This is a genomic window from Vibrio sp. JC009, assembly GCF_029016485.1.
In the GTDB taxonomy this organism is placed as follows: domain Bacteria; phylum Pseudomonadota; class Gammaproteobacteria; order Enterobacterales; family Vibrionaceae; genus Vibrio.
Genome location: NZ_CP092107.1, coordinates 806,106 through 921,448 on the forward strand (window position 1 = coordinate 806,106; position 115,343 = coordinate 921,448).

General features: G+C 46.0%; 95 protein-coding genes and 1 pseudogene (2 of these 96 cut by a window edge). 52 read left to right on the top strand and 44 right to left on the bottom strand.

Annotated elements, in window-relative coordinates; all coding sequences use genetic code 11:
• A protein-coding gene (locus L3Q72_RS18480) for a methyl-accepting chemotaxis protein (RefSeq protein WP_275133632.1) crosses the window boundary here: on the bottom strand, positions 1–1,762 show its 5' portion. The gene continues 125 nt to the left of window position 1, outside the view; 1,762 of the gene's 1,887 nt are visible here — the first part of the coding sequence; its start codon is at positions 1,760–1,762; its stop codon lies off the left edge, out of view.
• 403 nt (positions 1,763–2,165) lie between these two features.
• Here L3Q72_RS18480 and L3Q72_RS18485 point away from each other — a divergent pair, with 403 nt between their 5' ends.
• From L3Q72_RS18485 to L3Q72_RS18525, 9 genes are all read left to right on the top strand, one after another.
• Positions 2,166–2,507: a hypothetical protein gene (locus L3Q72_RS18485; RefSeq protein ID WP_275133633.1), complete on the top strand. Its 342-nt coding sequence runs from the start codon at positions 2,166–2,168 to the stop codon at positions 2,505–2,507.
• Positions 2,508–2,535: 28 nt separating this feature from the next.
• Positions 2,536–3,372 (top strand): hypothetical protein, encoded by an 837-nt coding sequence (locus L3Q72_RS18490; protein ID WP_275133634.1) that lies wholly within the window; start codon positions 2,536–2,538, stop codon positions 3,370–3,372.
• A gap of 32 nt (positions 3,373–3,404) precedes the next feature.
• Positions 3,405–4,292, top strand: coding sequence for an HlyD family efflux transporter periplasmic adaptor subunit (locus tag L3Q72_RS18495; RefSeq protein WP_275133635.1), 888 nt, complete (start codon positions 3,405–3,407; stop codon positions 4,290–4,292).
• Positions 4,289–4,462 (top strand): efflux RND transporter permease subunit, encoded by a 174-nt coding sequence (locus tag L3Q72_RS18500; protein ID WP_275133636.1) that lies wholly within the window; start codon positions 4,289–4,291, stop codon positions 4,460–4,462. The genes L3Q72_RS18495 and L3Q72_RS18500 overlap by 4 nt, the downstream gene beginning before the upstream one ends.
• The gene (locus tag L3Q72_RS18505; RefSeq protein ID WP_275133637.1) at positions 4,450–6,444 is read left to right on the top strand and encodes an efflux RND transporter permease subunit; all 1,995 of its coding nucleotides are present in this window, start codon (positions 4,450–4,452) and stop codon (positions 6,442–6,444) included. Before L3Q72_RS18500 ends, L3Q72_RS18505 begins: the two co-directional genes overlap by 13 nt.
• Before the next feature lie 41 nt (positions 6,445–6,485).
• Entirely contained in the window at positions 6,486–7,601 is a 1,116-nt protein-coding gene (locus L3Q72_RS18510; protein ID WP_275133638.1) for a serine hydrolase domain-containing protein, read from the top strand.
• Between the two features lie 155 nt (positions 7,602–7,756).
• On the top strand, positions 7,757–8,218 hold the full coding sequence (locus L3Q72_RS18515) for a hypothetical protein (RefSeq protein WP_275133639.1): 462 nt from the start codon (positions 7,757–7,759) through the stop codon (positions 8,216–8,218).
• On the top strand, positions 8,202–8,759 hold the full coding sequence (locus L3Q72_RS18520) for a hypothetical protein (RefSeq protein ID WP_275133640.1): 558 nt from the start codon (positions 8,202–8,204) through the stop codon (positions 8,757–8,759). The genes L3Q72_RS18515 and L3Q72_RS18520 overlap by 17 nt, the downstream gene beginning before the upstream one ends.
• Positions 8,760–8,871: 112 nt before the next feature.
• On the top strand, positions 8,872–9,633 hold the full coding sequence (locus tag L3Q72_RS18525; RefSeq protein ID WP_275133641.1) for a DeoR/GlpR family transcriptional regulator: 762 nt from the start codon (positions 8,872–8,874) through the stop codon (positions 9,631–9,633).
• 2 nt (positions 9,634–9,635) lie between these two features.
• On the opposite strand, the gene L3Q72_RS18530 is transcribed toward L3Q72_RS18525, so the two are convergent.
• Together L3Q72_RS18530 and L3Q72_RS18535 are read right to left on the bottom strand one after the other, a co-directional pair.
• Positions 9,636–11,441, bottom strand: coding sequence for an ABC transporter transmembrane domain-containing protein (locus L3Q72_RS18530; RefSeq protein WP_275133642.1), 1,806 nt, complete (start codon positions 11,439–11,441; stop codon positions 9,636–9,638).
• An 82-nt stretch (positions 11,442–11,523) separates the two neighbouring features.
• Complete coding sequence (locus L3Q72_RS18535) at positions 11,524–12,444, bottom strand: DMT family transporter (RefSeq protein WP_275133643.1); 921 nt, start codon at positions 12,442–12,444, stop codon at positions 11,524–11,526.
• Positions 12,445–12,666: 222 nt separating this feature from the next.
• On the opposite strand from L3Q72_RS18535, the gene L3Q72_RS18540 reads away from it, so the two are divergent.
• Positions 12,667–12,828, top strand: coding sequence for a hypothetical protein (locus L3Q72_RS18540; protein WP_275133644.1), 162 nt, complete (start codon positions 12,667–12,669; stop codon positions 12,826–12,828).
• A gap of 14 nt (positions 12,829–12,842) precedes the next feature.
• Here L3Q72_RS18540 and L3Q72_RS18545 read toward each other — a convergent pair whose 3' ends face one another.
• Positions 12,843–13,478, bottom strand: coding sequence for a L,D-transpeptidase family protein (locus L3Q72_RS18545; RefSeq protein ID WP_275133645.1), 636 nt, complete (start codon positions 13,476–13,478; stop codon positions 12,843–12,845).
• A 1,380-nt stretch (positions 13,479–14,858) separates the two neighbouring features.
• Between L3Q72_RS18545 and L3Q72_RS23430 the strand changes: the two are divergent.
• Both L3Q72_RS23430 and L3Q72_RS18555 read left to right on the top strand, forming a co-directional pair.
• Positions 14,859–15,746, top strand: a pseudogene (locus tag L3Q72_RS23430) (ATP-binding protein); the annotation flags it as partial.
• A 20-nt stretch (positions 15,747–15,766) separates the two neighbouring features.
• Positions 15,767–17,710, top strand: coding sequence for an ATP-binding protein (locus tag L3Q72_RS18555; protein WP_275133647.1), 1,944 nt, complete (start codon positions 15,767–15,769; stop codon positions 17,708–17,710).
• A 291-nt stretch (positions 17,711–18,001) separates the two neighbouring features.
• On the opposite strand, the gene L3Q72_RS18560 is transcribed toward L3Q72_RS18555, so the two are convergent.
• From L3Q72_RS18560 to ptsP, 4 genes are all read right to left on the bottom strand, one after another.
• Positions 18,002–19,549, bottom strand: a complete 1,548-nt coding sequence (locus L3Q72_RS18560) for a response regulator (RefSeq protein ID WP_275133648.1) — start codon at positions 19,547–19,549, stop codon at positions 18,002–18,004.
• Positions 19,550–19,833: 284 nt separating this feature from the next.
• Complete coding sequence (locus tag L3Q72_RS18565) at positions 19,834–20,139, bottom strand: Dabb family protein (RefSeq protein WP_275133649.1); 306 nt, start codon at positions 20,137–20,139, stop codon at positions 19,834–19,836.
• A 10-nt stretch (positions 20,140–20,149) separates the two neighbouring features.
• Complete coding sequence (locus tag L3Q72_RS18570) at positions 20,150–20,623, bottom strand: heme-degrading domain-containing protein (RefSeq protein ID WP_275133650.1); 474 nt, start codon at positions 20,621–20,623, stop codon at positions 20,150–20,152.
• 82 nt (positions 20,624–20,705) lie between these two features.
• Positions 20,706–23,210, bottom strand: coding sequence for a phosphoenolpyruvate--protein phosphotransferase (gene ptsP, locus L3Q72_RS18575; protein WP_275133651.1), 2,505 nt, complete (start codon positions 23,208–23,210; stop codon positions 20,706–20,708).
• Between the two features lie 509 nt (positions 23,211–23,719).
• On the opposite strand from ptsP, the gene L3Q72_RS18580 reads away from it, so the two are divergent.
• The 7 genes from L3Q72_RS18580 (at position 23,720) to L3Q72_RS18610 (ending at position 30,573) form a co-directional block, all read left to right on the top strand.
• Complete coding sequence (locus L3Q72_RS18580) at positions 23,720–24,790, top strand: PTS fructose transporter subunit EIIC (RefSeq protein WP_275133652.1); 1,071 nt, start codon at positions 23,720–23,722, stop codon at positions 24,788–24,790.
• A 100-nt stretch (positions 24,791–24,890) separates the two neighbouring features.
• A complete protein-coding gene (locus L3Q72_RS18585) occupies positions 24,891–25,208 on the top strand; it encodes a PTS fructose-like transporter subunit IIB (RefSeq protein WP_275133653.1) in 318 nt (105 codons plus the stop codon).
• Between the two features lie 174 nt (positions 25,209–25,382).
• Entirely contained in the window at positions 25,383–27,683 is a 2,301-nt protein-coding gene (locus L3Q72_RS18590; protein ID WP_275133654.1) for a formate C-acetyltransferase, read from the top strand.
• Complete coding sequence (locus tag L3Q72_RS18595) at positions 27,673–28,560, top strand: [formate-C-acetyltransferase]-activating enzyme (RefSeq protein WP_275133655.1); 888 nt, start codon at positions 27,673–27,675, stop codon at positions 28,558–28,560. The genes L3Q72_RS18590 and L3Q72_RS18595 overlap by 11 nt, the downstream gene beginning before the upstream one ends.
• Before the next feature lie 2 nt (positions 28,561–28,562).
• Positions 28,563–29,423 carry an NAD(P)-dependent oxidoreductase gene (locus tag L3Q72_RS18600; protein WP_275133656.1) on the top strand — a complete coding sequence of 287 codons (861 nt, stop codon included), beginning with the start codon at positions 28,563–28,565 and terminating at the stop codon, positions 29,421–29,423.
• 26 nt (positions 29,424–29,449) lie between these two features.
• The gene (locus tag L3Q72_RS18605; protein WP_275133657.1) at positions 29,450–30,130 is read left to right on the top strand and encodes a fructose-6-phosphate aldolase; all 681 of its coding nucleotides are present in this window, start codon (positions 29,450–29,452) and stop codon (positions 30,128–30,130) included.
• Positions 30,131–30,237: 107 nt separating this feature from the next.
• On the top strand, positions 30,238–30,573 hold the full coding sequence (locus L3Q72_RS18610) for a fructose PTS transporter subunit IIB (RefSeq protein WP_275133658.1): 336 nt from the start codon (positions 30,238–30,240) through the stop codon (positions 30,571–30,573).
• Positions 30,574–30,616: 43 nt separating this feature from the next.
• Here L3Q72_RS18610 and L3Q72_RS18615 read toward each other — a convergent pair whose 3' ends face one another.
• The 3 genes from L3Q72_RS18615 to L3Q72_RS18625 form a co-directional block, all read right to left on the bottom strand.
• Positions 30,617–31,375: a hypothetical protein gene (locus tag L3Q72_RS18615; protein WP_275133659.1), complete on the bottom strand. Its 759-nt coding sequence runs from the start codon at positions 31,373–31,375 to the stop codon at positions 30,617–30,619.
• On the bottom strand, positions 31,368–32,486 hold the full coding sequence (locus tag L3Q72_RS18620) for an AAA family ATPase (RefSeq protein ID WP_275133660.1): 1,119 nt from the start codon (positions 32,484–32,486) through the stop codon (positions 31,368–31,370). The genes L3Q72_RS18615 and L3Q72_RS18620 overlap by 8 nt, the downstream gene beginning before the upstream one ends.
• Before the next feature lie 159 nt (positions 32,487–32,645).
• Entirely contained in the window at positions 32,646–33,509 is an 864-nt protein-coding gene (locus L3Q72_RS18625; RefSeq protein ID WP_275133661.1) for an AraC family transcriptional regulator, read from the bottom strand.
• A 200-nt stretch (positions 33,510–33,709) separates the two neighbouring features.
• Between L3Q72_RS18625 and L3Q72_RS18630 the strand changes: the two genes are divergently transcribed.
• The gene (locus L3Q72_RS18630; protein WP_275133662.1) at positions 33,710–35,473 is read left to right on the top strand and encodes an alpha-amylase family protein; all 1,764 of its coding nucleotides are present in this window, start codon (positions 33,710–33,712) and stop codon (positions 35,471–35,473) included.
• Between the two features lie 266 nt (positions 35,474–35,739).
• On the opposite strand, the gene L3Q72_RS18635 is transcribed toward L3Q72_RS18630, so the two are convergent.
• Both L3Q72_RS18635 and L3Q72_RS18640 read right to left on the bottom strand, forming a co-directional pair.
• Positions 35,740–36,486: a sulfite exporter TauE/SafE family protein gene (locus tag L3Q72_RS18635; RefSeq protein ID WP_275133663.1), complete on the bottom strand. Its 747-nt coding sequence runs from the start codon at positions 36,484–36,486 to the stop codon at positions 35,740–35,742.
• Between the two features lie 210 nt (positions 36,487–36,696).
• Positions 36,697–38,334 (bottom strand): alpha-glucosidase, encoded by a 1,638-nt coding sequence (locus L3Q72_RS18640; protein WP_275133751.1) that lies wholly within the window; start codon positions 38,332–38,334, stop codon positions 36,697–36,699.
• A 135-nt stretch (positions 38,335–38,469) separates the two neighbouring features.
• On the opposite strand from L3Q72_RS18640, the gene L3Q72_RS18645 reads away from it, so the two are divergent.
• Positions 38,470–39,384, top strand: coding sequence for a LysR family transcriptional regulator (locus L3Q72_RS18645; RefSeq protein ID WP_275133664.1), 915 nt, complete (start codon positions 38,470–38,472; stop codon positions 39,382–39,384).
• Positions 39,385–39,390: 6 nt separating this feature from the next.
• On the opposite strand, the gene L3Q72_RS18650 is transcribed toward L3Q72_RS18645, so the two are convergent.
• Entirely contained in the window at positions 39,391–40,236 is an 846-nt protein-coding gene (locus L3Q72_RS18650) for an alpha/beta fold hydrolase (protein ID WP_275133665.1), read from the bottom strand.
• Between the two features lie 147 nt (positions 40,237–40,383).
• On the opposite strand from L3Q72_RS18650, the gene L3Q72_RS18655 reads away from it, so the two are divergent.
• The 5 genes from L3Q72_RS18655 to L3Q72_RS18675 all read left to right on the top strand — a co-directional run bounded on the left by L3Q72_RS18655 (position 40,384) and on the right by L3Q72_RS18675 (position 46,356).
• The gene (locus L3Q72_RS18655) at positions 40,384–41,340 is read left to right on the top strand and encodes an AEC family transporter (RefSeq protein WP_275133666.1); all 957 of its coding nucleotides are present in this window, start codon (positions 40,384–40,386) and stop codon (positions 41,338–41,340) included.
• 253 nt (positions 41,341–41,593) lie between these two features.
• Entirely contained in the window at positions 41,594–43,126 is a 1,533-nt protein-coding gene (locus tag L3Q72_RS18660; RefSeq protein WP_275133667.1) for an ABC transporter ATP-binding protein, read from the top strand.
• Positions 43,119–44,231 (top strand): ABC transporter permease, encoded by a 1,113-nt coding sequence (locus tag L3Q72_RS18665; RefSeq protein WP_275133668.1) that lies wholly within the window; start codon positions 43,119–43,121, stop codon positions 44,229–44,231. Before L3Q72_RS18660 ends, L3Q72_RS18665 begins: the two co-directional genes overlap by 8 nt.
• The gene (locus L3Q72_RS18670) at positions 44,231–45,160 is read left to right on the top strand and encodes an ABC transporter permease (RefSeq protein ID WP_275133669.1); all 930 of its coding nucleotides are present in this window, start codon (positions 44,231–44,233) and stop codon (positions 45,158–45,160) included. Before L3Q72_RS18665 ends, L3Q72_RS18670 begins: the two co-directional genes overlap by 1 nt.
• 119 nt (positions 45,161–45,279) lie before the next feature.
• Positions 45,280–46,356 carry a BMP family ABC transporter substrate-binding protein gene (locus L3Q72_RS18675; RefSeq protein WP_275133670.1) on the top strand — a complete coding sequence of 359 codons (1,077 nt, stop codon included), beginning with the start codon at positions 45,280–45,282 and terminating at the stop codon, positions 46,354–46,356.
• A 125-nt stretch (positions 46,357–46,481) separates the two neighbouring features.
• Here the strand turns inward: L3Q72_RS18675 and glgB are convergent, their stop codons facing one another.
• The 3 genes from glgB to L3Q72_RS18690 form a co-directional block, all read right to left on the bottom strand.
• Positions 46,482–48,671, bottom strand: coding sequence for a 1,4-alpha-glucan branching protein GlgB (gene glgB, locus L3Q72_RS18680; RefSeq protein WP_275133671.1), 2,190 nt, complete (start codon positions 48,669–48,671; stop codon positions 46,482–46,484).
• A gap of 223 nt (positions 48,672–48,894) precedes the next feature.
• Complete coding sequence (gene malQ / locus L3Q72_RS18685; protein ID WP_275133672.1) at positions 48,895–51,075, bottom strand: 4-alpha-glucanotransferase; 2,181 nt, start codon at positions 51,073–51,075, stop codon at positions 48,895–48,897.
• A gap of 218 nt (positions 51,076–51,293) precedes the next feature.
• Complete coding sequence (locus tag L3Q72_RS18690) at positions 51,294–53,747, bottom strand: glycogen/starch/alpha-glucan phosphorylase (protein ID WP_275133673.1); 2,454 nt, start codon at positions 53,745–53,747, stop codon at positions 51,294–51,296.
• A 562-nt stretch (positions 53,748–54,309) separates the two neighbouring features.
• Here L3Q72_RS18690 and malT point away from each other — a divergent pair.
• The 9 genes from malT (at position 54,310) to sstT (ending at position 65,540) form a co-directional block, all read left to right on the top strand.
• The gene (gene malT / locus L3Q72_RS18695) at positions 54,310–57,018 is read left to right on the top strand and encodes an HTH-type transcriptional regulator MalT (RefSeq protein ID WP_275133674.1); all 2,709 of its coding nucleotides are present in this window, start codon (positions 54,310–54,312) and stop codon (positions 57,016–57,018) included.
• 22 nt (positions 57,019–57,040) lie between these two features.
• On the top strand, positions 57,041–57,724 hold the full coding sequence (locus L3Q72_RS18700; RefSeq protein WP_275133675.1) for a hypothetical protein: 684 nt from the start codon (positions 57,041–57,043) through the stop codon (positions 57,722–57,724).
• Positions 57,725–58,275: 551 nt separating this feature from the next.
• Entirely contained in the window at positions 58,276–59,190 is a 915-nt protein-coding gene (locus L3Q72_RS18705) for a DUF368 domain-containing protein (RefSeq protein WP_275133676.1), read from the top strand.
• Between the two features lie 83 nt (positions 59,191–59,273).
• Positions 59,274–59,699: a hypothetical protein gene (locus L3Q72_RS18710; protein ID WP_275133677.1), complete on the top strand. Its 426-nt coding sequence runs from the start codon at positions 59,274–59,276 to the stop codon at positions 59,697–59,699.
• Positions 59,696–60,313, top strand: coding sequence for an SCO family protein (locus L3Q72_RS18715; RefSeq protein WP_275133678.1), 618 nt, complete (start codon positions 59,696–59,698; stop codon positions 60,311–60,313). Before L3Q72_RS18710 ends, L3Q72_RS18715 begins: the two co-directional genes overlap by 4 nt.
• Positions 60,314–60,760 carry a copper chaperone PCu(A)C gene (locus L3Q72_RS18720; protein WP_275133679.1) on the top strand — a complete coding sequence of 149 codons (447 nt, stop codon included), beginning with the start codon at positions 60,314–60,316 and terminating at the stop codon, positions 60,758–60,760. It begins immediately after the preceding gene.
• 89 nt (positions 60,761–60,849) lie between these two features.
• Positions 60,850–62,616, top strand: a complete 1,767-nt coding sequence (locus tag L3Q72_RS18725) for a diguanylate cyclase (RefSeq protein WP_275133680.1) — start codon at positions 60,850–60,852, stop codon at positions 62,614–62,616.
• A 252-nt stretch (positions 62,617–62,868) separates the two neighbouring features.
• The gene (rsgA, locus tag L3Q72_RS18730) at positions 62,869–63,912 is read left to right on the top strand and encodes a ribosome small subunit-dependent GTPase A (RefSeq protein ID WP_275133681.1); all 1,044 of its coding nucleotides are present in this window, start codon (positions 62,869–62,871) and stop codon (positions 63,910–63,912) included.
• A 407-nt stretch (positions 63,913–64,319) separates the two neighbouring features.
• Positions 64,320–65,540 (top strand): serine/threonine transporter SstT, encoded by a 1,221-nt coding sequence (sstT, locus tag L3Q72_RS18735; RefSeq protein WP_275133682.1) that lies wholly within the window; start codon positions 64,320–64,322, stop codon positions 65,538–65,540.
• A gap of 86 nt (positions 65,541–65,626) precedes the next feature.
• Here the strand turns inward: sstT and L3Q72_RS18740 are convergent, their stop codons facing one another.
• The 4 genes from L3Q72_RS18740 to L3Q72_RS18755 all read right to left on the bottom strand — a co-directional run bounded on the left by L3Q72_RS18740 (position 65,627) and on the right by L3Q72_RS18755 (position 71,798).
• A complete protein-coding gene (locus L3Q72_RS18740; protein WP_275133683.1) occupies positions 65,627–66,757 on the bottom strand; it encodes a tetratricopeptide repeat protein in 1,131 nt (376 codons plus the stop codon).
• A 241-nt stretch (positions 66,758–66,998) separates the two neighbouring features.
• Complete coding sequence (locus tag L3Q72_RS18745; protein WP_275133684.1) at positions 66,999–68,942, bottom strand: hypothetical protein; 1,944 nt, start codon at positions 68,940–68,942, stop codon at positions 66,999–67,001.
• A gap of 605 nt (positions 68,943–69,547) precedes the next feature.
• Entirely contained in the window at positions 69,548–70,402 is an 855-nt protein-coding gene (locus L3Q72_RS18750) for a MalM family protein (RefSeq protein ID WP_275133685.1), read from the bottom strand.
• A gap of 67 nt (positions 70,403–70,469) precedes the next feature.
• Positions 70,470–71,798 carry a carbohydrate porin gene (locus L3Q72_RS18755; protein ID WP_275133686.1) on the bottom strand — a complete coding sequence of 443 codons (1,329 nt, stop codon included), beginning with the start codon at positions 71,796–71,798 and terminating at the stop codon, positions 70,470–70,472.
• Positions 71,799–72,242: 444 nt separating this feature from the next.
• On the opposite strand from L3Q72_RS18755, the gene glgX reads away from it, so the two are divergent.
• From glgX to L3Q72_RS18775, 4 genes are all read left to right on the top strand, one after another.
• A complete protein-coding gene (gene glgX / locus L3Q72_RS18760; protein WP_275133687.1) occupies positions 72,243–74,204 on the top strand; it encodes a glycogen debranching protein GlgX in 1,962 nt (653 codons plus the stop codon).
• Positions 74,205–74,326: 122 nt separating this feature from the next.
• Positions 74,327–74,509, top strand: a complete 183-nt coding sequence (locus L3Q72_RS18765; RefSeq protein WP_275133688.1) for a hypothetical protein — start codon at positions 74,327–74,329, stop codon at positions 74,507–74,509.
• Between the two features lie 229 nt (positions 74,510–74,738).
• On the top strand, positions 74,739–75,551 hold the full coding sequence (locus L3Q72_RS18770; protein WP_275133689.1) for an SDR family NAD(P)-dependent oxidoreductase: 813 nt from the start codon (positions 74,739–74,741) through the stop codon (positions 75,549–75,551).
• Between the two features lie 10 nt (positions 75,552–75,561).
• Entirely contained in the window at positions 75,562–75,945 is a 384-nt protein-coding gene (locus tag L3Q72_RS18775; protein WP_275133690.1) for a hypothetical protein, read from the top strand.
• Between the two features lie 160 nt (positions 75,946–76,105).
• On the opposite strand, the gene L3Q72_RS18780 is transcribed toward L3Q72_RS18775, so the two are convergent.
• The 3 genes from L3Q72_RS18780 to L3Q72_RS18790 form a co-directional block, all read right to left on the bottom strand.
• Entirely contained in the window at positions 76,106–78,574 is a 2,469-nt protein-coding gene (locus tag L3Q72_RS18780; RefSeq protein WP_275133691.1) for an EAL domain-containing protein, read from the bottom strand.
• Between the two features lies 1 nt (position 78,575).
• Positions 78,576–79,631, bottom strand: coding sequence for a spermidine/putrescine ABC transporter substrate-binding protein (locus L3Q72_RS18785; protein WP_275133692.1), 1,056 nt, complete (start codon positions 79,629–79,631; stop codon positions 78,576–78,578).
• A gap of 237 nt (positions 79,632–79,868) precedes the next feature.
• A complete protein-coding gene (locus tag L3Q72_RS18790; RefSeq protein WP_275133693.1) occupies positions 79,869–81,413 on the bottom strand; it encodes a DUF3369 domain-containing protein in 1,545 nt (514 codons plus the stop codon).
• A 267-nt stretch (positions 81,414–81,680) separates the two neighbouring features.
• On the opposite strand from L3Q72_RS18790, the gene L3Q72_RS18795 reads away from it, so the two are divergent.
• Positions 81,681–82,418: a sulfite exporter TauE/SafE family protein gene (locus tag L3Q72_RS18795; protein ID WP_275133694.1), complete on the top strand. Its 738-nt coding sequence runs from the start codon at positions 81,681–81,683 to the stop codon at positions 82,416–82,418.
• Here L3Q72_RS18795 and L3Q72_RS18800 read toward each other — a convergent pair.
• Positions 82,415–83,431, bottom strand: a complete 1,017-nt coding sequence (locus tag L3Q72_RS18800) for a LysR family transcriptional regulator (RefSeq protein WP_275133695.1) — start codon at positions 83,429–83,431, stop codon at positions 82,415–82,417. The two genes, L3Q72_RS18795 and L3Q72_RS18800, sit on opposite strands and share 4 nt — an antisense overlap.
• Positions 83,432–83,871: 440 nt before the next feature.
• Between L3Q72_RS18800 and L3Q72_RS18805 the strand changes: the two genes are divergently transcribed.
• Positions 83,872–85,203, top strand: coding sequence for an MFS transporter (locus tag L3Q72_RS18805; protein WP_275133696.1), 1,332 nt, complete (start codon positions 83,872–83,874; stop codon positions 85,201–85,203).
• A 54-nt stretch (positions 85,204–85,257) separates the two neighbouring features.
• On the opposite strand, the gene L3Q72_RS18810 is transcribed toward L3Q72_RS18805, so the two are convergent.
• The gene (locus L3Q72_RS18810; RefSeq protein ID WP_275133697.1) at positions 85,258–85,449 is read right to left on the bottom strand and encodes a hypothetical protein; all 192 of its coding nucleotides are present in this window, start codon (positions 85,447–85,449) and stop codon (positions 85,258–85,260) included.
• Positions 85,450–85,787: 338 nt separating this feature from the next.
• Between L3Q72_RS18810 and L3Q72_RS18815 the strand changes: the two genes are divergently transcribed.
• Entirely contained in the window at positions 85,788–86,969 is a 1,182-nt protein-coding gene (locus tag L3Q72_RS18815) for a Bcr/CflA family multidrug efflux MFS transporter (RefSeq protein WP_275133698.1), read from the top strand.
• 54 nt (positions 86,970–87,023) lie between these two features.
• On the opposite strand, the gene L3Q72_RS18820 is transcribed toward L3Q72_RS18815, so the two are convergent.
• The 10 genes from L3Q72_RS18820 to L3Q72_RS18865 all read right to left on the bottom strand — a co-directional run bounded on the left by L3Q72_RS18820 (position 87,024) and on the right by L3Q72_RS18865 (position 96,392).
• On the bottom strand, positions 87,024–87,527 hold the full coding sequence (locus tag L3Q72_RS18820; RefSeq protein ID WP_275133699.1) for a YhcH/YjgK/YiaL family protein: 504 nt from the start codon (positions 87,525–87,527) through the stop codon (positions 87,024–87,026).
• Between the two features lie 70 nt (positions 87,528–87,597).
• On the bottom strand, positions 87,598–88,863 hold the full coding sequence (locus tag L3Q72_RS18825; protein WP_275133700.1) for a TRAP transporter large permease: 1,266 nt from the start codon (positions 88,861–88,863) through the stop codon (positions 87,598–87,600).
• On the bottom strand, positions 88,863–89,372 hold the full coding sequence (locus L3Q72_RS18830) for a TRAP transporter small permease (protein ID WP_275133701.1): 510 nt from the start codon (positions 89,370–89,372) through the stop codon (positions 88,863–88,865). The genes L3Q72_RS18825 and L3Q72_RS18830 overlap by 1 nt, the downstream gene beginning before the upstream one ends.
• Positions 89,373–89,427: 55 nt before the next feature.
• Positions 89,428–90,402, bottom strand: a complete 975-nt coding sequence (locus tag L3Q72_RS18835; protein WP_275133702.1) for a sialic acid TRAP transporter substrate-binding protein SiaP — start codon at positions 90,400–90,402, stop codon at positions 89,428–89,430.
• Positions 90,403–90,556: 154 nt separating this feature from the next.
• Positions 90,557–91,450 carry an ROK family protein gene (locus L3Q72_RS18840; RefSeq protein WP_275133703.1) on the bottom strand — a complete coding sequence of 298 codons (894 nt, stop codon included), beginning with the start codon at positions 91,448–91,450 and terminating at the stop codon, positions 90,557–90,559.
• Between the two features lie 8 nt (positions 91,451–91,458).
• The gene (locus tag L3Q72_RS18845; RefSeq protein WP_275133704.1) at positions 91,459–92,346 is read right to left on the bottom strand and encodes an N-acetylneuraminate lyase; all 888 of its coding nucleotides are present in this window, start codon (positions 92,344–92,346) and stop codon (positions 91,459–91,461) included.
• 202 nt (positions 92,347–92,548) lie between these two features.
• Positions 92,549–93,256 carry a transcriptional regulator NanR gene (locus tag L3Q72_RS18850; RefSeq protein WP_275133705.1) on the bottom strand — a complete coding sequence of 236 codons (708 nt, stop codon included), beginning with the start codon at positions 93,254–93,256 and terminating at the stop codon, positions 92,549–92,551.
• A gap of 88 nt (positions 93,257–93,344) precedes the next feature.
• The gene (locus tag L3Q72_RS18855) at positions 93,345–94,871 is read right to left on the bottom strand and encodes a tripartite tricarboxylate transporter permease (RefSeq protein WP_275133706.1); all 1,527 of its coding nucleotides are present in this window, start codon (positions 94,869–94,871) and stop codon (positions 93,345–93,347) included.
• A 12-nt stretch (positions 94,872–94,883) separates the two neighbouring features.
• The gene (locus L3Q72_RS18860; RefSeq protein ID WP_275133707.1) at positions 94,884–95,378 is read right to left on the bottom strand and encodes a tripartite tricarboxylate transporter TctB family protein; all 495 of its coding nucleotides are present in this window, start codon (positions 95,376–95,378) and stop codon (positions 94,884–94,886) included.
• Between the two features lie 48 nt (positions 95,379–95,426).
• Positions 95,427–96,392 (bottom strand): tripartite tricarboxylate transporter substrate binding protein, encoded by a 966-nt coding sequence (locus tag L3Q72_RS18865; protein ID WP_275133708.1) that lies wholly within the window; start codon positions 96,390–96,392, stop codon positions 95,427–95,429.
• A 390-nt stretch (positions 96,393–96,782) separates the two neighbouring features.
• Here L3Q72_RS18865 and L3Q72_RS18870 point away from each other — a divergent pair, with 390 nt between their 5' ends.
• Together L3Q72_RS18870 and manA are read left to right on the top strand one after the other, a co-directional pair.
• The gene (locus tag L3Q72_RS18870) at positions 96,783–98,444 is read left to right on the top strand and encodes a methyl-accepting chemotaxis protein (protein ID WP_275133709.1); all 1,662 of its coding nucleotides are present in this window, start codon (positions 96,783–96,785) and stop codon (positions 98,442–98,444) included.
• Positions 98,445–98,529: 85 nt separating this feature from the next.
• Complete coding sequence (gene manA / locus L3Q72_RS18875) at positions 98,530–99,729, top strand: mannose-6-phosphate isomerase, class I (RefSeq protein ID WP_275133710.1); 1,200 nt, start codon at positions 98,530–98,532, stop codon at positions 99,727–99,729.
• Between the two features lie 329 nt (positions 99,730–100,058).
• Here manA and nagA (L3Q72_RS18880) read toward each other — a convergent pair whose 3' ends face one another.
• From nagA (L3Q72_RS18880) to L3Q72_RS18890, 3 genes are read right to left on the bottom strand one after another with little or no spacing between them, the layout of a single operon-like run.
• The gene (gene nagA / locus L3Q72_RS18880; protein WP_275133711.1) at positions 100,059–101,207 is read right to left on the bottom strand and encodes an N-acetylglucosamine-6-phosphate deacetylase; all 1,149 of its coding nucleotides are present in this window, start codon (positions 101,205–101,207) and stop codon (positions 100,059–100,061) included.
• Positions 101,208–101,214: 7 nt separating this feature from the next.
• Positions 101,215–102,078, bottom strand: a complete 864-nt coding sequence (locus L3Q72_RS18885) for an N-acetylmannosamine kinase (protein WP_275133712.1) — start codon at positions 102,076–102,078, stop codon at positions 101,215–101,217.
• Between the two features lie 3 nt (positions 102,079–102,081).
• Entirely contained in the window at positions 102,082–102,777 is a 696-nt protein-coding gene (locus L3Q72_RS18890; RefSeq protein WP_275133752.1) for a putative N-acetylmannosamine-6-phosphate 2-epimerase, read from the bottom strand.
• A 250-nt stretch (positions 102,778–103,027) separates the two neighbouring features.
• Between L3Q72_RS18890 and L3Q72_RS18895 the strand changes: the two genes are divergently transcribed.
• The 8 genes from L3Q72_RS18895 (at position 103,028) to L3Q72_RS18930 (ending at position 111,617) form a co-directional block, all read left to right on the top strand.
• The gene (locus L3Q72_RS18895; RefSeq protein ID WP_275133713.1) at positions 103,028–103,993 is read left to right on the top strand and encodes a sialic acid TRAP transporter substrate-binding protein SiaP; all 966 of its coding nucleotides are present in this window, start codon (positions 103,028–103,030) and stop codon (positions 103,991–103,993) included.
• Between the two features lie 62 nt (positions 103,994–104,055).
• Complete coding sequence (locus L3Q72_RS18900) at positions 104,056–104,577, top strand: TRAP transporter small permease (protein WP_275133753.1); 522 nt, start codon at positions 104,056–104,058, stop codon at positions 104,575–104,577.
• A 6-nt stretch (positions 104,578–104,583) separates the two neighbouring features.
• Complete coding sequence (locus tag L3Q72_RS18905; protein ID WP_275133714.1) at positions 104,584–105,867, top strand: TRAP transporter large permease; 1,284 nt, start codon at positions 104,584–104,586, stop codon at positions 105,865–105,867.
• A 50-nt stretch (positions 105,868–105,917) separates the two neighbouring features.
• Positions 105,918–106,808, top strand: a complete 891-nt coding sequence (locus L3Q72_RS18910; protein ID WP_275133715.1) for a dihydrodipicolinate synthase family protein — start codon at positions 105,918–105,920, stop codon at positions 106,806–106,808.
• A gap of 149 nt (positions 106,809–106,957) precedes the next feature.
• Positions 106,958–107,791, top strand: a complete 834-nt coding sequence (locus L3Q72_RS18915) for a MurR/RpiR family transcriptional regulator (RefSeq protein WP_275133754.1) — start codon at positions 106,958–106,960, stop codon at positions 107,789–107,791.
• Positions 107,792–107,977: 186 nt separating this feature from the next.
• The gene (locus tag L3Q72_RS18920) at positions 107,978–109,126 is read left to right on the top strand and encodes an N-acetylneuraminate epimerase (protein ID WP_275133755.1); all 1,149 of its coding nucleotides are present in this window, start codon (positions 107,978–107,980) and stop codon (positions 109,124–109,126) included.
• Positions 109,127–109,357: 231 nt separating this feature from the next.
• Positions 109,358–110,536 (top strand): MFS transporter, encoded by a 1,179-nt coding sequence (locus L3Q72_RS18925; protein ID WP_275133716.1) that lies wholly within the window; start codon positions 109,358–109,360, stop codon positions 110,534–110,536.
• 433 nt (positions 110,537–110,969) lie between these two features.
• Positions 110,970–111,617 carry a transporter substrate-binding domain-containing protein gene (locus L3Q72_RS18930; RefSeq protein ID WP_275133717.1) on the top strand — a complete coding sequence of 216 codons (648 nt, stop codon included), beginning with the start codon at positions 110,970–110,972 and terminating at the stop codon, positions 111,615–111,617.
• Positions 111,618–111,723: 106 nt separating this feature from the next.
• Here L3Q72_RS18930 and L3Q72_RS18935 read toward each other — a convergent pair whose 3' ends face one another.
• The 5 genes from L3Q72_RS18935 to agaW form a co-directional block, all read right to left on the bottom strand.
• Positions 111,724–112,578 carry a tagatose bisphosphate family class II aldolase gene (locus L3Q72_RS18935; protein ID WP_275133718.1) on the bottom strand — a complete coding sequence of 285 codons (855 nt, stop codon included), beginning with the start codon at positions 112,576–112,578 and terminating at the stop codon, positions 111,724–111,726.
• Positions 112,569–113,759: an N-acetylglucosamine-6-phosphate deacetylase gene (gene nagA, locus L3Q72_RS18940; protein WP_275133719.1), complete on the bottom strand. Its 1,191-nt coding sequence runs from the start codon at positions 113,757–113,759 to the stop codon at positions 112,569–112,571. Before nagA (L3Q72_RS18940) ends, L3Q72_RS18935 begins: the two co-directional genes overlap by 10 nt.
• Complete coding sequence (gene agaF, locus L3Q72_RS18945) at positions 113,749–114,186, bottom strand: PTS galactosamine/N-acetylgalactosamine transporter subunit IIA (protein ID WP_275133720.1); 438 nt, start codon at positions 114,184–114,186, stop codon at positions 113,749–113,751. The genes nagA (L3Q72_RS18940) and agaF overlap by 11 nt, the downstream gene beginning before the upstream one ends.
• Before the next feature lie 61 nt (positions 114,187–114,247).
• Positions 114,248–115,132, bottom strand: coding sequence for a PTS N-acetylgalactosamine transporter subunit IID (gene agaE, locus L3Q72_RS18950; RefSeq protein ID WP_275133756.1), 885 nt, complete (start codon positions 115,130–115,132; stop codon positions 114,248–114,250).
• A protein-coding gene (gene agaW, locus L3Q72_RS18955) for a PTS N-acetylgalactosamine transporter subunit IIC (RefSeq protein ID WP_275133721.1) crosses the window boundary here: on the bottom strand, positions 115,122–115,343 show its 3' portion. The gene runs 555 nt beyond the window's last position; only the last 222 of its 777 coding nucleotides appear in the window; its start codon lies beyond the right edge, outside the window; it ends in the stop codon at positions 115,122–115,124. The genes agaE and agaW overlap by 11 nt, the downstream gene beginning before the upstream one ends.

The following is a 115,343-nucleotide window of genomic DNA, read 5'->3' on the forward strand; positions in this document are numbered from 1 at the left end:
TATTGTTATTCAGCTCGCGGGTAACAATATTTTGCTCCTCAGCGGCGCTGGCTATCTGAGCGTTCATTTTAAAGGTGTCCTGAATCGACTCATTCACCTCGCCTATGGACATACCAACCTTATCTGAAACCTCAACAGCGCGGCTGATGATGTCGGCACTTCCTTCAATTGCGCTGGTCAAGTCATCACTCCGGTCCTGAATCGTCTTGATCATGGTGTTGATCTCTTCAGACGATTCCTGAGTTTTCTGTGCCAGATTTCTTACTTCATCGGCAACCACTGCAAAGCCACGGCCATGCTCTCCTGCCCTTGCTGCTTCAATCGCGGCATTCAGTGCCAGCAGGTTAGTCTGCTCTGAGATACCGACAATAACATCCAGAATGGTACTGATTTTGCCACTGTCATCCTTCAGCGCATCGATCTTAGACTTAATGCTTTCATTTTCTGTTTCAACCGAGCGGATTGAATCGATAGCCTGTTCTACCAGTGTAAATGACTGCTGAGACACTTCAGTAGCACTCTGAGTAACCGCCTGAGTCTCTGCCGCGCTCTGAGCAATTTCATTAACGCTGGCCTGCATCTGCTCCATAGAAGTAACCAGAGTAGTCAGCTCCTGCTGCTGATTCTGCATATTCAGAGCATTTTGCTGTGATGCACCAACAACGATGTCAGACGCATTTTCCAGCTCACTGGCTGAGCTGTTTAGCTGATGAACCGTTTCACGCAGTGACTCCTGCATCCCTGAAAATGAACGGGCCAGTGTGCCGATTTCATCGTTCTTATAACGGCTCAGGTCGATATGGTTGTTCAGATTACCCGAGGCAATGCTCTGAGCCACGGTTGTCATTTTCTCCAGAGGAATACCCAGCGCTCTTTTCATAAAGAAAGCGGCAAATAACAGAGCTAATGTAATTACTACAGCAGCGGCAACAATTGAGGTAATAGCAGCGCTCATAGCCGCTTCACGGATATAGCTTTCAGATACCTGAACGCCAACGTATAAATTCGCCTCTTCTGAGAAAGTCACATATCTGTAGAAACCATCAATCAGAACCATTTTATTCAGGCTGGAGCGGAAGTCTGACTCAGTGGTTCCGGTAATCTCAAAGACGTTCTTACCTACATTCTCCTTAACAGAGCTGCCAATAATAAAGCCATCTCTGCGGAAAGCCGATGTCAGGTATGCGCTGTCCTGAACAGAACTGATAACCAGCTCTGAAAGATCGTTCATCTCCTTATTGACGTTCAGCATACCGATAATCTGGCCATTGCGTTTAATAGGCTCTGCCCACGCAATAACCATATTGCCGTTAATAGATTTATACGGTGTAGTGATACAGAACTCACCGGTATTCATTACGCATTGGTACCACTCTCGCTTTGTGATATCCAGCTTGGTCATTGGTATCAGTTCGCCGGTGATATTAGCAACCCCTTTTCCAACCAGACCGGCATAGGATACGACTGAATGAGTACTGGCGTTCAGAGCGGTGAAGAACTCGCCCTGTTCAGCATAGCTTGAGTTCTCATCATAAATTTTTGCTGCAAAGTTCAGAGAGGACTTTACTGATCGGCTATAGGCGTCAACCGAAGAAGATATCTCTCTGTTACTGTCTACCAGTCTCGCCAGACTGTTCTCTTCAGATATCTCATTGATCTTTATAAAGCTCAAAGTTGCAACAATGCCACCAACCAAGAGAGCACTTACTGTTAAAAGTAGGAATAATTTCGTTCGTAAAGAAATAGAACGTTGATCTGTCATATATTTTACCTGTCCAGCGGATAATTTATGGCTTTAGAGCTTTATTGACAGACTTCCCAGTTAAACATGTGAAGCGTGCCACAAAGTGTGCATTAATACACCAACTCAGGTCACTTTAGCAACTTTTTTGTAAGTTTTCATGTCAAAAAATAGACTTTATTGAAAAGCGCAAAAGAAAATATTTGCCAGATTCGTTATCTGACAAGGCTTCCTGACTTAGAGAACAGAGCTCAGAGAAACCTATGCCACGCAGGGATAAATCTATCTTCCCAAATGACGATTTATATCCATTTATGTAAAGAAACGTAAAGCTAATTAAAGCAACGTAAATCGGCTTTGTTTCGTCATGTTTCGCTTTTATCATGCTCGCAAATAATTCATCCCATTTTATGAGAAACCCCTTATGTTGAGATTTACCGCCATACTTACTCTTCTCTGGTTACCCAGCCTGCTTATGGGCTGGGATAACCTGGATAACTTTTTCGGCTGGCGTCATCAGTTAATCATGTACACAGGCCTGCTTGGTCTGGGCTATATGGGCCTGGCAGTGCTGCTTGCTGCCCGTTTTAGCTGGGTGGAAGAGAAAGTAAGGGGGCTGGATAAGGGCTATAAACTGCACAAAGATCTGGGCATTGGCGCTACGGTTTCTCTGTTTCTCCACTGGGCGATTATCAAAGGCGGACAGGCGCTGGTAGAAAGCGGCGTTATCGCAAGACCAAACCGCGGCCCACGCCCGGAAATTTAAGTTTACTCACAAGCTTGGCGGTCTTCTGATGCTTGCCGGTGTATTCCACACAGCGTTCCTGCTGGACTGGAATATCGGAACTATTCCAATGAACCTGGCGATTGCGGCGATTTCAATTGTTGGTGTCTGGTGTTCATGGCTGTCGCTGTCAGGCAGTATCGGCAAGAAAAACAAGGTTGACGGGCAGGTAGAAAAGGTTAAAGCCTTCTCAGTACAGCCGGGGCAGAATATGACGGTGCGTTTCTCAATAAAGCTGGATTCTGATATCCGCTACAAAGAAGGCCAGTTTGCTTACCTGAACTTCCATGACAAAGAAGCGCCTCACCCGTTCTCTGTGCTTAACTTTGATGCTGAGAACAAGCTAATTGAGTTTGGTGTTAAAGATCTGGGCGACTATACCCACAAGCTGGTTAACAGCCTGAAAGCAGGCCAGAAGGTAACGGTAGAAGGCGGTTACGGTACATTCCAGATCCCTGAAGTAGAAAAGCAGGCCTGGGTTGGTGCCGGCATTGGTATTGTGCCTTTCGTTTCCCGTCTGTACTGGCTGAAGAAAAAAGCAAACATGCAGCACCTGAAGTTTGAAAAAGTGCACCTGTTCTACTGCGTTAACTCGAAGAAAGAAGCGTTCTTCAGTAAAGAGATTGCCGGGCTGCTACAGAACCTGGACTTTATTGAGCTGCATATCCTTGATGCAGAAAGCGGCCAGCTTCTGGATAGCGACCAGATTCTCGACAAGATGCAGACCAAAGATTTTGATATCAGCTTCTGCGGACCGGAAGCATTCGGAAAATCACTGCAAGCCGGCCTTGCTGCTGCCGGTGTACCGGAAGAAAGGTTCCACAAAGAACTGTTTAAGATGCGTTAGTTATCAGAACAAAATCAGGTTTGTTCCCACTTTTGCGCCCAATCAAGGGCGCTTTTAGCGAAACCGGGCATATTTCCAAAACCGAAAGAGATAAAGCCACCAGAGAGCTGTTAAGCAGCCAGCAGCAGCTTCAGTCGCAAAAGAACAGTCTGGCAATAAATAAAGCAGAGCAGCAGGTTCTGCAGACCGAACTGGCTCTGGCCAAAAGAGACCTTGAACTTACCCTGATTAAAGCGCCATTTGATATCCGTATTACCGATGCTCTTGTTGGCTTAGCAGAGTACGTCAACAAAGGCGAGTTGATGCTAAAAGCGGACGGCATTGATGCGGTGGAAGTCAGCGCGCAGTTCCCGCTTGGTAAGATGCGGCCTCTGAGAGCAGATAGCCGGCTCAGCTCAATGGACAATAATGTTCACAATAATCTGGAAGCCGTGGTTGAGCTTCAGGCCGGAGACAAAAACGTCTCCTGGGAAGGTCAGGTAAACCGATCCGGCGGACAGGTAGATGCGCAAACCCAGAGCCAGAGCATAGTGGTGCAGATCGCTGACCCTTACCAGCAGGCCGTTCCGGGTAAAAAGCCACCGCTGATCCGCGATACCTTTGTTAAGGTGACTCTGAAAGCTCCGGTAATGAAAAAGCAGATGCTGCTGCCGGTCACCGCAATTCACAATGACAGGGTTTATACCGTCAAAGACGGAAAGCTGGTCATCAAACCGGTAAAAATTGACTTTGTTCAGGGCCAGGTTGCAGTTGTCAAATCTGGTTTGGAGAAAGACGATATTGTTGTACTGAGTAAGCTGTCTCCGGCGGTTGAAGGTATGTCCCTTAAGCCTCAGCCGGATAAAAAGATAAACCAATGGCTGGACAAGGAAACGGGGTTTAAAGCCGGGAAACCGAAAAATAGCGAGGACAAGTCATGATCGCTTTTTTTGCCCGCCATGCAACCGGCGCCAACGTATTAATGATTGCCATTCTGCTGCTGGGAGCCTTCGCCCTGCCAAAGCTGCAGAAAGATACTTTTCCAATCACGCCAACCAAGGATATTGAGGTTCGGATAAGCTACCCCGGCGCTTCACCATGCACCTGTTAGGCTACACCCTGAATATGATGACTATGGTCGGCCTTATTGTCGCCATTGGCCTGCTGATGGATGATTCCCTGATCATTGCTGAAAATATCGCCGCCAAACGGCAACAGGGAATGCCACCCTTTGAGGCTGCCATTGCCGGAACCAAACAGGTACTTCCCGGCGTGCTCGCCTCATTTGCCACCACGCTTATGGTGCTTGGTCCGTTGATGTTCCTGACCGGGAAAATGGGTGAAGTGTTGCGCTATATTCCGATTATCCTGCTGATCACTTTGTTGGTCAGCCTGATAGAGGCCTTTCTGATCCTTCCTTCGCATCTGGCGCACAGCCATCCTGAGTCCGGCTCCAACCCGCTGCGGGATAAATTTATCGCAGGTTTTGAAGGTGTGAGAGATAAATTCTTTGTGCCGCTGACCAGTAAAGCGATCAATGCGCCCTACTTAACCCTTGGCACATTGCTTATGGTTGTGATGATCTCTACCGCCTCTTTCTCTGCCGGCCTGCTTAAGTTTAAGGCGATGCCATCGCTGGAAAGTGATGTGCTTCAGGCACGTATCCTTCTGCCACAGGGAAGCCTGCTGACTCAGACAGAAACTGTGGTTGAAAAAGTCTCCGCAGCCCTGGATAAGCTGAATCAGGAATACGCCGAGAAGTATCCGGAATCGGAACCCTTGGTGAAAAGCAAAACCATTATGTTCAACACCAACGTAGACGCCAATGAATCCGGTCCTCATATGGCAACCATCAGTGCCGACCTGTTGCCTGCTCAGTTCCGCCAGCAGAGCATCAAGTCTCTGATTCAGAGCTGGAAAAAGAATACCGGGCCAACTGCTGATGTGGTCTCACTTAAGTTTACCGACAAAGAGCGCGGCCTTGCGGGTAACGGCATTGATATCCGGGTGCAGGGCGATTCTCTGGAGCAGTTAAACAAGGTCAGCCGTTCACTGATTAAGTGGCTGAAAGGGTTTGACGGGGTATTTAATCTCTCCAGCGATCTGCGCTATGGCAGAACGGAAATCCATGTGAATCTGAAAGATGAAGCCGGAGTCATGGGCGTTAACGCTTCCCAGCTTGCCCAGACGCTTCGCAGTGCAGTTAAAGGCAGTACAGACCTTACTGTTTTCCAGAGCGGTGAAACCGTAGATATTACCGTCCGCCTGGATGAGTTTACCCATCAGGCAAGCCTTCAGGAGCTGAAAGATCTGATGGTCACTGCATCCAACGGCACTCTGGTTCCCCTTTCCGGCATAGCCACCTTTGAGGAAAAGCAGACCTTCTCACGGATTAACCGCATTAACGGTGTAAGCACGGTTACTGTGCAGGGCAATATCAATACCCGTACCGCCAACGCCCGTGAAATTATGCAGCAGTTCCACAAGGAATTTGTTCCGGCTTCAGAGAAGAAATTCCCGGATGTAAGATTTGTTTCTCAGGGTCAGGACAAAGAGAGCTCAGATACCGGTTCATCACTTATGACCTTCTTTGCCATGGGAGTGGTGGGAATCTATCTTATTCTGACCTTCCTGTTCCGCAGTTACACTCATCCAATAGCCGTACTGTTAGCCATTCCCATGGGCTGGATAGGCGTTATCTGGGGGCATCTGGGAATGGGACTTGATCTTACCATTCCAAGTCTGGTCGGTTTTGCCACCCTTGCCGGTATCGTAGTAAACGATAATATCCTGCTGGTGAGTTTTATCGAAGAGAAGCTGGAAAAAGGTATCAGTCTGGTCGACGCCTGCCGGGAAGCTGTGCATGACAGATTCAGGGCGATTTTTATCACATCCCTGACTACCTTTGCCGGTCTGCTTCCGCTGCTGACAGAGACCAGTACTCAGGCACAGTTTCTGATCCCGCTCATCGCCAGTATCGCGTTCGGGCTGATATCAGCAACCCTGCTGGCCTCAATTGTTGTACCTTGCGTGCTTCTGATCCTGGATGATTTCAGGCTAAGTAAGTTTTCAACTGATTTATCGCCTTTGTGATATTATATCGAACTTTGTATTTTTTGGATTCGGTTTTAATTATGTTTCGTCTTGTTGCAGCACTGACTTTCTGTGCTGCTTTTTCCTCTCATGCACTCGATCTCTCTCCGGTAACCCGGGATCTGAATGGTTATTTCTCACAACAACTAAAGAAAGATAAGGTGCCTGGCGGGGCCTTGGTTGTGGTACAGGGTGATAAGGTACAACTGCTGAGTCTGTATGGTGTCAGAAAACAGGGTGAGCGCAGCAAGGTTGATGAAAACACCGTATTCCGGCTTGCCTCGGTTTCCAAGACATTTGCCAGTGAACTGGCGGCGATTATGGTTAAGGAGCATAAATTAAACTGGGATGATCCCATTTCTAATTATTTGCCGGAATTTCGCTACAAAAACCTTGAGGCTTCAAACCAGCTTCAGGTGCAGCATCTTCTGAGCCATACCACAGGGATGGTACACAACGTCTACGACAACCTGCTGGATGCCCACCAGCCTCTTAGTAAGATCTACCCTATGTTCGAAAGGCTGGAGCCCCTGTGTATGCCCGGCAACTGCTACGGTTACACCAACCTGATGTTCGGACTGATTGACCCGATCCTTAAGCAGTCGGCAAACAAAAACTACAGCGAACTGATGCAGCAAAAGGTGTTTGACCCGCTGGAGATGACAGATGCCTCACTGGGGATGCAAAGCTACCTTCACAGCGATAACCGCGCCGCTCCCCACGTTCGCGGTAAGACACGCTGGTATGCCAGAAAAGTGGAACTGGACTACTACCGCGTGCTGCCCGCAGCAGGTGTAAACGCCAGCATCAGCGATATGGGCCAGTGGCTGAAGGCTCAGTTGGGCGGATATCCGGCGGTGATCTCCCCCGATGTACTGGAAACAGTTTCCACACCACGCATCGAAACCAAGCGGGATATGCGCCGCAAGTACTGGCGCAAAAAACTAAAAAGAGCAGACTACGGACTGGGCTGGCGCATCTTCAACTATGGTGGCGAAGAGCTGATCTATCACAGCGGCTGGGTGACCGGCTTCTCCGCCGAACTGGCCTACTCAAAAAAACACAATATCGGCATTGGTCTGCTGATCAATGGCGAATCTTCCGTGGGCAGCCGGATTGTGACTCACTTCTGGGATGAAGTGCTTAAGCAGCTATAATACCAATGCTAAACCAGTTCTAAACCTTCACTGATGAAATTATTGTTAACCTGTTTCCGGCGGAAGTAAGTGGAGCCAAAAACACTGACTATATGGAATATTCAACCATAATAGATCAAACAAAAGAAACTTATGTATTTAAGGGCAGGAGCGCGATGCTAAAAACTATCTTTCGGGTGTGTGTGGCACTGTTTATCTCATTTTTGCTGACCGTTGTCTGTGTTGCATTTGTGCCAACATTCTTTACCTCTACACTTACGACCACATTTGATCTCTTGCCTGCGCATAAGTTTTTAGATCACAGCATCCAGACAAAAGAAGAGCTGTTTAAAGACCTTCAGCTAACAGAGGTCACCAATACGGATGAGTCAGACTTTTTGCAACTGCGTAAAGATCTCCCTGATAACCGGGATAAAAGCGTGTTTTTTGCAAGGATGTTTGTTATGCATGACTATCCCCAAAAATGTCAGTACACCCTTGTTGGCATGCACAGAACGCTTGATTTAGCCTGGCAGGTTACAGGTTTACGCTGTGGAGGAAGACAGAGTTGTCAGGAAGCTTTAGAGCATCAGGTTTGCAAGGAGCACGAAGGACCGAAACATGAACGCCATCATTAAACTTGTTGTATGGGGTGCCGTTGTCGTTTTAGCCATCCTCGGGGTTCAGTGGCTTAATAACAACTACACTCTGGCTGAAATGCGGGAAGTTATCACTGACAATCAGTGGTATGTATTATCCGGTTACGCAGCTCTGATCTCAGTCCGAGGGGTTCTGTTTATCCCGACTATGCCTTTTATCCTGTTAATGGCGAGTGTTGTCGAGTCCTGGCTGCTATTTAGTGTAACGCTGACTGCGTCCTGCTGTTCTGCTTACCTGGTCTGCCTTGCGGTGGATTACCTTGATATCACCAAAAAACTGAACGCTATGCCGGGAAAATCCATTCAGAGAGCTCAGAACTGGGTCAACTCTATGGGAGTGGCAGCCGTCGCCGGCTGGGCCTTTTTCCCACTGGTATTTACGGAGATTATTGTCTACCTCGCCCGCATCTCAGGGCTAACCAGAAAGCAGGTCATCGTCGCAGTCGCGCTTGGTGAAGGCCTGCTGATTGGCTTACTTACTTCTTTGACTGAGTGGGTTAGTGGTCTGGTTCAGTACTAATAAGTATCTTTTTTATTTCATAATCACACATTGTTGTTATTTCACTTATTAGAAAATTGCAAAATCTGGTATAAACTACCCCTTTCGGAGAAGTCGGATCACGGAGCGGATTGTGAAAGCAATTAAACGCCATCAGGAAATTGTTAAGCTGGTAAAAACTCAGGGCTATGTCAGTACCGAAGATTTAGCGGAAATCTTTGATGTCAGCCCCCAGACCATCAGAAGGGATCTGAACGATCTGGCTGATATGGACCAGATAAAAAGAAACCACGGCGGCGCTACTATTGTTACCAGTTCCGAGAACTCTTCTTATCAGACCCGGAAAATATCTTACCAGCAGGAAAAACAGAAAATTGCTTTTAAGCTGGCCGAACACATTCCTGACGGTGCGACCCTGTTTATCGATATTGGCACCACGCCAGAAGCGGTCGCTAAAGCTTTACTGGAAAATCACAAAAACCTTCGTGTTGTCACCAACAATATCAATGTTGCCTCTATGCTGATGTCCAAGTCTGACTTTAAAGTCATTCTGGCCGGTGGTGAAGTGCGGGGCTATGACGGGGGTGTCACAGGCGAAGCCACCATGGACTTTATTTCCCAGTTCCGTCTCGACTTTGGCATCTTAGGTATCAGCGGCATCGACTTCGACGGCTCTCTGCTTGACTTTGATTACCACGAAGTAAGGGTAAAACGCGCTATTTTAGAGAACAGCCGCTGTGTATTTCTGGGGGTAGACCACACCAAGTTTGGCCGCAATGCCATGGTTAAGCTGGGCGGCCTAGAAGAGGTGGATCTGGTGGTAACCGACCTGCGCCCGCCGGAAGAGATCTGCGAAGTTCTCAGTGCAAATGACGTTCAGCTAGAGATCATCTAACATTACTGGAAGTTCTTAAACTGCAATTCCACTAACCGGCGATACAGCTCGCAGCTCTCCAGCAATGAGTTGTGGTCACCCAGATCAACCAGGCTGCCTTCTTCCAGTACCGCTATTTTGTCAGCATGCTGAATTGTGGAAAGCCGGTGAGCGATAATCAGTGTCGTCCGGTTATGCATCAGGCTTTCAAGCGCCTGCTGAACCTTGTATTCACTTTCACTGTCCAGAGCACTGGTTGCTTCATCTAACAGCAGAATATGCGGATCTTTTAAAATCGCCCTGGCAATGGCGATTCTCTGGCGCTGGCCTCCGGACAGCCTGACACCCCGCTCACCAAGAAAACTGTAATAGCCATCCGGCAGGTCGATGATAAACTCATGCGCATTGGCCTTTTTAGCCGCTTCAATCACCTCTTCATCGGTGGCTTCCGGTCTGCCATAGCGGATATTGTGCATCACATCCGAGCTGAACAGTGCCGGTTGCTGAGGAACCAGCGCCATCATCTGCCGCAGATCTTTCGGGTCAGTCCGTTTGATATCAACGCCACCTAACCGGATCACGCCGGACTGAGGGTCATAAAAACGCTGTATCAGTTCAAATACCGTGGTTTTTCCTGCACCAGACGGACCAACCAGAGCCAGAACTTTGCCTTTTTCCGCCTTTAATGTGAGCTTCTCGGTCGCAGACTGGTCAGGCCGTGACGGATAACTGAAAGTCACCTGATCAAACAAAACCTCGGCTTCCAGCTCAGATGCAGAAACCACATCGTCCACCGGGGGCTGGATATTGCTACGGACCTGCAGCACTTCAACCAGTCGCTCTGTTGCGCCCGCCGCTCTTTGCAGCTCCCCAAGCACTTCCGAAACCGTTGCCATGGAGGATGCCACCAGGATGGAATAAAAAACAAAAGCCCCTAAGTCGCCACCGCTCATCCTGCCTGAAATCACATCGCTGCCACCAACCCAGAGCATGCCGGTTATGGCCCCAAAGACAATCACAATAACACCGGCAATCAAAAGCGCTCTTTGCTGAACCCTCTGCCTTCCGATAAGAAAGGCTCTTTCTACCTCATTAAAAAACAGCTCGCTCTCTTCCTCTTCCCTGCTATAACTCTGAACCGTTTTAATATTTTCAATCGCCTCACCGGCATAACTGCCCACATCAGACATGGAGTCCTGACTCTTGCGCGATAGCGCTCTTACCTTGCGTCCGTAGTAAAGAATCGGAGCCAGGATTAATGGAACAGCAAGCAGAACGACAAAGGTCAGTTTTATATTGGTGGCAAAAAGCATCATCACTGCGCCAATTAGCAATAAAGTACTGCGCATTGCCATTGAAAATGAGGAACCAATGATGGTCTGAAGCAGAGTGGTGTCTGTGGTGATCCGGGACATAATGTCGCCACTGCCACAGGTTTCAAAATAGCCCGGAGGCAGAGTGATCACATGATTAAAAACCGCCATACGGATATCGGCACTGACCCGTTCCCCCAGCCAGGAAACAAGATAGAAACGGGCGTAGGTCCCGACACCAATCATGCTGGTAACAATCATGATAAACATGATGGCCATTTGCAGTTGCTCAGAGGAGTGCTGGGCAAAACCAGAGTCGATCATCATCCGAAGTGCCTGCCCCACAGAAAGGGTCAGTGCGGCGGTAAAAACCAGGGCAAACAGCGCAGCTATGGTGCGCATTCGGTAAGGCCGGATAAACTGACGCAGCTCCAGCAGTATGGCTAAACGCTTGCTTTTGTCAGGTGTATTCTTACCCTGTAGTTCATCGGCAACTGCCGCTCTGCTCCCCTGCATCCAACCCTCATCTGCAAATAACTGAGACCTTAATCAAAGTTTAATAGATACCGCAGAGAAGGTTGGAAATTTTATAAAAATGTTAAATAGAGCGAATCCGAAAAGAGGCTTTTTTCAGAAATTTTGCTGCAAAACTATTCATCAGGCTGGCGACAATAATCAGAGCAATCCCTGTGATCTGGTAGTTAGAAAAACTTTCATCAAAGAAAGTCAGCTGCCAGACCACAGTAAAAATCAGGTTGGTGTAGATTAGCGGTGCGACCTGAGAATTACTCTCTGCCAACTGATATGCTTTGGAGCGGAAAATCTGGTTGGACACCACAGCAACCGAAAAGATAAGCATTGAACCCCAGATCCATAAATGTTCATCCGGACTTAGCAGCAGACTCTGATCTTCCGGGCTGGTTCCGGTGACAAAAATTAAAGGCACAAGGCATGCCGAGGCAATAATAAATGTCCATCCATTCAGAGACATCAGCGCCATATCTCCCTTACTCGCCCTGAACAGGCTCACCTGAGAACCGGCATTAAACAGACCTGCCGCCAGACCCAGCAAGAGCTCTGGCTTAAGCTGAATGCCCGAAACATCTCCGGCCAGCATTATCACGCCAACAAAGGTGGCAACCAGGCCAAACTTGGTTTCTGTCTTGATCTGTACCTTAAAAAACAGCTTCTCCAGAACAGGGATAAACAGTGGCCCGGTAGCAAATAACACTACGCCCTCAACCAGTGACAGCACTTCCAGTGACTTCAGAAAACAGAGCTGGCAACCAACGATACACAGGGCTCTCATCACTATCGGTTTAATTATTGACCGCGCCGGCAGAAACTGTCTGAATGCAACGGCTCCGGTTAACAGAATAAGTGCTGGGATCAGCAGACGCAGCAACGCCAGCAGCTCGGTACTCATGGTTCCGGACAGTGACTTTGAAAACAGACCTGTTAAAGAAAGGCTAAAGGTGGAGGCAAGCATATATAGCGTGGCATAAAGGTTCGCTGGCATTTTCTTCTCTTAGAATTCATCAGATACAGGGCTATTTTAGTGAATCAGAGAAAAAGAAAAATCGATTTAAATTAACCAAAAATGTAAGTAAAACTTACAAATGCAGAATCTGCCTTGTTTATTATTTTAAAAGCTGCCGACGTTTATTCCCGAACTGGCTGTTGACCCCTGCAGTCATGCATCGCACAATGTGCGGCCGGAATAAGAGTTAGGAAACCTGTAATGAGAAAATGCTGTGGCAACTGCCGTCAATTTGAAAGAAATTCTGGCAAACCTGTTGATATATGCGGTGCCTGGGGAAACCCGACCAAAGCAGACAGAGCCGCCTGCGAATTCTGGATTATGGTAGAGAAGAAAAACAAAAGAGACAGCTCTGACGCATAATCAGCAAAAGCCGGTTATTTCCTAAACGGTCGAAACGTGTCTTCTATCTGGCGATAAAGCGTATAAACCCAGGGCTTGGCGTCTTCGTGCAGTTCAAGCGGGCGAACCCTTGGGTCTTCCGGTGCAATCACCACCTCAATATTGGAAAGGCCGGTATCGTACGCAAGAATAAACAGTTCTTCGATATTTTTGTCCCCCATTGCAAGACAGCCCACGGAAGAAGATTTGCCATGGATAAAGATGTTGCCTCCGGGATCAGCTCTCCGTTCCGCCAGCGCCCATTTCCGGTCAAACTCATTGGGGTAATTCAGCTCCAGCGATAAATGGAACTTACTGCCCGGATTAAGCCCTACAATTTGATAAATCCCCTCGGGAACCTGTTTATCGCCCTCGGTCAGTTTAGGGCCGGGGCCACCACTGGCTCCCCAGATAAAATAGCGCTTAATAAATCTGGGCTGATTCTGTTTATCAAAAGCCCAGGCCTCAAGGATATGCTGTCCTTTAATGGCCAGAAGAGTCAGTTTTTCAGGTGGGTAAGCAACGGATGCACTTTCAAACAGGGGAATAAGCTCTCCGCGGGCAACTGGTGAAAAGACTTCTACCGCTTCACCCAGCGTTCGTTTCTGTTCTGTCTCCTTCGCTTGTGTCATAGATTCACCATCCTCAGAAAAGCCATAAGCCGGGAGTATCAGACAACAAAACAAGAAACACGATAAAACTGACTTCAAAGCTTTCCCCGGACTAATTACTGGTACTGGTATTATATCTACGGACTTATTCCTGACAATAACGGAGCATGAGTTCCATGAGAACATAGCAGTGCATGCAACGCCTGAAACGGCAGCTCTGTATGACTTGGGATATTCCATAACAAAACAAACAACATAAATACAATAACCACAGGCGAAGTGCAGAAACTACCAATCTTTTTACAATAGGATCGGATAATCAGCACCCGGTGATCAGAACTAGAACTCATTCCACGCTACCTTCTCATTCGCCAGTGAGCCACAAAGAAAATAGTAACTCATTATTATTCAATATGTTATTTTATATAACCAGAAATTATGGTCTTTATAGAATCACAAAGGCGGCACTATGATGTAATGCTTGTTTCTAGTAAAGTCTTAAAGCTGCACTTTCAACACTTTCTTACAATTTGGTGAACAACTGAAATCTGTCTGTAACAATTTTCAGGTTTGTTGATCCAGTTAAAAAGGTGGCAGGATAAACTTTGTAAAGAATACGTTAATTAAGGCATGATAAATAACTAAAATCTTGAGATTAGTAACGTCAGTAGGCGGCAAATTGGTCTACGCTATGTATTGGTTAATAACGAATAAGAACAAAGAGACATGACCGTATTTTTGAAGTCAATTTCAGTTAAACTGAGGATAGCATTTATCGTTATGCTTTCGATCCTCTGCCTGCTGGTTTTTCTCCTTTTTGACTACCTGCAATTTAGCAAGGTCAGTACACTATTGGATAATATGTACGACCACCCTGTTACCGTTTCCAAAGCGGTGAACCAGATTGAGCTGAATATCGTCCTGATCCACAGAGAAATGAAAGACATCGCTCTGGGCAAAGATCTTAAAACCGCTGAAAGCGTGGTTGAAGAACTCCACGATGACACCTTAAAAAGATTCGATATTCTGCACGACCGTTTCCTTGGCGACCTGGATGAGATACAAAAACTCGAACAGTTATTTATCGACTGGGCTCCTATCCGACAAAAGGTCTTTAACTACCGCTCCCTGAACCGGCCAGATCTGGCGTACAACATCACCATCTCCGAAGGTGCCAATCACATTCAACGGCTAACGGCGGTGGTGAGCAGCATTAAGCACTTCGCCGAAAACAAACTGGATAACTTTTACAAAGATACAAAATACGCAGCCTTTAAGAACCTTTCGCTGGTGCTGATTCTCACCGCCCTGGCTATCATCATGTTTCTGATTGCCAGCTATTTTGTTGCACAGAGCATCAACTCTCAATTGGAAAAGCTCTCTTCATTTTCAAAGCAGGTTTCTGAAGGTGACCTTTCCGCTGAGATAGAGATAACCGGCAATAACGAAATTGATGATCTCAGTAAAGATGTGGTCATTATGCGTGATAGCCTGAAACAGCAGATTTTTAAAACCCAGACCTCAAATAAACAGCTGCTTGAATCAGAAAAACTGGCTGCATTGGGCGGCCTGGTTGCCGGTGTTGCTCATGAAGTGAATACGCCACTGGGAATTTCGATTACCGCCACTTCTGTCATTAAGGATATCCGGGACGACCTTCTGGAGGCATTTAAGTCGCAGACTCTGACCAGCGCCCAATTTGAAGATCTGATGGAACGGCTTACCATAAGCTCCGATATGCTGGATGAGAACCTTAACCGGGGTACCCGCCTTATCCATGATTTTAAACTGACCGCAGTGGATCAGATCACCGACAGCAAATGTTCCTTTAACCTGAAGGAGATCCTCAAGGCACTGCTTTCCAGTCTGTACCCAGAAACCCGGAAAGTACCGGTTGTCCCGGTATTGATGGGCAATGATGAGGTGATGATGATCAGTCATCCGGGGGCAATTACTCAAATTGTCTCCAACCTTGTGGTGAACAGTGCAAGACACGCGTTTTTTGACCAGTCTGAGCCGGACATTAATATTTCCTTCAGAGAGTCCGGAAACAATATCATTCTGGAATACAGAGATAACGGATGTGGAATTGACAGCTCTCTGCATGAAAAGGTATTTGAACCATTTTTCTCCACCAACCGGGCTAACGGTCTGGGCCTTAATCTGGTGGATACCCTGATTCATGAACGGCTTAAAGGTAATATGAGCTTTACATCCAGCCGCGGGCAGGGCGTGCATTTTGTATTTACCATTCCGCAGGAGCTGGAAAATGAAAACGGTCTGGTCTGAAGAGCAAATAAAGGATTGATATGAAGAGAGTTAAGCTGGAAGACAGTATCAAAAGCCCTATCTTCAGTGGAATTGGTAAACGCATCATTCTTATCATGGTGCTTATCAGTAGTACCGTAACCTTATCGGCCACACTGCTTCAGCTCTCCTGGGACTATACCCGGGAGTTTAACGCAGTGGAGGCAAGGCATCAGGAAATCCAGATGGTGCACGTGCCTTTGCTTGCGGCTTCCCTGTGGGAGTTCGACCTCAAACTGGTACAACAGCGTCTGGAAGGACTGGTGAACCTGCCAAGAATCAATTATCTGGAAATCCGCTCCGCGCACGATAATTTTACCGCAGGTAAAGCAATCCCGGTAAACAGGGTAATTAACGGCTACCCGGTGGTCTACCGGAAAACACCCAGCTCAAAGGCAGAATACCTTGGCACGCTTTACGTTCACTCTGATGCTCAGGAGATTTATGATTACCTGATTGAACAGTTTGTGGCCACCCTGATAATCAACGGTATTAAAACCATGATTGTCTGTCTGGTTATCCTCTTTGTGATTAATGAAAGTATTAACAAACGAATATTCCTGATTGCGCGTTACCTGAGAAACTATAATCCCCGCCATCCAAGAAAACCTCTGGTTCTGCGCCACAGAAAAATCCTGATGTCTAAGCAGGATGAAGTGAAGTGGCTGGGAGATGAAACCAACCGGATCACCAACCGTCTGACCACTCTGTATAAAAACATCAAGTACGAACAGGAACGCTTTACCGACTTTGCTAACGTTTCTTCGGACTGGTTGTGGGAAACCAACTCGGACGGCAGCCTGATTTACGTTTCTACTGAGATGGAAAAACACCTCAGTATTGATCCGGCCAATTATCCGAATATCACTGAGCTGGAGATATTTGAGTCGGCAAATAACTTTCTTGGATACATCAATGACAAAATGTCATTTGAATTCTGTCAGGAAAAAGTGGAGATCAATGGCGTCACTCACTACCTGCTGCTTCAGGCTATCGCCAATTATCATGAAGGCGAATTCCTTGGTTTCAGGGGAACGGCCATCGATATTACCGTGCTGCAAAAAGCCCTTATTGACCTTGAAGAGCTGAATGAGAACCTGGAGAAGAAGGTAGAAGAGCGTACCCATGATCTGAAAGCCAGTATGGAAAACCTGGAAAGAACTCAGGAAAAACTGGTGGAATCAGAAAAACTGGCGGCATTAGGTGGACTGGTTTCCGGTGTTGCCCATGAAGTAAACACGCCGCTTGGTATATCCGTAACCGCAGCCTCCATTATTCAGGAGATTGTAACCGAGCTGAACAAAGCCTTCGAAGCTCAGACTCTGACCAGTACCCAATTCTCCGCTCTGATGAGCAGAATGAACGATACTAACGCCATGCTGGAAGATAACCTGAACCGCGCAGCTAAACTTATCCGTGACTTTAAACAGACCGCGGTTGATCAGGTGTCCGAAAGCCGCAGCCAGTTTGCGATTCAGAAAGTGCTTGAATCGCTGCTTGCCAGTCTGCACTCCAGAACGAAAAAAGTGCCGGTTGAACCGGAAATTATCGGAGACGATAAACTGCTGATGAACAGCCTGCCGGGCGTTCTGACTCAGGTGGTATCCAACCTGATACTGAACAGTGTTAACCATGCCTTTAAAGATGCGGAAAAACCGGAAATAACACTGAACTTTACCGAAGACGGAGACAACGTCGTGTTTGAATACCGCGACAACGGCTGCGGCGTAGACGAAGCGCTGCACCAGAAAATATTTGAGCCATTCTATACCACCACACGAGGCCGTGGCGGCTCTGGTCTGGGGCTGAACCTGGTATTTAACCTTGTACGCCAGAAGCTTAAGGGCAGCCTTGAATTTGACTCAAAACCGGGGGAAGGTGTGAAGTTTGTGTTTAAGCTACCAAAAGAACTGCCACTGTCGCTGGAAGAGTTTACTGAAGAGTAGTTACTTCTCCCACCATGCCACTCGTTCCCACGCTCCAGCGTGGGAATGCATACCTCGGCTTAAGGCGTAATGCATAACGCACAACAGCCAATAATCCAAATCAGAACACCGCAAGAAATAACCCATTGAATTAGAAGAGTAAAATAGATTAACGTGAAGAAAGGGGAAATATTCTGATCGTTATATGGTGTGTGATCTCTTTGGCTCTGATATGCATTCCCACGCTGGAGCGTGGGAACGAGGGATCACTTTAGAGCGTGAAGGTAAGGAAAGCAGGGGGGAGTAAAGATATCAATCCGGGAACATATTACGGATTTCAATAAACTCATCCCAGCGGCCCACCATCAATTCAACCAGTTGAGGGTCGAAGTGGATACCGCTTTGGGCGATAATCTCCGCTTTAATATCTTCGTCCGCCCAGGCTTCCTTGTAGCTTCTCTTTGAACCCAGGGCATCAAACACATCAGCAATGGCTGTTATTCTGCCCACGATAGGGATATCTTCGCCACTCAGGCCACCCGGATAACCGGTGCCGTTCCATTTTTCATGGTGATAGGCCGCAATATCTTTGGCAACCGTAATAAGACGGCGCTTAGACTTGCTCAGGATCTCCACGCCATAATCGACGTGTTTTTTCATGATCTCCCACTCTTCTGCATCCAGTTTACCCGGCTTATGAAGAATGCTGTCAGGAATCGCCACTTTACCAATATCGTGTAGCGGAGAGGCGTGTTTGATCAAAAGCGTCTGCTCTTCATTCAGACCGTAAAGGTTAGCCAGCTTCTCGGAGATCATAGAAACCCGCTGTACGTGAGCACCCGTTTCCTTACTACGCGCTTCTACGGCGTTGGCCAGGTTATAAACCAGCTCTTTCGACGTATCCTGCAGGTCCACCAGCAAATTCAGATTTTCAAAGGTCAGCGCAATATTATGCATGTAAATTTTAAGCAGCTGACGGTCCAGATCCTGCAGCTCGTCATTAAGATTGACATAAAGAATGCTCATCACTTTTCTGTCATCAGCCGAATAGAACACATAAGCGTCTTCGTACTGTGTTGACTCGCCTTTATCCAGACACTCACGACAGCGCTTCGCTACCGTCTCAGGCAAAAGGTCAAAGGAGCAAACGGGATAAAAGTTAACATACTCGCCCGTTGCAGCCAGTGTCAGAGCTCTTGAGTCTTCACTGTCCGGGCATGGCTGAACGATGCAGTAAAATGCCGAAGCATCCAGATCCAGAAGCGAGGTCAGCTGATTAAGAACGGACGAAGCGTAGGTTTTCAGAGTATTCGTATTCTGAACATTTGCAGACGCTTCGATAACCTTACTCAGGCCTTCTTTCTGCTCTTCGATAATACACAGGTCTCTGTATGCCCTTAGCATTGAATAGAGCAGCGTACGCAGTTTCTGGGTGGTTAGCTCGGTCTTTTCTTTGTAATCATCGATTTCATACTCCTGAATAACGATATCTTCAGGAGCCTGCCCCGCCTGACCGGTTCTCAGAACCAGGCGAGTCATACTGTTTTTCAGGTCTTTGCGGATATAGCGGATAAGATCCAGGCCGGCATGCTCTGTTTCCATAACAACATCGACAAGAGCCACCGCAATATCATTATGATTACTCAGGATACCTCTCGCCTCAGCACCGGAGTATGCTGATAACAGTTCCAGTTTCCTTCCCTGAAATTCAAACCCGCTTAAGGCCAGCTTAGTGATCTGATGCATCTGAACATCATCATCTATAAGCAATACCTTCCACGGTACAAGGGAGGTTCTACCCAGATCCTTATTAACTTGCTCGTTATTGTCCTGTTGCCGTTGGTCTGCAAACAACTCCATTTCGATCTCACTCCGAAGCTAAAAAAGCTTAATTTTTTCTGTAACACAACACTTAATAGTAACGCTTTTTTGTTACAAAATATCAAGCAAATTCTGACTGCTTATTCCGTATTGAGTTAGAAGTGAGACATCGGCATCAATCGGTATTACAACCTTTATGCAACAAGTATCTCAGAAACCTCTGACTCTTACTCCTCACAGCAAAAAGATAATTCACTCATTAGTATAGTTTATATATCTGTTACTAGCCTCATGATGCCTGTTAAGAGAACAGAAATTAACCGTTATATCTCAGACTGGGTATAATCAAAAACAACAATATCCTGAATGATTTTCCTGAAGTGCACTTTAAGCGCATCGTGCTCCGGGTGAACAAGGTAACTCTGCCTGGTTTCCTCGTCACTGAAGGTCATCAGAATCGCCAGATCATAGGATTTATTCTTCCCTTCAGAGCTGTCATTCATGCCCCACTCTACTCCCTCAATTCCTTTAATCTTAGCCGGAATATTCATAAATGCATTGCGCGCTGCATCCATCTCTTCCTGAGTGGCTTGTTTCCGGGTTTCCACTAACATGATGTGGCGTATCATTCTCTGCTCCTTAAATTTTTTCTTCCTCTGACAAAAAGCCTTCCAGAACATCAACAATCAATTGATGGTCTTCTACCTGAGGTAAGCCCGATACCGTAATTGTACCGATAATCCCAACATTACGGACAGCCAGAGGGAAGCTTCCACCAAAAGGTGCGTACTCTTTCGCATCCACCAGAGAGCCCTGCTCGATGGAGACACCTTTGTTTTTGTAATAGTTGCCAATATACCATGAGCTGTTCTGGTAACGCTCAACCACGTTTTTCTTTCTTCTTATCCACTCCGCATTATCAATGCGGGTACCCGGCATGGCATAACTGAACAGGCAAAGGCCGTTCATGGTAATATCAATGGCAACCCCAGCCACTTTCTGCTCGGCCGCTTCCTTCAATGCACAGCCCAGCTCCCACGCACGCTCATGGGAAAAATGGGTAAACTGCAGGCGCTTTTCCTGCTCTAAAATCTGATTCAACAGCTCTTTCATTATCTTTGTCCTTTTACGAAAAAAGGCAGCACCAGGTTACCGGTACTGCCAAGGCTCCGAGGAGAGTATTTTCCGCGGAAAATTACAGTTCCAGCTCGGCTTTCAGCATAGTTTCGATCTCTTCTGTTGAGCCTGCGCTCATCAGATTCTGGCGGAACTCTTCGTGCATAATGCGACGGGCAAGTTTCGAGAAAATCTTCATATGTTGATCACCGGCAGAGTGTTTATTCAGCGTCAGCATAATAACGAACTGAGCTTCCTCATCTCCCCACTGAATCGGTTTCGCTAAACGAGACACACTGATGGTCGATTGCTCAATGTGCTCACTCTTGGTATGAGGAATTGCGAAACCAAAACCAAGTCCCGTAGAGAATACGTCTTCACGGGCCCATAAATCGTCGGCTAGTTTAGCCGGGTAGCGGCAACGGCCAGCCAGGAACAGATTGTCAGACAGAGTCTTGATAACCTCTTCTTTGCTGCGCAGGTCGTTATCCAGAGTAATACACTCCTGAGAGATAAGCGGTGCATCAGACTGATCCATACGGAACTGTGCCAACAGGTGCTCAACTTCCAGAGAGGTTCTGCAGTCCATCGCCTTGTTCAGAAGCTGACGGCACTCACGGCTGTCCAGCTTAGCGATACGCTCTTTAGTTGCAGGAATGCTTGGCGCACTCATACTGATCTCATCCAGACCCAGACCAACCAACAGCGGCAGTACTGAGCCTTTCGCGCCCAGTTCACCACACAGGCCAATCCACTTACCGTGACGGTGCACTTCACGCACAACGTGGTCAAGCGTTCTCAGGAATGCAGGGTTCAGGCTGTTGTAGTGCTTGGTCACTTTCGCGTTATCACGGTCAACCGCCATCAGGTACTGAGTCAGGTCGTTACTGCCGATACTGAAGAAGTCGATCTCTTCACAGCACTGGTCAACGATAAATGCCACTGACGGTACTTCCATCATGATGCCCAGAGGGATTTTCTCATCAAACGGAATATGCTCTGCGCGAAGCTCTTTACGCACTTCAGAAAGCACATCTTTCACCCAAAGGATCTCTTCCAGTGAAGAAATCATAGGAATCATAATCTTCAGAGAGCCGTGAGCTGATGCACGAAGGATGCTGCGCAGCTGAGTCTTGAACATATCGAAGAATTCTTCGTAGATACGCACCGCACGGTAACCCAGGAACGGGTTGTTTTCTGCAGGAATGTTCAGGTAATCCACCGGCTTATCACCACCGATATCGATAGTACGGATAATGATGGATTTGCCGTCTGCTGCATCCAGAGCCTGACAGAAGATATTGTAAAGCTCATCTTCATCAGGCGCAGAAGTACGGTCCATATACAGCATTTCTGTACGGAACAGACCGATTGCTTCTGCGCCGTTGCCGAATGCTGCTTTTGCTTCAACCGAGTGCGCGATGTTTGCTGCCACTTCAATCACTCTGCCGTCAGCCGTTACACCGGCTTCATCACGGAACTTGCTCTGACGGGATTCAATCACATCAGCAACACGCTGCTCCTGCTCATAGTAACGGCGAAGTGGTTCACTGATTTCTGTTGCTACCACGCCCAGGTTGCCATCCACCAGAACTTCCAGGTCAAGGCATGCTGTCAGTTTGCTCTCATCAACACCAACCAGAGTCGGAATGGCAAATGAACGGGCCAGGATAACAGTGTGCGAAGTGCTGCCGCCGTGAGTCAGAATAAGGCCTTTCAGCAGGTTCTTGTCCAGTTCAAGGAACTGGCTTGGCGTCAGGTCATCAGCAATACAGATAGTCGGCTGCGTCAGTGTAAGCTGGTTTGAGAATTTCTCTTCACCGTAGATAGCCTGAAGAAGCTGGAAACAGACATCACGGATATCCAGCTCACGCTCACGCATATAAGCAGAAGCAGACTTTTGTAGCTGCTCACCAAAGTGTTTCGCTGTCGCAATCACGGCATCCGCAGCGCTACGGCCTTCAACCAGGTTGCTCTCCAAAGTCTGCTTAAATTCGGCATCTTTTACAATAGAGAAGTGAGCGTTCACTACTTCTGCTTCCGTATGACTTGCTGTTTTCAGTTGCAGACCAAAGCCCTTAACAAGCAGCTCAAGACCTTTTGCCAGAGACTCCTGCTCCACAGACAACTCACGCTTTTCAGGCAGGTCAGTCAGAGTATCAAAGTTGATAGCACCAACGCGCATCAGGCTACCCATACCAAAGCCACCACTTACCGCGTTGCCTCTTACTACCGGAGCTTCCAGGTTAGTAAAGTTACGTGGAAGAGCAATAAACTCGCCTTCTTCTGTTTCTGCTGTTTCCAGCGGAGAGTCACAGTGAGGGAACTCATTAGTCATAAAGCTTGAGATCTTCTCAAACGCTTTTTCTTCGTCTTCACCGTCAATAGTGATCAGACATTGGTCACCTAATAAGGTGTCTGTCCCGATAAGAGAAAGCACACTTTTGGCGTTGGCAGAAATGCCGGTACGTTCGTTCTGCCATTTGATCTCTGCATCAAATTCATTACACAGAGCTTCTACATGGCTTGCCGGGCGAGCGTGAACACCATTAGGAAGCTCGCATGAGAAAGAGAAAGTTTTCATATTAATCGGACCTCAGAACTATTTATTCTGTTTATGCCCGGAACATTTTCCGGAGCAGATTTGCTTTTTTACACAATAGATCTTTGTCTTCCGGGCCACTATGGGACAAACCTTCGTTTTACTGGACATTTGTTAGATTCAACCTTTGGTGTGACAGACATCAAAAATCCTATTACTTTTGTGAGCAATCTCTAATTTAATTCTTAGCAAGAACTCTAAATACGAACATATAACCATGCATATCAATCACTTAAATTACACAAGCTTATAAATAACGATTGACCCATATTTTTGTGTGGTAGATCACCTTCTCTTTACGATCTTACAAATATCCAGTAAATAGACGTTTTGTCCTCTAACTACATAGCACATTTACTCACTATATTATGAGCACAGCCCGGATAACTGTTTTGGTGATAAGGGCAAAAATTACAAACGCTGCGCAGCGAGTAAACGTGAAAAGATAATTTTATAATTCATTTAAACTTCGTGCTCTAAGGAATAAGGTTATGAACGACATCATTTCCATACTTAAAAACACAAGATCGCACCTGATGACAGGTGTATCTCACATGATTCCATTTGTTGTTGCAGGTGGTATCTTGCTCGCAGCTTCCGTAATGCTTTACGGTGAAGGTGCCGTTCCTGAAGAAGGAACCTGGTTACACGATCTCTTCTTTATCGGTGTAGCAGGCTTCCAACTGATGGTTCCAATCCTGGCTGCTTATATCGGTTACTCTATCGCTGACCGCTCAGCACTTGCTCCATCTGCAATCGCAGCATTTATCGGCGCGAACATGTACAACACTGGCTTCTTCGGCGCAATCTTCGCCGGTCTGCTGGGTGGTATCGTTGTTCACTACCTTAAGAAGATTAAAGTACCTGCATTTGCACGTTCCATCATGCCAATTTTCGTGATTCCTATCATTGGTACGTTCATTACTGCTGGTGCAATCGTATGGGGTATTGGTGAGCCAATCGGCGCAGGTACAGCTGCACTGACTGAGTTCCTGAAAGGCATGCAAGACTCAAGCATCGTGGTACTGGCTACTATCATGGGTCTGATGATCGCATTCGATATGGGTGGTCCGGTAAACAAGGTTGCATACGCTTTCGTAATCCTTTGTGTGGGTGAAGGCATCTACAACGTAGCAGGTATCTCAGCAGTAGCAGTAGCAACGCCTTCTGTTGGTATGGGTCTGGCTACATTCCTTAATAAGAAACTATACGGCGCAGACGAGCAAGAAGCAGGTCGTGCATCTATCCTGATGGGTACTATGGGTATCACTGAAGGTGCAATCCCATTCGCAGCAGCGGATCCACTACGTGTACTACCTTCTATCATGATTGGTACAGCGTGTGGCGCAGTAACAGCAGCACTACTTGGTGTTAAATGTTTCGCAGCCTGGGGTGGTCTGATTGTACTGCCTGTTGTTGAAGGCCGCTTCAGCTTCATCATCGCTCTGGCTGTTGGTTCTGTAGTAACAGCACTTCTGGTTAACTTTCTTAAAGCTCGTCGCAAAGTAGAAGAGCCAAAAGAAGAAAAAGACGATATCGATTTAGACATCAGCATCGGTTAATCAAACAAATCATTATTAAAACACAAACAAACGGGTTATCAGCCACTCCGGCACAGGCTGGTAACCCACCTTATTAGAAATATCTTTGGAGAGTATTATCATGACAAATCTAGTAGCAGTAACAGCATGTCCATCAGGCGTAGCACACACTTACATGGCAGCAGAAGCAATCGAAGCAGCAGCAAAGGCAAAAGGCTGGAACTGCGATGTTGAGACTCAGGGCTCAATCGGCATCGAAAACGAACTGTCTGCAAACGTAATCGCAGCAGCTGACGTTGTTATCCTGACAAAAGACATCGACATCAAAAACCAGGAGCGCTTTGAAGGCAAAACGGTTATCCGTATCGGCGTAAGCGACGCAGTTAAGCGTGCTGCTGTTGTAATGGATAAGATTGAAGCGCATCTGGCGTCTGCTTAATCCTTTGTTCTCCCCCTTTTCAAGGGGGAGCTAGAGGGGGTAAATCCACCGAAGTAAATCAGTTTTGCATATCTAATTTAAACTACGGAATTAACCCCTCCCAACCTCCCCTTCAAAAGGGGAGGAGTTAAAATAGCTCAACAACCAATTAGTAACACTCACACGGAGCTTGCCATGAGCACTGCCAGAATTGAAAAACTAAAATCAGCACTGTTTGCAGCCAAAAGAGAAATATCACTAGAACGCGCGCTGCTTTACACAGAAAGTCACAAACAGACTGAAGGCGAACACACGCTAATCCGCCGCGCTAAGGCAACCGCCCATATTTTAGATAAGGTAGCAATCTCCATTCGTGATGACGAATTAGTCGCCGGTAACCGCACCATCAAACCTCGTGCGGGTATCGTATCCCCTGAGATGGACCCATACTGGATTGACAAAGAGCTGGATATTTTTGAATCCCGCCCACAGGATAAGTTCTACATCTCAGAAGAAGACAAAAAAGTTTACCGCGAACAGCTGCTGGCATACTGGTCAGAGCGTTCCATGAAAGACTTTATCAATAGCCAGATCCCGGCAGACATCAAAGAAGCGGTGGCGCAGAAAGTCTTCAGTGTAAACCAGACTGACAAAGGTCAGGGCCACATCATTATCGACTTTGACCGCCTGCTGGACAACGGCCTTGGTAAACTGACTGATGAGCTGGAAACCCTTAGCCAGTCACAACCAGACAACGAATTTTATCAGTCTGTACTGATCCTGCTTCAGGCTTCAATCCGCCATATCCGCCGCTATGAAGCGCTGGCAACGGAGATGGCTGCGGCGTGCGATAATGAAACACGTAAAGCTGAACTGGAAAAAATCGCTGCAATATCCAGCAAGATCGCCACCGAAAAACCAGAAGACTTTATCGAAGCCTGTCAGCTGTTCTGGTACATAAACATCGTTCTTCAGTACGAATCAAACGCAAGCTCGCTGTCACTGGGCCGCTTTGACCAGTACATGATGCCTTTCTACAACAAATCCATTGAGAAAGGTGAAGATCCGGCATTCCTGAAAGAGTACTTGGAGAGTCTTTGGATCAAAACCAACGATATCGTTCTGCTGCGCTCTTCAGGCAGTGCTAAATTCTTCGCAGGCTTCCCGACCGGTTACACCATTTTGCTGGGTGGTCTGACAGAAACAGGCCAGAGCGCTGTGAACAAGCTGTCTACGCTTTGCCTTGACGCTTACCAGAGCGTACAACTGCCTCAGCCAAACCTGGGCGTTCGCGTAAACGAGTTTATGGAACGCGAGTTTATGAACAAGACAGCGGAAACTATTCGTCTTGGTACCGGTATCCCGCAAATCTTCAACGACGAGGTTGTGGTTCCAGCCTTCCTGAACCGTGGCGTTTCTCTGGAAGATGCGCGTGATTACTCGGTTGTAGGCTGTGTTGAACTGTCTATCCCGGGCAAAACCTACGGCCTGCACGATATTGCCATGTTTAACCTGCTTAAGGTGATGGAACTGGCACTGAAACGCAATAAAGATGCAGAGGGCGTGACTTTTGACGGCCTGATGGAAGAGATCCGCGACGATATCCGCCACTATGTGAAGCTGATGGTCGATGGTTCAAATATCTGCGATATCGGCCACCGCGACTGGGCTCCGGTTCCGCTGCTGTCGTCCTTTATCAACGACTGTATCGATAACGGCAAAGACATAACATACGGCGGCGGCCGCTACAACTTCTCTGGTGTTCAGGGCATTGGTATCGCCAACCTGTCTGATTCACTACATGCACTAAAGCGTTACGTGTTCGAAGAGAAACGCAGCTCCTTTGCTGAGTTTATCGACGTGATGGACAACAACTTTGAAGTGGAAGGTGGCGATAAGATCCGTGCCCGCCTGATCAACAAATACGAAAAATACGGCAACGACATCGACGAAGTGGATGCCCTTGGCTCCGAACTGCTTCGCCTGTTCTGTAAAGAAGTAGAAACCTACGATAACCCGCGTGGCGGCAAGTTTACCCCGGGCTCCTACACCGTATCTGCTCACGTACCGTTAGGTGCGGTTGTAGGTGCCACCCCTGACGGTCGCCTTTCAGGCGAACAACTGGCTGATGGTGGTCTGTCACCAATGCTGGGTAAAGACCATCAGGGTCCGACAGCGGTACTGAAATCTGTCTCTAAACTGGATAACTACCTGCTTTCCAACGGCAGCCTGCTGAACGTGAAGTTCACTCCGGCAACGCTGGAAGGGCCACAGGGCCTTGCCAAACTGGGCGACTTCCTGCGCGCCTTTATGAAGCTGAAGCTTCAGCATGTACAGTTCAACGTACTGAACGCAGATACGCTGCGTAAGGCACAGGAAAAACCTGAAGATTACGCCGGCCTGGTGGTTCGCGTTGCAGGATACAGTGCCTTCTTTGTAGAGCTGTCTAAGGAAATTCAGGACGACATCATTCGAAGAACTGCCCATGAACTGTAATAACACAGAAAACCGGATTGATGTTGTGGAGCTGGATGAGGCTGGCAGTGCCTCATCTACCGGGCATGTTTTTAACATCCAGCGCTACTCGCTAAACGATGGTGAAGGGATCAGAACGGTAGTCTTTTTCAAAGGCTGCCCGCTGAAATGCCCGTGGTGCGCCAACCCGGAGTCACGTTCGCACAAACCACAGAAAGTTCGCCGCGAAGCAAAATGCATTCACTGTGAAGTGTGCGATATGGATGTGGATGAATGTCCAACCGGCGCGGTAGAGATCCTGGGTCACGATATGACTCTGGATGAGGTAATGAAAGAGATCGCAAAAGACGATGTCTTCTTCAGAACCTCGGGCGGTGGCATCACCCTTTCCGGTGGTGAAGTGCTGTCCCAGGCTCCGTTTGCTATCCAGTTGCTGGAAAAGCTGAAAGAGCTGGGTTATCAGACCGCAATAGAGACATCCGGTCAGGGCAGCAATACCCAGCTTCTGAAAATTGGTCAGCTGTGCGATGAAGTGCTGTTCGATTTCAAAATTATGGATGCGGGGCTGGCTAAAGAGGTCACCGGCATCAACCTGGAGAAGGTACTGGAAGGTTTTACGCTGCTGGTTGAAAACGGCGTAAATGTTATCCCGAGACTACCGCTTATTCCGGGTTACACGCTGAATATGGAAAACGTGTACAAGGTGATGAACTTTATCAAGCCATTCGGGCTGAAAGAGGTTCATATCCTGCCTTTCCATCAGTACGGCGCAAACAAATACGAAACTCTCGGTATGGAATACGAATTTAAAGACGTTACGGTTCCAACTAAAGATGAAGTTGCTTCTGTGAAAAACCATATTGAAGCACAAGGCTATAAAGTCATCATTGGAGGTTAATGATGAAAGAAAGAATACTGATCACGGGTGCAAATGGCTTTTTCGGAACCCGTTTTATCAACAAATATCAGGACAAGTTTGACATCACGGCAACCGATGTTGAGCAGCTTGATATTACCGACGCCGCTCAGGTTGATGCTATGTTCGCAGAAGTTAAGCCGAACTATGTTATTCACGCAGCCGCTATCGCAGTAACGGATTTCTGTAATAAACATCCTGATATTGCCCATAAGGTGAACGTTCAGGGTGCCATCAATGTTGCAAAAGCGTGTAAGACTGTTGGCGCTAAGCTGGTGTTTATCAGCACAGAGCAGATCTTTAACGGCAACGAAGAGCCGGGGCCATACACCGAAGCGCACACGCCAAACCCTGACACTATTTATGGTCAGAACAAACTTGAAGCCGAAGGCGAGCTGAAGAGCATTCTTGATGAAATGTGGATTCTTCGCTTTACCTGGATGTTTGGTCTGCCTGAACGCAACACCAGCATCAACCCGAACGTTCTGTGGAATACACTTCAGGCTCTGTTTAGCGGCGAGAAAATGAAAGAGCGCCGTAATGAGTTCCGTGGCCTGACTTATATCCATGAGCTGATCGACCAGTTTGAAAAGATATTCACCATTCCATATGGCACGTATCACACAGGTGCACACAACCCGGCAAGCCGTTACGAAATTGCTCAGCATATTCTGACCGAAATGGGGCTGGGCTCGCGTTGGGGCGAAGTACTTGAAGCCAATGATGCACCGAAAACCCGTGATGTTCGCTTAGATACATCAAAACTGGCGGCGCAGGGCGTTGTATTTACCGAAAGTAAGCAGGCTATTTCTAATTGCCTGAAAGAATTCGGCTTTAAGAAATAATTTACAGATTTAGTGGAGACTCCCTCATGATTTACTTTTTAGATACAGCTAACCTTGACGCAATCCGCAAAGCCGTTGACCTATACCCGCTGGATGGCGTAACAACCAACCCGTCTATCGTGGCTAAAGAGAACAAGCCGCTTAAAGAGATAATGCTAAGCATTCGCGAGATCATCGGTAAAGAGCGCCTTCTGCATGTTCAGGTGATGGGCAAGACAGCAGAGATCATGCTTCAGGAAGCAGAAGCGATGCGTGCAATTGACCCTGACCTGTATATCAAGGTTCCGGTAACCCCACAGGGCATCAAGGCGATGAAGCTGATGTCTGAGAAAAATATCCCGATTACCGCAACGGCAATCCTGACTCCTCAGCAGGCGCTGATGGCAGCAAAAGCAGGTGCTGAGTACCTGGCACCTTACGTAAACCGTCTGGATAACATCTGCGGCGATGGCGTTCAGGTAGTGGCTGAAATTGCTCACCTTCTGGAAGTACATAATCTGGAGAATGCAAAAGTGCTGGCAGCATCATTTAAGAATGTTCAGCAGGTTCATGAAGTGGCAAGAGCCGGCAGCAAGTCTGTGACTATTGCACCGGACGTATTCGATCTTCTGCTTAACCACCCGCTGACAGACTCTGGCGTTGCAGGCTTTGTTGCAGACTGGGAATCTGTTTACGGTGAAGGCACAAACGTGCTGGATGTGCTGTAATCCACAAAATTGCTGAATTAAACGGTTAATTTAAAAGCAAATAAAACAACATACGCAAAAATAGAGATATACTTTAGGGGTATATCTCTATTTTTTATGGGAAAAGAATGAAAATCGTCGCAGTTACAGCATGCATCAGCGGAGTAGCACACACTTACATGGCTGCCGAGCTGATTGAAAAATTCTGCCAGAAAAAAGGCATCAATATTGTTGTTGAAACCCAGGGTGCATTAGGGCTGGAAAACGAGCTTTCTCAGCAGAAAATCGATGAAGCGGATGTTGCGATTATTGTTGCAGATATCACCATAGAAAAATCAGAGCGTTTTGACAGCACCCGCCAGATAAAAAGTTATATTTCCGATTTTCTCAGACAACCGGAAGCTGTATTTGATGCACTGGACAAAGCATATAACTCACCACCGAATACGATTATTGAAGTTTAGTCGCTCTTCTTTGTTTTTCTTTATCCCATCCCTGTGTGGTTAGCTAACCGACTAACCCTAATACCTGATATGTGTCACTACCGTAGTGATCGAAAAGCATGAGAGGAAAACCACTGATTACAGCCACTTGGTCATGTGGTCGATGTTTCTCCATTTGCTTCTCAAACAGCTCTACCATACAAATTGGCGATGTTGGTAGATCCAAAACATCAGTGAGCAAGCAGTTTGCTCTTGATAAGTGCTGTTTGGCAATGCTACCCCAGGAATCTTGAGTGTATAAACCCCAGTTGAGAAACCGCTTGTCCATTTCTGGTGCTGCATTTACCCACTTCTTGTAGTTAGTAAGATCTGTCGTCTTGTGAGTAAGGTATTCAACTTCGTTACCTTTTTGGTGGCGAATAGCCTCTACCATTGGGTAGCTTACACACAACAGACCTTTATCTTGAGCATTATTAAATAGTTCAACCATTTGACGGATTTTGTCATCGTCAGCATTAGAGCAGTGACAGTCGTAGTCGAAGAACAGATATATTTCACTTATCTTTTCTGGATCTTCTATTTTCATAACCGCTAGGTCATCATCTGTTGGGTTTACCTTATTTTCTAGCTGTTCGTAAATGAATTCGTACGTATCAAAATATTCATCTTTTGTTATCTCACTGAACAACTTATAGACATTCATGCCGTAAGTAGTTTGAACTACGAGCTTGTTGTCTCTATCGAGTATTGTTTTCCTTAAATTCCGTGCAATGTTAGGCTCTGCTCCTGCTCCTTCAAAAACAAATAAGACATTGCTACTCATCAAATGCTCCTGCGCGGTACATTTTCTCTAGGTTGTGTGCTTTGCGTAGCTCCCTATCGGTTAGTTTGTATAGAGGCTTCAAAGAATTCTGATCTAGGATGTAATAGCAATCAGGGCGGAGCACATGGTTAGAGAGCAGAGTGCTGTTATGAGTAGTGATGATCGACTGGCACGATGTTTTAGACACTAGTTTCACTATGCGTTTAGAAAGGGCAAAGTGATAGTAGGCGTCGAACTCATCAATGTAAGCGAAGGTGATTTCTTCATTCAGCATTTTAAGATACCAGTAGTAGAAATTGCCAAGCGATACAGTACCAGTAGAAGCAATCTGTGAAAACTCGATGCTTTTGTTACCAAAATCGAATTCGATTTGCTCCTTACCTGCATCACCAGTCTGAATTAGCTTACACTCAACACCTGATTCATTGAGGAAGGCTTCAAAATCTTCTAGTTTATCTTGCTCAATAATGCGCTGTGAAATTCGTTTTGTTTCTAGAGGTTTACCGTGAAACTCTGTTGTTTTGGTTAGCGTACGGAAAAATACCATCCCTTCGACAAATTTGATGAACTGGAAAAAAGCCGCAGATTCTTTATTTGGTTCGAGCAGCGCATTTGATTCAAGGAATTTAATGGGTGATATTTTACGACCTGTGAAATCATTCTTTAGGTGCTCTGCACCAACAAGGTTATAGGAAGCAAGCGCAGATTTTCTACGGTCAATACTAACGACTTTGTTTTCTTCAATATAGAGCTCTTCGAATACGGTTTCAGCACAGTTTTCTTTACCGTAGTGGTAGACAACTTCTACACCATCGAACTCAAACCTGTATGTAAACTCTGCGAGTGAATCTTCATCCATGCTAGCGTTTAAGTAATTAAGGTGCAGTGACGGAATGATGTTAGGGCTATCTAGTAGGTGACACGTCAGGTCAAGAACCGCCAATCCAAGGTTCGATTTACCCACACCGTTACCACCGTACATTACAGCGCTGCTTACAACACCATTTTCTACAGCGTGTGAGTTAAATTCATATGATTTATCAGTGCGTAGGTTTATCTCAAACTCTTCGCCGAAGTTACGGAAACCTCTAACCTTTAGACTACATAGCATCTTTCTGTGCTCAATATTCAGTTTGTTAACATAGAAATATCACATTATAGTTCAACTGCCGTAAAAAAAATACGGCCGTGTTGTTTGGCTCGCAGCAGTGTTAAGAGATCTTAAGATAAAGATAATACTAAAACTGATTGCAGAGAAGGCACCTGATAACTAGCTATGGCTCCTATACTGAGTCCTGTATTCCGAAGGTGATCTCGCAGTCTGATTGCGGAATACGCGACAGAAGTAATTACTGTCACTGAACCCGCAGCGGTGCGCCACCTCTTTTACCTTCATATCGTATTCTTTAAGCAGATATTTTGCCCTCTCAAGCCTGATATGGTTCAGATGTTCGTTAAACTTGATCTTCCCTTCTTTCTGAAAGAGCTGAGAAAGATAATTCGGAGAGACATAAAAGTGCTCAGCCACAGATTCTCTGGTCAGCGGCTCGTGATAGTTCTGCTCAATATAGTCGCGCACGGCTTCAAACAGCGCCTTGCTCCGGGAAGGAGTTTCAGGCGGGTTAAGCATTAAATCGTTAATATGGCTGAGCAGTGAAGCGATCAACAACTTGGCGGTATGCTGATCGCCAGCGTGCCAGCGAAGCTCTTCCAGTGACTGCAGAATAAAAGTACCGGTTCTTGGTCCCCTTCGCTGAATATTGTCTTTTAGCAGGGTTTCAAAGGATTCACCATTCCACCTGAGAAGACTGATACCAAAACTCTGCTTACCCACCAGCACATTTAGCATGGTTACCGGCTTATCCCAATGCGGTTTATTCCAGCAATCGGCCGGAACATACAGAGCATCGCCACCTTTCAGTTCATGCTGTGCTTCCTGCCCGATATCGGTGCCCACTTCCATCACAGATTCACCCTCTACCACAATTTCAAGGCGCGGAAAGTGCACCTGATAAGCCAGTTCGGGAGGCTCAGGGAGGTTACTGGCAAAATAAACCCTGCCCAGATTTGCAGGAGAATTTGAGTAATCAAAAAGCAGTTTTTCCAGGAAACTTTCCGGGGTACCTGTATTCATCGGATATAAACATAAATCTGTGAAATTATAAGGTGAATTTTACCCTTTTATTGACCTGATTACCTGTTTACAGGCAAAGAACGTGACATATAAATCCGGATGGCTTAGCCTTCGGCAATAAAAATATTTTCTTACCATACAACTCAATAATCCATCACCAAAGGCCAGCCCTCCCCGGCGGCCGGGTTTAAGGAAAACAGATGAAAAAGAAAGTTGTATATCAGGTATTTACCCGTTTGTTTGGCAATACCAACACCAGCAATATTCCCTGGGGAAACGCTGAAACCAATGGTACCGGCAAATTCAGTGCCTTTACCGATAAAGCGCTGTCAGCCATCAAAGAGCTGGGGGTGACCCATATCTGGTACACCGGAGTTCCTCACCACGCACTGATTAATGACTACCGGGAAATCGGCATCAGCAATGACCACCCTGCGGTGGTAAAAGGCCGGGCCGGTTCACCTTATGCGGTTAAAGATTACTATTCGGTCAATCCTGATCTTGCCGATGATCCGGCCAACAGGCAGGAAGAATTTTCTGCGCTGATTAAGCGTTCCCATGCCAATGGTCTTAAAGTCATTATCGACATAGTTCCCAACCATGTCGCCAGATGCTATGAGGGACTGAACAATCCGGAAGGCGTCCGTGACTTTGGGGCCGGTGATGACACAAGCCTTGAATATGCCCGGGATAATAATTTTTATTATGTTCCTCAGCAAAAATTTGAACTGCCGGAAATTCCCGAACCGTTTCAGAGCATAATCAAAGAGGTTAACGCGCCTGACTATCACGAATTTCCGGCTAAATGGACAGGCAACGGGGCTCGTGAGGCAAAGCCGGATTTTAATGACTGGTACGAGACCGCCAAAGTTAACTACGGCATCCGCCCGGATGGCAGCAAGGATTTTCCTGAGCTTCCCGCCGGATATAAAAACAAAGACTATGAAGCGCATTTCTGCTTCTGGCAGGGAAAAGATCTGCCCGATTCCTGGTTTAAATTCCGCGATATTGCGCTTTACTGGTTGGATCAGGGCGTAGACGGCTTCCGTTTCGATATGGCAGAAATGGTTCCGATAGAGTTCTGGAGCTTTATGAACGCCTCTATCAAGATGAAAAATCCCGATGCCTTTTTGCTGGCAGAGGTCTACCAGCCGCATCTTTATCGGGACTATATTCAACTGGGTAAAATGGATTATCTGTATGACAAGGTTGACCTTTACGATCAGCTTAAGCTGATTATGCAGGGCAAAGCATCAACGGCAGCCATCGCCGACATTCAACAACAGATGGCGGATATTGAACATCATATGCTCCATTTTCTGGAAAATCATGACGAGCAACGTATCGCCTCGCCTGAATTTGCAGGCAATCCGGAGCTGGCCCGGCCAGCAATGCTGCTCAGTGCCACGCTAAGCAGTTCACCAACCATGGTATATTTTGGTCAGGAAGTGGGCGAAGCCGGTGCAGAAAACGCCGGATTTGGCCAGCCTTCCCGTACCTCTATTTTTGATTATGTCGGCGTACCGGCCCATCAGCGTTGGATGAATAAGGGAAAGTTTGACGGCGGACAGCTGTCTGAGCAGGAAAAGTCACTGCGAAGCTTCTACCGGTCTGTACTGAATTTCTCTCTGAGTAACGACTCCCTGACCGGTGATTACCTTGACCTTTACACTGTAAACCGGGAAAACATGGCTGCCGGACAGCAGCACTGTTTTCTCTTTGCCAGGAAGTCAGCCGGGCAGCTCAGCATTATTGCCGTGAACTTCCATCAGTCGGAATCCTTTACCTTCCCGGTCACAATACCGTACAAAAAAACAGGCTTAGCCGATGGCAGCTATAAACTGGAAGAAGCCATCGACAAGGCAGGGGAAATCACTCTGGATATAACAGATGGCACTGGACAGATCCGTGGTGGAATCAGCCTTGCACCGCTGGCGGCATTCGCCTTTACTCTGAGTCTGTAAAAAGCCGCTGACGGGGGAAAAAAGGCTTATCCCGGTGCCAGTATTTACCCGGATAAGCCGTCAGACTATGACTGAATCCGCTCTCTGGTTTTTAGCGGAACAAACTGAGCAATGACAACAAGGCCCCATACGATCAGATATGCACCAAAAATGATAATCAGGCACTGTGGCATCCATAAATTCAGCGCATCACAGGTAGCGAAAATGGATGTCTGATAATGGACGTGTCCTGTTTATATTTAAATCAAATAAGATGAACGGTAGGGTTAAAGTGAAAAAGCCAAACGCGACGCAAGTAACAGAATAATAAATCCAAGAAACTTTTTCACTGTTGCCGGCTGCATTTTCTGATGCATAACAATCGTTCCCAGATATCCGCCAATCCATGCAGCTACCCCGGCAAAGATTAACAGGTTCCATGGAACAGAGCCCATTGCCGCATAGGCAAAAAATGCTGAAAGCGATGAAAACGGAACGGAGAAAGCCGTTATTGTCGCCACTTTTTTCGGATTAAACCCCTGAACTATCATCAGTGGCGAGATCACACCGCCGCCTCCGACACCAAGCAATCCGGAAAGGAACCCGGCTAATACCCCGGTTAAAAGAGGACCAACAACGGGCCTGTCTTCTCTGTATTGATCTGCGTATTTCGAGCTTTTGAAAAACAGCATCATGGTTCCGGAGAAAAAAAGAAAGGTGATAAATACCACCAACAAATATCGTGTTGGTATTAAATGTCCCACCCAGGCACCTATAGGGGCAAGGATGATAGATGCGGCGATAATTGGCAGGCCTAACTTAAAATCAAGCCGTTTATTCCTGATATTTGAATAGGTTGCCCCTATCATGCTTACCCCGTTGACAAAAAGACCAACAGATCGCGCATGGGCAAAAGGCAAACCAATCCATGTAAGTGCCGGAACGATAACCAGCGCCGACCCCACTCCTCCGAGAGCAAAAATAAAACTCAGGACGAAAGAAAGAATGACAACCAATAATATCGTCGTATCCATTTTTACCTACCTCTTCTTATCATTCCGTTACCTGTAACGCTTATCTGGCCATATCGTTATATGACCAAATGAAAAAGTAAATATAACTACCTAATCTAAAAATAAAATATGTTATTTCAGAAATGAAATACTGCGGCGTATTCATTATCCCGATTAAGGGCAAAAGCCGGGCTCAGAGAGGCCGGCTTTATATTTTTCATTCCATTTTCCTTACGCATTAATCTGAATCACAAAAGACTCATATGGCTTCAGGTTTATTTCCTGCTCAATCTGCTCCCTGGGCTCATAGTTGGCAATCAGACAGCTCCCCTCAATACCGGCAATCTCCGCCGGAGCTGATACTGTCAGCGTCTCCTGACTGAAGTTATTGATCACTACAATGCTCTCTTCCGGATTGCGACGTATATAAGCAAACACCTTATCGTGCTCCTCCAGTAAAGGAACAAAGTCACCGTAAACGATGGCGCTGTGCGCCTTGCGCAATGCGATCAGCTTCTGGTAGTGATAGAAGATGGAATCAGGGTCATCCAATGCCGCTGCCACGTTGATTTCCGGATAGTTCGGGTTTACCTCAATCCACGGCTGTCCCTGAGTAAAGCCGCCATGCATGGTGTTATCCCAATGCATTGGCGTTCTGGCGTTATCCCGGCTGTTTTCATGCAGGGCATGCATCATGGCTTCATGGGAAACCCCTGACTCAGTGCGCTCCTTGTAGAAATTCAGGGTTTCAATATCGCGGTACTGGTCCAGTCGCTCAAAAGGCACATTGGTCATGCCTATCTCTTCGCCCTGATAGATATATGGCGTTCCCTTAAGGAAGTGCAATGCCGTTGCCAGCATCTTGGCAGATTCAACCCGGAACACCTTGTCATTACCGTATTTGGACACCACACGAGGCAGGTCATGGTTGTTCCAGAACAGAGAGTTCCAGCCCTCACCAGCCAGCTCCAGTTGCCACTTGGTCAGTACACGCTTGAACTCTCTCAGGTCTAAATCAACCGGCGTCCATTTGTCATTATTGCCCCAGGTCAGGGTAATGTGCTCAAACTGAAACACCATAGAAAGCTCTTCTCTGGACGGATTACTGTACAACTTAGCGATTTCCGGATTTGCCCCCCAGGTCTCCCCCACGGTCAGCAGATCCTTGCCACCAAATGTCGCCTTGTTCATCTGCTGCAGCAACGGGTGCAGGCGTTCGCCATTGCCCGTGATTCCTTTATCAATCTCTTTACCAATCAGGTCAATAACATCCAGCCGGAAGCCGCCAATGCCCTGATCAATCCACCAATTCATCATCTTATGCACTTCTTCCTGCACCTTAGGATTTTCCCAGTTCAGATCCGGCTGTTTTTTTGAAAACAGATGAAAATAGTACTGGCCCGTGGTTTCATCCCACTCCCAGGCCGGACCGCCAAAGATAGACTGCATATCGTCCGGCGCACTGTCATCAGGCTTTGCATCCCGCCAGATATAGTAATTACGGTACGGATTGTCCTTAGATTTTTTCGCTTCAATAAACCACGGATGCTCATCGGAAGAGTGGTTTACCACAAGGTCCATCACAATCTGAATATCACGCTGCTTCGCTTCTTTCAGCAGGCTTTGCATATCTTCCAGTGAGCCGAACTCTTCGGCAATATCCTGATAATCCGAGATATCATAACCATTATCATCCATCGGGGAACGGTAAACAGGAGAAAGCCAGATAACGTTAACCCCCAGTTTTTTCAGGTAGTCCAGTTTGCTGATAATGCCCGGCAAATCACCGATACCGTCGTTGTTTGAGTCACAAAAACTGCGCGGATAAATCTGATAAACTACGGCGTCATGCCACCACTGTTTTTCCATGGTAAACCTCAAAATCTGAATAAAATCTATCATGAAATATAGCTACCCTTTTTGTAAAAAAGAAATAGAATAAATCCTCCCGGCTATAAACAAAATCTATAGCAAAGCCTCAGCAGCTACTATTAAGGAAAACAAATGGATAAAAATTACCGGTATTTTTTAATGGTTGCCCGGTACGGTAGTTTTAAAGGTGCAGCAGACGCGCTTTACATCAGTCAGCCTTCTCTTACCGTGGCAATGAAAAAGCTGGAAACTGATATGGGGGTCACACTATTTAACCGCCACTCTAAAGGGGTTGATCTCACTGAATACGGAATGCTGCTGAAAAAGCATGTTATCGATCTGCAGGAAAAGCACTTTCACCTGATGCATCAGTTTACCGATATGCAGCAAAGACAGTTCGGCAAGATAAAGCTTGGTACGGGAGAGGCCTGGTGGGAACTGTTTGTCAAAAATACAGTGACTGAATATCAGAAGCTTCAGCCCACCAGCTCATTCCATCTGGAGTTCGGTAATAATCTATCCCTGGTTCACCATTTGATTCAGGGCGATGTGGATATTGTTATCGGACATGAAGTCATGGGTTTGTCAGATGATGCCAGAGTGGTGTATACCCCGCTGTTTCAGGAACAGGAGGCGGTTTATGCCCGCAAAGGACACCCTCTTTGCAGTGACAAAGAACCGGAGACAAAACTGCACGACTTTCCGCTGATCCGGGTAACCCCTAACCATGATCGCCATCAGTCTGTACTGGCTCCGGAGCATTCCAGACAGGAGAGGATGTATGAGCATTCAAGGATGGAAAACCGTATCTGCTACGATATCGATTCCCTGTCAGCAAGCATCGATATGGTGAATATGACTCATGCCGTGATGCCCTACACCAGTATGATGAAGGAGTGGCTGGAAGCCAAAGATATAGAGACGGTTTATATCAACAAAGAGCAGATCGGCAATGTCGGCATCTATACCAAATACGGTATCCGCAACCAGAAAGTAACCCAGTTTATTCAGTTGCTTCAGGATGAGATCGCGGGATACTCAGTCTGATCACTGTTAAATCAGCTGCTCAAAGGCATCCAGAACAAACTCGCTTTTCATGATCCTGCCGTGGCCCTGACCGTCGGTAGCTACCAGGGTGACATAATCGCTTTCACTTGCGGCTTGCTCTGAAACAGAGAACTTAGTGAACTTATCTGCCCTGTCATGAACGATATAAGTTGGCGTCTTTCTATTCATCAGGTGTTTGTACGGATCGATAATATGCACAGGGTAACGGTACTGCTCCTCTAATTCACTGACTACCGCTCTGAACAGTTTCATGGAATAGCCTGAACGGGCAACGCTGCCAAACAGGTTATCAAGGTAATCAAGCACAGGAGCGATAAGCAGAAGCGGACATTCAGCGATTTTGGCATGCCGGCACTCAAGCGCAGCGGCTGTGCCCATGCTATGGCCTACAAGGCCAGCAACATCATCAACGCTGTCCAGGACCATTTCCAGACAATTGACGAAGCCCGGAATATGACCATAGGCACCACCACTCTGGCCGTGTCCCGGCTGATCATATGCGTATGCTGTAAAGCCCTGAGAGGCGATATGCGCCATCAGCGGATAGTACTGACTCGCTGTACCCGACCAGCCATGGGTTAAGACCCAAACCGGGCCGCTGCCCAGCGAATAGGTTTTTATCATGCCCTCACTGGTTTCTATCTCGCCTTTAATCAGCCCCTGTGGCTCATCATTAATGGGCTTAGATCTGACCGGGGTCAGCAGCAGATTTCTGGCCGTTTTTTTCGCGTGATCCGGAGCAATAGTATGATGAAGGCGGGTTGAAATATTCACCAGCCCTCGTTTGAAACTGAATTTTCCCGACGTATTAAAGTAGATCTTTTCACTCATAACCTGAGTCTGTCCTTATATTATCAGACGAGCACTATATACCTAAAGGAGACGAAATAATATCAGCTTCTATTCCCAGTTAGCTCATCCTGTGTAACAATGCTGAGACGGAATTTTTGTCATACAAATAAAAGAAGTAACTAAAATATGGATAGTTTTGTTACACAGTTTGCCTTTTCAGCGTCAATCACCGGCCCCATATGCCTTATGCTTCTGCTTGGTGTATTTTTGAAACGTATCAGGCTTATCAACGATGATTTTATTGAAGTGGCATCAAAGCTGGTATTTCAGGTTACCCTGCCTGCGCTTCTGTTTCTTAGTATTGTCCGCTCCGATCATGACTTTTCCGGAGCGCTCCCCTTTATTGCCTTTGGCCTTGTTGCAAACTTACTCTTCTTTATCTTCACAACGCTGAGCACAGCCCGGGCGTTTCCCGGTTATGCAGACAAAGGCGTTCTGGTTCAGGGAGGCTTTAGAGCCAACACCGCCATCATAGGGCTTGCTTATATTGCCAATGCTTATGGCAATGGCGGGGTGGCGCTGGCCGCGGTTTACGTTGCTCCAATGACCATTCTGTACAACATACTTGCGGTAATTGCACTGACGCCAAAAGGGAACAACTCCGGCGCTCAGGTGGTAAAAATCATTGTGAAAGGGCTGACAAAAAACCCGCTTATTATCGCCATCATGCTTGGCCTTCTGTTCTATGCCTTTAGCATTCCTGTCCCTGAAATGGTTCTTAATGCCGGTCAGTATTTTGCCAATATGACACTTCCGCTTGCCCTGCTCTGCACAGGAGGCTCGCTTGATATCAAATCTTTACAGAAAGAGAAAAAGCCGACCTGGTTTGCCACTGGCTATAAACTGCTGTTAGCCCCCCTGCTTATCACTCTGACTGCGCTTCTGTGTGGGTTTGAGGGGATCAGTCTGGGAATTATCTTCTTTATGAGTGCCGCACCGACTGCTGCCGCAAGTTATGTGATGGTCCGGGCGATTGGAGGTAACCCGGTTCTGGCAGCCAATATTATCGCGCTGACAACGGTACTGTCGGTATTTTCCTGTACTCTGGGCATCTTTATTTTATCCAGTTTCTCGTTAATGTAATAATTTGCTGGTTTGAGCCCAACTGGTCCGATAAGAACAAAAGCAATGCACCATTTGCGATCACCAATGCGGTGCAGACGCACCGCATTGGTGCTTTATGATAATTTACAAAAATATAAGTTATTGCATTCATAAAGGTTTATCTTTTACGAATATTGGCCTGCTTTTTGCTTATGGTTAGCTTTGATATATGTAACCTCGCATTTACGGCCCGTCAAATGCGAAAAAGCAAACAAACAGGATTCTATCCACAATGATTCCCCACCCATTATTAGAGCTATGGAATGTTAGTAAATTTTTTCCGGGCGTAATAGCAAACGATTGCGTCAATCTTAAGCTCTATCAAGGCGAAATATTAGCTCTGCTTGGTGAAAACGGCGCAGGCAAGTCAACCCTTGTAAAAATGATTTATGGTGTTAATCAGCCAGACAAAGGCTCCATTCTCTGGAATGACCATGAGATTGATATTCTGTCTCCAAATCAGGCCCGGGCTATGGGCATTGGAATGGTATTTCAACATTTTTCAGTATTTGAAACTTTAACCGTTAAAGAAAATATTGAGCTGGGCCTGGATAAGGAATTTGTGGATCAACTGGATGATTTAAGCCAGAAAATCCGGGAAATCAGCGAGAAATATGCTCTGCATGTAGAGCCAGAGCGTTATGTACATAGCCTAAGTATCGGTGAGCGTCAGAGGGTTGAAATACTGCGCTGTCTGATCCAGGACGTTAAGCTACTGATCCTGGATGAACCGACATCCGTTCTGACTCCTCAGGAAGTCTCAGGTCTGTTTAAGGTACTCAAGAAACTGTCTGAAGAAGGATGCAGCATTCTTTTTATCAGCCATAAACTAAAGGAAGTGACTGAACTGTGCGACAGAGCGGTCATCCTGCGCGGCGGTAAAGTGAGCGGTGAGTGTATTCCTGCGAAGGAGACGCCTGATTCCATCGCCCGAATGATGGTAGGCAGCGAAGCCGAACTTTCGGAAAGTTACCCTAAAGCATCAAATGACGAAGTCGTTTTCGAAGCAAACTCTCTCACTCTTGCTCCGACTCACCCCTTTGGCTGTGGTCTTACTGATGCAAGCCTGAAACTAAGAGCGGGTGAAATTCTGGGCGTGGCCGGCGTCGCCGGCAACGGACAGGAGGACTTACTGGAAGCACTCAGCGGCGAAGATTTCAGGGCTCCAGCAGACAGCATTCTCTTTAACGGGCAGGCTGTTGGTAACCTGAATGCCGGCAAGAGAAGAAAGATGGGTATGGCTTATGTTCCGGCTGACCGACTGGGTCAGGGAGCTGTGCCTGAAATGAGTCTTCAGGAAAATACTCTGCTGACCAATTCCTCAAGCCTGGTGAAAAACGGCTTTATCCTTACACGCAAGCTGAACTCTCTGGCTAAAAAAATCATCGCCGACAACAAGGTGAAATGCCGTGACGAAGAATCTCAGGCAAAGAGCCTTTCCGGGGGCAACCTGCAAAAGTTCATTATTGGCCGTGAGGTTGAGCAAACTCCGGAAGTGCTAATCTGTGCCCACCCGACCTGGGGGGTAGACATTGGAGCAGCCAGTGCCATTCACCGACAGTTGATAGCCCTGCGGGATCAGGGCACCGCTATCCTTGTTGTATCTGAAGATATCGATGAGTTATTCGTAATATGTGACCGGATGATGGCCCTTTATGAAGGACACCTCTCTCCGATCGTCAAAACGGATCAGACAAATATAGAAGAGATAGGCAAATGGATAGCAGGCGGATTTATTGAGCATAAGGAGGCAGACAATGCTTAATGTTCAGCCACGAATTGAGAGTTCAAAAACAATGGCATGGGTATCGCCTCTTATCGCGATATGTTTCACCATGCTGGTATCCAGCGCAATGTTTATGGCGCTTGACGTTAGCCCGAAAAAAGCATTTGAGGTATTTATCCTCATGCCCTTCGCCGACAGTTATAATATTGGCGAGTTGATGGTAAAGGCAACACCACTGTTATTATGTGCCACGGGATTAGCGCTCTGTTTTAAGGCGAATATCTGGAATATCGGCGCGGAAGGTCAGTTGCTTATCGGTGCTGTCGCTGCAAGTGCCGTTGCAGTTCAGGCCGGTGAAGAGAGTGGCTCAGTCATGCTGCTGGCGGCTCTGGCTACCGGCGTCATTTCAGGCATGTTGTGGGCGGCAATACCGACTTTCTTAGAGCGTTATTTCCACACCAATATCATACTGACAACCATCATGCTCAACTATATCGGCTTATATACTCTGCTTTGGGCTGTCCACGGTCCCTTAGCCGATCCTCAGGGCTTTGGCTTTCCCGAATCAGCTATGTTTGCTGACAGCGTCTTGTTACCTCTGATTCAGGAAGAAGGCAGAGCCTCGGTAAGCATCATCATCGCCATTGTGATTGCTTTGGTTTCAGGCGTCCTTTTATACAAAACTCTTCCGGGCTTCAAAATCCGGGTCTATGGTGAAGATCACTCCGCATCGAGATATGCAGGCTTTAGCAGCAACAAGGTTGTCTGGGGCGTGATGCTGTTTGCGGGCGCCCTGGCGGGATTCGCCGGTGCTTCTGAAGTTACCGGTCCGATAGGTCAGTTAATCCCTTCTGTATCACCAGGGTATGGATACGCGGCAATTATCGTGGCCTACCTGGGAAGACTAAATCCGTTTGGAATTATTCTCTCTGCGCTGTTTATGGGTGCTCTCTACATGGGCAGCGATCTGGCACAGATTGAACTGGGACTGCCTACCGCTGTTACCGGTCTGTTTCAGGGGACATTACTGTTCTTCCTGCTGGCATGCGACTTCCTAATCTTTTACCGGGTAACTATTTACTGGCCAAAGCCAAAGTCCAATTCAGGCAAAAGAGTTAAAACAAACCAACAGGGGCAAGCATAATGGATATCGTACTATTACAACAGATTCTGGTTGCTGCACTGAAAACCGGCACACCTTTATTGTTGATTGCTCTTGGTGAACTGATCAACGAAAAATCCGGTGTACTCAATCTCGGTCAGGAAGGCATGATGCTCATGGGTGCAATGGCCGGCTTTGCCGGAGCATTCTTCACAGGAAGTCTGGTACTGGGCGTTATTGTTGCGATTCTGGCCGGTATGGTTATGGCTCTGCTTTTTGGCGTCCTTTCCCTGTCTCTGAATACCAATCAGGTAGCAACCGGTCTGGCTCTTACCATTTTCGGCACCGGACTCAGCTCATTTCTGGGTGGCGGGTTAGTCGGTTCAACTGTCGATGGTTTTGCTCCGATTGCCATTCCTTTGCTTAGTGATATTCCTTTTATCGGTCCGCTGTTATTTAACCACGATATTCTGGTTTATCTGAGCTTTGTTATCGCCGGTATTGCATGGCTGGTCATGCACAGAACACGCGCCGGTCTGGTGATCAGAGCGGTGGGGGAAAATCCGTATTCCGCTAACGCACTGGGTATTAAAGTGATTAAGGTGCGCTATCTTGCGACTCTGTTTGGTGGAGCTATGGCCGGACTGGCTGGCGCATATATGTCCCTGGCCTATACCCCGATGTGGATGGAAAACATGACCGCAGGCCGCGGCTGGATTGCGCTTGCACTGGTGGTTTTTGCCTCATGGAGAATTGGCTACCTGATGCTGGGCGCTTACCTTTTTGGTATTGCATCCATTCTGCACCTGGTTATGCAGGGATTCGGTTTCGATATCTCGCCTAACCTTCTGGCAATGACCCCTTATCTGGCAACCATCGCGGTTATGGTCATTATCAGCTCAGACTCTTTAAAGCAAAAACTGGCGACGCCTATGAGTCTGTCGAAACCCTTTGACCCTAAGATTCATTAATTTTTTTACCGGCTGGTTTTTAATTTCAGCCTATTACACAGATGCTATGGAAAAGCAGTGGTTCGTTTTTCCGCTAGTGATTTTAATTAGTTTTAACATTTTGAATACTGGAGTATTTCATGAAACTTAATAAATGGATGACCGCAGCGGCTTTGTCTCTGTCGACACTGTTCTCTGCAGCCACTTTAGCTGATGATCCTATGAAAGTAGGTTTTGTCTATGTTGGACCTGTAGGTGACCACGGCTGGAGCTATGAGCACGATCAGGGCCGTCTTGAGATGGAAAAGCACTTTGGCGGTAAAGTAGAAACGACTTTTGTAGAAAACGTACCGGAAGGCGCTGATGCCGAGCGTGTTATTACTCAACTGGCAAAATCCGGTCACGAAGTTATTTTCACAACCTCTTTTGGCTTTATGAACCCAACACTAAAAGCCGCTAAGCGTTTCCCTAAAGTAAAGTTTGAGCATGCTACCGGCTACAAGCGTTCGCGAAATGTAGGTACTTACGCACTACGTACTTATGAAGGACGTTACGTATCAGGTGTTGCAGCGGGTATGGCAACGAAAACCAATACTCTTGGCTATATCGCTTCTTTCCCGATCCCGGAAGTAATTCGCGACATCAACGCGGTATACCTTGGTGCTAAGAGTGTAAACCCTGACGTTAAAATCAAAATTGTATGGGTTAACACCTGGTACGATCCAGGCAAAGAAGCAGATGCTGCAAACGCGCTAATGGATCAGGGCGTAGACATTATGCTTCAGCATACAGACAGCCCGGCTCCGCTGATGGCAGCTCAGAAGCGTGGCATTATGGGTATCGGTCAGGCTTCAGATATGAGCCACTTTGCACCAGAGTCTCACATGTTCTCTGTACGTGACACATGGGCACCACACTATATCCACAGTGTTCAGGACGTAATGGACGGAACCTGGAAATCAGAAGACTACTGGGGCGGTTTCAAAGAAGAAATCCTGCAGATTGCTTCTGTAAACCCGAACCTGCCGGAAGAGATCAAAACAGCTATCGCAGAAACTCAGGCTAAGATCAAATCTGGCGAATTCCATCCTTTCACCGGTCCTCTGAAAGACAACAGTGGCAAGGATAAAGTGCCTGCTGGTCAGGTGATGTCTGACAAAGAGCTGGTAGGTATGAACTGGTACGTAGAAGGTATCGAAGCAACTATCCCTAACTAAGCTAGTTAGTTGCTCACACTGAAGTCTTGGTGTGAGCATTAGCTCCCATGCTCTGCGTGGAAACGAAGAAAAAACAAAAGGCCGGTACTTACGCACCAGCCTTTATTATTATGTGTAAAACAGTATTACTTTTTCAGCTTATAGAACACAGTCGACAACGGCGGAATTCTCAGTGCCAGTGACTGTTCAAGGCCTTCACTTTCGATGTTTTCTGTTTTCGCAGTCTGAATCACTTCATAACCGCTACCGTGATACTTCTTATCATCAGTATTCATAACCAGCTCGTACTTGCCCTTATTCGGAACCCCTACACGGAACTCTTCATGAGGAACCGGTGTAAAGTTAGACAGAACAAGAATACGCTCACCTGACTCACTGAGACGCTCGTGTACAAGAATACTCGCATCATCAGCATCTGACAGACGCCATTCAAAACCTGCCGGATCACAATCCTGATCGTGCAGAGCTGCTTCATCGCGGTACAGGAAGTTAAGATCACGAACCAGAGACTGTACGCCCTGATGACGCTCATACTCAAGCAGGAACCACTGAAGCTGCTCGTTGTGGTTCCACTCAGCTGTCTGACCAAACTCTGTGCCCATGAAGTTCAGCTTCTTACCAGGCTGACCGTACATGTAACCCATGTAAGCTCTCAGGTTAGCGGTCTGCTGCCATTCATCACCCGGCATCTTGTCATGGATAGACTTCTTACCGTATACCACTTCATCGTGAGACAGAGACAATACATAGTTTTCACTGTGCGCATAGAGCAGCGGGAAAGTAATGGTATTGTGGTGATACTTACGGTGAACAGGATCTTCCTGAATATAAGAAAGACTGTCGTGCATCCAGCCCATATTCCACTTAAAGCCGAAGCCCAGACCACCCATAAAGGTTGGTGTAGATACGCCAGGGAATGCCGTAGACTCTTCTGCGATAGTCATTGCGTTCGGGAAGTGCTTGTACACTTCTTCGTTCATCCACTTGAACATCGCGATAGCTTCGTAGTTTTCACGGCCACCGTCCACGTTAGGGATCCACTGGTCATGGCTACGGGAGTAGTCAAGGTAAAGCATAGACGCTACCGCATCCACACGGATACCATCGATGTGGAACTGCTGGAACCAGTAAAGTGCGTTCGATACCAGGAAGCGGCGAACCTCTTCTTTGTGCACGTTGTAAATAAACGAGTTCCAGTCCTGGTGCCAGCCGCGGCGTGGATCAGGATCGTGATACAGAGGCGTACCATCAAAGTTAGCCAGACCATGGCTGTCCGCCGGGAAGTGTGCCGGAACCCAGTCCAGAACAACACCGATTTTCGCTTCGTGACACTTATCGATAAAGTACTTGAAGTCATCCGGTGTACCAAAGCGGCTGGTCGGTGCAAACATACCTACAGGCTGGTAACCCCAGGAACCATAGAACGGATACTCAGAAACAGGCATCAGCTCAACGTGGGTGTAACCCATATCGACCAGATAAGGAACCAGCTCTTCTGCCAGTTCACGGTAAGTCAGGAACTCGCCATCTTCATTTCTCTTCCACGAACCTGTGTGCAGCTCGTAGAAAGAGAGAGCCTCTTTTCTCTTCTGAGTTACTTCACGGCTTTGCCACTCTTTGTCATTCCATTCATAACGGTCGTGGTTGTAAGTAACAGAAGCGAATGATGGATACTGCTCTGCGTGGAATCCCCATGGGTCAGCCTTGTGCGGCAAACCTTCACCATGTGGTCCTTTAATTTCGTATTTGTATGACTCGCCTTCTTCCATACCTGGCATAAAGATACCCCAGATACCGTAGTCAAGACGCTGCATTGGTGTGCGTCGGCCATCCCACTGGTTGAAGTCACCAATCAGGCTCATTGCCGATGCATGTGGTGCATAGACAAGGAAGCGAACACCGGAAATTTGCTTACCGTCGCGTTCAAGCGTAACAAACTGAGCACCCATGTTATGGAACATGTTGATTGGTGCATGCAGCGCTTCATACTCAGCATATAAGCCATGGTACTGATAAGGGTCATCAATGATTTGCTCGACACCCGCCCAGTCAATCGCCAGTTTATAGTGGGTAAAACGTAAATCACGGCTGTCTTTTAGCTCAAAGCCGCCGTCATAACATTTTTCCAACTCTACCCTTGGCTCTCCTTCAATAACCAATTCAACCCGGTTTGCACCTGGCATCCATACTCTAAGAGAAACCCCGTCATCATCCTGTACATGATAAGGTCCTAAAAAGGAGAATGGTTCCGTTAAAGCAGCCTGAGCCAATTGATTATAAGCCGTGGTCCCTTTCGAGATTTGTGATCTATTCAACTGCCGTCTCCCGTTATTATTTCGTAGTCGATTGTTTAAGGGCTTTTTAATAATTCTTCGCTATTGTGCAATATTTGTAACAAAATAACAAAGTGTAAATCTATAAAAAAGCCCGCTAATGCGGGCATTTAGCGAAGTTCCATTCTACAGAACAACGTAATTTTTAAGAGTGATGAAAACTAAAGTTTTTACAGTAACTTTCACTTTTATCACTCATTTCTCATTATTTTTCACTTGCTTGAGCACGAGTTTCAGTCAAGCGTCTTGAAATCCGGTTTACCTCTTCTTTTGAGAAGATCTCATCAAGGCTCATCGACAGCTTACGGCGCCAGTTTGGATACTCATCAACCGTACCCGGAATGTTAACGGGCTTGTCCATTTCCAGCCAGTCTTCCAGCTGCACACTCAGCAGTGCTGAAGAGCCGGCAGCCAGGTGAAGTTGCAGTGCTTCACTCAGATAAGAGTCCATCGGAACCAGTTTTGCGTCACGACCGACACCTTCAGGAAGGAATCCGTGCCATGCCACACTGTTTAAGATTTCCTGCTTGCTCGCCAGGCGGGCATCAAACAGTCCCTTCAGCTGCTCTTCATCCGGATACAGACCAAGCTCTTTACCCACTTTCAGGTCATCACAGTGCCAGAAGCCGCGAAGCGTCGGCATATCGTGAGTACACAGAGCCGACATAGACTGCTCTTTGTAGTGCTTAGGTGAGTAGAAACCGCCGTCCTGCGCAGTTTCAAAGAAGAACACCTTATAAGAGTGCACACCGGCATCCGCCAGGATATCGGCAATCTCATCCGGAACCGTACCCAGATCTTCACCAATAACTGAGCACTGGTGACGGTGAGACTCAAGCGCCAGAATCGCCAGCATATCTTCTACCGGGTAGTAGATGTATGCGCCATCTGTCGCCCCTTTACCTTCCGGAATCCACCACAGACGCAGCAGACCCAGTACGTGGTCAATTCGCAGCGCACCACAGTGCTTCATATTGGCGCGAAGCAGTTTGATGTAAGCATCATAGCCTGTTGCTTCCAGAGCCTGCGGGTTCAGCGGAGGAAGGCCCCAGTTCTGACCGAGAGGACCAAGCACATCCGGTGGAGCACCGATGCTGGCATCCAGAACAAGGCTGCCGTCGTCAGCCCAGGTTTCAGAGCCTGAAGATGCCACACCAACCGCAAGGTCACGGTACAGACCGACAGACATGCCTTTCTCTTCTGCAAGAGTCTGAGCTTCGTTAATCTGACCGTCAGCAATCCACTGCAGATACAGATACAGCTGAACCGCTTCCTGCTCTTCCTGAATAAACTTCTTCACCGCCGCACTGTCGTAGCTGCGGTATTTTTCAGGGAATGCCTGCCAGCCCCATACAGATGAGTCTTCCGCGTGCAGATGAGTGTGCAGTGCATCAAATACTGCCTGATGCATCAGGCTTTCACCGCCCTCTTCCACAAAATCAAGGAAAGCAATAGCGCGCTCGGTTTTCTTGTCCAGATGACGGGCTTTAAATTCTTTAAACAGCAGCGGCAGTACACTCATTTTCAGAGAAGCCACTTCTGTGTAATTTACCCAGTGCTCTTCACGCACTTTCTTCAGACGCTGCTGGAACTCAGAGCTGCCAACTTTCTGCTGCGCTTCTGCGCTCAGTGCAAACTCTGGAACAGAGCTGACATCGATGTACATGATATTCAGCCAGCGACGCGAAGACGGGCTGTACGGGCTTGCGCCTTCAGGGTTTGCCGGGAATAGCGAGTGAATCGGGTTAAGACCAACGAAATCACCGCCACGCGATGCAATTTCAGCAATCAGCTGTTTCAGATCGCCAAAATCACCGATACCCCAGTTGTGTGGCGTACGCAGTGTATATAGCTGTACGCTTGGGCCCCAGAGCTTCTTATCCTGCTCAAGGCTGTCCTGCTTGTAGCAAGACTGAGGCGTAACAATCAGTGTCATTTCGTAAGGCGTTTTACGGCGCTTACGTGTAAGAAGCAGCTTGTGGTAACCCCATGGAAGCATAGGCAGCTGGAACACCAGCGGACCACCTTCTGCACGCTCGTCTCTTACGATCTGAGACTGCAGGTAGCCTTCAAGCGTTTCACCCTGCTCGGTAACCAGACGCCAGCTGAACTCACTTTCGCGGGCACTTACACCAAGGTTCAGCTCAATCTCTACCGGCTGGTCGCCGTCTCTTACCACCTGTACCGGTGCCAGAACGTCTTTTTTATGCTTCTTTTCAGCAGACTTCAGCAGATTTTCATCGCTGGACACGTCATAGCCAAGGGACTTCAAAAGGCTGCGGATGGTTTCCTCTTCCACAGAAGCAGGTTCTCCCCACGCACTGACATAGCTGTCTGAAATTCTAGCCATTTCAGCGACTTGTTTTAATACTGATTGTTGTTTCATCGCGTTCTCCGAAGGCATACTGCGCCTTCTCATTTAATTCTTAAGTAGGGAATACCAAATCCAGTAAACATCTCTGTTTGCTTAGGGAAAGTCTGTTTGCTCTGGATAACCGTCAAAAAAGGCTATTGGATTGGGTATCAACCTGAAATCGCCTCCCCTTGTTAAAGGGGAGGCCGGGAGGAGGTCATACGAAGTTTTAACCTCCTCTGACTTTAGGATTAACGGCTAACCGCTTCCAGTTTCCAGATGTTGTTCACGTAGTCGCGAATCGAACGGTCTGAACTGAACTTACCAACCAATGCTGTGTTAAGAATTGCTTTCTTAGCCCATCCAGCCTGATCACGGTACTGTGCATCCATCGCTTCATGCGCTTCAACATAAGAAGCAAAGTCAGCAAGACACAGGTACGGGTCACCGCCGTCAAGAAGCGCGTCGTAGATAGAACGCAGTCTTCCTGGCTCACCCGGAGTAAATGTATCGCCAAGCAGAAGCTCAAGTGAAGATTTCAGCAGTGCGTTAGTGTTGTAGTAGTCAAACGGGTTGTAACCACGGCCACGAACCTGCTCAACGCCTTCAACATCCAGACCGAAGATGTAGATGTTTTCATCACCCACTTCTTCACGGATTTCAACGTTCGCGCCATCCATAGTACCGATAGTCAGAGCACCGTTCAGAGCCATCTTCATGTTACCAGTACCGGATGCTTCTTTACCTGCAGTAGAAATCTGCTCAGATACGTCAGCAGCAGGAATGATGATCTCAGCCATGCTTACACGGTAGTCAGGAATGAACACAACTTTAAGCTTGTCGTTCACACGGTTGTCGTTGTTGATAGTCTCTGCAACCTTGTTGATTGCGAAGATGATCTCTTTCGCCAGGTGGTAACCCGGTGCCGCTTTCGCTGCGAAGAATACAACGCGTGGCGCCATGTCGAATGTACGGTCATTAAGCAGACGGTAGTACAGAGACAGGATGTGCAGCAGATTCAGGTGCTGACGCTTGTATTCGTGCAGACGTTTGATCTGAACATCGAAGATAGCATTAGTATCCAGGTCGATATCCATGTTCTCTTTAACCCAGTCAGCAAGACGCTCTTTGTTCGCTTTCTTAACTGCCATAAAGTCAGCCTGGAATGCTTTGTCATCTGCAAATTCAGCGATCTTAGTCAGTTGATCCAGATCCGCAGGCCACTGATCACCGATCTTATCTGTGATTAGCTGAGAAAGACCAGGGTTACAGAACTTCAGCCAGCGACGTGGCGTCACACCGTTTGTTACGTTAGTCAGACGGCCAGGGTATAGCTCGTTGAACTCAGGGAACAGGTCACGCTTAACCAGCTCAGAGTGAAGCGCTGCTACACCGTTTACTGCGTATGCACCAACTACACAAAGGTTAGCCATGCGAACCATACGGTGGAAGCCGTCCTGGATGATAGAAAGTTTCTGCTGTTTCGCTACATCACCAGGCCACTTCTGACGAACTTCCTGCATAAACAGGTGGTTGATATGGTAAATGATTTCCATATGACGAGGCAGCAGACGCTGAATCAGTGCTTCAGGCCAGGTTTCCAGAGCTTCCGGAAGTAGTGTGTGGTTTGTGTAAGCAAAAGTCTTAGTACAGATTGCCCACGCCTCATCCCATGACATATCACGCTCATCGATAAGGATGCGCATCAGTTCAGGAATAGCGATAGTCGGGTGAGTATCGTTTAGCTGAATAGTTTCGTACTTAGGCAGATCTTCCAGTTTGTGACCGGCAACTTCCATACGACGAAGGATATCGCGGATAGATGCTGCACTGTGGAAGTACTGCTGCATCAGACGCAGTGTCTTGCCTTTTTCGTGGTTGTCGTTCGGGTAAAGTACTTTGGTGATGTTACCTGCATCGATTAGTGAGTGCTGAGCTTCAAAGTAGTCACCGTTGTTAAAGCTTTCCAGAGAGAAAGGCGCAATTGCCTGACATTCCCAAAGGCGCAGCGGGTAAACCGTGTCACTTTCATAACCAACGATTGGCAGATCCCAAGGCATACCTTTAACGAACATACCAGGAACCCAGCGGCGCTTCTCTTTGCCGTTCTCAACGTATGGTTCTACGTGGCCGTAGAAGCCGATTTCCTGAGCGTATTCAGGACGAGCTACTTCCCAAGGGTAGCCTTCAACACCACGCCATGCATCCGGCGCTTCTTTCTGGTGACAGTCTTCGAAAGACTGCTTGAACAGACCGTATTCGTAGTGAAGACCATAACCTACTGTCGGGAATTCCTGTGCTGCACAAGAATCCATAAAACATGCTGCCAGACGGCCAAGACCACCGTTACCCAGAGAAGGGTCGCGCTCTTCTTCAAGAAGATCAGTCAGGCTGTGGCCCATTTCTTTCATCGCGTCATCGATCTGACCGTACAGACCCATGCTGATCAGGTTGTTACCTGTCAGGCGACCAATTAGAAATTCCAGTGAAAGGTAGTTAACACTTTTTGCGTTTTGGATGCGCTTATCGTTTTCAGTTTCCAGTAGATCAAGTGTAGTCAGTTCAGCCAGTGCACGACCCATTGCCAGATACCAGTCACGAGGAGTGGCGGTCTCTTCGGTTTTTGCATATGTCGCGTTCAGGTGCTTTTTAACGTCAGCCTTGAAAGTAGCTTTATCAAACTTTTTTTGTTGAGTAGGTTTCATAACGAAATCTCATTTTTCGATTCAATTTAACTGTGGCGTATCCTGCATTTATATAAAAAACAGAACATCCTCCTAACCAATGGATGTTACGGGAGTAGTATTGAGGGCGTAGATACTCCTCTCCGTCTCAGCCTTTGATGCACATCACACAAAACGGGTCTCACCTCCCTGATATGAGTGACACGCGTCACATCAAACTATTAGTACTACCAGTACAGAAACTAAAGCCAGAAAAAGTAATAAAATCCGCCTTACCCCAAAAATGTTGTACTGGTCACACTGTTAGTTTTCCGCGTTTACACTATCCATTTTTAAACTTGCCAAAATGGGGGGGCTAAGTAGTTGTCAGTAAACAATCTCTTTGTTACTGCCCTATTACTATGTACAGGCATGCGTTCGATATACACCTAAAACCTGCGCATTATTTGACCGCACTCACAAAACAGGGGCGTAGAGGGTCAGAAATGTGCCGAAGATCATGCAATTGCCTCAGTTGCAGTGGTCAGAGTTACTCAAATTAACGTAGGATTGCCGCACGCAATAAAATATAAGAAAGATTAATATGTGGATCCCTTCCAAACTGACCAGGCCTGGCAGATTACATAACGCAATTTTAAGACCCAGAGTTCTGGATCTATTGCAACAGGCACCATTTTACAAACTGGTACTGTTCCGCTCGCCTGCCGGCTATGGCAAAACCACCATGGCGGCCCAGTGGCTGGCAGATAAACCCGCTGTAGGTTGGTACAGCATTGACGATAGTGATAACGACACCTTCAGGTTTATCAATTACTTTGTTCAGGCAATCAATAAAGCCACTGATGGCTGTTGTCCTAACTCACAGACACTGGCAGAAAGACGTCAGTTTTCTTCACTACCGTCACTGTTTGGTGAGCTGTTTGCTGAACTGGCTCACTATCAGGGCGTGTTCTATGTGGTGCTGGATGACTACCACCTGATCAAAGAAGACGAGATCCACGAAGGCATGCGTTTTTTCCTGAAACATATGCCGGACAATATGACCTTAGTGGTAACCAGCCGCGCCACGCCGCCGCTGGGAACAGCCAACCTTCGCGTACGCGATCTGATGATCGAAATCGGCAACGAGCTGCTGGCATTTGATACTGAAGAAACCACCCGATTCTTTAACCAGCGCGTATCTGAAGGCATCGACGATACTACGGCGCAAAACCTGAGAACTTATGTGGAGGGCTGGCCTTCAGCACTTCAGTTGATTGCGCTTCAGGCCCAGCACCATAGAAAGACTCTGGCCCAGTCTGCCGAGTCGGTTTCACAGTTTAACCACGCTCATTTGTGGGATTATCTGGTGGAAGAAGTGTTTGACATTCTGGACACTGAAACCCGCCATTTTCTGATGCAGTGCTCGATACTGGACACCTTTAACGACAGTCTGGTGAGCTCATTAACAAAGCGCGAAGATGCGCTGTCGATGATTGAATCGCTGAACAAATACGGCCTGTTTATCTACCCTCTGGAAGGCGAACAGAACTGGTACCGCTTCCACCACCTGTTTGCTGAGTTCCTGGCTCATGAACGGCAGTCACGGATCCCGCAGGAAGAGAACAGCCTTCATCAGGCCGCAGCTGAAGCCTGGCTGGATCTGAAGATTCCGCATCAGGCTCTGCGTCACGCGCAAAAAGCCGGCAACGAAGAGCTGATTGCCCGGATCATTACAGAGCATGGCTGGAAAATGTTTAACCATGGCGAACTGCAAACCATGGAAAGTGCCATTAACCAGCTTTCCAAGGACCAGCTTTACAGCAAGATGAAGCTTCCGCTGCTAAGAGCCTGGCTGGCACAGAGTCAGCACAGATACACAGATGTTAATGACATGCTGGCAGAGGCGGAAAGAGAGACAGAAAAGCGTAATGTTGCACTCAATACCGCCGACAAAGGCCAGATTAATGCGCTAAGAGCGCAGGTTGCCATTAACAATAATGATCCGGATACGGCGCTTGAACTGGCAGAGCTGGCGTTAACTCAGCTCAGCCCCACGGATTACCGGAGTAAGATTGTGGCGACCTCCATCGTGGGTGAAGTCAACCACGTAATGGGACAACTGGACCGGGCGCTGCCTTTAATGCAGCAGACAGAAAAACTGGCAAGGCAATACCAGTTATTCCATCAGGCATTATGGGCACTGCTGCAACAGAGTGAAATCCTGCTTGCACAGGGCTTTGTACAGGCAGCTTATGAGTTACAGGATACCGCCTTTAAGCTGATTGAAGAGCAGAAGCTGCACCAGCTTCCGCTGCATGAGTTCCTGCTGAGAAACCGTGCCCAGATCCTCTGGTGCTGGAACCGTCTGGATGAAGCCGAAGAGTGTGCCTACAAAGGCATTGACGTTCTGGGCAATATCGATCAGAGCAAGCACCTTCACTCATACTCTATGCTGGCGCGCATCGCAATCGGCCGTGGTGAGCTGGATAAAGCCACCCGCTTTATTGAGCAGATCCAGCATCTGATGCAGCAATCAAGCTACCACGTTGACTGGACAGCGAATGCTTCACTTTCCCTGCTGCTTTACTGGCAGACAAGGGGGGAGACCGAAGCGGTGGAGCACTGGCTGGAAACCGCCATCCGTCCGGCAGAGGCCAGTAACCACTTCCTGCAGCTACAGTGGAGAAACATCGCCCGAGCTCAGATCATCACCAATCAGTCAGAGAGAGCGAAAGAAACACTGAGCTTTATTCAGAGCGAAGCGGAAAAATACCATCTGGTTACCGATATCAACCGGAATCTGATTGTTGAAGCAACGCTGGCTGTAAAAGAAGACGACGAGCTGCTTGCGACCGAAAAACTTCAGCATGCGCTGAGCATGACCAACCAGACAGGCATGATTGGTAACTTCCTGGTGGACGGTGCCTCCATTGAGCCTCTTCTGAAAAAGCTGACCGGCAAAACCTCGCTGGGCGATCTGGAGAAACACCGTGCCCAGCAACTGGTCAAGGATATCTCAAGCAAACAGAGAAGCCGCTCGGTGCATTTTGATGAAGAGTTTATCGACAAACTGGTGAATCACCCGGATATTCCTGAGCTGGTACGAACCAGTCCGCTGACTCAGCGAGAATGGCAGGTGCTGGGGCTTATCTACTCAGGATTCAGTAACGAGCAGATAGCACAGGAGCTGGATGTTGCCGGGACCACCATCAAAACCCATATCCGGAATCTGTATCAGAAACTCAACATAGCAAACCGTAAAGAAGCTATTGAGACGGCAGAAAACCTGCTCAGGCTGATGGGATATTAACGCTAAGGACTCGGGGGACACTATGGAACTGAACGTATGGGAACCCGGTCGAATCTGGTACGCCGATATGCTCTGTCGGCGTTTCGGTCTGACTCATATTCACCGCATGGTACTATTCAGGATTAGTGAAGACTCACTTATCGTACACTCCCCCATAGAGCTGACAACGTCACTGCAAAAAGCGCTGTCGAAGATAGGGAAAGTCAGGGCAGTGATCGTTCCCTCCCCGGCTTACCATCAACACCTCTCAGAATGGTGGCTTGCTTATCCGCAGGCCCTTTTTTATGCCACTCCAACCACAATCCAGAAACGAACCGATCTCAATTTTGACGGCGCTCTTTCCGGAAACACCCCGCAGCTCTGGAAAGGAGAGCTTTATCAGACGGCAATACTGGGACTGACTACCCCAAGGAAAATGGTATTCTGCGACCCTGTCAGCCGGACTCTGGTGCTCACTGATAATCTGCTGGCGGTGCAGCCTTCGTTACCAATGGGGCAAAAGCTGGCAACCTGGGTACATGGCATCCATACCGAACTGAAAATGCCCTATTCAGATAAAAGACATGTAAGCCATATGCCGCTGCTTCGTGCTTCAGTACAGGAAATCATGACCTGGCCATTTGACAGAATCCTGACCAATAACGGCCTGGAGTACCGGCAGGATGCGAAGAGCACATTCTATCAGGCGTTCTGGTGGGCGTTCTAGATCTCACCTTACAATGAAAGAATTAGAGCATTTGCTCGGTTTTCCCGCATAAAGTCACAGTTCTTAATTATTTACAACATACTCATTAAACTGGAACTAGACTAGAGATAGAATAAAAAGACAGGTTGGTTGGCAGACAGATAAAAAAAGAGCCAACCGCAAATTCCTGCGATTGGCTTATAGATAGTGTGAACAATTAATATTCACTAACAACGTCAGTTGGCTAGGTGACCCTCGGCTTTAAGAAGGGTCACCAAATATAATGCAGATAGCGTGCCAACTTTTAAGGGCGATAAAACAGCTAATGTTAGTAAAATTTGAGCCACTTTTTAAACCAAATTCGCATTATACAAATCGCAAAATGCAAACACTCGCAAAATACCAATATTTTAATTGCAAAATTGATATTTCTGTCTATAAATAAAACCCTTTATAAATACTCTTATTTTTGCGTTATGCAGAAAGATCTCATCTTTTTTTCGCGGTATTAATAGGATTTAAATCCTGGTTTTGTATAATCCGCCTTTCAAATCATCAAATTGCATGGACCAATGAACTACCTATCGACATTCCTGAAGGGCATAGCCATGGGAGCGGCAGATGTTGTCCCTGGCGTATCCGGCGGTACAATCGCCTTTATCACCGGTATTTACGACACTCTGCTTGAAAGCATCAGAAGAGTTAACCCTAAGCTTTTGGTTATCTGGAAAAAAGAGGGCTTTAAAGCCGCATTTAGCTATATCAACGGCTTTTTTCTTATCAGCCTGTTTAGCGGCGTTATTCTGAGTATTCTTACTCTGGCTAAGCTCATCTCCTGGCTACTGGTGACTCATCCAATTCCGCTTTGGTCGTTTTTCTTTGGTCTGATCCTGGTTTCAGTCTGGCATATCGTCCGCCAGGTTGAGCACAAGGATATGATACGCGGAGTATTCACACTGCTGGGGATCGCCTTTGCCTACTTTATTACCGTGCTCAAACCGCTGGAGATGGATCCCACCAGTATCAATGTTCTGATTGCCGGTGGCATCGCTATTTGTGCCATGATCCTTCCGGGTATATCCGGCAGCTTTATTCTGCTTCTCCTTGGCATGTACGCACCGATCCTTGGCGCGGCTAAATCCATGCAAGTGGATATTCTGATGCTTTTTGCCGGCGGATGTGTTCTGGGATTGCTGAGTTTCTCCCATCTTCTGTCCTGGCTGTTAAAGCGTTTCCGGGATTCAACACTTATGTTCCTGACCGGGCTGATGATAGGCACACTGCCAAAAATCTGGCCATGGAAGCAAACCATTAGCTGGAGAACCAACTCCCACGGTGAACAGGTGCCTCTTTTGCAGGAAAACCTGTTTCCGGCTGAGTTTGAATCCGTGACCTCCCAGCCCTCCCAGTTACTGCTGGCCGTTTCCATGATGCTGGTTGCGATCATCCTGGTTCTTAGCCTGGAAAAATTCGCTGACAAAGAATAATACTTTGACCATCAGAGCGTTATCACGTTAAAAGTTTGCTAATATGTTAATATTGCAACTTATTGATAACACTTTGTTGGCTTATGAAATTTGTTAAACCGCTATTAGTCTGTCTGGCTCTTATTGCCGGTTTCTACGCTCCCGATCTGGTAAAACAGCTGCGGGGAGCACAGGAAGGCTTTGACCTTTCAGGCTACTGCATGCTCTCCACCCTACCCTGTACTCAGAATCAGGTAACGATGACGCTTGAGCATGATTTCACACAACCTCTGGTCCCAAGCAAATTAACTATCGTCTGGCCGGAACAAACTTCTGAAGATCTGGCTATTAAGCTGGAAGGGCTGGAGATGAATATGGGCATCGCCAGGTACAAAGCTGACCGCTTACCTGACGGCCACTATCAAACTACCCTGCTGCTCCCGGTCTGCACTTTTGAAAAAATGACCTGGGTGGGCACAATTTCAGATAACAAAAACAGTGTTTCTGTTGCAATCAGGATGGAAAGATGAGTAAGAACTGGTCACTAATTATTGTTGTTGCCTTTGTTATGGGCTACAGCGCTAAGCTATATCTGGAAAGCCAAAAGCAGATTGAAGCAGAAAGAGCTCAGGCTGCTATCGAGGCCATGGTTGCCGATCCGGTTTTCAATGATAAGGATAACCAGCCGGTTCATATTTTTGACCCTGAAGATAAACGGATCCGGATTGCCTATTTTGGCTATACGCGCTGTCCGGATGTTTGCCCTACCTCTCTTGCCATGCTTGGTGGCGCATTAAACGAGTTCAGTGATGAGCAGTTGGCAAACTTCTGGCCTATGTATATCACCATAGATCCTGAACGGGATGACTCGGCACGAACAACTCAATATGCCCGGTATTTCCATAAATCCATTGACGGATTCTCAGCACCTATGGCCCTCACCAGAGCATTGGCCGACAAGTATGGCGTTATATTTAAAAAGACAGAACTGCCAGACTCTGCGATTGGTTATGTTGTCGACCACTCTTCCTATTTTTATTTCTTAGAGCCAGACGGAACCCTGATTACCAGTATTCCTCATACGCTGGAACCCACGCCGATATCCGATCAAATGAGAAAATTACTTAAAGAGAGGAGCCTATAAATGCAACGCAGCGGACTGATTTTACTTACTCTGTTAACCAGTAGCTTTACTTTCGCAGGCAGCGGTATAGAGATCCATAAACCCTATGCCCGGGCAATGCCGCCAAGCGCTCCGGCAAGTGCCGTCTTTATGACTCTAAAAAATAACGCTAGCCAGGATCGGGCAATAATCTCAGCTTCAACACCGGCTGCCGGAAAAGTAGAGCTGCATGATCACATCATGGACGGTGACGTAATGAAGATGCGGCAGATTCCGGAAATAGTGATTCCGGCTAATGGGAAAACCGTTTTGAAACCCGGAAGCCTGCATATTATGCTGTTTGAGCTGCAACAGACATTTACTGAAGGCGAAGAAATAGAAGTTACCGTGAATTATAAAAACGGCCAGAGTCAGACTTTTACCGCTCCGGTAGTAAAAGTGATGAAAGGCATGAAAATGAAGCACTAATTTCCTATTTTCAGCGCTAAATCAATCTAAACAAGATGCCGTATGATACACTGCCAGCGTCTATTCTTTGATGTGATTATGCTGTTTGTATGGAAAGTAACAGGCGTTATATTTCTGCGTTGATGCGGGCTTGTCTCCAGCTAAGTCTTTTGCTTTGCTGGATGGTCAGTATGCCTGTCGCTCAGGCGGACACTCTGCCTCTGTACATCCTCAAAGGCGGCATTATCCCTGCGGAAAATATAGAGGTGTTACGGGATCCGGATGGAAAACTCACCATAGAGCAGGTTATCTCACCCCGCTATTCAAACCACTTTTCACCCCCGGACCGGGGCCTGATAGCAATTAACGGGGAACCAGAAGCGATATGGATTCATATAAAAGTACGCTCAAAAGAAGACAGTCACCAGACTCCCTTCTGGGTACTATCCGTTGAAAACCCAATCATAGAGCAGACCCGACTTTACAAGGTTCACAACAATCAGGCAGAGCTTCTGCCCAGGTTAAAGCCTCTGGAATCACCAGATTCCGGTCAATTCCTGCGAAACGCCAGTTACCGGATAGACCCGACTTCTTCACGGGCAGATTACTATCTGAAGCTCTCCTATTTCGGCCCGACTGTGGCACCGATACATATCCGTTCGCTGGGAGAGTTTGCTTCAAATACCGTTGTAGACTATGCCCTTTATGGCCTGATTTGTGGCGCGATCCTCAGCATTTCTCTCTACAATTTATTTCTCTTTTTCTCCACCAGGCGGCGCATCTTCATCTATTACGTCGCCTATATGCTTTCATGTCTGACCTATTCGCTTTTTATCAGCGGATACATCCCCATGCTACTGGACGTCAGCCCTAAGTTAAGTCAGTTGCTCGAATGGGTTTCACTGGTCATCCTGATGTACTGTTCGATAAAGTTCACCGCCAGCTTTTTCGGCTTAACCCGGGCAAACAGAACGATACACATCCTGTTTAACATCTATAAAAGCGCTCTCATTTTAGTCTTGCTCTTTGCGGCTCTGTCACTGAATGCCTATGCCGCTATTCTTGTTTATGTTCTGGGCCTGTCCGGGCTGGTCAGCTATTTCATCATCGCCTTTGACCGCTTAAACAAAGGCTTAGAATCCGCCAAATACTTTATTCTCGCGCTGTCATTTATGGCGGGCACAGGTACGGTTTACATGCTTTGGCACCTGGGGATGATCGATCTTTACATAAAAAGTGAAATTATCTTCTCGTTCGGACCTGTGGGCGAATCCATCCTTTTTGCTATCGGTATCGGACACCGTATAAAAGTGCTGGAAGCAACAAACCAACAGCTCAAAGTCAGCGAAGAGCACTTTAAAAAAGCATCACGCATCGATGGCCTGACCGGTCTGTACAACAAAGGTTATATGCAGGAAATTCTGCTCAGAGAAATGCAGTTTTCATCCCGCTATGAGCAGGGCCTGTGCTTTGTCATTATGGATATCGACAACTTTAAAACTCACAACGACACCTATGGACACCTGAGCGGAGACGAAGTGCTGAGATGTCTGGCCCTTTCCATCAGTCACAATATACGAAGTACTGATTACGGCTGTCGTTTTGGAGGAGAGGAATTCTCAATTATCCTGCCCGGCTCCACTCTGGATCAGAGTAAAGTCATTGCAGAGCGGGTGCGCACCGGTTTTTCACAGTTCGTTGCAGAACACCCTGAACTTGGCGGCATGGAGGACGTCACTGTCAGCCTTGGTGTCTATCAGGTACAACCGGACGATAATCTGGAGATCATAGTCTCAAGAGCGGATGAAGCCTTATACAAAGCCAAGCGGAGCGGAAAAAACAGAGTCGTTTTATATGAACAAATTTACACACACTGATATTCTGCTATTATCAACTTAGATTTATCGCAACAGAAACCAATCCTATGGAGGAACAAAGATGATTGTAAGAAATATCCACCCGGTAAAGGTTAAGGCATAAGAGATTAGTTAATCTTCTCACTATTTCTTCAAAGAGACCCGCTCTCACCTTCCTTTTACCCGGTGCTAAAATAACCGGGGCACAGTAATGACTCATTCGCCCCTTAAGTAAAACGACTACTGGCACAAGTGTGTCCGGGGTTTACAGAAATGAATTCAAACTTAAATTTACACCAGCTTGGCTGGCAACCTTTTTTTCAGCAACAACTGACTTTAGCGGATTACGAACAGACGGTTATCGCACGTGTCACCGCGCATCACCGCAGCGGTTATGAACTGCTTTCAGAGCAGGGAAAAACCATTCTGCCGATACGCAGCAGCCTGCCTGATATGACTGTCGGAGACTGGGTACTTCTCAGTGATGACGGCGAGTTTATCCGTATGCTTGACCGGTTATCTCTGTTTAGCCGCAAGGCAGCAGGAAGCAAATTGGCGCAGCAGTTAATTGCCGCCAATATCGATACGGTATTTATTGTCTGCTCTCTGAATCAGGATTTTAATCTCAGCCGTATCGAGCGTTATCTGGCTGTCGCAAACGAAGTTCAAGTCGAAGCGGTAATCGTTCTGACCAAGGCAGACCTTTGTGATGACAGTGACGAAAAGAAAGCTCAGGTAATGAGCCTTGATCCTCTGCTGATGGCAGAAACCGTTAACGGACTGGATCCGGAATCGGTTAAAGCTTTAGATGCATGGTGTAAAACTGGCAAAACCGTCGCATTTATCGGCTCATCCGGCGTAGGCAAATCCACCCTGATTAATACGCTCACCGGGCATGAAGAGCAGAAAACTCAGGGGATCAGAGAAGATGATGATAAAGGAAGGCACACAACCACTTCCCGGACAATCCATTTTCTCAGCTCAGGCGGGATCCTGATCGACACCCCAGGAATGAGGGAGCTGCAAATCGCAGACTGCGAACACGGCGTGCAGGAAACCTTCAGCGATATCGAAGAGCTTGCATCGCAATGCCGTTTTTCAGACTGCCAGCATCAGTCCGAACCGGGATGCGCCGTTCAGGCAGCTATCGAAAGTGGAGAAGTGGATATCAGACGGGTAAATAACTACTTCAAACTGCTTAGGGAACAAGCCAGAAACGGGGCAACTCTTGCAGAACTGCATGAGAAAAACCGTAAATTTGGCAAGTTCGTAAAAACCGTAACCGCAGAGACGCGAATGCGGAAGAAGGGCTATTGATAAGAACGTTATAAGATCTTCGCATAACGAAGTAAATAGGGTTATTTCTCCGTAAAACCGCCGCAAGTACGTCCATGTAGGCTCCAATTTTTCTTCCCTGAAAAATAGGTTTTACTCCGAAACAACCCTATCTACTTCTGCTCACCTCCGCTGAAAACTTTAAGGTGCCTGTCCCTGTAAGAAAATGACAGGGATGACTATTTTTCATCCAACCTTATGCAAATCAACAAGATTAACTACTGCAAAATCAACGCGGGATCATTTTATTCATTATTTATTGTTTTAATAGTAGACAGTTTCACTACAGACATTAGAATGTGACAGCCTGATTACGATTAACAGCTGCTATACGGCAGCTATTTGAGAAGAATCAGCTATAAAAATACAAAATACTATTAGGAAATCCCATGCAAAACGAAAACACACTCATCGCAAGATATGCCGAAGGTAATCTGGTTCTCCAGATCCTGGTTGGTATTGTTCTTGGCGCACTTATCGCCGTAGTTTCACCAGAAGCCGCTAAAGACGTAGGTCTGCTTGGTAGTCTTTTTGTTGGCGCTCTGAAAGCTGTTGCACCCATTTTGGTATTCATTCTGGTAGCAGCTTCTATCGCAAATCAGAAAAAAGGCCAGCACACTTTCATGCGTCCGATCATCACACTTTACCTGATCGGTACACTGGCTGCGGCATTTACTGCGGTAATGCTTAGCTTTGCGTTCCCTACAACGCTGACTCTTGTTGCCGGTGCTGAAGGTACTACTCCTCCACAGGGTATTGCTGAAGTACTTAACACACTTCTTTTCAAGCTGGTTGATAACCCAATCAACGCTCTGAAAGAAGCTAACTACATCGGTATTCTTGTTTGGGCTGTAGGTCTTGGTATCGCACTTCACCACGCATCTGCAACCACAAAAACTGTATTTGAAGACCTGAGCCACGGCGTGTCTCAGATCGTTCGCTTTATCATCCGCCTGGCACCATTCGGTATCTTCGGCCTGGTAGCAAAAACTATCGCAACTACTGGTTTCGGCGCTCTGGCTGGTTACGCTCAGCTTCTTGTTGTACTTCTAAGTGCAATGCTGATTATCGCTCTGATTGTTAACCCAATCATCGTTTACGTTAAAACTAAACAGAACCCATACCCGCTTGTATTCCGTTGCCTGCGTGAAAGTGGCGTAACGGCATTCTTCACTCGTTCAAGTGCAGCAAACATTCCGGTAAACATGGCGCTTTGTGAGAAGCTGGAACTGGATGAAGATACTTACTCTGTATCTATCCCTCTGGGCGCAACTATCAACATGGCCGGTGCTGCAATCACAATCACAGTACTGACTCTTGCTGCTGTACACACAATGGGTATCGAAGTAGATATCGCTACTGCACTTCTGCTAAGTGTTGTTGCTGCAGTTTCTGCATGTGGTGCATCTGGCGTTGCAGGTGGCTCTCTGCTACTTATCCCGCTGGCATGTAGCCTGTTCGGTATCTCTAACGACGTTGCTATGCAGGTTGTTGGTGTTGGCTTTATCATCGGCGTACTTCAGGATTCTGCTGAAACAGCCCTGAACAGTTCAACAGATGTTGTGTTCACCGCTGCTGTTTGTCAGTCAGAACACCAGAACAACGCATAAGCCTTAATTGGTTTTACTAAAAAAGCTTCAGCTAAGGCTGAAGCTTTTTTTATGTTTGTCATTCCTGTCTGTACCGCTCGTTATGCTTAGAAATCACTTTTGTTCATCGGCGACATTGAAAAGTCCAGATTTGACTCGCTGTCTTTACTTTCCTTCTCGCCATTAGGCTCCTGCGTTTCGGGGCCGGCTGTCATAAACTCGTTACCGTCCCTTTCAGGGAAGTAGCTGTCTCTTTTGTATAGCTTGTTGAGTGCATTAATTAGTGAGTGTTTCTCAAGCGCGCCTTCAGTTAATTTCTTCACCAGTGGCTTCGCCATAGACTGCAGACCCACAACGCCATCTACACCCAGAATATTACCTAAATCATCGCGTTTTGATTTTGCCGGCTCCCAGCCAAAGTGCGCTGCAAGATACAGCCATAAGTAAGCGATAGCGTTACCCTTAGAGCCTCTTCCAATCCAGGTATCACCGGCAAAGTACTGACCTTCAGCACTTCCCCTTTCACCTGCCACTTCAAACCAGTAAATAGCCCGGGTAATATTTTTGGTCACTCCAACACCGTCACGATAATGAATTCCAAGTTTCACCTGGGCATCGGTATTGTTTTGCTGCGCAGCCCGGAAATGCCATTCTGCCGAGAGTTTCGGTTTAGGATCTTTGTTCGATTCAGCAATATACCAGTCGCCCATAAAAACCTGAGCTCCTGCATTGCCATCATTGGCCACTTCTTCAATAACCTGGATTCCCTTCTCGATGTTGATATCAACACCAATCCCGCTGATTAGGGCTTTACCCATTTCGAACTTGGCGCGGGGAGAGCCGTTATGCGCCTCGATAGCAATCTGCCAGAAGTGAGATTTCTGTTTTAGTACAACATCCTCTTTTGCTCTGGCACAGACACGCACCACACCATACATGGCAATTTCATTGTCCTGCATAGCGGCACGCTCATACCAGTAAAGGGCTTCTCTCGGATTGTGGATTTCACTTTCTTTTGCCAGATAAAGCTGGGTAGGAACATGACCGGTTTCCGCTTTGAACAGCCGCTCTTGTTTTTCCTGCTCCCTCTGCCGTTCGATCGCTTTACGGTAAGCTCTTTCCCGCTCCAGCTTTTCCATAGCGAGCTTTTTCTTTCTGCCAGACAGCATCGCCATCCATCCGATGATGACCAGAAAAGCAATACCTGTCGCGGATAAAACGATAGTCATCATAGTCATTAGTTCACTTAGTCGTAAAAATACCGGGTTATTGATAAGTTATCGGCAACCAGAACGTATAGTTAAGTATAACCTATATCTAACTATTGGTTTTACCTGTAAAACTTTAGAAGCCGAACTTATTTTCAGAATACGTAATAGTGGCAAAATTATCTTATAAATCAATAAAAATCCAACAAAATAAGCGCACCTGATGTGCGCTTAGAATTAGGCGTGGATTCGTTTGTGATCTTCTTGCCGTTTATGGGCACTCATCAGAAGCCTGAGAAGGATTGCCCTGCTTTGTTGCTGTCTGTACCGCACAGAATTTAGTTTTACTGAAAGCCGCCATAATCTCATCATGAGCTGCTTTGTTGAAGATCATCTCCTGCTCTTCCAGCGTATAACGCGGCTCAAACTCTCCGCTGTGTACCATGGTGATATTATCGGCATTTTCATGCACTACAAAGATACGGGCGATATCGTCATCATCTGAGTAACGGCGGATACTTGGCGGCAACGGCACCACATACATGGTTTCACCCTTTATCTGACGAACTTCCCAATTACCGGTAGCCAGAATTTCACCGTCACTATGATTCATGTGCCCCTGTGAATTCTCAGTGACCACATAGAAGTTAACCAGCTTGCTGCTGTTGTTGACCATTTCTGCAAAAACATAGCCCTGAACACCAGAGTCAGATTCATAATGCGAAACATACGGCCCTTTTGCATCCGCAGCGCTTGTTGCAGCAGAAGCTGACAGCAGGTCACTCAGAGCCAGAGCGTATCCGCCATACTGGCCAGCCATCCAGACCTGATAACAGACGCCACTGCCGTTTGAAAGCTCATTGGCAGAGCAGTTATGCTGCCAGAGCTCATATCTGTCATAGAGCTGGACAAACTCCATCCTGTAACCGACAGAGCCGGAATCGGAAAAACTGATAGACTCATCAACAAAATTTGCCCATTTTGCCGCTCTGAAATCAGCTGCCTTCAGCACATCAGCGATATTTTTGCCAGAGAGAGGCACCTTGTTTGCGGTAAAGCGCTCAACCATTTCTGAATATGTTGGATTCGTCAGGGTAACCTCGCCGGTCACCTCATTCACGCTGATATAGAAATCCTCATCCACTTCTTGCCAGCCAGACGAAGTCAGCACCATATTAATACCGTTTTCTGCCCGAAGATCCCAGGATGTGCCGTTGTACTGATACTCAACACCCGCATCTTCGTATGCGTTACTGATATCGGATGACGTTGTTAGCTTAAAGTTGTTATAGAAAGCGCGCAGGTAATTATTGTTGTGCCAGGCACTATAGCTGAAGACGCCATCAGAGGTTACCGTTGTCAGAAGTTCTGATGCACTGGCTAGCTGCAGCTCTCTCTTTATTTCGATTTCGCTTTTCGCATCACTCACCTCAAAACTGAAGTCCGTGTCTTGTTCCAGTGTCGAGATAAAACTGGCCGCTGACACATTGTCGTCATCGGTTTCAATCACTTGCTCAGCGATGGTTTCCAGCCTTTCGGAAACCTTCTCGGCGATCCACTCCAGTTTTTCTTCTGTGCTGATGCCCTGCGCAGATCCTGGATCGCTGTCAAAGTCTGATTCGCTGTTTTTCATTAGCGTTGCCGCTATCTGAGCAACCTGGTGAAGCTGCTTATAAGCTTTCTGCTCATTTGTATCGCTGCTCTGTTTCTTCGCTACGTAGTTTTCCTGCGGATCAATATCCAGGCCTAACTGAGTTTTAATCGCTTCTTCAGCGGCCGCCAGATCTACGGAAGAAGATGACTCAATCTCACTCTGAACCATTGTGGAAATCGGACTGACAAAGGTGTAGCCCACAGGTGCCGTCAGAGAGTAGTTTCCATCAACGGGTGTGTTTGGGTTATCCTGATCCACGGTGACATCTTTGACGACCTCAACGATCAGGCTGTGATTATCTATCTCCTCCTGAGTAAGTCCGTTAATGGTGAACTCACCATTGCTTCCCGTCACAACGGTGGGATCTGACGCGTCACAAACCTTATTATCATTTAAGTCCAGACAGACATTGGCATTAAACAGGTAACCATCCGCTGCCTGACCTGAAAGAGACGATGTACCTGTATTCGAATCTGAGCTGCCTCCTCCGCCGCATCCATACAGAGCGACAAGAACAGCAGCACCAACCAGAGTATTTTTCATTTTTGTATTAATAGACAACTTCATAATCCCATACTCACTTTTTAGCAGAACGTTAGCGCTTAAAAAGCATACGTAAAATCAAGTCTTAAATAAATTATAATTATATTAATTGAGCTATTTATTACATTTTCAATTGATATCAATCAATCTTAATCGCTTAAGAAAAGCCTTAAAAGACAAGGACACATAAAGACTTTTTACTCTAACCACCAGAAATGGGAGCAAAATCACACTCAATGATTGAGCTGTATATGTAATTTTATTTTATCGGTGTGACTAGCCACCAGCGCAGGATAAATGGCGGAAAGTTCGACGGTGGTTTATACCAATCCCAGCAATTATCTGTTCATCCTTGCTTGTCAAAATCGCTAATAGCTGCGTTAAAATTTTTGTAATTAGATCCACTAGTTACTGCAAATTTTGCCTTGCTCTTAGCGATTTTTCCTGCGCAATCACTGAACAGCTAATTACTGGGATTGGTATTACTGAGTAAAAAAATCGAAGAAAAGTGCTCAGCAGTATTGGATGTGGAAATGGAAATCTGAAACTGTTATTCCGAAAATTGCCTGGACACGAGCGTTCTGGCAATTCCCGGAATCTTTATTTGATATGGAAATAAAAAACTATCTGTTGTTTAGGGCTTTTACAAAGGCTTCCTGAGCACCTTCTACGTTCAGGGCCTTGGCTTCATCCAGCAGGCTTAGGGCTTTTGGGATGTCATTGGCCTTAATCGCTGCCCTGATAGAGTTATGATAGTAGTTCTGTGTATCCATCAAAGGTTTTATCTGGGCTTTAACTTCAGTGGCCTTGGATGGAGAGGCTTCTCTCTCCGATTTTTGTTTCTGCTTACTCTTATATCCGCTCAGTGAAAGAGTTTCAAATTCCAGGTCAAGCTCACCGGTGTAAGAAAATAGATACTTAGGATCAGTAGCAATCGGCATAGGTGCCCCGCTTTCTTTCGCCCTTACTTTTGCCGGATGCGGAATAGTGATTTCCTGTCCTATATTTTCTGCATCGGTATAAACCACCATATAAGGTGTTTTATTGGTATCTACTTTCAGCGTCATCTCATACCTGTTTCCCAACAGAGCATCAGAAAAACGCACCTGAAACTCCTCAGGACTAACCGTCTTTTTCACTTCATAGTTACCATCCAGTAGGTCAATGGATGGTGCAAATACCCGGCCTTTGTTCATGCGGCTTCGCAGGGTTAATCTGACGACACCTGAATACTCCGAAAACTCAAAGGCAGAAAGATAACTTTTACCACCTTCAAATCCCCAGACAGGTGCAGCCTCATTAATCTCAAACTGAAATGAATCTGCTTTTTTCAGAGCAATCCATGGAAAATCTGACAAAGATGTACAGCAAACCTGCTCACTAACAATAGCGTCCGCCACAAGATTTTCATTAGATGTCATGTTAGAGCAGCCCAGCAGACTTAAAGGCAACAATGACAATACAGCAAATTTTCTCATAGTTTGACTCCTGAAAATAAAGGCAGCCCTGAGACTGCCTGTTTTTATTACAACTAATTTCTGTTGATTAGAACCAGATTTCAGCTTCTACGCCAAAGCGGGTTTCATCACCTGTATTACCGTCGCTCCAGGTATAACCATCATCGCTTGAGCCCATGTAAGAAACGTAAGGCTTAATTTGTGGGCGACCCCAGTAGTCAGCATTTACAGTAAACACTGGTGCCAGAGTTGCTGTGTAGAACGACGTTGCGTCTTTTTCGCGACCCCAGTCTCCATCATCACCAAGAGTTTCTACCGCATAAGTCAATGTACCTTCCCAACGGAAGTTCTCATTCACTTTATAAGAAGGAGTCACACCAATAATGGTACGGTTTACACTCTCTGTACCCCACACATCATCGCCGTCTTTGTTATCCAGATTCCACATAGCGATTTCTGTACCGATCTGCAGGTTTTCAGTCACATTCGCTACACCGTAAGAAGTGAAGAAGAAGCCACGGTCATTGTCATTGTATACAGCGAACTGACCAAAGTTCACACCACGGTTTGCCAGAATGCCTTCGCCATATGCAAACGCTGTTGTAGACCAGCCATCAAAACCATAGTAATCACGGCTATAGGTGATGCTTCCGCCAAAACCATCTTCAGCTGAGGTAGATTTATCTGTATTTGCTCTGTTAGCCATTTTGAAGTCAAAATCAAAACGACCACCAAGGCCTTCCACAGAATACAGCCACATGTTCAGTGAGTTCAGAGTGGTACTCTTACCATCGCTGGTTAGCTTGCAGTTTTTGTCGTTCGCTTCAGCGCCACTATATGTACAGCTACCCGCACCTGGATCGGCAGAAACAATTGCAACACCCATATCATTGTAGGCAAAACCACCACCTACACCTGATGACTGCTTCCAGAATTCTTTAGTGATAATACCAGCCTGACGGTTCAGTTTTCTCTGACCAGCCCAGATGCTCATACCTTCGTCAAAAAATGATAGATCACCCAGTTCGATATAAGCTTGTTTAGCTTCAAGGTTACCTGACTGAAGATGACCTTCGTTACCCGAAGAAGAGTGGTAGAAGCCACGGCCGTTACCGTCTTCGTGGTTACCATATTCCATCTGAAGAACGTACTTAGCCCAGGCACCATTATCAAAGTTATCACCACGAGTAACCGTAAACTCTACCTGGTTCGGGTTTGCAGAAAACGGTGCACCCGCAGCACGATAGTCACGACGGTGTTCCCAGGTATGCTCTCGCTTCAGTGACTCCCCAGCATTGTACAAAAGGTGAGCATATCCGTTTACTGTCCAACCCTGTGCAACTTTGTCTTCTGCTAAAGCATTTCCTGACAATAGAGCACCCACTACTGCAGCAGCAATTACGCTTACTTTTTTCATATCGTTAACTCCTGAACGACTAATTATTGTATTCATCCCTTTCTTGGTATCCGCTCAAATAGGCAGTAAAAAAGCGTTAACCAAAATGAGGTAAGTTTGGGAGTTGCCTCCCCCCGGTTTGTTTCAACGGTGGAGATCTTAAGAAAAAGCGCTAAGGGTGACTTCCTCCACCCTGCATTAATTTTGGGGGGAGTAGACAGGAGGAGAAGGCAGCACCTTCCGGGAATTTGTTGGCAAGATCACTGATTTAGGGTGGAGGAACAGGGAAAACCGGACAAAAATGGGATACAAAATGTTACGGTCATCAAATTTTCATCAAAAAAGTAAGACAAAACAATTTCTGAGAACCAGAGTTTATTTACAGTAAGGTATGTTGCCTTTATTCGATAAGAGCATTAACTTTAGATTCAGAAGCTTCTAGACAAATTTAAACAGAACTAAAAAATGACAAAAATGCGCTCACGCCCCTATCCATTAGGTGCAACACTGGATAGTAATGGCTGTAATTTCTCGATATATGCGCCGAATTGCCCTGATATTTCATTAGCACTATTTAATGGTGAAGATGATTACGACCTTTACCCGCTTGAAGACAGCTATGCGGGCAACAGGCATATATACGTACCGGAAGTAAAAGCCGGACAAAGATACGGATACGTTGTTGAAACAGAAGAAGGCCCGCACCTGCTTTCTGATCCTTATGCAAAGGCGATAGATAAGCCACTACATTATTCATCACCATTTAGCAGTGAAAAAACATGGGACATCGCTAAGTGCGTTGTCACTGAAGACGCTTTTGACTGGGAAGGCACAGAGCCGCCAAGAATACCGCGAGAAGAGACGGTTATCTTTGAAACCCATGTTAAGGGCATGACCAAACTCAACCCTAAAATCCTGCCTTCTCAGCAGGGACGTTATCTGGGTATGGTCAGCGAACCTATGCTGAAGTTCTTCAAAGAACAGAACATCACGACCATACAGCTGCTACCGGTTGCGGCCTGTATGCACGAACCTCACCTGCTCAATATGGGAATGGTGAACTACTGGGGTTATAACCCGTACCTGTTTATGGTGCCGGATCCGCGCTACGCCCATGAAGATGCTGTTACCGAAATGAAAACCATGGTGCGCGAGCTGCACCGCAACGGCATTGAGGTGATCCTGGACGTGGTTTACAACCACACCGCTGAAGGCGGTAACGGTGGCCCTGAATTTAACCTTAAAATGCTGGACCCGTATTTTTACATTAAACACGGCCCGCACTTTGCAAACTTTGCCGGTACAGGTAACACAGTGAACCTGATGCACCAGCCAGCGCTTAATCTGGTAATGGACTCACTGCGCTACTGGGTATCTGAGTTCCATATCGACGGTTTCCGTTTCGATTTGGCAGCAACGCTTGGACGGGATGGCGATCAGTACAACTACCATTCGCCGTTTTTCAAAGCCGTTGCGCAGGATCCTGTGCTGAAAGAAGTGAAACTTATCGCAGAACCGTGGGATATCGGCCCTAACGGCTATCAGGTGGGCGGTTTCCCGGATGGCTGGAACGAATGTAACGATAAGTTCAGAGACATCACCAGAAGCTTCTGGAGAGGCGATCACGGCTTTTTGAAAGAATTTGCCACCCGGATGATGGGCTCGCGTGATATCTACAGCGCCAGCCGCTGGCCGCATAAGCTGACGGTAAACTACATTACCTACCATGACGGCTTCACCCTTCAGGACCTGGTCTCCTACAAGCACAAGCACAATGAGGCGAACGGAGAACATAACCATGACGGACACGGTGACAACCGTTCCGATAACTATGGTCATGAAGGTGAAACTGACAATATGCTGATTAAAGCGGTCAGGGAAAAGCAGAAGCGCAATTTCCTTGCGAGCCTGCTCTTCTCCTTCGGTATCCCGCATATTCTCAGTGCCGATATTCTGTCCCACTCACAGCGGGGCAACAACAACGCCTACTGCCAGGACAACGCCATTAGCTGGCTAAACTGGTCGCCAACGGACAGAAAAGACCATTTCCGTAAATGGCTGGGCGAGATGGTTGAGGCCAGAATTAAATACATGGTTCCGTTTGTGCAAGCCTTCAGTGACGATCAGCGAAATAAAAACCGTGTAGGGTGGCGCAGACCGGATGGTATGCATATGGAGCATGATGACTGGAACCAGTTAACTGCGGTTGCACTGCATCTGGGCATCGGCGAAGACGGTAATGAGATGATCTATCTTATGAATCAGTCCAGTCTGCCGGTGACCTTTAAACTGCCGACAGACAGCAGGCAAGAGTGGATTACTATCTGTGATACCAATCTTCGTGATATCACTCCGAGACGTCTGAATGCCACCATGTTAATGGCACCAATGTCGCTTGCAATTTTGCACGCAAAAGGGAAAAACTGACGGGTTCTTTTTTGAACCCAAGGTTTACAGTATGGGAGCTGACGCAATATATTCGCCCGATGCCTGATAAAAAAGCGACTATATTTGTATAAAGCAGCTCAGGGAACCAGGAAGTAAATTAGATGGATAATCATCAAAATAAGGACACCTATCAGTCAGGGGAGACTCCGGGAGTTGGAGTGTACATCTGTACACAATGCCACTTTGCTATTGTTGTGGTTAAGGATAATTTTATTCTCCCTTCATGCCCCTGCTGTGAAAACGATCAGTTTACTCGTTCAAACGAAGCAGAGTTTGACGACTAATTTTTTCACCCGCCCAGAATCAGCGCATTTCTTTATGCGCTGATCCGTTACTTTCCTCATGAAAAATGCCTGTCCGCCAGGAAGGCGAAACAGTTTTAAGAAACTATTGATAATCAGCCCTCCGGAAAGCTGATAAGCTGATAACCTACTTACAACTTATACCAATACCAGTAATTAGCTGTTCAGTGATTGCTGGGATTGGTATTCAACCAAAGCAACGGACAGACAGATGCAAAAAACGATTCTTATCACCGGCTCCACTGACGGTATCGGACTGGAAACGGCGAAAATGCTGGTATCACTGGGCCACCATGTTCTTATTCATGGCCGCAGCGCTGCTAAGCTGGCAGCAGCAGAGGAAATGCTTTCTCAGCTTCCGGATGCAGGGCCTGTTGAAAGCTATGAATGCGACCTGTCCCGTATCGCAGATGTCGAAGCATTTGCTGTGGCTGTGGCGGCTAAGCATCAAAAGCTTGATGTGCTTATCAATAACGCCGGCGTATACAATGTGTCTCAGGCCACCACTCAGGACAAACTGGATGTACGCTTTGTGGTGAATACCATAGCTCCATACCTGCTCACCCAGCGTCTTATGCCGCTGCTTGGCACTTCAGCACGCGTGGTAAACCTCTCCTCTGCAGCCCAGGCTCCGGTAGACCTTACAGCACTGGCAAGCAGCAATGCAGGCTCTTCTGACGGTATGGTCTATGCGCAGAGCAAACTGGCCATTACCATGTGGTCAACGGAACTGGCAGAAGTTCTGAAAGACAAAGGCCCTTCTGTCGTTTCTGTTAACCCGGCCTCTATGTTGGGCAGCAAAATGGTGAAGGAAGCCTATGGTGTGACCGGGGGCGATCTGGGTATTGGCGCTGATATTCTTTGCCGCGCTGCGCTATCTGAAGAGTTTGCGGACGCTTCCGGTAAGTACTTTGATAACGACTCAGGCCGCTTTGCCGCGCCACATCCGGATGCGCTGGATACGGCTAAAAACAGAAAGCTGGTCGCTGCAATCGAGAAAATACTGGCGGAAAAAACATTATAGGAACCCTGCGTTGAACCGGTCTGAACATGCTCTGATAAATGAGGTTTTTGATCAACTTGCATCTTATTACGGCAAGTTCGACTGGTGGCACAGAGACAAACCCTATGAAGTGATGCTCGGGGCGATTCTGGTTCAGAATACAAACTGGAAGAACGCTGAAAAGGCGTTGGAAAACCTGGGCAGCAACTTGCATCCGGAGGCTGTCTCCCGGATGCCGGAAGCGGAACTGGCTGAGAAGATCCGGCCAAGCGGATACTACAATCAGAAAGCGAAAAAACTGAAAGCACTGACCACCTGGTTTTCCCGGTACAATTACAGCATTGAGGCAGTTCAGAAAGAGCCTAAAGATCAGCTTCGTCATGAACTGCTGAATATTCACCCGCAACGGGCTTAATGTACCTAAAAGCTACGATAAGTTCAGAGAAATGATGCAGCAGGCTCTGCCTGAAGACACCGAGCTCTACGCCTATTACCACGGCCTGATGGTTGAGCATGCTCAGAGATTTTGCAACAAGACCCCCAGGTGTGAAAGCTGTCCCCTGAAAAGCCGCTGCTCAGATAGACCAGATATGCTCTGAAACCGCTCTCTGGCGTTGCAGAAGCTTCACCGCATCATCGATAGGACAAGGACGGCTAAACAGAAAGCCCTGTATCATGACCCCCTGCTCCTTAGGCAGAAACTCCAGTTGCTCCTGCTCTTCTATCCCCTCGGCAACAACCTGAAGTTTCAGAGCGCGGGCAACATCCACAATGCCTTTAAATATTTCTGCGTTGACTCCGTCAGAGATATTGCTGATAAAGCTTCTGTCTATCTTCAGAATATCGATGGGAAGCTTCTGAAGGTAACTGAGCGATGAATATCCGGTACCAAAATCATCCAGTGCAATCTGATAACCACCACCCCTTAAGCGTTCAATGTTTCTGATGGCATTTTCTTCACTTTTGATCACCGAAGACTCGGTCAGCTCAAAATAGATGTTCTCAGGGCAGATACCATGGCGACTCAAAATAGACTGAATGGTATTGGTCACCTGCACACTGGTGATCTGCTGCGCTGATAAATTTACACCGACCTTAAACTCATCCAGGCCTTCGCTCTTCCAACGGTTGATTTGCCGGCACACCTCTTCCAGAACCCACTCTCCAATGCGGATAATAGAGCCGTTCTCTTCTGCGATGGGAATAAACTTCGCCGGTGAGATATTTCCTAAAGTGGCACTCTGCCAGCGGATCAGCGCCTCGAATGACTGGATTTTATGATTCTCACTGTCCACTATCGGCTGATAGTGAAGTGTAAAACTGCTCTCATCGATAGCACGGTACAGATGCTGCTCCAGTGTCGCTCTCTCCTTGGTCATCATACCTATCTCTGGAGAGAAGTATTTATATTTGTTCTTACCGCTGTTCTTGGCCTGATACATAGCCTGATCAGCAAATGCCACCAGCTCTTCCGTATCTCTGGTGTCATTTGGCCACAGCGCAATTCCGATACTGGCACTGACATAAAATACATGCTCATCGATCACAATAGGCTCTGACAGAGAGGAAAGTATGCGTTTTGAGATACTCCGGGCATGGTGGGGTGCATTCAGCCTTGGGATAAGAATGGTAAACTCATCTCCCCCAAGGCGCGACAGATTATCAGAAGGATCCGTCGGATTCACCCGGCTCAGCGTATCTTCAGCTCGCAGGCACTCTCTTAGTCTGTTGGCAACCTGCTGCAACAGATGATCCCCCGTCAGGTGTCCCATATTATCGTTTACATTTTTAAAGTTATCTAAGTCCAGATACAGCAGGGCAACAACACAATTATCTCTCTCCGCTTGCTTTGCTACCCGGTCTAAAGTCTTGTGAAACATAAAACGGTTAGGGAGCGCCGTCAGAGAATCAAGATAAGCCAGATTCTGAATTCGTTCACTTGAGTGGTGCAACTCAGCACTCATCTTATTGAACTCACCAATCAGCTCTCCGATTTCGTCATTGTAGCGTTTATCAATAACGGTAATTTTCCTCTCACTGTTTAGCTTCTTCACAGCCCGGCTCAGGTTAGCAATTCTGCTCAGGATCTGAGAATTCAGAACAAACATGGCCAGCAGGATAGAAGCTGAAATGGCAACAGCAGATAGCAGAAGAATAAAATAGCTGAGCTTTGAACTGGCTCCGAGAAGACTGCTATTGGGAATTAACGCATGAAGCCATGTGGAGCTGTTTAACGGTGAGGCTATATGGTGCATTTTCTCACCCAGAATATTCACCTCCTGCCACTGATTAAGTTTCAGGTGTGTTAACAGGTCAATTTCCTGCTTTGTCACCCTGTGTTGTCCGCCCTGTTCAGAATAAATCTGCGAAGGTTCACCGCCACCGGAGCCTGACAACAGCAGCATTCCTTTCTGCCACGGTGCCGGTAATCGCGCTTCAGTCTGTCTGTTAATATTCTGAGTAACACTGAGGTATCCCTTCACTTTTGGCTCAGAGGTAAAGGTTTCGGTGGCCCTGTCCCTGATAATCACCGGAATAGTCACATACAGCGCCAGCTTTTCAGTATCCGGGTTAACTCCGACATACTGATTGTACCCCTTGCTGCCAAACTCAAGCTGACTGAAGTATTCAGATCCGGATTCATCATCGGTTGCATTCGGGATACTGCCGTTAACCACTCTTAGCTCTTCGTATCCGTCCGGCATAATAAGGCGGACTTCGTAAAGATTCGGATTAGCAAGCTGCATGGACTTAAGCCGGGTATACATCGGCTTATACATCAGGTTGTATCTGTCCTCTTCTTTTTCAATCCGCATGTACTGACTCATTAATAAGCCGTTTGCCATTGATTTCAGGGCAAAATGAGCAAAGTAAACCTTCGACTGATAATCGTCATAAAGCTGGCTCAGATGATCTTCAATCTGAGCCTTACTGTGAGAGGTATTTACCTGCCACAGGGTTAAATAACCATAAATCCCGACAATTAATAACGGAATGGAGATAAGCGGCACAATGGCTAATGAAATCTTGGTACCCAGCTTCATATCAGTCACTCAGTACCTTAGCGCTTAACTTTTGCCTGCGCAGATATTGCCTTGAAGGCAAAGGGTGATAAAACTCAGAGCGGGAAATCACCTCTTTAGACGGGTAAATAACCGGATTACTTAACACCTCCTCCGGCAGCAATTTAATCGCCGCGTTATTAGGGGATGCGTAGTAAGTGTATAAAGCCTGCCTTGCTGCAATCTCAGGCGAATTAATATAATTGAGAAAAGCGTAGGCCAGTTCAGGATTATGGGCTTTTGCTCCCACAGAAAAGTAGTCGACCCAGAGGTTTGTTCCCTCATCCGGTACATAAAATTTAAGGTCGTCACTGTGTTCCATCACCATAAGCGCGTCACCGTTATACATCATCGATGCCCATATATCGCCTGATATCAGCTCTGAATCCTCATCCAGGTTCACATACTGATAGGAGCGCACAAAAGGTTTCTGACTGACCAGCAGCTTTTCAACCTGACTCAGCTCACCTGGCAGCACCGAATTAACGGAATACCCCAGTGCTTTTAAAGCCATACTGATAAGATCCCTTCCATCGGTCATCATACCAATACGCCCCTTTAGCTTATCCGGCGGGGTGAACAGCAGTTGCCAGCTTTGTGCTTTAGGCTGGATAAGATCGCTTCTGTAGATAACACCTATGGTTCCCCAGAAGTAAGGAAGGCCATAACTGAGGGATTGTTCAAACGCTGATTTCCAGCGCGGTGAAATAAACTGACTATTTGGAATCTGAGCAAAATCCAGGGGAATGATAAAGCCGTTGCGCGCATAGGTTGCCAAATCAATACCGGCACACAGGATCAGGTCATAACCCTCAGCACTGTTAGCAACCAGCATATTGGTGCGCTCTTCATCAGATTCGTAGAGAATTTCGGAAATCTCGGCCTGGTACTCTTTTTCAAAATCAGCCACTATCGCCGGGTCCAGATAATCTGCCCAGTTGAGAATGACCAATCGGTTGGGATGGTGTGCGCTGACTTCCTGGCAGAACAAACCAAGGAGAATAGACAAGACCACCCTGTGTAAAGTGCCTGTTTTCAAATTATGATACCTAGCCTTAACATTCGCTAACGGCGGTGTGATTCTTTGCCACACTCAGGCTCATTACAACAGCGATGGGTTATTAATCTTTTTATATAATCTTTATATTAGTAGGGATAGCAGAAAACGCATGGTTTATTTACCAAAACGGTGAACATATGCATATCTTCTGCCTCTTTCTGACTATGTATTCTTCCTGAATTATTTTCTTATATATCAATAAGCCTGCGCAGAAATCTAGTCCGGATACATTTCACGCACTGCAACAAACTCATCCCAGTTCTCCAGCATAATATCAACCAGTTCAGGCTGAAAATGTTTGCCCCTTTGTGATGTAATTTCTTTCTTTATTTCCTCATCACTCCAGCGGTCTTTATAACAGCGGAGTGAACCCAGAGCATCAAAAACATCAGCAAGCGCCGTGATACGGCCGGCAACAGGGATATCTTCTCCGCTTAGCTGATTCGGATAGCCGGTGCCATCCCATTTTTCATGGTGGAAGGTGGCAATTTCTCTGGCTAACACAATAAGTTCCCGCTTAGAGCTCTTGAGGATATCGATACCATATTCAACATGCTTTTGCATTTCAGCCCATTCGCCATTGTCCAGCTTGCCGGGTTTATGGAGGATATGGTCCGGAACCGCAACCTTACCGATATCATGCAAAGGAGAAGCATGCTTTATCATGGTGACTTCCTGCTCAGGCAGGCCGTAGTAACGCCCCAGCATCTCACTCATGGTTGCCACACGCTGAACATGAGTCCCGGTCTCTTTGCTTCTGGCTTCCACCGCATTGGCCAGACTGTAAACCAGCTCTTTAGATGTCTCCTGAAGATCAATCATCAGATTGAGATTTTCAAAGGTCAGCGAAATATTCTGCATATAGATATCCAGAAGCTGACGTTCAAGATCGGTCAAATCGGCATTCAGATTGATATAGAGCAGACTGGAAATCCCACGGTCGTTAAAGGAATAGAAAATACAGGCATCCGAATAATACATAGTCTCTTTCTCATCCAGTACCTTTTGACAACGTTCTGCAACCAACTCCGGCAGTAAGTCCAGTGAAAACTTCGGATAGCACTCAACATACTCCCCAGTCGCCGCCAGTGTCAGGGCTCTGCGCTCACTCTCATCCTGAGATGCAGGTACAACGCAGTAAAATGCAGACGCTTCCAGGTTCAGCAAAGAGGTAACCTGCCCCAGAACCGCTGTGGCATAAGTCTTCAGTGTGTTGGTATTCTGAACATTGGCGGAAGCTTCAATTACCTGACTCAGCCCCTTTTTCTGCTCTTCAATAATGCACAGGTCAAGGTATGAGCGCAGCATAGAATAGAGAAGCGTTCTGAGTTTTTGCGTAGTCAGCTCGGTCTTTTCTTTGTAATCGTCTATCTCATATTCCTGAATAACTAAATCTTCCGGTGCCTGCCCCGCCTGACCGGTGCGCAATACCAGGCGTGTCATCCGGTTTTTCAGGTCATTGCGTATATATTTGATAAGATCCAGACCGGCATGATCCGTCTCCATCACAACATCGACAAGCGCAAGAGCGATACCCTCTCTCTCCTGGAATATTTTTTTCGCTTCTTCGCCGGAATAAGCCGAGATGAGTTCCAGCTTTCGTCCGCGAAATTCAAATCCGTTTAAGGCTAACTGAGTGATCTGGTGCATCTGGTAGTCATCATCCACCAAAAGAATGGTCCAGGGCTTATGCTGCTCTTTACTCTTACTTTGTCCGGGAGCTTCTTTATCTGTATTTCGTTGGTCAGCAAACAAATCCATGTGCACCTCATCATGCAATAAAACTTCTGATAGCCATACTAATAGGCTGAACCATTATTAAATAAAATCAAGATGTTTGTGAATTTTTTGCAGGCTAGTTGTTAGCTTTATGTAGTATTAACTTGTAACTCATTAAATTAAATTTTTATTCCTCGTATTGCACATACTTTTCATATATCGAATACCACTTTCCTTCTGTGCCGTTCTTCAGGCTAACTGATTAAAATACAATGGCTAATATTCCATAATCCACTCCAGGGTGCCCCCATGATCACCGACCTGTTTTTTTATCTGACAGCCATTCCCGCTGTGCTGGTTTACGGCATAGGTAAGGGAGGATTTGGCGGTGCACTTGGTGTTATCGCTGTACCTCTGATGGCCCTGACAACCCCACCTTTTCAGGCCGCCTCCATCCTTCTGCCTATTTTGTGCGTTATGGATTTTTTTGCCGTCCGCTATCATGTCAGGCACTGCGATTTTGCAGAAATCAAATTAATGCTGCCATCTGCCTTACTTGGCATCCTGGTGGGCTCTGCGATTATGGGAATGGTCTCAGACAGATTTGTAGAGCTCTTTATCGGCGGCATATCGCTGCTTTTCTGCCTGCAGTACTACCTGAAAGGAAACAGCAAACAGACCAGCAAATTCGCCGGCTACTTCTGGAGCCTGATATCCGGCATTTCCAGTACCATGATCCATGCCGGTGGCGGCCCTATCAGCATTTATCTGCTGCCTAAAAAACTGGATAAGCGTGTTATGGTCGGAACCATGGCGGTGTTTTTTGCCATCATGAATTTTATCAAACTGATCCCTTATACTTACTTTGGTCAGTTTGACAGTCAGAATCTGCTCACCTCTCTGGTGTTAATCCCTCTTGCTCCTGTGGGCGTTAAACTGGGTGTTTACCTTCTTCAGGTTATTTCGCAGGAGCAGGTGTATAAGATCTGTTATTTCCTCCTGCTGCTGTCCGGTGGAAAGCTGTTCTATTCAGGCCTGCTGGGTTAACCTTCCGCTTCGAATACATGTTTTGTCCGTCGCTGCTTAAATTGCGCGACGGTTTCCTCATGGTGCTCAAGGAAAAACGTCTTAAACTCTTTAACGCAGTGAGTCATAAACTGCCGGGGATGATAATAGATATTAAGAAACCAGTCGTCTGTTTCGTACTCTTCCAGTAACTTTACAAGACGTCCGCTTTTTAAGTATGGATAAAGGATATATTCGGGTAAATAGCTTATCCCCATAGAGCCAAGAGCCGCAGAAAGCTGCATTTTTGCATCCGAAAGCTCCAGCGTTTTTTCTATTTTCGTAGGAATGATTTGCCCGGAGTCTTTATAAATCCACTCATTATTATCGGGAAAGGTTTTCGAATATAAACAGCGGTGCTCAACGAGATCGCCGGGAACAAGAGGCTCACCGTGCTCTTTTATATATTCAGGGGAAGCCACGGTAACAAACTTTTGTTTAAGAAGGTTTTTGCAGACTAAACGAAGATCCGGCTCTTTCTCTGCTGCGCTTCCGGAAATTGCAGATATCACAAAATCACTCTCCTGATGGTGATCAACCGCTCGAGGAGTGACTAGTAGCTGAATATCAACCTGAGAATTCTGCTGAATAAAATCGTTGATCAGCGCAAGCACTACATCTTCAACGTAAAAAGGGGTGGGACCGCAGCATACTTTTATTCTGCCTATGACCTCAGAATTAAACTGCCCTAACTCATTAACAATAAAGCTGATATCCGCATTCACCGAAGAGAGTTTATCATACAGGAATGCCCCCGCTTCAGTCAGTCTCTGTTTGGGATTGTTTCTCTGGTACAGAGTAAGGCCAAGCTCCGTTTCCAGATCGCTAAGCCAGCGGGAGCCGGTACTTTTAGATACACCTAACGCTTCTGAGGCATTGGTTATTGAACCCGCATTTATCAGCTCCAGAAAGAACAGCATTTTTACGACAAGCTGGGGTGGAACAGCGGTCAGATGACTTTCATTTTGGATAAATCCATAAGAACTATTTGTCATAAAAAATACCGCTCTCTCCTATGATTAGGTATAAAAATACACAATCCGGCAGCAATAACAAAAGTGTTTTTTTTCACAATGAGACACCACAGCTTAACCTCCACAATTTCTCCATAATCTATCAATCTCCATTCATTATCATTTATTAAAAACGTGAAGCTGCGGTTTCTTAAATGGAACAAAGCGTTTTTTTAATAAGACCCTATGAAATATCTGTGTGACTCAACTCTAATTTCGAAAGATATTTAGACAATCATCACACTTCATATTTCATTCATCGAAGGGGATGTCCCATGAATGCCATTTTTCGTTCTTTTATCCAGGAGTACTGTTTCTGAAGATAACAAAAAATATCCAATAAATTGCACGGTCAACTTCTGCCCCAACACTATATAAGGCCGTGTTTACCTGAAGCAAAAATATATATCTGAGAGGAAAACATGGAACATGTACTCCAAAAAGGTTTTAAACCTCAAGCGTTAGGCGTGGTTGTCTATGTGTTTGTAACTATGTACCTGCAGTTGACCATCGCCGGGCCAGACAGTATGAACATACTGATGCCGGCGTTGGTAGAAAAATTTCATATGAATCCCGGAGAAATCATGGGAGCAATATCAGCCGTAAGACTGGTTGGCGTTGTTGCCGGTATCATTGCTGGTGCCTTGATCATGAAGCATGGATTCAAAAGCATTGGAGTGCCGTCTATTATTTTGTGCGGTATTGCGGTAGCGATGATGGGACGAGTCGATAGCTGGACAGGTATTATGGTTATTCAGACTATTCTGACCATACTGACTCCGGTCTTGATGCTTATTCAGGGGGGGCTAATCGCTAACTGGTTTGTTCGCTATAAAGGTATAATTTTTGGAATTGTAACCATTTCTGCACCATTAAGTACGGCGACCTTCACGCCAATCGGTATGAAAGTATTCCAACAGGTAGGCTTTGTAGATTTCTATACAGGCCTTGGTTCTGTTATCGCATTTTGTGGGGTGTTAGGCATCTGGGCAATGAAAGAAAAACCTGAAGACCACGGCTTCGATCCTGATGGTATTCCTTTTACAGATGAAGAGCGCGCTGAACTTGAAGCAGCCCGAGAGGCTGAGAAAAACCACAAGACAGCATGGCCAATTACAAAACTATTAACCTGTAAAGAGTTTTGGTATCTAACCATTGCATGGAGTTTAATTGGTGGTCTGATGATGGCAGGTATTATGAGCCAGGTAATCCCGATTCTTACCGGTTCTGGCGTCGAACTCGACTCTGCCCTATTTATGATGTCTGCTATGGCACTTGGTGGCATGCCTCTTAGCTACTTCTGGGGATGGCTGGATGATAAAATCGGCACACCTAAAACAAACGCTGTATTTTCCCTAGCCTATGTTATCGGTGCAGCAGGTTTCGCCTTTGGTGGCCCAGACAACATGTACCTAATCTACATCGCACTATTCTGTATATCCCTAGGTGTGGGTGGTATGCCTAATCTAATGCCATCAATCATTGCATGGGTATTTGGCCGCAACGAATTTGTAAACATCTATCGCTGGGTTTATGGATTCCAGATGGTATGTATGAGTATTGGTATGACATACCTGGCAGTAATGAATGATATGACCGGTTCTTACAGCGTATCATTTATGACCTTTATTCCTCTTGCCCTTCTTTGCTCCTTGTGCTTTATGCTAATTCGCAAGACATATGACCCTGAGCGCATCGCTCTTGAAGAAAAAGCGGGCAACGCAACAAGCAGACCACAAGAAGCTACAAACTAATAATTCTCAATTAAAAAAGCCCCCTCACCGACTCGGAGAAGGGGCTTTTATTGTTTAAGCTTTAAACACCATGACTGACTTTGTTGGCAATGATGCTCGCTTTCCCTTCTCCACCCACAACTCTTGGGTATATACCTTCTGACCGGCTGATCCTGACGTCAGAATCATCCTGATATAATTCATTACTGCGACAAGGCTAATCACCAGCAACATCGCGTCAAACAATGACAAACCAAGTTCCGTCATAAATTCCTCTTTACATAATTAAATCTGAGACTGAAAAGGATTTACTCTCGCACTCATAATAACGAGTACAAACGGCACTACATATCGATCCTTTATTGATTTACATCAACAATGTATCACAAACTCTGCCACTCGTGTAGCAGAAATTAAATAAATTAGATGCTAGCAAAGGCAGAGCCCTGGTCACTTATGCCAATATCGCCAAGCCATCCCCAAATATACAAAAGCACTTCTCATAGGTGAAATGGCAATTACTAAAAATATGCTTATTATTGATTGTTTACTACCGACCCGCTGTTTTGCGGATACCGCCCATCATTAGCACCAGATCCTTAATTATGACCGCAACCAAATTAGAACCTTGTCTGATGATAATACTCGGGATAATCGCCGGGTTGACTCCACTTGCAATGGATATGTACCTTCCAGCAATGCCTCAAATGGCGGCCGATCTCCAAACCAGCAGTAACGCGGTCCAATTTACGTTAACCACGTATGTTGCAGGCTTTGCAATAGGTCAGTTGATCCATGGCCCCCTTTCCGACCGCTACGGAAGAAGGCCAATTCTTATCTCAGGTATTGCCCTGTTTGGTGTTTCCGCAATTTGCTGTGCATTTGTAGACTCAATTCTAGCGCTTACTCTGATACGTTTTGTTCAGGGTTTAGGAGGAGCCGCCGGTGCCGTTGTTCTAATGGCCATCATCCGGGATATGTTTGACCGCGAGAAATTTGCCAGCGTGATGTCACTGGTCAGCCTGGTCATGACAGTTGCCCCGCTTATCGCGCCAATGCTTGGTGGTTACATCACCGTCTACTTTGGCTGGCAATCGATATTTATCCTTCTGACTCTTATTGCCGCTGTTATCATTGTACTGATTCTTGCAAAAGTAAAAGAAACACTCGGAGAGGAAAAGCGTCAGCCACTGGCATTTTCCTCTATCTTCAGAAACTATTTTGCCGTTCTGAAAAGTCCGGCCTCGCTGGGTCTTATTCTGTGTGACTCCCTGGCATTTACCGGCATGTTCGCTTTCCTGACAGTCGGTTCATTTGTTTATATCGAATACTTTGGCGTAGACATCGAGTACTTCGGCTATCTGTTTGCGCTAAACATAGTCACCATGTTTCTTCTGACCACAATAAATGCCCGCTTTCTCAGAATATTTGGTATTCACCATATGCTCAGACTGGGCCTGACCATCATGCTGATCTCATGCGTAGGGCTTGCCTGCGTCTGGTTCCTTGAATTAAGCATTTGGTATCTGGTACCGAGTATTATGCTCTATATCGGCCCCTGCACACTGATCGGGAGTAACTGTATGGGCTTGCTGCTAAGCCGCTATTCAGAGCTTGCAGGTACAGCCTCAGGTCTGGCCGGTACCGCGAAATTTGGCATATCCGCAGTACTTGGAGCCGTTATCGCCGGCTCACCTCATAACGTACTGATGACACTGGTACTGAGTATGGTGCTTTGTGCACTTGGCTCTACAGCCTGTTATGTTATTTTTGCCAGAAAGATCTGACATAAAATAAAGAATCATAGTAATAATTCAGCAACCTCTGTCTCAATGGATCTTTCACAACAAATTAATACCTGAAGATTCATCAATACAATCTTTATGAACTTTCACTACTACCTTAATAACTTTTTCGGTAGTACCTGGCTTAAATATACAACCAGGAGTATGAGGCTCTTTAGGAAAAAGGATGGCACACTTACCTGGCTGTAACCTCAGCTCTTGTTCATTTTCAATACTATCCAGCAAGGCAAAATCGTTGTCTTGCTTATACACTGGCAGGATATGTTCATCAGTGGCTTTATCGCCAAAATACAGCGTTTCTTTCCCGGTAAGCAGAGCCTGAATATCAATATAATCCAAGTGAACCTCGGGCAATTTATCAGCTTTAGCTTCCGTATTATACTCCATAAGATTGGCGAAAATTCGATCGCCCTCTATTTCATAACGACCAAAAGGCATTGACTTCTCGGGGTCTAAACCTGAGATAAACGCAAGACCTTTCATTATTGCCTTTGGTAAAAAATCCGCTTCGAAACACTTATCAATATCTATATAAATCATATTATTTCCTTAAAAAAAAGGGGGGCGCATCGTGGGTCGCCCCCAAAAGATGAAGTAGCGTCCCCCTAAGCTACATCAACAAATTAGGTAAAAACATGACTAGGGAAGGCCAAAGGATCACGAGAATAAGCACCGCAAATAGAGGTAACAGGAAAGGAACAACCGAACGAGCAAGTACCGGGAACGGGATGTTACCCACTTTAGCGACGACAAATAGTGCAACTCCCATCGGAGGTGTCAGGATCCCAAGCATCATGTTAAGTACCATCACCACACCGAAATAAACAGGGTCAATTCCCATAGAAACTGCTACAGGCAATAAGATTGGCACAACCAACAGCAACAGAGCTAAGGTTTCAATGAAGGCACCAAGTACCAACAACATCAGGTTGATAGCCAGCATGAAAATAATTGGATTGTCTGTAAAATCTAAAAAGAACTCAGCTGCATGCTGTGGTATACGCTCTTTTACCACCACATAACCAAATAAACTCACTCCCGCAATAAGAAGACCTATAACAGCTGATGTATTCACCGTCTCGCGTATTATTTCCAGTAACCTAGCCCCATCAAGCTCGCGGTATACCACAAACCCCAAAAACAATGCGTACAATGAAGCTATTACAGCAGCCTCAGTGGGTGTTACAAAACCGGAAAATATACCGCCAATGATGATCGCCGGAGTAAGCAATGGTAAAACGGCTCCCTTAAAAGATGTACATAGTTCTTGCCGGGTAGCACGCGGATGAACAGGATAACCACGTTTTTTAGCGATAACATAGACAAGGGTCATCAGCGCAGCAGAGCAGAGCAAAGCAGGAACAATACCACCAATGAACAGAGCTCCAATTGAAGCACCGGATGTTACACCGTAGATAACCATAGGGATACTTGGTGGCATAAGTGGCCCGATAACACTTGACGCAGCAGTTATCGCACCGGAAAAATCATCATGATAGCCCTCGTCCCGCATCGCTTTTATTTCCAGCTGCCCTAAGCCACCTGAGTCTGCATGTGCAGAACCAGACATGCCTGAAAATAGCAAACTGGCAAGTACATTCACATGACCAAGACTACCGGTATAATGACCGAGAAGCGCTTTGGCAAAACGGAACATCCGCTCAGTGATACCCCCGCTATTCATCAGTAGCCCGGCAAAAATAAAAAAAGGAACAGCAAGCAAAGGAAATGAATCAAGGCCAGCCAGCATTTTCTGTGGAGCCAGAGCAATACCACCGTTGAAACTAAGATAAATGACCGATACAACGAGCAATGTCATCGCTACCGGCATACCCAAGGCTAATAACGCGCCCCAACCAGCAAATAAACCAAACATTATTTCAATTCCTCTTTTTGAGCCTGACCTCGTACGCTGCAGGAATGCTTTCTAAACAGCACCTTGCAGTCTTCAACGATGGCAATAAGTGAACGGAACGCCATTAATGCGAATCCCACCGGAACAATCACATACACAGCAGATACAGGTACATCCATGGTGATGGCTTCTAACCGGTGCATCCTCAGGGTGGATTTATATCCCAGCTTTACCAGGTAAATACATGTCACCAGGTAAATCGTATGGATAACAATAAACAGAAGAGCTCTTGCCTTCGGTTTTAGCAGATTAGGAACAAGATCAACCGCAATATGATCTCGTTTGGCGACAGCTTCACTTGCTCCTAACATAACGACATAGATATAGAGCCAGCGGGACAATTCTTCTGTCCAAACAATGGACATATCAAGTAAATAACGACTGAAAATTTGCAGAACAAGTGTACAAAATAAAAGAATAAAGAGTACGACCGCAATATTTCGCTCTGCATTCTTAAAAAGACTAAACATGGTTACGAATCCTATTTTAGCCCTCGCCTCAATAAACGGTGCGAGGGCATTTCACTTACAGCTTAGACAAAGTATCTACAGTTTTAGCACCATAGCGCTCGTCCACTTCAGCATAGTACTCACCCATCGCATCGCGGAATGGCTTAAGATCAGGGTAGGTAAAGTTCACCCCTTCTGACTTAAAGAAGTCGATTAGATTCTGCTCTTTCTCTTTTACCAGTTGGTTATTATATTTGCCGCCAGCTTCGATAGCTGACATAACCCATTCCTTTTCCTTAGCGGATAGCGAATTCCAGGTATCTTCAGAAGCAACAATAGCCTGATCCTGAACCACATGGTTCGTCATTGCGATGTTCTTTTGTACTTCATAGAATTTCATAGATTCAATAGTTGGCAACGGATTTTCCTGACCATCCACGGCATTGGTCTGCAGGGCCAGGTACACCTCGGCAAAGGCAACTGGTGTCGGGCGAGCTTTAGCTGCCTTAGCAAAGTTCACCAATGCTTTTGCATTTGGTACTCTTAGTTTCAGCCCTTTAAAGTCCTCGTAAGAATTAAGCGGTTTATTAGAAGTTGTCTGACGAGAGCCAAAATACCAGTTATCAATCGGGCGTAACTGGAAGTTGTCAACTAACTCTTTCTTAACCTCGTTACCCCAACTACTGTTAAAGATTTTTTGCAGGTGTTCAAAGTCCCTTACAACATAAGCTGTTTCGAGAGTTTCCAGGCGTGGTACATATCGTGCCATGCCACCAAATACCTGCATGGTAAAGTCCAACTCCCCAACAGATACTTGCTCCAGCATGTCATGAACATTTCCCAATTGAGATGCCGGGTACACATTCATTTTCAGCTCACCATCAGATAGCTCTTCCAGTACTTCTGCTGCTTTCTGTGCTCCCATATAGGTTGGAGATGTCAGTGAACCCTCCAGACCGAACTTTAAGGTTTTTTCAGCAAAAACAGATGCTGACGCGCTCATTGCAAGTCCGGCCACTATGCAGGAAGTAAGTAATTTGTATTGTTTCATCGTTATCTCCGTTGATTCAGGATGATACCTTTTGCACTATCATCCATTTACACCAGTTAATTTATCGTTGCGCCGTTAGACGTTACAAAATCTATTTATATTTCTAGTTTGGTACAGTTTTACTTATTCAAGTCGTTTACATATTCCACTTGAATTATAGCCAAGCAGCTCCTCTCACACCGCTAGAGTCGCCATGTTGTGCTTTTACTAATTTCGTATGAACGTGGTCTGAAAAAATATACTCACCCCAAATCTTAGGTACTTCGTCATAGATACTTTCCAGATTTGATAACCCTCCCCCTAACACAATAATTTCAGGATCAATTAAGTTAATAACGGAGGCGAAAGCTCGAGCTAATTGATCATACAATCTGCTCATATGCGCCATCGCCTGATCATCACCGGCTTTCGCCAGATCGATAATTTCTTTAGCAGAAATCCTGCGCCCATATATCTCATAAAAATTGCGGGCAAATCCGGTACCTGAAATAAAGCTCTCCTGGCATCGGTATCTACCGCAATAACAGTCGTGGGCAGGGCCGTCTTCAACTCTATCCCAGTCAGGAAGCGGGTTGTGTCCCCATTCACCTGCTATACGATTCACACCAGTAACTAATTGCCCATTAATAACAATGCCCCCACCACAACCAGTACCAAGAATGGCCGCAAAACATGAGCTTTCAGCCTCTTTAGCCGCACCATCTTTAAACTCAGACAGAGCCAGGCAGTCAGCATCGTTAGCAATCTTTACCGGCAAAGCAAAACGCTCTGCCATATCTGCTGCTAAGTTGTGACCGTTCAGTACCTGACAATTGGCATTTTTGATTGTGTTGGTGTCCGGTGATATAGCTCCCGGACAACCAATACCAATACTGGATAGTGGCCCCACTTGGTTATCCGCACGCATAACTAACTCACTGAGCGCATCAATAAATGCTATATAGCTATCTGTGGGAGTGGCTATGCGTTCAACAAAACAGAGTTTTCCTTCGTCGTCTAAAACAACGACTTCGATCTTTGTTCCGCCAATATCAATTCCTGCGCGCATCACTTAACCTATTTCTGTAGTAAGTCGAGTTCAAATAGCTGATCAAGTTTGCTTTCTTGCTCACGAGTCAACTGCTGCAGAGGTCTGCGAACACGATCATTAGCAATCACTTCCTGCTTTTTAAGGATATATTTCAGGCCCGGAAGAACACCTACATCACAAAGAACATCAATGACCCGGTTCGCTTTAAATTGCTCAGCTCGTGCCGTCTCTATGTCATTCTGTTTAAGAGCCTGAATAATATTGGCATAACGGTAACCCATGACATTGTATGTACTGCCTATACCACCTTTTGCGCCTGCCATTTGACCCGCTAAGAAAACTTCATCAAAACCGTTGAAAATGGTCTTTTCCTGATAAGCTGCAGCCAACTGTTCCATCTGATACATGTCACCAGAGGTCTGTTTTAGTGCAGCCACATTTTCAAGATTCATAAGCTTAGCGATCTGCTCTGCACTCAGTTTCACACCACTCATCGCAGGGAAGTTATAAATGACCATTGGCAATCCATCCGCAGCTTCGATAATGCGCTGATAGTGCTCAACTAACGCATCAAACCCAAATGGATAATAGAACGGAGTGACCGCTGATACGGCATCATAGCCGTTTGCTTTAGCGGAACTAGCCAGAGAGCAGCAGTCCATTGTGCGAATGCTGCCCACATGGGCAATCATTTTCATTCCTTCCACACCAGCATCCGCCGTTGCTTCAAGCACAGCTTTTCGCTCAGAAACATTCATCATGAAAGCTTCTGCCGTCGAACCGCCCACATATACACCGTCCAATTTTTGCTTCTGTGCATTTTTTATTAGCGCCTTAACACCATCAAAATCCACGGACTCATCGTTGTTGAACGGGGTTAGCGTTGCTGCATAAATACCATCTAGATGGCTCATCTCATATTCTCCTGTCTTTAACATCTGGTACAACTATACACCTGTTATACCAGTACACCAGTATTGTTTGTAGAAAATACCCATTTGTTTTAATTGGATCACAGATCCTTAAGCCTGGATCGAATTTATAAGCCAAAAAAAACCGCCAGTGACTTCAGTCACTGGCGGTTTGGTTTTTATTGTAGGTTAAATAGCTGTGAACTTAGCTGTAATAGGTCTCGTAAACGTTATCAAGATGATCTCTCAGTGCCTGTTCCGCTCTGTCTGGATCATGCGCTTTGATTGCCTCAAAAATTTCACTGTGGTGATTGTAGCTTGTCAACGCTAAGGCATGCGGATCTTTCACTGAAGCTCTCGCCGTGATCAACCAGTCGACCATAGCCTGATGTATCGAAAGAAATATTGGATTTTCAGGAATACTCGCTAGCATTCGGTGAAAAACAACATCTGTCTTACTAAATAACTCCGGACTGTTCATCGAGTTATAGTTGTTTTCCAGTGCAACTTTCAGAACCTCAATTTGTTCGTCGGTAGCATGTTCCGCCGCGTAGCGAACAAGGCTGGACTCGAAAAACTGCCTTAATTGCTCAAAATGCCTGACACCACCCGGTGAGTGCAAATAGTCTTTTGCCATACCAGACAGTTCAGCAATAATACTTTCTGGAGATGGTCTGCTTACCCGGGCACGTTCACCACTGGTTATCTTAACTAAACCTTTGCGACTTAACGCAGACAGAGCTTCACGGACGGAAGGTCTGCCTACATCAAACATAGCCATCATTTCTCGTTCAGAAGGCAACTGTTCTCCCTCAGCAAACTCGCCTTGTCGGATCATTAATTCCAGCTCTTCTTCTACAATCTCAGATAGTTTTCGTCTTGCGATTGGACGACGAGTCACCAGTGTTTTCATATTACCTACTCTATACTTATCAATTAACCTATCTACATAGTACCTTAGTATACCAACCACTTCGCAACAGACAATCCCAGTGGCTGATTTAATCCAGGCTCAACCTTTCATTCATCGCTCTTTTCCGGGTAATCAATGGGGAGGCAACCGTCTTTGTAATCATCCATAACCAAATTATCACTGTCAGACTACCAAGCGTGAACGAAACAGGTCGGTCAAAAAACGCCGTTAACTCTGAACCGGATTTGACCACTGATGTAAGAAAGTTCTTTTCTAAAAGCGGCCCAAGAACCATACCTAATATTGCGGGCGCAACCGGGATTTTAGCGTAGATCATGACCCAACCAACAATACCTGCAATAAGCATCACCATCACACCAAACCAGGAGTTATTGATAGCAAATGAACCCATCACGCAAAACAACAGGACAAGAGGTCCAAGTATAGGATATGGAACCTTAAGCAGCTTAGATGACACATTAATCATGCCAAAACCCAGGAAAAGTAACAGCAGGTTAGCAACAAAGAACACCCCAAATGCTGCATATAAAACTTCAGGATGGTAAAGAAATAGAGTTGGCCCCGGAGCTAAATCTTTTAGATACAGTACACCGATTATAATGGCTGCACCGGAATCTCCCGGAATTCCAAACACTAAACTAGGGATCCAGCCTCCGGCAATACTTGAGTTATTCGCAGACGATGCTGAGGCAATACCCTCTTCAGAGCCATGACCATATCGTTCCGGTTGTTTAGAGAATTTTTTTGCCAGTGCATAACTTATCCAGGCAGCAATATCAGCACCAGCACCAGGAATAGCCCCGATAATAGTACCCAATAAACCACTACGGGTTATGCCTGCTTTCATGCGCCAGCACTTACGAAACAACTCTAACTTATTGCTTTTTACAATTTCATACTTAGAGGACTGAACAGAGGGCAAAGTTTTCTGAGTAACTACTTTCAACACCTCCGCTAATGCAAATACCCCGATCATAGCTGGAATAAAAGAGATTCCCCCCATCAGGTTTACATTATGAAAAGTAAACCTGGAGTAACCTGTTGTCTGATCAAGTCCGATGGAAGCTATAAATAAGCCAATCAACAAAGAACTAAATCCTTTCGCCGGGCTATCAGAAGCGACCAAAGTGGCACTACTTAAGCCTAAACAGGCTAACCAGAAATATTCATAGGAACTGAAGCTTAAAGCAAACTTTGCAAGCATTGGAGCGCCAAATGCCAGTATTACCACACTTATAAAACCGCCAATAACAGAAGCAATCAGCCCCAGACCAAGGGCATTATAAGCTTTACCTTTCTTTGTCAGAGCATGCGCATCATCACAGTATGCCGCTGATGCTGGTGTGCCAGGGATTTTTAGTAATGCCCCCGGTATATCCCCGGCAAATATAGCCATAGTACCAGCAGAAGCCATAATGGCTAATGCCGGGATCGGTTCGAGAAAAAACGTAATCGGAACCATCAACGCCAACGTCATACTTGCCGTTAAACCTGGCATTGCTCCCATTACCAGACCGAAGGTCCCTCCACCGAGGATCGCCAAAAAGACTGCTGGTTGCAGCAGCAAAGCAGCAGCAGAATATATATTATCCATGTTGAAACCTAATTATTGAAAGATTGTTCCGGTAGGAAGAGGAACCAACAGATATTCTGTGAATATCCAACTAAACAGAGCTACCGAAAAGCTAGCAATCAGAAAGCTCGATACTATCTTTCCTCTGCGCATTACAATCATTAGCAATGCTGTAACCAACGTTGAAACAAGAGCAAAACCTAATAGTTCTGCAAGCAGGATATTGCTCAATGGAACTAATAAAACCAGAGCAAACAGCAAAATCTGATTAGCGCTTACACTAAGGGTTGATGGCGAATTAGATCTTTTGACCTTATAGAGGGTAAAGAGGTTTACGCTCAAGATAAATAATCCACACGGAAATAGAATAGCAGCCACTAATGAAGGAAAAGTGCCCGGTCCTACCGGGTTACCCGGTAAAAGTGGAAACGACGAAGATGTTGTATAAATATAAGTGGAGATTCCAATCATAGCCACACCCCAGATCATTTCAAAAAGGTTGTGGTTCTTATAGCCATTACTTGACATAGTACTTTCCTAAATAAAAGGGGAAGCAAACCTTCCCCAGTTTTTCTATTACTTAACGATTCCAGCAACCTTCATGGTTGTACCCATCGCTTTATCAACTGCTTCTAGTTCCTTAGCCCAGTTCTGACCACTGACCGGGAAAATGTTCAAACGACGCTTATTAGCAAAGGAGTGAATTTCCTTGCTGTTCTGAATTTTCTTAACCAGAGGCAATAACTTATCTGTTACCTCTTTTGGCAGACCGGCAGGACCAGCCAGGCCATTCCAGGAACCAGAGTTCCACGAAATTTGAGCCGCTTCTTTTATAGTTGGAACATCTGGATAGTATTCACTACGCTCTGGGGACATAACCACCAAAGGCTCGACTTCACCAGCCTGAATCATTGAATCAGACTCATTAATTGAAGTTGAAGTAAAATCAACACCACCTGCAACCAGTTCTTGAAGTGCGGATGCCGCGCCTTCACTTGGAACCCATTTCACCGCATCCGGCTTAAGACCGGCGCTGTTCAGAAAACCAGCCATGTTCAACTGCCAAACAGAACCATAACCGCCACCTGAAGCTTTGAGTTTTCCTGGGTTAGACTTAATAAAATCAAGAAGTTGCGATGTATCCTTAAACTTAGAACCTTTCTTTACCTGAATACCGCCAACAACACCGGCAAATTTGCCTAAAGGGGTATAGTTTTTATAAGTAAGCTCTGTCAGACCAGTCCAGTGCATCATCGTAATTTCTGCGGTGATCATACCTATCGTATAGCCATCCGGTTTTGCATTTGCGATTGCACTATGACCAATCACACCCTGACCACCAGTACGATTAACAACATTAACCGGCACGCCTAGTTCTTCTGACAATGCCTTACCTACGATACGGGCAGTAGTATCAGTACCACCACCAGCACCCCAGGGAACAATTAATGTAATCGGTTTCTCAGGCCAGGCTGCAGAAGCCGCTGATGAAATCATGCTGATGCTTAACGCGAGTCCAGACAGCAATAGTTTTTTAGACATAGTTTTCCTCTGTATTTATTTCAGGTTACAGGCCGAAGCCAACACATTCCTCTGTGACCATTTTTCCCAAAGTCATCGATAAGAGGTGAAAAGATCATACTGTTATACCAGTGGTGTAACTGTGATACCGATCCTGTTATAAACATAAAGATCGTCACAAAGTAAGAGTGCACATTAAAAAATAACCAATTAAAATCTTTAAATACAATCAGTTAGATGAACTGCAATAGTAAAAAGATCTTATAACAGACACTGGATTGTAAATTTTGCCAATGCTAGCATGGTATAAACAGTAGACCAAAGAGGTGTAAGTTGTTGAAATTATCATTCAGAAAAAAGATGTATTTGCTCCTGTCTGGCGTGATTACGCTTACAATAGGTGCCACGTACATGAGCGCAAACTTGATCTTTAGTACATATCTTGTTGAAACCAAAAACGAAGCTGTAATGAGAGAGCTCAAGTTAGTTCAGGACAAGATAGAGTCTGATATTAGTAATAAGCTAATAATGGCCAGTAGGATTGATTTTGGTGTTTTAGATATAGCCGGAATCTCTGAAGAACTCGGTTTTAAAAAAGTTTTTAAGGTGAATTACGATCTACTTTTTGGCACTGAAGGCGAAATTACCGACAAAAACACGACCCAGAAGTATATCGACATGCTCAAGGAGGCCGGCGACAAGGCTGCATTGTCTTCTGTATATTTTGATAACGATCTTCCTCTGATGAACCTGGTAGTTCCAAGGTTCAAGGGCATTGGCGATATTTTCGTGCTTGATCTTAGTGAGTTTCGGGAAGATTTGGATGAGTACAAAACAGAGATAGCATCCTTCGAGCTTAGCGATAATCAAGGAAATATCGTCATATCTAACAAGGCTTCCGAAGAGCTTACCCCAATCACGAAATCTGTAAGCTTTAGTGGCAACGAATGGATGCTTAGTGGGTATATTGATGAGTCGGTGATCAACCAACAAGTCAACACTTTAGTGGAAGAAGTCACTTTAGTCCTGGCCGGAACTGCATTGATTTTGATAATTCTCAGTATCTTACTCATTAACAAACTGTTCTCTCCGATAAAGCAACTCAGTGCTCTCACCCGCGCACTATCCAGCGGAGATGCGGACTTAACCCAACGTCTTTGTATCAACTCCGGAGATGAATTTTCTTCGATCGCACAACATATAAATAAGTTTATCGAGCAGATTCAAAATCTAGTCCTCTCCGTTAAGCTGAGTAATACTGAGATTGACAATGAAACTGAGAAGCTAAAGCAGTTAATTAAAGCCAACCAGGAAATGACCAGAGAACATAGTGAAGAAACGAAAAAGATCGCAGGATCTATCGGAGAGTTAACCAGAACATCAGATAAATTAGTGCAAAATGCAACTGAAGCAACCGACCATTCACAATTAATACTAACCAGAAGTAACGACTCTTCTGATAGTGTTGAGGAAGTAGTAAGCAGCGTTCTTACACTAAGTGAGGACATTGAACAAATGGCTGACTCAGTAGCGGCTCGTACGGGCGAAACACAAGGAGTAACCGAACTGCTAAACACCATAGGCGGAATCTCAGAGCAAACAAACCTGCTTGCTTTAAATGCAGCAATAGAAGCAGCAAGAGCAGGTGAGCATGGACGCGGTTTTGCAGTTGTCGCCGATGAAGTCCGTACGCTTGCATCACATACTCAAAATACTGCAGCTAAAATCAATGATATTCTTAAACGTCTGGCTCAAGCCAATACCGAATTGTTAGACGACATGACAAAAACCAGAGCCAGTTGCGATAGCAGCGTATCAACCACTTCAACCGTCAACGATTCCCTCGAAGAAATGATTACGTCCATTCAACATATAGAAGGCCTAAACAGCTCAACATCGGATTCTGCAGAAGAGCAGCGTAGTGCGACACAACAGATATCTGACAGTATGGACTCTATTAGAGAAATGGTTTCCAAACTAAATCAACATGCTGAGCTAACAGCCGATACGATTAACACATTACTGACCACAAACCGGCAACTAAATAAAAATATAAGCATGTTCCGAATGTAGATAGTTCGGTAAAGCACTTTTTAGCTGTTCAACAGCTAAAGTGAAATCCTGTTACTTTATTTTTTATAAAATGCCAGAAGAAACTATGACTAACGCAACTAATCAATACTTCTTCCCAATGCAGAATCTTATCCAGGATTATGCATGGGGAAGCCGCACCTCCATTAACGCCCTATTTGGTATCGAAAACTCAGATGACAAACCACAGGCTGAAATCTGGATGGGGGCACACCCAAATGGGAGTTCCAAGGTTGTGGATGGCAGTGAATCTCACCTGCTCTCCGATTTTATCAACCAAGATATTTCCAGGATCCTGGCTGTTAAAACCGCCACCCAGTTTGGTGAACTGCCATACCTGTTTAAGATACTGGCAGCGCAGAGTCCTCTATCTATCCAAGTTCACCCTAGCAAAAAGCAAGCAGAACTTGGCTTTCAGAGAGAAGAAGAAGCGAAAATCCCACGCAACGATTCAAACCGCAGTTACAAAGATCCAAACCATAAACCTGAGCTGGTATACGCACTCACTGAATATCAAGCAATGAATGGCTTCCGTGTATTTTCAGAAATCCTAAAGTTAATTAAGCAGGTAAACGTAACCGCAATTACCGACCTGGTTAACACATTCGATACATCTACCAATGAAAAAGGCCTGGAAGAACTCTTTTCTGGCCTGCTTTCACTGGAAGGTGAAGTGAAAGAAAACGCTATTGCCGAACTGCTGGCCTACGCTGAAACTAATAAAGACAATGATACATTTGCCCTTATTCTGGAGCTGGCTGAACTTTACCCAAGTGACATAGGTGTATTTATGCCACTTATGCTGAACGTACTGACCCTTCAACCTGGTGAAGCCATGTTCCTGAATGCCTGTACCCCACACGCCTACCTGAAAGGCACCGGCCTTGAGATTATGGCAAATTCAGACAACGTGCTGCGTGCGGGACTGACACACAAGTTCATAGACGTACATGAGCTAGTGGCATGCACCACCTTTCAGGAAAAGTCTGCAGATAGCCTGTTGACCCGGCCAATTGAAAAAGACGGTGGCCTGTTTTTCCCTGTGCCGGTTAATGACTTTAAATTTGCGGTATTTATGTCAGCAGACAACCTGCCTATACGAACTCAAAGTGCAGAGATCTTGCTGGCCATGGATGCTGAGCTGACCTTAACTCATAGCGACGGAGAAAGTATCACTATCAGAAAAGGCGAATCTGTCTTTGTTCCGGCTTATACCAACGGATATCAGCTAAGCTCACAGGGCCGCGTAGCACGTGCCTTTAACTAAAACACAACCCTCTTATGTGAATGCACACATAAGAGGGAGGTCTGCCTACACTAGCTTCTGGAACTTGTGCTCCCCCAGGGAAATACTTACATCCGATAGTTTGTTAAGCTTTGCTAGATGATGAAGAGGGCTGCTTGGATAGTTTACAGACAAGTGCTGCTCATTTTTAGACACAACTGTCATTATCAGTTCATCTAGAATATACAAACACTTAGCATCACTATAATGATCCGATAAACGTTGAATTGAATCTGGGTCACTAACAATCAGGGAGGATTCCAGACCACGGTAGCTGAATTTATACTCTATGATCATGACGATATCATTTATTACGTAGTTTTACTTGAAAATAGTTCGCCATCAACTAACACAGATTGAGACTTATAATGCTTATCTAATATCGTTGCCGATGCTTTATATCCTGATTTCAGATAACCGATTTGGCTTTCCTGTTGAATCGCGTGAGCTGGGTATGTTGATACCATTTTTATTGCCTCCTGCTCTTCAATTCCCCAATCAAGCAGATTAGAAAGCGACTCATCCATTCCAATATGTGCACCTACCAGATTCCCCTCCTGATTAACGAGTTTATTACCATCTGCGTAGATAATTTCATCACCCAATCTGAAATAGCTCGCCGTACTACCGATAGTGGCCATTGCATCGGTCACAACAAATAGCTTTCCTTCAGGTTTAACTCTATGAGCAAGTAGCACATTTTCCTTATCAACATGAATGCCATCAACAATTATTGAACACCATGATTCATCCATAGATAAAGCGGTTCCTACAACGCCTGGTTCCCTGCTAACAAGCGGGGACATAGCATTGAACAGATGGGTAAATCCAGAGATATGTCTTTTTGCACAGACCAACTGTGCTGCTTCAGCATTACTGTGGCCGGCAGAGATAACAATATCTCTACCTTTAAGCCATTCCAGGCATTCTGACGAAACGCACTCCGGTGCTAGCGTTATTAGGGTGCTACCATCAGTAAGCCATGGAAAATGCTTAAGTTCAGACAGTGTTGGACTGCAAAGGAACTTTTCTAAATGAGCACCACGCTTTTCCGGGTTGAACCAAGGGCCTTCCAAATGAATACCCAGCACTCCGGTACAGCCTCCTGAAATGGCACTATCAATAGTATAAAGTGCCTCAATCATTTTCTGTTTGGTATCACTAACAAGCGTGGGGAGAAGATAGGCAGTACCATGTCTGCGATGTGCTGCACATATCTTAGAAACGCTGTCTACATCTGTATTCTGATTGAACATAATACCACCACCACCGTTGACCTGAAGGTCTATAAAGCCAGGTGTAACCATACAGTTTGGATAATGATGAATAGTAATGTCATTACCAAGGTCAGAAACAGAGCAAATCCCCCTAATCTCGTTTGCATTCCACACCAATGCTGAGTTTCGGTGGAACTTCTCACCATCAAAAATTCGGTCTGCGATAATCGCTTGTATACTCATTGATAGCCTATCCTTCAAACTGATACGCGGCACCTAACAGACATGCGTCATGGCTTCCTTTAGCGGGTACGATCGACACCTGAAAGCACTCTGGTCGTAATTCAATATCTTTAATGATTTTGTCAAGATAACCAGGTGCTAACCCTATGCCTCCGCCAATAACAACCGTATCTACATCTAAAGATGATTTTAGATTACAACAAAGTGTGGCTATCGCTTTTGCACTTTCCTGTATTATTGCCTCTGCCTTAGAATCATTTTCGGACAGAGCAAAAAGCTCGATATTTGTAATATCAGGAGAAATGATCTCTTTACTACGCTTGTGAATTGCCGTACCTGAAGCTATCGCCTCAACACACCCTTTTTGACCACATCCACATACAGGCCCATCACTGTCAATAACCATATGCCCAATATGACCAGCCAAGTGGCCAGAGCCTTTATATAGCTTACCGTTCAGAATTAAACCACCGCCAACACCTGTTGAAACGGTAACGTAGGCCATATTTTGGCATTTACGATCAAGCTGCAAAAACTCGTACCATGCTGCTGCCTGTGCATCATTGAGCATTTTTACTGGCAGGTTAGATTGCTTTTCGAGCTCATTTCCAAGAGGAAACGGAACAGGGAAAGAAAGCGTGTCTGGATTAATAGATGAAATTCCTTCAGGCCCGACTAAACCCGTCGTTGAAACGCCAATATTGTCTACTTGAGTGAGCCACTCTTTACACTCATTCAAAATGAACTGCGCGTATTGAAAGGCTGATTGAGCATCTGGTGTGGGCACCTGTCTTCGCTTTTGCAGTTTTCCGTTAAAAACCAAACCGAGCGCAATTTTTGTCCCACCAATATCAACAGCTAGCGTTTTCATTTGTTATACCTCTACAGACCTTGTTGCTGAATTAAACCATTCGGTGACAACTTCCAAACGAGTGAGAGCCGATCCAACAGTCACAGCTACCGCACCATTCTCAATAGCTTTTGCAGCTAGTTCCGGAGTGTTATACCTTCCTTCTGCCATAGTAAAATAGCCTGCCTGAGAAAACTTACGGACAAGTTCAAAGTCAGGATTCGTTGGCACTTCATTACCACAGTACCCTGATAAGGTTGAACCAATAATATCCACCCCATGAGAGTTGGCCCACTCCCCATCTTCAAAGCAACTGCAATCAGCCATAGCAAAACAACCAGCGCTCTTTATTGCATCTGCTATTCGAACCCGAGATTCTGGTCTTTTTCTGTCTGTTGCATCAAACGCAATAATGGTTGCTCCTGCGCCTGCTAAAGCTTCAACATCTGAAATCAAAGGAGTAATACGGACAGGTGTAGAATCAAAATCACGCTTTACAATACCAATAATTGGAATATCTACCACCTCTGAAACAGCTTTTACATTACTTACACCTTCAATTCTCAGCGCTTTTGCACCAGCTTTGGCTACGGCAACTGCCATCGCGACGATTATCTCTTGCGTATCAAGCGGACTCTCTGGAACCGGCTGTATAGACACCACCGTCTGGCTCTGCAAATTTTTCTTTAATTCTTTAATATTCATTACCTTACCTTTCATATCAAACCTCATTTCATTAGCATTTTGAAAAAAAAGTTCATTACAGTGCGGTATAGAAACAATTAAAAATATCCGCAAAAACCATTCACATCGTGAAATATTGTCCGCGATCACATTTCCTAAACACTGCAATTGAAAAAAATCTTCACCAACATAATAATCCATAACGAAGATTATTTTCAAATAAAATAAAAATTTTTTTTGAGTGTGATTTAAACTTACATTGTTACCGGATAAAAAGGGGTCAAATATGAAAACCATGAATAAGATTTCGATTGCATTGCTTGCTATGGGATGCGCAGCATCCGCAAACGCGGCAATGAAACTTAAGATGGGAATGCAACCTGCAGTAGGTTCTGTTGAGTACGAATCTGCTTCTTATTTAGCAGATACTATTAAAGAGCTAAGTGGCGGGGAGCTTGAGCTGACTCTTTATCCAAGCGCTCAACTTGGTGATGATCGTGCGATGATGCAGCAAGTAACCATGGGCGATCTGGATTTCACCTATGCCGAATTTGGCCGTGTTGGCCTATGGATTCCCAGAGCTGCTGCGGTAATGCAACCTTATGTGATTAAAGATTACGACCATATTCGCAGAGTATTTGACTCTTCCTGGGGTAAAAAAATCCGCGATGAAATGCTAACTAAGTTTCAGTGGCGAGCGTTGGATACTTGGTACAACGGTACCCGCCAAACAACATCAAACAGGGCTCTAGATAATATTAGTGACTTTAAAGGTCTGAAACTACGTGTCCCTAATGCAAAATCTTTGCTGAGTTATGCCAAATATTCTGGTGCATCTCCGACACCAATGGCGTTTTCTGAGGTGTACTTAGCGCTTCAGACTAATGCCGTCGATGGACAGGAAAACCCTCTTCCAACAATTAAAGCTATGAAGTTTTATGAAGTTCAACCTTATCTGGCTATAACCAATCATGTTGTGAATGACAATATGATTGTCATGTCAGATGTAACATGGAACAAATTGACAAAAGAACAGCAGGATATCGTGAGCAAAGCGGTTAAAAAAGCCGGGGAGCGCCACACAAAAACCGTTCAGGAGCAAGAGGCCAACCTGATTTCATTCTTTGAAAAAGAAGGAGTGAAGGTAACTTACCCTGAGCTATCACCTTTCAGAGAAGCCATGCAACCTCTGTACAAAGACTTTGACGATAGTGTAGGCCACCCTGTAATTGAGAAAGTGACTAACATGTAATTATTAACCCAATAATTGCATTGTTTAAACCTATAGAGTTTGAGCTGGCCGTATAGCCAGCTCTGGAGCATAAAATGTTTCGTAAGATTTTTAAGCATATTGAAGAAATTATCACCGTGCCATTGATGGTCATTTTGCTAGGGTTACTTACCTGGCAGATTGTCACACGCTGGTTACTCAACGATCCTTCATTGTGGAGTGAAGAGCTGGCAAGGGTTCTTTTTATGTATATGTCGTTAATTGGATGTGCCTACGCGATAAAAACCAGTACGCACGTCAATATTACTTTTTTCTCGGATAAGCTTCCAAAACACGCTCGTGTACTTTTGATTATTAGTCTGGAGTTAGCGGTATTAGCATCAATAGTTGCCATTATCTATCTGGGCTATCAACACGTACAACGTACAGCGTTTTTTGAGCTTATTACATTGGGAATTTCAGCAAAATGGATGAACTACAGCCTTCCTTTAGGTGGTTGTTTCATGGTGTTCAGGCAATTGCAAAAGCTATATGGCCTTGTATTAGATTTTAAAAATTGTAGTGAAAAAGGCGTTTCAGGTAAGTCTGAAGCGATAGAGAGGTAACAAAACATGGCTGGTTCTATTTTTGGGTGGCTTGCACTCTTATTTGCAGGTATGCCAGTTGGTTTTTCACTGATTTTTGTTGCACTGATGTTTCTAGTGCTGACAAATAGCACCGGAATCAACTTTGCAGCACAACAGATGCTGGGCGGTATCAATAACTTCACACTGCTTGCTGTTCCTTTCTTTGTCCTAACCGGACATTTAATGAATAGTGCAGGAATCACAGAGCGTATTTTTAATTTTGCGAAAGCAATGGTTGGTCATATTACGGGCAGTCTCGGACACGTAAACATTATGGCAAGCTTGCTGTTTTCCGGCATGTCCGGTTCTGCTCTGGCAGATGCTGGCGGGTTAGGTCAGCTAGAGATTAAATCGATGAGAGATGCAAAGTATGATGATGACTTTGCTGGTGGCCTGACAGCAGCGTCATGCATCATAGGCCCACTAGTCCCTCCTTCGATCCCTCTTGTTATTTACGGTGTTGTTTCTAACACCTCAATCGGTGCATTATTTCTTGCCGGTGCGGTTCCTGGTCTTCTGTGTTGCGTAGCTTTGATGGTTATGAGCTACTTTATTTGTAAAAAACGCGGTTACATGACACTTCCAAGAGCAACCCGTCGCGAGCAATTAAAGTCATTTAAAGAAGCATTTCTTTCTCTGCTTACCCCAGTGATTATTATTGGTGGCATTTTCTCCGGTAAATTTACTCCAACAGAAGCAGCGGTTGTCTCATCTCTTTACGCGCTGTTTTTAGGCACGGTCGTTTATAAGCAGCTAACTCTGAAAAAATTTGTGGATCTACTGAAAGATACTGTAAACACAACAGCCGTTGTAGCTTTGATGGTAATGGGCGTTACTGTGTTTGGCTGGATCGTGGCACGAGAGCAGCTTCCACAGATGATGGCAGACTACTTCCTGACAATCAGTGACAATCCACTGATACTCTTGTTGCTTATTAACTTGCTACTACTATTTTTGGGTACCTTCATTGAATCACTAGCGTTGCTACTGCTATTAGTGCCGTTCCTGGTTCCGGTTGCAGCTGCTGTGGGGATTGATCCCGTTCACTTTGGAGTTATGGCAATTCTTAATCTGATGATAGGAATCCTTACTCCACCAATGGGTATGGCTCTCTATGTGGTTTCCCGTGTAGGTAATATTCCATTTCACACACTGACTCGTGGTGTGATCCCATTACTGGTTCCTCTATTTATTGTATTGTTTTTGGTTGCAGTATTTCCGCAGTTTACTCTTCTGCTACCTCAGTTATTTTTGGGCTACGGCTTATAAATTTTAAAGTGGGCAATTGTCCGTTATTTATTAAAAATTAGGATTAGAAAATGAATAAACTAAAAGGGCTTATCGCAGCGCCACACACGCCTTTCGATAAGGATAATAAAGTCAACTTTTCCGCTATTGATCAGATAGCTGAATTGCTAATTGAGCAGGGAGTCACCGGCGCCTATGTATGTGGCACAACGGGAGAAGGCATTCACTGCTCTGTAAAAGAGCGAAAAGCAATTGCTGAACATTGGGTCAAAGCCGCTGATGGAAAGCTTGATCTAATCGTTCACACAGGAGCATTAAGCATAATTGACACTCTGGACTTAACCAAACATGCGGATAATCTGGATATACTGGCAACATCAGCCATCGGGCCTTGTTTCTTTAAACCCGGAAGTGTGGAAGATCTGGTCGAGTATTGTTCTCAGGTTGCAGCAGCGGCTCCATCAAAGGGATTCTATTACTACCACTCAGGTATGTCTGGCGTTAATCTGGATTTAGAACAGTTTTTAATACAGGCCGATGGCCGGATTCCAAACCTGTCTGGAGCTAAGTTCAATAACTCTGATTTATACGAGTACCAAAGGTGCGTCAGAGTGGCCGACGGCAAGTATGATATTCCATTCGGTGTAGATGAGTTTCTTCCCGCAGGCTTAGCAGTTGGAGCGGTTAGTGCAGTGGGAAGCACTTATAACTATGCGGCCCCGCTCTACCTGGAGATCATTGAAGCATTTAATATGGGTGATCAGCAAAAAGTAACCCGTTTGATGGATAAAGTAATAGCCATTATCCGCGTGCTTGTTGAATATGGTGGTGTTGCTGCCGGGAAAGCAGCTATGCAGTTACACGGCATTGATGCGGGGAACCCTCGAGCTCCGATTAAGTCTCTGACCGAATCACAAAAAGCGGATGTAGTTGCAAAACTAAGAGACGCAGATTTTCTGTAACTAGCTGAAAATCCGCCGAAACTTATACATGGGCATTGCGCCCATGTATACTAAGCCCCCCCATGACACTTAAAAGTTCACTCTTAAGTGTCAAATTAGATACGACTTTGTTACTTTATACAGAGAAAAACCACTTGAAAGAGGCTATTGTGAACGCGCCCAAAAACCTACTTGTTCGATTGCGATCGAATACTGAACCTTTAAGTAAAAAGCTTAGACAGGTTGCAGACTACGTTCTGGAAAATGCTTATGACGTTCAGTTTCAAACAATCACAGAGCTTGCCCGAAACACTGAAACAAGTGAAGCGACAGTGGTTCGGCTATGCCGGGATATGGGGTACAAGGGTTACTCAGATTTTCGTATGGCATTAGCCGTCGATATCAGCCAGGCTTCTAATCAGAAAAAAACACCACTGGAAGGCGATATTTGCGATATTTCTGCTCAGAGCGCAATAGCCAGCCTTGAAGATACTGCTAAGTTAATCAGTCGAAAATCACTGACAAGAATTTGTGATCATATTCATCAGGCAAAATTTATCAGTTGTGTAGGAGTTGGAGCATCAAGCATAGTTGGGCACTATCTCGCGTACAGACTACTCAGGCTGGGGAAAAAGGTAACTATGTTTGAGGATACCCATTTGGCTGCGGTAAGTGCTGCCCGATGTAGCGAAGGTGACTTATGGTTATCAGTCTCCAGTTCCGGCTCCACAAAGGAAGTGATTCATGCTGCGAGTCAAGCAGCTAAAAGGGAAATTCCGATCATAACCTTGACTAACATTAGTCATAGTCCACTATCAGCAATTTCCACAGAAGTGTTAGTGGCAGCACGCCCTGAAGGCCCCTTAACCGGAGGAGCCTTTGCATCAAAAGTAGGGGCTTTGTTATTAGTAGATGTACTAGTTAACTCTCTTCTGGAAACTTACCCGGAATACTCAAAGTCAGTTGTAGAAACCGCTGAAGTAGTTATGCCACTGATGAACTGACCTATCCAAACCTGTAGGCCATTTGAACTCACCATCATGGTGAGTTTTTTTTGTGAAAATAATAAAGATATTTTTTATTGTGATCATGATCGGAGATATATTTTTTCATTAAGTAATAATGTATTCGAAAAGCAAGATGAAAATATTCACAAAAAGACATAAGGACATCGATAAATGAAACTTAATATGAACAAAAGTGCTATTGCTGTTTTATTAGCTTCTTCTTTGGTTATTGGTCAATCAGCTTTTGCGAATGATAACTGGCCGGACTTGCCAGTGGGCCTTAAAAGCGGTGTTAGTGCTCAGCTCAGTAATAAGCTTTATGTTGGACTCGGTTCGGCTGGCAGCGCGTTTTATATGCTTGATTTAAATAATGTAGAGGAAGGCTGGCAGAAGAAGGCTTCATTTATTGGTCCTGAAAGAAATGGCGCAACGGCTTCAGTAGTCGGAGATGACATTTTTGTATTTGGCGGTGCGGGAAAAGTGGAGCCTACAGCCACTTCACCTGTTATTTTTAATACTGTATACCGCTACAATTCTTCCTCTGACTCCTGGTCTCTTGTAAATACAACTGCTCCCGTAGGTTTACTCGGAGCTGCCTCATACTCTCCGGATGACGAGACGATTGTTTTTTTTGGGGGCTACAACAAAGGGTATTTTGACAAATACCTTTCAGATATAAATGCGACGGACAAAGCATCTCAGCCTGAAAAGTGGCAGAAAATCGTAGACAACTATATGGGAATGAAGCCACTTGACTACAAATGGAACCGCTCCGTTATTCAGTTTAAACCAGCAACTGGTGCATGGGCAGAACTTGGTACTTCACCATATATACCAAACTGCGGCTCTGCTCTTGTTAGCCAAGGTACAATTTCCACCCTCGTTAGTGGGGAAATCAAGCCAGGTTTGAGAACTCCGGAAGTGAAGCAGTATCAGTTTGGTCAGCCTCAGCCGTGGCAAAGCCTTCATTCTTTGCCTGCTCCAAAGGGGTCAAATGTTCAAGAGGGCGTTGCCGGGGCATTTGCTGGCAAGAGTAATGGTGCACTTATAGTTGCTGGTGGCGCAAACTTTCACGGAGCTAAAAACGCGTTCGAGAGTGGAAAAATGTTTGCTCACAACGGTTTTAGCAAAGCCTTCAATGCTGAAATCTACGTTCTGGAAGACGGTTTGTGGAGCCAGTCTAACAGCCTTAAGAAAGGCATCGCCTATGGTGCTTCGTTTACGCTCGATAATGGTGTTTTGATTGTCGGGGGAGAGGACGGTAAACGCAAAGCGACAAAAGGTACGTATTTGCTTAGCTGGAACGGCAACTCTGTAGATATTCAGGACTAAGAGAAAATTATGCTGTTTATGTTACGAACTCAGAAACAAACTTGTGCTTGTGGGCGGTGAAAGCGGCAGGCAAAACGCATTAGCGAATGTTATATGGTTGAAAAAGTTTAACAGTACTTCCCCTATAGGTATTTAACTTTAACCAACAACAACGCTAACAATATCACCAGCAGGTGCCATTACACCTGTTGGTGATATTCCCTTCTTTATTGATCTTCCGGATTCCAACCTATGTTTACAAATAAATATCTGATATTGCTTTCTGTTGTTATGCTTCAGGCATGCATTGGTGGTACCTATGCATGGTCCATTTACGATGCCGAGTTTATCCGTAATTATGATGTTGACCCAAGGTTAGCTACATTGCCATTTAACCTGTTTTACGTGGTGTTTCCAGCCACTCTTCTCTTTTCTCATTCGGTTATTGCGAAGCTAGGAAGCAGAACTGCAGCCCAATTGGGAATACTTCTGTTTTCCATAGGATGGGGAATCGCTTCGTTAGGAGAATCACACTACCTCTTTACAATCATAGGCGTTGGGCTTATTGGGGGAGTTGGTGTCGGTCTTGCCTACCTTGTACCAATCAAAGTTGGTATATCTTGGTTTCCAGATAACGGTGGCTTAGTAACAGGGCTGGCGGTCGGCGGCTTTGCAGTTGGAGCAGCAGCGATTGGAGAATTATCAGAAGTGCTCATCCATGCAATGAAGATTAACCCTTTCCTGGCGCTAGCAATTACTGGAAGTCTTTACTTTATGGCTGGTATTTTCCCTGCTTGCTGTATGAATTTGAAGGAATCTGAACCGATCCTCAAAGCACACCCGAATAAGCTTAACTGGAAATTAGCTTGTCAAGATGTAGTTTTCAGGCGTTTGTTCTTAGCTATGACAGCTGGCCTGGCCACTGGTTTTTTTATTAATAGTAAAATAGTCATGATTGCCGGTGAAGGGTATCAGTCACTAATTTCCCTTGTTTCAGTATTTGCTATCTCAAACGCTCTGGGAAGAGTCATTTGGGGTTACTTTAGTGATAGGTTTAGAGTGAGTAGTTGCATGAGAGTAAACCTTGGTTTACAAGCTATTACTGTATTGGTTCTGTTACAGATTTCTTTTCTTAACTATGTACCAACACTATTGGCTGCAGTAGCAGGATTTCAATATGGCGGGGTATTGGTACTATATGCAACAGGAGTAAGGAAAATTTGGGGAGACGCAGCCTTTACTCAGGTGTATGCCTGGTTGTTTATGTCTAACATTGTTGCTGCGCTTATTAATACCATTTTGAGTAGTTCACTTAGTAATGTTAGCTTGAGTCAATTGTCTTTTATTTTGTTTTTCCTTGTATTTTCAGGTGTTGTTAGCCTTTTTAAGCGATTAAGTTCAAATAAATATACAACTCAGTATTATTGGTAACCTGATGATAGTAACTCCGGAATCTGGTTTAAGTCTATGCGAAGATGTATACCAGATTTTTGCGATTAGGAACTACCATTAAAATCATGGAGTTACTATTTTCTTTTCATTGCCATTATCACAAGTAGTATACTCCAACAAACTCGATAACACCGAATACAGATAAAGAAACCATTCCATCATTACCCCCACAGCTTTGAGTCAACGACTTGCAAAATTAAGGGCACCATACATACTGTCAATAGGTAGACGTGTAAAACATATCTATTACGTAGAGTCCTTCTTGCCTGATTAGGTTTATACCGAATTTCTTTACACGTAATCTCATGATTTAAAAGGCTATTCATTAATGGTAAAAATTGTCCTATTTCTTTTAACTTTTTCTTACTCATTATGCTTGTGTAGTGAACCCGTAACTATTGGGACTTACTATATGCCAGGCTTAATAGTTGATGAAAATAAAGGCCTGTTAATGTCGATGCACAAGGAAATATTCCGAAGGCTGGGCGTAGACAGTACATTGCTGTTTCAGCCAACGCTAAGAATACAAGCCTCATTTGAACATGGTCGATTGGATGCTTACTTCCCTGAGTTAGATGAAAACTTCCCTCAGGGGAATTTTGTGGTTTCGAAGCCATTCTATCAACGTAAAATACATTTGTTTACTCGAATTGATTCACGCTATCGCAATTTAAGCGATTTGAAGGGAAAGCTAATTGGGGCTGTAAAGGGCTACAGTTATGGGAAAAAAGTGACTAATAATTCGGATATTAGTCTAAGTTTCGCAAAAAGTGATGACGCCAACGTCGAAAGATTAATGAGAGGCTATATTGATGCCATTATTGGGGATGATATTTCCACATTTTTTTCCGTAATAAACAGCAAACACATAAGTAAAATATACTATTCTCCCGATGAACCCATCCATACACTGGACATGCATTACGTATGTCAAAATACGAATAAAGGCAAAAACCTTTGTGACGCTATCGATGCTGTTCTTTCAGATATGATAGATGAGGGCTTGATCGTATACGATAGAACCTCTGGTCAGCCAGCCATATTGATACCTAATAAATAAGTCTCTATTTTTTCCAAATCTGGCTGTTTTCCCTAAGACAGGGAGGCAAAGTACCTGCCTCCCTAATTAACTCACCAATACCTAAGGGGATGACTAAAATGGCAAGTTAAATTTTTCCCTCACTACCGCAGACACGGATCTTATCCATCACTACGCGTTTCATCGCCTCCTTACCCGGTACTATGTACTTTCGCGGGTCATTAGCTCCCGGATTCTCGGCGAAGTGATGTTTAACGGCGTCTGCAAAGGCGATCTTGAGTTCTGTCGCAACATTCACTTTACTGACACCCAATTCAATACAGCGTCTGACTGCCTCATCGGGCACACCTGATGCGCCGTGTAATACCAGCGGCACATCCACTCGTTCACGAATCTTTGCCAGACGGTCGTAATCCAGCATCGGCTCGGCTTTATACATACCATGCGCCGTACCAATAGCAACCGCCAACGTGTCAACTCCTGTAGAACGCACGAATTCAGCAGCCGCACCAGGGTCGGTCATTAGCGCGTCAGCACTATCAACGATCAGATCATCTTCCTGACCGCCTAAACGTCCCAATTCGGCCTCGACACTCGCATCAAAACGATTGCAGTACTGCACAACATCTCTTACCAGCGCAATATTCTGTTCAAAAGCATGGTGAGAGCCATCTATCATCACTGAACGAATACCGTGCTGAACCTTGTGCTGGATATCAGTCAATTCCTCATGGTGGTCAAGGTGCAACACCAAAGGTACTGAGTGCTTATGTGCTGCCTCTTTACAAATACTCACCAGATAATCGGTACCGGCATAACTGTATGTTCCCGGAGTACCCGCAAGTATCACTGGAGACCCCATCTCCGATGCTGTTTCAACAACAACCTGAACTGTCTCCAGGTTATGGATATTAAAAGCCGGTACGGCATAACCGCCAGCCTGTGCACGTTTTAACATTTCACGTGAAGAAATCAGATACATACTGCCTCCGATAAAGTTGTCTTGTCTGCGGCATACACCATGTTGCCGTCGACCCATGTATTTTGAATTTGTTTGCTGTCTGTTACCGCCACCATAGAAGCCTTCTTACCGACTTCAAGGGAGCCATAACGATCAGCGATACCAAGAAAGTTCGCAGGTGTCAGTGATGCAGATAACCACGCCTGCTCGAATGGCATATCCAGCCAGGCGGACAGATTTTTCACCGCGTCAATCAAAGTGAGAGTACTTCCTGCCAGGCCCCCTGCTTTCGTCCTGGCAATCCCCCCGGATACCTCAACCTGATACTCTCCCAGCATGTACTCTCCGTCAGGCATGCCTGCGGCCCGCATAGCATCGGTTATCAACATTAAGCGCTCACCACAGCAGCGATGTGCGACATCTATTGCGAGTGGGTGAACATGATGGCCATCGGCAATCATTTCTATATAACTGTCTGGCTGGCACAGTCCGGCACCGACAACGCCAGGTCCCCGGTGATGCAATCCACTCATTCCGTTATAACAGTGCACCAGTCCGTCAGCTCCGGCTGAAAATGCCGCCTGAACCTGTTCAGCTGTAGCATCGGTATGCCCAAGCGTCACCCGTACCCCGCAATTGCTCAGGTGATGAATGGCCTTCTCTGCGTTGACCTTCTCCGGAGCTAACGCCACCACCAACAAACTGCCATCTGAGTACGAAATCCAACTATCCAGCTCACGGGTATCCAGTTCGCGGAACAGGTGTTCAGGATGAGCCCCCTTATGCCTGGGAGTGAAATATGGCCCCTCAAGGTAAGCTCCTAACAGAGCAGCCCCACTTAGCCCCTTTCGCTTACTTTTTCCGACTTGTAGCAAAACCTGCTTAATCTTGTTAACCGGCGCTGTAACTGTGGTAGCAACAAATGCGGTCACCCCTTTAGCAGCGAAAAACCAGGACATAGCCTCCAGCCCTTCATGGCTGGCATCCATCACATCAAAGCCCACAGCGCCGTGCACATGAGTGTCGATCATTCCCGGTAATAGCGTACAGCCCCGGAAATCCTGACAAGGCTGAGAGCATTGGCTTTCCGGAAGCACAGCCTCGATTAAACCATCCGCCCCAACCACCAGCACCACGTTTTGGCGAAGCTCTGTCCCTATCAGAGCCTGACCAGCCCTGATATATTGCCGATCAGATGCCATCTTCCGCAGCTTCCTCTGTTTTATCGCTCTGTCCCAACTGTTCAGCCAGGCTGGTAATGCCGCGATGGCCACACTCCAGTGCCTGCCGGACAAACTCGTCGACAGATAACTCATCCCGCTCCAACAACATTTCTGCCGCCATTTGCAGGTTCGTTCCGGTTACCACGGCAACCTTGCTGCTTTCCTGACTCAACAGAGAAGCCGCTCTAAAAGGTGTCCCTCCCAGAAGGTCTGTCATAAACACGACTCCATCACCACTGTCCAGCTCTTGTATGGCATCACGCATCGCGGTTTCCAGCTGAGGCGTTGTTGCCTCAGGCGGAAAGTCTATCGCCCTGAACTGACTCTGCTCACCGATGATCTGTTCAATGGCCTTTTCTAATCCAGACGCAAAGCCACCATGACCTGAGAGTATTACTGCTAACATTTTGTATTCCTTAATCAGGAGCCGATTTGATCGGCTCCTGTCTCTGACTAAACGAAACCTATTACAAGAAGCCCATAAAGCGGCCAACAATACCCAGCACCATGGTAATGGTGATAAGACGTAACGGACTCCAGCCACGCTTCACAAGCGTGTACATACACAAGGTATATACAAGTGGAAGGAAGGCTGGCATCAGCTTGTCTATAACATCCGCTTGCAGCTTCACAACAGCATCACCTGCTGTAATCTCCGCCGTCGTTGCCAGACGTACATAGGTAGCCACCAATGCGCCAATTACCGTCATACCCACCATAGAAGCGGCATGTCCTACTTTTTTGGTGTTGGCTTTAATCATAGGGATAGCTGCAACACCCATCCGATAGGCGTAATGTGCCAGGCCAAATCGCAGGCCAAAGTGCACTACGTTAAACAGCACCATAAAGAAGACGGCACCCATAATGGAACCTTGCAGAGCCAGGTCGGCCCCAATACCGCCACAGATTGGCAACAGGGTCAGCCAGAACATAGCATCACCGATCCCGCCCATAGGCGCACCCACGGCAATCTTGGTACTCTGGATACTGTTGATATTCTGCTTGGAGCGCTCCATTGCCAGCACAATACCCATTACAAAAGTCACCAGGAACGGGTGAGTATTAAAAAAGCCCATATGCCCTTTCATTGACTTCGCAAGATCTGCCTGATTTGGGTGAATCTTCTTCAGCGCAGGAAGAATGCCGTAAAGCCAACCGGAAGCCTGCATACGCTCATAGTTAAAAGATGCCTGCAACAGCAATGAACGCCATGCCATGCGGTTGATATCAGATTTAGTCAGTTCAGCGCCAATTTCCTTGTTTTCATATTCATCGCTGCTCACACCAGGGGCTGGCTGAACGCTTGTATTGCTCTGGCGAAGATCCAGCTCATTGCTTACATTAGATTCCATCATTTAGCTCCTCTGCTGATGCTGCTACCGGGGTTGGTTCTGATTTACGCATATAATCGATGATGGCCATTGCAGTTACTGCCGCCGCAATTGCCAGAATTGGAAGTTCAAGCCATGCAGCTGCCACAAAACCAAGAATAAAGTATGGGATGTAAACGTTTTTCATCATGATTTTCATCAGAACCGCAAAGCCGATCGCTGGCATGATACC

Excerpts from the sequence above, each read along its gene's own strand:
- L3Q72_RS18725 (WP_275133680.1), top strand. The coding sequence starts at position 60,850 with ATGGAAAGTAACAGGCGTTATATTTCTGCGTTGATGCGGGCTTGTCTC.
- L3Q72_RS18510 (WP_275133638.1), top strand. The coding sequence starts at position 6,486 with ATGTTTCGTCTTGTTGCAGCACTGACTTTCTGTGCTGCTTTTTCCTCT.
- L3Q72_RS18595 (WP_275133655.1), top strand. The coding sequence starts at position 27,673 with ATGAACTGTAATAACACAGAAAACCGGATTGATGTTGTGGAGCTGGAT.
- L3Q72_RS18890 (WP_275133752.1), bottom strand. The coding sequence starts at position 102,777 with ATGAAAGGTAAGGTAATGAATATTAAAGAATTAAAGAAAAATTTGCAG.
- L3Q72_RS18720 (WP_275133679.1), top strand. The coding sequence starts at position 60,314 with ATGCAACGCAGCGGACTGATTTTACTTACTCTGTTAACCAGTAGCTTT.
- L3Q72_RS18580 (WP_275133652.1), top strand. The coding sequence starts at position 23,720 with ATGAACGACATCATTTCCATACTTAAAAACACAAGATCGCACCTGATG.
- L3Q72_RS18490 (WP_275133634.1), top strand. The coding sequence starts at position 2,536 with ATGCTTGCCGGTGTATTCCACACAGCGTTCCTGCTGGACTGGAATATC.
- L3Q72_RS18520 (WP_275133640.1), top strand. The coding sequence starts at position 8,202 with ATGAACGCCATCATTAAACTTGTTGTATGGGGTGCCGTTGTCGTTTTA.
- L3Q72_RS18610 (WP_275133658.1), top strand. The coding sequence starts at position 30,238 with ATGAAAATCGTCGCAGTTACAGCATGCATCAGCGGAGTAGCACACACT.
- L3Q72_RS18700 (WP_275133675.1), top strand. The coding sequence starts at position 57,041 with ATGGAACTGAACGTATGGGAACCCGGTCGAATCTGGTACGCCGATATG.
- L3Q72_RS18925 (WP_275133716.1), top strand. The coding sequence starts at position 109,358 with ATGTTTACAAATAAATATCTGATATTGCTTTCTGTTGTTATGCTTCAG.
- L3Q72_RS18630 (WP_275133662.1), top strand. The coding sequence starts at position 33,710 with ATGAAAAAGAAAGTTGTATATCAGGTATTTACCCGTTTGTTTGGCAAT.
- L3Q72_RS18615 (WP_275133659.1), bottom strand. The coding sequence starts at position 31,375 with ATGAGTAGCAATGTCTTATTTGTTTTTGAAGGAGCAGGAGCAGAGCCT.
- L3Q72_RS18715 (WP_275133678.1), top strand. The coding sequence starts at position 59,696 with ATGAGTAAGAACTGGTCACTAATTATTGTTGTTGCCTTTGTTATGGGC.
- L3Q72_RS18935 (WP_275133718.1), bottom strand. The coding sequence starts at position 112,578 with ATGTATCTGATTTCTTCACGTGAAATGTTAAAACGTGCACAGGCTGGC.
- L3Q72_RS18585 (WP_275133653.1), top strand. The coding sequence starts at position 24,891 with ATGACAAATCTAGTAGCAGTAACAGCATGTCCATCAGGCGTAGCACAC.
- L3Q72_RS18830 (WP_275133701.1), bottom strand. The coding sequence starts at position 89,372 with ATGTTTAGTCTTTTTAAGAATGCAGAGCGAAATATTGCGGTCGTACTC.
- L3Q72_RS18545 (WP_275133645.1), bottom strand. The coding sequence starts at position 13,478 with ATGACACAAGCGAAGGAGACAGAACAGAAACGAACGCTGGGTGAAGCG.
- L3Q72_RS18820 (WP_275133699.1), bottom strand. The coding sequence starts at position 87,527 with ATGATTTATATAGATATTGATAAGTGTTTCGAAGCGGATTTTTTACCA.
- rsgA (WP_275133681.1), top strand. The coding sequence starts at position 62,869 with ATGAATTCAAACTTAAATTTACACCAGCTTGGCTGGCAACCTTTTTTT.
- L3Q72_RS18670 (WP_275133669.1), top strand. The coding sequence starts at position 44,231 with ATGGATATCGTACTATTACAACAGATTCTGGTTGCTGCACTGAAAACC.
- malT (WP_275133674.1), top strand. The coding sequence starts at position 54,310 with ATGTGGATCCCTTCCAAACTGACCAGGCCTGGCAGATTACATAACGCA.
- L3Q72_RS18800 (WP_275133695.1), bottom strand. The coding sequence starts at position 83,431 with ATGACAAATAGTTCTTATGGATTTATCCAAAATGAAAGTCATCTGACC.
- manA (WP_275133710.1), top strand. The coding sequence starts at position 98,530 with ATGACTAACGCAACTAATCAATACTTCTTCCCAATGCAGAATCTTATC.
- L3Q72_RS18870 (WP_275133709.1), top strand. The coding sequence starts at position 96,783 with ATGAGCGCAAACTTGATCTTTAGTACATATCTTGTTGAAACCAAAAAC.
- sstT (WP_275133682.1), top strand. The coding sequence starts at position 64,320 with ATGCAAAACGAAAACACACTCATCGCAAGATATGCCGAAGGTAATCTG.
- L3Q72_RS18740 (WP_275133683.1), bottom strand. The coding sequence starts at position 66,757 with ATGACTATGATGACTATCGTTTTATCCGCGACAGGTATTGCTTTTCTG.
- L3Q72_RS18705 (WP_275133676.1), top strand. The coding sequence starts at position 58,276 with ATGAACTACCTATCGACATTCCTGAAGGGCATAGCCATGGGAGCGGCA.
- L3Q72_RS18885 (WP_275133712.1), bottom strand. The coding sequence starts at position 102,078 with ATGAAAACGCTAGCTGTTGATATTGGTGGGACAAAAATTGCGCTCGGT.
- ptsP (WP_275133651.1), bottom strand. The coding sequence starts at position 23,210 with ATGAAAACTTTCTCTTTCTCATGCGAGCTTCCTAATGGTGTTCACGCT.
- L3Q72_RS18635 (WP_275133663.1), bottom strand. The coding sequence starts at position 36,486 with ATGGATACGACGATATTATTGGTTGTCATTCTTTCTTTCGTCCTGAGT.
- L3Q72_RS18485 (WP_275133633.1), top strand. The coding sequence starts at position 2,166 with ATGTTGAGATTTACCGCCATACTTACTCTTCTCTGGTTACCCAGCCTG.
- L3Q72_RS18660 (WP_275133667.1), top strand. The coding sequence starts at position 41,594 with ATGATTCCCCACCCATTATTAGAGCTATGGAATGTTAGTAAATTTTTT.
- malQ (WP_275133672.1), bottom strand. The coding sequence starts at position 51,075 with ATGAAACAACAATCAGTATTAAAACAAGTCGCTGAAATGGCTAGAATT.
- nagA (WP_275133719.1), bottom strand. The coding sequence starts at position 113,759 with ATGGCATCTGATCGGCAATATATCAGGGCTGGTCAGGCTCTGATAGGG.
- L3Q72_RS18765 (WP_275133688.1), top strand. The coding sequence starts at position 74,327 with ATGGATAATCATCAAAATAAGGACACCTATCAGTCAGGGGAGACTCCG.
- L3Q72_RS18815 (WP_275133698.1), top strand. The coding sequence starts at position 85,788 with ATGACCGCAACCAAATTAGAACCTTGTCTGATGATAATACTCGGGATA.
- L3Q72_RS18840 (WP_275133703.1), bottom strand. The coding sequence starts at position 91,450 with ATGCGCGCAGGAATTGATATTGGCGGAACAAAGATCGAAGTCGTTGTT.
- L3Q72_RS18645 (WP_275133664.1), top strand. The coding sequence starts at position 38,470 with ATGGATAAAAATTACCGGTATTTTTTAATGGTTGCCCGGTACGGTAGT.
- L3Q72_RS18665 (WP_275133668.1), top strand. The coding sequence starts at position 43,119 with ATGCTTAATGTTCAGCCACGAATTGAGAGTTCAAAAACAATGGCATGG.
- L3Q72_RS18910 (WP_275133715.1), top strand. The coding sequence starts at position 105,918 with ATGAATAAACTAAAAGGGCTTATCGCAGCGCCACACACGCCTTTCGAT.
- L3Q72_RS18560 (WP_275133648.1), bottom strand. The coding sequence starts at position 19,549 with ATGGAGTTGTTTGCAGACCAACGGCAACAGGACAATAACGAGCAAGTT.
- L3Q72_RS18620 (WP_275133660.1), bottom strand. The coding sequence starts at position 32,486 with ATGCTATGTAGTCTAAAGGTTAGAGGTTTCCGTAACTTCGGCGAAGAG.
- L3Q72_RS18790 (WP_275133693.1), bottom strand. The coding sequence starts at position 81,413 with ATGGATTTGTTTGCTGACCAACGAAATACAGATAAAGAAGCTCCCGGA.
- L3Q72_RS18850 (WP_275133705.1), bottom strand. The coding sequence starts at position 93,256 with ATGAAAACACTGGTGACTCGTCGTCCAATCGCAAGACGAAAACTATCT.
- L3Q72_RS18750 (WP_275133685.1), bottom strand. The coding sequence starts at position 70,402 with ATGAGAAAATTTGCTGTATTGTCATTGTTGCCTTTAAGTCTGCTGGGC.
- L3Q72_RS18590 (WP_275133654.1), top strand. The coding sequence starts at position 25,383 with ATGAGCACTGCCAGAATTGAAAAACTAAAATCAGCACTGTTTGCAGCC.
- L3Q72_RS18895 (WP_275133713.1), top strand. The coding sequence starts at position 103,028 with ATGAAAACCATGAATAAGATTTCGATTGCATTGCTTGCTATGGGATGC.
- L3Q72_RS18770 (WP_275133689.1), top strand. The coding sequence starts at position 74,739 with ATGCAAAAAACGATTCTTATCACCGGCTCCACTGACGGTATCGGACTG.
- L3Q72_RS18605 (WP_275133657.1), top strand. The coding sequence starts at position 29,450 with ATGATTTACTTTTTAGATACAGCTAACCTTGACGCAATCCGCAAAGCC.
- L3Q72_RS18905 (WP_275133714.1), top strand. The coding sequence starts at position 104,584 with ATGGCTGGTTCTATTTTTGGGTGGCTTGCACTCTTATTTGCAGGTATG.
- L3Q72_RS18650 (WP_275133665.1), bottom strand. The coding sequence starts at position 40,236 with ATGAGTGAAAAGATCTACTTTAATACGTCGGGAAAATTCAGTTTCAAA.
- L3Q72_RS18865 (WP_275133708.1), bottom strand. The coding sequence starts at position 96,392 with ATGTCTAAAAAACTATTGCTGTCTGGACTCGCGTTAAGCATCAGCATG.
- L3Q72_RS18500 (WP_275133636.1), top strand. The coding sequence starts at position 4,289 with ATGATCGCTTTTTTTGCCCGCCATGCAACCGGCGCCAACGTATTAATG.
- L3Q72_RS18515 (WP_275133639.1), top strand. The coding sequence starts at position 7,757 with ATGCTAAAAACTATCTTTCGGGTGTGTGTGGCACTGTTTATCTCATTT.
- L3Q72_RS18625 (WP_275133661.1), bottom strand. The coding sequence starts at position 33,509 with ATGAATACAGGTACCCCGGAAAGTTTCCTGGAAAAACTGCTTTTTGAT.
- L3Q72_RS18860 (WP_275133707.1), bottom strand. The coding sequence starts at position 95,378 with ATGTCAAGTAATGGCTATAAGAACCACAACCTTTTTGAAATGATCTGG.
- L3Q72_RS18540 (WP_275133644.1), top strand. The coding sequence starts at position 12,667 with ATGAGAAAATGCTGTGGCAACTGCCGTCAATTTGAAAGAAATTCTGGC.
- L3Q72_RS18640 (WP_275133751.1), bottom strand. The coding sequence starts at position 38,334 with ATGGAAAAACAGTGGTGGCATGACGCCGTAGTTTATCAGATTTATCCG.
- L3Q72_RS18690 (WP_275133673.1), bottom strand. The coding sequence starts at position 53,747 with ATGAAACCTACTCAACAAAAAAAGTTTGATAAAGCTACTTTCAAGGCT.
- L3Q72_RS18780 (WP_275133691.1), bottom strand. The coding sequence starts at position 78,574 with ATGAAGCTGGGTACCAAGATTTCATTAGCCATTGTGCCGCTTATCTCC.
- glgX (WP_275133687.1), top strand. The coding sequence starts at position 72,243 with ATGACAAAAATGCGCTCACGCCCCTATCCATTAGGTGCAACACTGGAT.
- L3Q72_RS18855 (WP_275133706.1), bottom strand. The coding sequence starts at position 94,871 with ATGGATAATATATATTCTGCTGCTGCTTTGCTGCTGCAACCAGCAGTC.
- L3Q72_RS18555 (WP_275133647.1), top strand. The coding sequence starts at position 15,767 with ATGAAGAGAGTTAAGCTGGAAGACAGTATCAAAAGCCCTATCTTCAGT.
- L3Q72_RS18655 (WP_275133666.1), top strand. The coding sequence starts at position 40,384 with ATGGATAGTTTTGTTACACAGTTTGCCTTTTCAGCGTCAATCACCGGC.
- L3Q72_RS18795 (WP_275133694.1), top strand. The coding sequence starts at position 81,681 with ATGATCACCGACCTGTTTTTTTATCTGACAGCCATTCCCGCTGTGCTG.
- L3Q72_RS18600 (WP_275133656.1), top strand. The coding sequence starts at position 28,563 with ATGAAAGAAAGAATACTGATCACGGGTGCAAATGGCTTTTTCGGAACC.
- L3Q72_RS18755 (WP_275133686.1), bottom strand. The coding sequence starts at position 71,798 with ATGAAAAAAGTAAGCGTAATTGCTGCTGCAGTAGTGGGTGCTCTATTG.
- L3Q72_RS18835 (WP_275133702.1), bottom strand. The coding sequence starts at position 90,402 with ATGAAACAATACAAATTACTTACTTCCTGCATAGTGGCCGGACTTGCA.
- L3Q72_RS18825 (WP_275133700.1), bottom strand. The coding sequence starts at position 88,863 with ATGTTTGGTTTATTTGCTGGTTGGGGCGCGTTATTAGCCTTGGGTATG.
- L3Q72_RS18810 (WP_275133697.1), bottom strand. The coding sequence starts at position 85,449 with ATGACGGAACTTGGTTTGTCATTGTTTGACGCGATGTTGCTGGTGATT.
- L3Q72_RS18565 (WP_275133649.1), bottom strand. The coding sequence starts at position 20,139 with ATGATACGCCACATCATGTTAGTGGAAACCCGGAAACAAGCCACTCAG.
- L3Q72_RS18805 (WP_275133696.1), top strand. The coding sequence starts at position 83,872 with ATGGAACATGTACTCCAAAAAGGTTTTAAACCTCAAGCGTTAGGCGTG.
- L3Q72_RS18505 (WP_275133637.1), top strand. The coding sequence starts at position 4,450 with ATGCACCTGTTAGGCTACACCCTGAATATGATGACTATGGTCGGCCTT.
- L3Q72_RS18845 (WP_275133704.1), bottom strand. The coding sequence starts at position 92,346 with ATGAGCCATCTAGATGGTATTTATGCAGCAACGCTAACCCCGTTCAAC.
- L3Q72_RS18535 (WP_275133643.1), bottom strand. The coding sequence starts at position 12,444 with ATGCCAGCGAACCTTTATGCCACGCTATATATGCTTGCCTCCACCTTT.
- L3Q72_RS18675 (WP_275133670.1), top strand. The coding sequence starts at position 45,280 with ATGAAACTTAATAAATGGATGACCGCAGCGGCTTTGTCTCTGTCGACA.
- nagA (WP_275133711.1), bottom strand. The coding sequence starts at position 101,207 with ATGAGTATACAAGCGATTATCGCAGACCGAATTTTTGATGGTGAGAAG.
- L3Q72_RS18570 (WP_275133650.1), bottom strand. The coding sequence starts at position 20,623 with ATGAAAGAGCTGTTGAATCAGATTTTAGAGCAGGAAAAGCGCCTGCAG.
- L3Q72_RS18930 (WP_275133717.1), top strand. The coding sequence starts at position 110,970 with ATGCCAGGCTTAATAGTTGATGAAAATAAAGGCCTGTTAATGTCGATG.
- agaF (WP_275133720.1), bottom strand. The coding sequence starts at position 114,186 with ATGTTAGCAGTAATACTCTCAGGTCATGGTGGCTTTGCGTCTGGATTA.
- agaE (WP_275133756.1), bottom strand. The coding sequence starts at position 115,132 with ATGGAATCTAATGTAAGCAATGAGCTGGATCTTCGCCAGAGCAATACA.
- L3Q72_RS18710 (WP_275133677.1), top strand. The coding sequence starts at position 59,274 with ATGAAATTTGTTAAACCGCTATTAGTCTGTCTGGCTCTTATTGCCGGT.
- L3Q72_RS18530 (WP_275133642.1), bottom strand. The coding sequence starts at position 11,441 with ATGCAGGGGAGCAGAGCGGCAGTTGCCGATGAACTACAGGGTAAGAAT.
- L3Q72_RS18920 (WP_275133755.1), top strand. The coding sequence starts at position 107,978 with ATGAACAAAAGTGCTATTGCTGTTTTATTAGCTTCTTCTTTGGTTATT.